This is a genomic window from Pseudomonas sp. PLB05, from assembly GCF_021106615.1.
GTDB classification, from domain to species: Bacteria; Pseudomonadota; Gammaproteobacteria; order Pseudomonadales; family Pseudomonadaceae; genus Chryseomonas; species Chryseomonas benzopyrenica.
The window spans coordinates 1204076-1310412 of sequence record NZ_JAJOHO010000002.1 but is presented as its reverse complement, the minus strand read 5'-3'; the positions used below and the strand labels follow the sequence as shown (position 1 = coordinate 1310412).

The window sequence follows — 106337 nt, the reverse complement described above, 5'->3', positions numbered from 1 at the left end:
CGCATTCTACGCTGTCCTCACATCCTGTCAAGCGTTGATTTGAACTTTTTCGTTTCAACTCAACCACTTGCGCTTGCCTGACCGGTCTAACCAATCTCGGCAGCGGGAGGCGAATCCTACAGCATCCTAAGACGCTGTCAACCCCCTCTGCTTCATTTCGTCATCACCCGGAGGTGAGAGCCAAATGGCGAAGAATCCGTGGACCCCTCGCCCGGCCCAGACCTAAGTGCTTGATTTTCAAGCCGCTTCAGCGTCTGCGCCGGAAGTGGGGCGCATTATAGGGGAGTTTCGAGGCAGGTCAACAGGTTATTTCAAGAAACTTCAATAAAGCGGGATGGGCGCCAGGCGATAACCCGCTTCGGTCGCGATGATCCGGTACTGCTTGATCTCGCCGGGCGTCAGGAGAATGGACTGGGAGATGCTGCTCGCCATGGGTGCTGCACAACTGCCCGGACCGGAAGAGGTAAGACTCACGGCGATTTCGCCAGGCGGCAGATTGAAGGAAGCACTCTGACCCGCCATGAGGGTGCCGGCCAGTCGCCCCTGGATCATCAGACCTATATCGCATCCGGACCCTGAGTAGGCGTCGCCGCGGGTGATCATGAGGATGCCCGGCTGCCCTGTTCCGCCCTGGGGGACCTGAGCCGAGGCGAAAGAGCTGCAGAGTAAGGCCGTCAGCACACCGATAAGCAACTTCATGACTATCTCCTGCGGGGTCGCCAAGCACCTTAGCACTGCGCAGCCTGCCGTGCGCTGTTTCGCAGCAGGACCGCTTCAGGCGCCGCTTCAGGGCACGAAAACTGAGCAAGTGGTCAGGTTTGGTGCCACGCCAGGCATCTGAAATTTTCCAGAATCCTTATACAAGGCGTTGAAAAATAACTATTTTCGCCCGCCCACCGGAGCTTGGCGTCGATCTTGCTGAGCACGGCGAACGCTGTACATAACGAAAAAGCACTTCCAGGAGCCTACATGCGCAAGACCCTAACCACCGCGCTGCTGACCACGAGCCTGATTACAGCCGGTGTAGCCAACGCCGCAGACAGTCCACTGCTGTGGCACGGTGAAAGCCTCACCTATCTATATGGCAAGGATTTCCGGGTCGATCCCCGTATCCAGCAGACCGTCACCTTCGAGCATGCCAGCAGTTGGATCTGGGGCGACCTCTTCCTCTTCGTCGACAGCATCTGGTTCAACGGCGCGACCAATGCCAGCGACGGCCATCAAGGCTTCTATGGCGAACTCAGTCCACGACTGTCCTTTGGCAAGCTGTCCGGCCGGGATCTTTCCTTTGGCCCGGTCACCGATGTGCTGCTCGCCACGACCCTGGAATACGACCAGAACGATGGCGAGGGCGCCGGCCGTGATCAGCGCAACTACCTGGTCGGTCCGGGTTTCGACCTCAAGGTGCCGGGCTTCGACTACTTCCAGCTGAACTTCTATTACCGCAAGCCGGATGGCGGCAGTGCGCCCTCGGGTGCCTGGCAGCTCACGCCGGTATGGGCCTACACCCTGCCCCTGGGCAATTCGGATCTGCTCATCGATGGCTACATGGACTGGGTGATGAACAACAAGGGTAGCTACCACGCCAACCTGCACTTCAATCCACAGGTCAAGTACGACCTGGGCAAGGCCATGGGTTACGAGGCCAAGCACCTTTATGTGGGTACCGAGTATGACTACTGGTCGGACAAGTACGGCATCAAGGACAGCGAGGGATTCCGTACCGACCAGAGCGTTTTCAGCTTCCTGGTGAAGTATCAGTTCTAGTCCGGCCAGACCCACTTGCGGCGCTGCGGTCGCTTTCCAGGCCAGCAGCGCCGCCGCGAGGTAATCACCATGACCAGTCCCGTCCGCGATGATCTGCTCTATGGCCTGGACGAACGTCCGGCCCCGTTCGCTGCCTTTTGCGCTGCCCTGCAGCACGTCCTGGCGAGTTTCGTGGGGATCGTTACTCCACCGCTGATCATTGCCGGGGCTCTGGGTCTGCACGAGCACCTGCCCTACCTGATCAGCATGGGGCTGATGGTGTCGGGCGTCGGCACCTTTCTGCAGGCCCGCGGTGCCGGTGGGCTGGGGGCGGGCATGATCTGCCTGCAGGGCACCAGTTTCTCCTTTCTGTCCGCGGTGCTGGCAGCCGGGATGCTGGTCAAGCAGCGCGGCGGGACACCGGAGGACATCCTGGCGATGATCTTTGGCGTCTGCTTCTTTGGCGCCTTCGTGCAGATCGGCCTGAGTCGCTGCCTGGGCCTGTTGCGCCGGGTGATCACGCCACTGGTGACGGGCATCGTCATCACCCTCATCGGCATCAGCCTGATCAGGGTGGGCGTCACCGATCTCGGCGGGGGCGCCAAGGCCACCAACTTCGGCGCGCCGATCAACCTGGCCCTCGGCGGCCTGGTCCTGGTGGTCATCATCGGCCTGAACCTGTCACGGCGACCCTGGTTGCGGCTGTCGGCGGTGATGATCGGCCTGCTGGTGGGCTCCCTCGCCGCCTGGACCTGCGGCCTGTTGAAACCTCAGCCGCTGCCGGACCTGCCTCTGGTCAGCGTCCCCCTCCCCTTCCATTTCGGCTTCGCCTTCGACTGGTCGGCTTTCCTACCGGTCGCGCTGATCTATCTGATCAGCACCCTGGAGACCACCGGCGACCTGACCGCCAACTGCCTGATCTCGCGGCAGCCCATCGAAGGCCCGGGCTATCTGCGACGGTTGCGGGGCGGGGTCCTGGGTGATGGCGTCGCCTGCCTGCTCGCCGCCACCTTCAATACCTTTCCCAGCACTACCTTCGCGCAGAACAACGGGGTGATCCAGCTGACCGGCGTGGCCAGCCGCCATGTCGGCTACTGGATAGGCGCCATCCTGCTGGTGCTGGGCCTGTTCCCCGTGCTGGGCGCCGTCCTGCAGCAGATTCCCAAGCCGGTGCTGGGCGGTGCGACCCTGGTGCTGTTCGGCAGTGTCGCCGCGGCTGGGATACGGCTGCTGGCGCACTGCACCCTGGATCGCCGCAGCCTGCTGATCATCGCCACCTCCCTTGGCGTGGGTCTCGGTATCGCCAGCCAGCCGACGCTGCTGGATCAACTGCCGCCACTGGTGAAGAATCTCTTCGACACCGCGATCACCAGCGGCGGCATCACCGCCATCCTGCTCAACCTGTTGCTGCCCGAGGAGCGCCGCGCCGCGGTGATGGAATGCAGCTCGCCAGCGCCACACCGGTAAAAGAGCCCTTGTGCCCAGGGCGGCGGGTACGCTATTGATGCCTGCCGCGCCTTTGGATCCTGCAGTTGTCATGACCCCTCTCGTACCCGCCCATCACGCCGGCCAGGACAAGCCGGCCGGACGCATCCGGCAGAAGAATGAGGAGTCGATCCTGAGCGCGGCGGAGGAGGAGTTCGCCCGCCATGGCTTCAAGGGCACCAGCATGAACACCATCGCGCAACGCGTCGGGCTGCCCAAGGCCAATCTCCATTACTACTTCAACAACAAGCTCGGCCTCTATATGGCGGTGCTGGGCAACATCCTCGAACTCTGGGACAGCACCTTCAACCACCTGACCGTGGAAGACGACCCCGCCGAGGCCCTGAGCCGCTATATCCGCGCCAAGTTGGAGTTCTCGCGGCGCCAGCCGTTGGCCTCGCGGATCTTCGCCATGGAGATCATCGGCGGCGGTCACTGCCTGTACGAGTATTTCGATCAGGACTACCAGACCTGGTTTCGCAGCCGGGCGGCGGTATTCGAGGCCTGGATCGCGGCCGGCAAGCTGGATCCGGTGGATCCAGTCCATCTGATCTTCCTGCTGTGGAGCAGCACCCAGCACTATGCCGATTTCGCCAGCCAGATCTGCCAGGTGACCGGTCGCACCCGTCTGACCCGGCAGGATTTCGACGAGGCGGCGCGGACCCTGACCCATGTCATCCTCAAGGGACTGGGTCTCCAGGCACCATGACCTTTACCCTGATCCAGGATGCCGCCTTCGAAGAAGAGGTGCGCAAGAGTCGTTTCCTCGCCCTCGCCGCACCCGTCACCACGGTGGAGGCGGCCATGGCTTTCATCGAGCGCGTGAGCGTGCCGACAGCGACCCACAACTGCTGGGCCTGGAAGCTCGGTAATCAATACCGCTTCAATGATGACGGCGAGCCCGGCGGCACGGCGGGCCGGCCCATCCTGGCCGCCATTGAGGGGCAGGATTGCGACCAGGTGGTGGTGGTAGTCATCCGCTGGTACGGCGGCATCAAGCTAGGTACCGGTGGCCTGGTACGCGCTTATGGCGGTTGCGCCGCCCGTTGCCTGCAGCAGGCGGCCAAGCAGCCGCTGGTGGTGCGGCAGGATTATGGCTTCGCCTGTACCTATGCGGAATGGCCGCTGATCAAGGCCCGCTTGGCGGGCCTGGCGGTGCTGGTGCTCGAAGAGGATTACCAGGCGCTGGAAATCGCCCTGCGGATTGCCGTGGAGCCGCAACGGCGCGACGAGGTGGCGACCCTGCTGAGCAACCTGAGCAGCGGCCGTATCGTCCTGCGCGCGCTTTAGCGGCACGACCTTTGCTGTCTGGTGGTGCACGCCCTTCTGATTCGCACCGCCCTGGCGCATCCCTGCGCCAATCCGCCGTTGCGCTCTGTCTGGCGGCAAGACTGAACCTGCCGAGAGCTGCCAGGCGCCCCAAAAACGCGCATCAGACAGCCGCCAGGCATGTTTTTGGTGCAACCCTTTGCGACGACTGCCCTGATGAACGAATTGCCTTCTGCCGTGGCGACCCTGGTCCACAGTGCCAATACCCTGTTCCTGCTGCTGGGCGCCGTGATGGTGCTGGCCATGCACGCCGGTTTCGCCTTTCTCGAAGCCGGCACCGTGCGGCACAAGAACCAGGTGAACGCCCTGTCCAAGATCCTCGCCGACTTCGCCATTTCCACCCTGGTGTACTTCTTCGTTGGCTACTGGATAGCCTATGGCGTGACTTTTTTCGCCCCCGCCCAGGTGCTGACTGCCGACAGCGGCTACGGACTAGTGAAGTTCTTTTTCCTGGCGACCTTCGCCGCGGCCATTCCGGCGATCATTTCGGGCGGCATCGCCGAACGGGCGCGCTTCGTGCCACAGCTCTGCGCCACCGCGCTGATCGTGGCCTTCGTCTATCCGTTTTTCGAAGGACTGATGTGGAACAACAATCTCGGCCTGCAGGATAGGTTCGAAGCGCTGTTCGGTGCGCGCTTCCATGATTTCGCCGGCTCCGTGGTGGTGCACGCCATGGGCGGCTGGCTGGCGCTGGCAGCGGTGATGCTGCTGGGCCCCCGTCAGGGTCGCTATCGCGAAGGTCGGCTGGTGGCCTTTCCGCCGTCGAACATTCCCTTCCTGGCGCTGGGCTCCTGGATCCTGATCGTCGGCTGGTTCGGCTTCAACGTGATGAGCGCCCAGAGCCTAGCCGGCGTCAGTGGCCTGGTGGCCCTGAATTCGCTGATGGCCATGGTCGGCGGGACGGCTGCCGCCCTGCTCCTGGGACGCAACGATCCCGGCTTCCTGCACAACGGCCCCCTGGCGGGCCTGGTCGCCATCTGCGCGGGCTCCGATCTGATGCATCCCATCGCGGCGCTGGGGACCGGCCTGGTGGCGGGAGCCCTGTTCGTCTGGGCCTTCACCGCGGTGCAGACACGCTGGAAGCTGGACGATGTCCTGGGGGTCTGGCCGCTGCACGGCCTCTGCGGCGCCTGGGGCGGCATCGCCTGCGGCCTGTTCGGCCAGACCGCGCTCGGCGGTCTGGGTGGAGTGAGTCTGCTGGCGCAGCTGGCCGGCACCGGGTTGGGAATTGTCGTCGCCCTGCTCGGTGGCCTGGCGGTGTACGGGCTGCTCAAGGCGGTGCTGGGTCTGCGTCTGAGTCAGGAAGAGGAATACCAGGGCGCCGACCTGTCGATCCATCGCATCGCCGCCAACAGTCACGACGGCTAGCCGCCCAGGTTACCCACAGGGACCGTGCACAGTGATGTGGATAACCCGTGCATGAAGTCACGAGAACGCCACAGGGACCGGTCTGGCGGCGACTGGTGAAGAAATGAACACACAGCCAGTGTCGTGGGAGAGACCGGAGACGGCGGGACTCAGGTAGCCCACTGGCGAGCGGAGTCGGTAGAGTAGGCGACCCTTTCCCCAGGAGCGCTCCATGCCCGCCCTTTCGACCCTGCTGCCCTGGCTGCGCGAGGTGGACCGCACCACCCTGAAGGCGGATCTGGGTGCGGGTCTCTTGGGCGCGGTGCTGGCGTTGCCCCAGGGCGTGGCCTTCGCCACCCTGGCCGGACTGCCACCGCAGTATGGCGTCTATGGCGCGGTGGTGCCCTGCATCGTTGCTGCCCTGGCGGGCTCCAGTCGCCATGTGGTGACCGGTCCGACCAACGCCAACTCCCTGGCCCTGCTGGCAGCGCTGTCACCGCTGGCGCTCGCCGGCTCTGGTCCCTATATCGATCTGGCCCTGGCGGTGACCCTGCTGGTCGGCCTGCTGCAATTGACGGTCGGTGCCCTGCGCCTCGGCGCGGTGGCCAACTTCATCTCGCCCTCGGTGCTGCTCGGCTTCATGAGTGGCGCCGCCGTGCTGATCGGGCTCTATTCGCTCAAGGACCTGCTCGGGCTGTCGCCGCCGCTGGGCACCTCGGCCTTTGGCGTGCTTGGCTATGTGCTCGCCCATCCCCTGGCGATTCACTGGCCCTCGCTGGTGATCGGTGTGGTGACCCTGGTCGCCACCCTGCTGCTGCGCCGACTGCGCCCGCGCTGGCCGACCATGCTGCTGGGCCTGCTGGCTGGTTGCCTGAGCGCCTGGATCCTGGAGCGTAGCGTGGCGGGCGCGGTCCAGGGGATCGCTACGGTCGGACGGATTCCCTCGGCGCTGCCGCCCTTCCATCTGCCCGACGTCACCCTGCAGGATCTGGGCAATCTCTCCGGGATCGCTGTGGCCCTGACCCTGGTGGCCCTCGGGCAGTCGCTGTCGATCGCCAAGGCGGTGGCCCAGCGCTCCGGGCAGCGGCTGGACGTCAATCGCGAATTCCGTGGCCAGGGCCTGGCCAACCTGGTGGGCGGCTGCTTTTCGGCCTATGTGTCCTGCGGCTCGCTGAATCGCTCCATGCCCAATTTCGAAGCTGGGGCCCGTACGCCGATGGCGGCGGTGTTCGCCGCCCTGCTGGTGGTAGCCCTGGTGGCCTTCGGCGGTGCCCTGATCGCTGCCATTCCGCTGGCGGCCATCGCCGCCACCCTGCTGCTGGTGGCACGCGGCCTGCTGGACCTGGGTCGCTGGCGCGAGGTGCTGAAGGTCAGCCGTACCGAGGCGCTGGTGGCCGGGGTGACCTTTCTGGCGACCCTGACCATCCCGCTGGACCGCGCCGTCCTGCTGGGCACCCTGGTGTCCCTGGTGGCCTATCTCTATCGCACCTCGCACCCGGCGATCCGCCCGCTGGTGCCGGACCCCCGCACCCCCGGGCGTCGTTTCACCCCGCTGGACGAACTGGGCCAGCCGGCGCAGGAGTGTCCGCAACTCAAGCTGGTGCGGGTGGAAGGCTCGGTGTTCTTTGGCGCGGTGCCCCATGTGGGCGATCAGCTGGACGGCTTTCGCAGCGCCCAACCCGGCCAGAAGCATGCGCTGTTCATGACCAAGAGCATGAATTTCATCGATTTGGCCGGTAACGACCTGTGGCGGCGCGAATGGCGCGAGCGCCGGGCCCAGGGCGGCGATCTCTATTTCCATCGTCCGCGCACGCCGGTGCTGCAGCTGTTCGCCAAGACCGGGTTTCTCAAGGAGCTGGGCGAAGGCCATATCTTCTCGTCCAAGGATCAGGCCTTGCGCAGCATCTATCCGCGGCTGGATCCGGAGGTCTGCCGCAGCTGCACCGCGCGGACCTTCGTCGAGTGCGCGGCGCGCGCGGCGGAGCAGGCGCCAGGCGCGGACGCTGCCCGAACAGACTGCTAAGCTGGCGGTTTCCTTCTGCTGCTGGAGATCTCCATGACCGCTGTCCTGCGTCTCGCTCGCCGCCTCACCCTGACCGCTCTGCTGTTGCCGGGGCTGGCCCTGGCCCACGGCCATCTCAAGAGCGCCGAGCCCGCGCCCGACAGCACCAGCCCGGCACCGAAGCAACTGAGTCTGAGCTTTTCCGAGGGGATCGAAGCCGCCCTGAGTCAGGTGCAGCTGCAACGGCTGGATGGTCAGGCCGGCACGGCGATCACCACCGGCAAGGTCATTCCCGGCCGCGACGAACGCACCCTGGACGTCCCTCTGGAGGCGCCGCTGGAACCAGGTCGCTACCAGGTGAAATGGCGGGTGCTGGCCAAGGACGGGCACAAGACCCAGGGCGACTACCGCTTCACCGTCCAGTAAGGATGGACGGCACACTGGCGACGCCCGATGCCTGGAGTCCCCTCGCCCGTACCCTTTTCCTGCTGCCGCTGCTGCTGACCTGGGGCTATCTGGCGTTGGCACTCTGGCTGGGTCGACCCGCATTGCGTCTCTGGCTGCTGGAACGGGCACAGTCCACCGCCCGCCTGCTGGGAGCACTACTGCTGCTCGGGGTGCTGAGCCTGTTGCCGCTGCAGGCAGCGCTGGTGGGGGATGGCTGGGCGGATGCCTTCAACCTGCCCCTGTGGCAACTCTATCTGGGCACAGCGGCCGGCCACGGCTGGCGCTGGCAACTGCCGTTGGGCCTGTTGCTGGCCCTGTGGCTGTTGGTGGGGCCCAGGGTCCGCAGCAACCACTGGCTGTGGGGATTCAGTGGCCTGCTGCTGGCCAGTCTGGCCCTGGGTGGCCATGCCGCCGCGACGGCCGGCTGGCTTGGCGGGGTGCATCAGCTGAATCAGGCACTGCATCTGCTGACCACGGGGCTCTGGCTGGGCAGCCTGCCCGGGGTGCTGCTGTGCCTGGGACGGCCACCGGCCAATCTGAGGGATGACGCCCAGCAGCTGCTGCGCAGCTACTCCCTGCCCGGGCAGATCAGCGTGGCGCTGGCGCTGCTCAGCGGTGCCTTCAACAGCCTGCTGATCCTCGGGCCGGACGGCCTGCTGCGTTTGACGCCCTACTCCGGCCTGCTGCTGGCCAAGGTGCTGGCCGTGGCGATCATGGTCGCCCTGGCCCTGGCCAATCGTTACCTGCTGGTGCCTCGATTGGGACGAGGGCCCCGAACATGGCAGCTGCTGCGCCAGGCCACCGCCGTAGAGATCGCCCTGGGGGTGGTTGCCGTGGCACTGGTGGCAGCCTTCTCCGGCCTGGATCCCTATAGCTGAAACCGGGGCGACCGCTGTCGCCCCGGCCCTGCCTCAGAAGTAGACGTTCATGCCCAGGTAGATTTCCTTGCTGCTGTCGAGCTGGCTCGAACCGAGCTTGCTGCCGTCCTGGTCGATGTCCGGCTTGGCGTTGCTGCGCAGGTAGCGATAGCCGGCTTCCAGGGAGGTGCGCTCGTTGACCTGCTGCAGGATGCCGGCCTGGACCCCGGCCACATAGCCAAGGTCGCTGTCGTGGCCGAAGCTGGAACCGTCCTGGGTGACCCGGGCGACGCCCAGGGTCCCGCCACCGAACAGCTTGGTATTGCGGCCCAGGGGATAGAAGGCATCGTAGCTGCCAGTCAGATCCTGCTGCTTGAGCCTCAGGCCAGCGCTGCTGCCACTGGCCTGGTCGAGGGTGGCGTAGTAGCGACCGGCAGTGTTCTGCTGGCCAAGACGCAGCCCCCAGGTATTGCTGCCGTCGAGGGCACCGTCGGTATCGGGGCTGTTCAAGTTGCGGTCGAGGGCGTGGCTGTTGCTGAAGTTGTCATAGCTCTTGCCATAGGTGAGGCCGGCGAAGTTCTGGGTATCGGCGGCAAACGCCTGATGGCTGGCCAGGGCCAGCAGGCCAAAGAGGACGACACGGGATTTCAGGGCGTTCATGGTGAAAAGCTCCTCACGCGATGCGAATACAGCCCGACCGGCTGCGCGGCCATCTTCGGCGGAGGCGGATTAGCGCAGGATTAAGGAGACTGAATCGAAGCTGAACGCTGAGGCAGGACGCAAGCGTGAACCGGACCGCCCGTTGCAGGCGGCCCGGTTTCTGGAATCAACGCTGACGGTGGTACTCGGTCACGCGCTGCACTTCTTCCTTGGAGCCCAGGAACACCGCCACCCGCTGGTGCAGGCCGTCGGGCTGGACGTCGAGGATGCGCTGGTGACCATTGGTGGCGGCGCCACCGGCCTGCTCGACCAGCATGGACATGGGGTTGGCCTCGTACATCAGGCGCAGCTTGCCGGGCTTTTCCGGCTCGCGGGCGTCGCGGGGATACATGAAGATGCCACCGCGGGTAAGGATGCGATGGACGTCGGCCACCATGGAGGCGATCCAGCGCATGTTGTAGTTCTTGCCCAGGGGACCTTCCTTGCCGGCCAGCAGCTCGTCCACATAACGCTTGACCGGGGCTTCCCAGTGGCGCTGGTTGGACATGTTGATGGCGAATTCGGCGGTGGTCTCGGGGATGGTGATGTCTTCGTGGGTCAGCACGAAGCTGCCCAGTTCGCGATCCAGGGTGAAGCCCTTGACGCCGTCACCCAGGGTCAGCACCAGCATGGTCTGGGGACCGTAGATGGCGTAGCCGGCGGCGACCTGCTCGGTGCCCTTCTGCATGAAGGCTTCTTCGGTCACGTCACCGGTGGTGCTGCTGACGAAGTCCTTGCGCAGGATCGAGAAGATGGTGCCGACGGAGACGTTGACGTCGATGTTGGACGAGCCGTCCAGCGGGTCGAACATCAGCAGGTAGGCGCCCTTGGGATAGTGACCGGGGATCTGGTGAACCTGGTCCATCTCCTCGGAGGCCATGCCGGCCAGGGTGCCGCCCCACTCGTTGGCTTCCAGCAGGATCTCGTTGGACAGCACGTCCAGCTTCTTCTGCACCTCGCCCTGGACGTTCTCGGTGCCCATGCTGCCGAGCACGCCACCCAGCGCCCCCTTGGACACCTCGTAGCTGATGCGCTTGCACGCCCGGGCCACGACTTCGATGAGGAAGCGCAGGTCGGCCGGGGTCTTGTGGCTGCGGGTCTGCTCGATGAGGTAACGACTGAGGGATATCCGGGACATCGCGGTGCTCCTTGTAATGATGGGCGCGAGTGTAGCGCCAAAGCTCAAGCTCCGTCTCAAGCAGAGCGGACCGTCAGGCCAGGTCTGCCAGCCAGTGCCGATTCCGGTTTCATCAACGGGGTGATGAGACGCTGGACACCGGCGGCCGACAGGGAACGCACACCTAGGGCGCGTCCGGGGTCTCCACGGCCAGCAGTACGCCTCGACCAGCACGGAGATTTTCGGCGCTGGGGTAGACTGCCGAGTCGGGTTCCAGTTCAGGCTGACGGCTGTCCAGCTGTACCACCCAGTGATGTCCGTCACGTGACGGGGGCAGGCGCAGGTCGATTTCCTCCCGACGTGGCTGGAAGGCCAGCCAGATCCGCGCGGCCTGGGCCTGGTCTTCGCCATCGAGGGCTTCGAGGGTGAGGCTCAGCGGCAGGCTGCCGCCGGCCTGCCAGCGCCCGTCGTCCATCGCTGCGCCGTCGGCATCGAGCCATTCGATCCTCACCCAGCCACGGGAATCGGGGCGGCCCAGCAGTCGCTGGGCTTGCAAGGCCGGCAACTGCTGGCGCAGCGCCATGAGGCGACCGACGAAGGCGCTCTGCCGCTGTCCGGCGGGGCTGGCGGCCTGCTGCCAGTCCAGCCAGGACAGTTCGTTGTCCTGTACATAGGCATTGTTGTTGCCCTGCTGGGTGCGGCCGAATTCGTCGCCGGCGGTCAGCATGGGTTCGCCACCGGCGAGGATCAGGGTCGCCAGCAGGGCACGCTGGTCGGCGGCGCGGGCCTCCTGGATGGCCGGATCGTCGCTCGGGCCTTCGACGCCGTTGTTCCAGCTCTTGTTGTCGGTAGTGCCGTCGCGATTGCCTTCGCCGTTGGCTTCGTTGTGCTTCTCGGCGTAGCTGACCAGGTCGGCCAGGGTGAAGCCGTCGTGGGCGGTGATGAAGTTGACGCTGGTGCGCAGCAGGCGATCGCCGGCGCCGAAGAGATCGGCGCTACCGGCCAGGCGGGTGGCCAGGGCACCACGCAGCCCCTCGTCACCGCGCCAGAAGCGGCGGACGTCGTCGCGGAAGGCGTCGTTCCATTCCTGCCAGGGCGCGCGGAAGGCGCCGACCTGATGCCCACCGGGACCGATGTCCCAGGGTTCGGCCACCAGCCGCACCTGGCGCAACACCGGATCCTGGGCCAGGGCCTGGAGCAGTGGTGCATCGCGATCGAAGCCGCTTTCCAGACGACCGAGCGCGGGCGCCAGGTCGAAGCGGAAGCCATCGACGCCGGCAGCCGTGACCCAATGGCGCAGGCTGTCCAGGGTCAGGCGCAGCGCTGGCGGGCTGTAGAGCGCCAGGCAGTTGCCGCAGCCCATGTCGTTGATATAGCGCGCCGGATCGTCCGGCTGCAGGCGGTAGTAGCCGGCGTTATCCAGGCCGCGCAGATTGAAGGTGGGGCCCAGTTCGTCACCTTCGCCGGTATGGTTGAAGACCACGTCGAGCAGCACCTCGAAGCCGGCCGCCTGCAGGATGGCCACCGTCTCGCGTAATTCGCCCAGGGCATCGCGGCCGGCCAGGCGCGGATCGACGGCGGCCATGACTACCGGGTTGTAGCCCCAGTAGTTGGCCAGCCCCAGGGCGGGCAGATGCCGATCGTCGGCCCAGGCAGCGATGGGCAGCAGCTCCAGGGTGGTGACGCCGAGGCGCTGCCAGTGTTCGATCAGCGCGGGATGCCGCAGCGCCGCCAGGGTGCCGCGCTGGCGGGCCGGGACCTTCGGATGCAATTTGGTCTGGCCGCGGACGTGCAATTCGTAGATCAGCCCGGCATCGCGTCGCTTGGGCGCAGGCGCCAGGGCGTCGACGGGAGGCAGGACGATGGCCTTGGGAACATGGGCACCGCTGTCGCGCTCGTCCGGGCGGTTGGGGTCTTCGGGGTGAAAGCCATAGGTGCTGGGGTGCAGCTGGAAGGGCCGGTCCACCGCCAGGGCCCAGGGGTCCACCAGCAGCTTGTGCGCATTGAATCTGACCCCGTCCTGGGGACGGTAGGCGCCGTGGGCGCGCAGGCCGTACCTCAGCCCGGGCTGGGCGCCAGGTAGGAAACCATGCCAGACGCCGCCCTCGTGTTCGCGAAAGGCCAGGCGCTGGGTCTCGGCCTCTCCCTTGGCATCGTAGAGGCAGAGGTCGACGGCCTCGGCGGCCGGGGACCAGACGGCGAAGTTGATCCCGCCGTCGACGATGGTAGCGCCGTAATGGGCGGGATTGCCGGCTTCGAGGCGGGTGGAGGTACGGGGCATGGGGACTCCGGTGACAGGCGTGTGGGGCGGATGCTGCAAGGATGTAGACGTCGTGTAAGGCGGGGGTTCTCCATGGGGGGGGTAGGTGATCGCAGCCATGGCGGTCTGCCGAGACGGCCGCTCCGCTCTATGATCGCGGCCATGGGCGGCTCCTACGGATGCCATGTAGGAGCGGCCCATGGCCGCGATAGACCCTATAACGACTACAGCGCCCTCCAGATCTCCGTGGCGTATTCGCGGATGGTGCGGTCCGAGGAGAACCAGCCCATGCTGGAGGTGTTGATCACCGCCGATTGCCACCATTTGTCCGGCTGCTGCCAGCGGGTCTCGACCTGGCGCTGGGCGTCCCAGTAGGCGTCGAAGTCGGCGCACACCAGGAAGCGATCGTGCCAGGTCAGGACGTCGAGCAGGCTGTTGTAGCGCGCCGGCTCGTCGGGCGAGAACTGGCCGGCGCGCAAACCAGACAGCACCTGCGCCAGGCGCGGCGAATTCTCGATGATGTCAGAGGAGATGCCACCGCTGCGCTGGCGCTCCTCCACCTCGGCCGCCTTGAGACCGAAGATGAACATGTGTTCTTCCCCGATCAGCTCGCACATCTCCACGTTGGCGCCGTCCAGGGTGCCGATGGTGAGAGCGCCATTGAGGCCGAACTTCATGTTGCTAGTGCCCGAGGCTTCCATCCCGGCGGTGGAGATCTGCTCGGACAGGTCCGCCGCCGGGATGATGACCTCGGCGAGGCTGACATTGTAGTTGGGCAGGAAGACCACCTTAAGCAGGTCGCGGGTCAGGGGATCGTTGTTGACCACCTTGGCCACGTCGTTGGCCAGCTTGATGATCAGCTTGGCCTGGTGATAGCTGGCCGCGGCCTTGCCGGCGAAGATCTTGACCCGGGGCGTCCAGTCGCCGTTCGGGTTGTCGCGGATGGCTTGGTAGAGGGCGATGGTCTGCAGCAGATTCATCAGCTGCCGCTTGTACTCGTGGATGCGCTTGATCTGGACATCGAACAGCGCGCCGGGATCGAGATCGATCTCCAGCCGCTGCTTCACCAGACTGGTGAAGGTGTCCTTGTTGCGCTGGCGCTGCAGGGCGAAGCGCTCGCGGAAGTTGGCGTCATTGGCATAGGGCTTGAGCTGCGGCAGGGTCTTTTCCGGGTCGTGCAGCACACCCTGGCCGAGGGTATCCACCAGCAGGTCGGTGAGCGCCGGATTGGCCTGGTGCAACCAGCGGCGGAAGGTGATGCCATTGGTCTTGTTGTTGATGCGATCCGGATAGAGGCGGTGCAGCGAGCGGAAGACCGTCTTGCGCATCAGGTCGGTGTGCAGCCCGGAGACGCCATTGATGCTGTGGGAACCGAGGAAGGCGAGGTTGCCCATGCGCACCCGGCGACCCTGGCTTTCGTCGATCAGGGAGACATAGGAGATCATGGCGCCATCGGTCTCGCCGCGGGCGCGCAGGGAGTCGAGGAACTGGGCGTTGATCAGGTAGATGATCTGCATGTGCCGCGGCAGCAGGCGCTCCATCAGCTGCACCGGCCAGGTCTCCAGCGCCTCGGGCAGAAGGGTGTGGTTGGTGTAGCTCAAGGTGCCGACGGTGGTGCTCCAGGCGGCGTCCCAGGGAATGCCGTGGATGTCCACCAGGAGTCGCATCAGCTCGGCCACGGCGATGGCCGGGTGGGTGTCGTTGAGCTGGATGGACACGTGCTCGGGCAGGCTGAGCAGGTCGTTGTGCTGCTTGAGGTGGCGGCGGGTCAGGTCGGCCAGGGAGGCGGCGACGAAGAAATACTCCTGGCGCAGGCGCAACTCCTGGCCGGCTTCGCTGCTGTCGGCCGGATAGAGCACCCGCGAGATGCTCTCGGCGCGGGCCTCGTTGGCCACGGCGCCGACATGGTCGCCGGCGTTGAAGGTTTCCAGGTGGAGGATCTCCAGTGGCCGAGCGCGCCAGAGTCTCAGGGTATTGGCGCCCTCCCCGCCCCAACCGATCACCGGGGTGTCGTAGGCCACCGCGCGGATGCGCTCGCCGGGCGTCCACACCTGGCGCCGCGGATCGCCTTCGCCATAGGGAGCGACATGGCCGCCGAAGCCGATCTCGTACACCACTTCGGCGCGTTCGAATTCCCAGGGGTTGCCGAAATCCAGCCAGTTTTCCGGCTGCTCCAGCTGGAAGCCATCGGCGATCACCTGGCGGAACAGCCCGTGTTCATAGCGGATGCCGTAGCCATGGCTGGCGATGCCCAGGGTAGCCATGCTCTCCATGAAGCAGGCGGCCAGGCGACCCAGGCCGCCGTTGCCCAGGGCGGCGTCCGGCTCCAGCCCGCGAATGCGTTCCAGATCGACGCCCAGGTCGGCCAGGGCGCGGCGAGTCTCTTCGAGGATGCCGAGGTTGGACAGGCTGTCGATCAGCAGCCGACCGATGAGGAATTCCAGGGACAGGTAGTAAACCCGCTTCTGGCCGGTGCGATAGGCATCGCGGGTGCGACTCATCCAGCGGTCGACGATGTAGTCCCGGGCGGCCAGGGCAGTGGCCTGGAACCAGTCGTGATCGAGGGCGTTGTCGGGATCCTTGCCGACGGCGTAGGTGAGCTTGGAGAGGATGTTGGTACGGAGCGCGGAAACTTCGTTGGGCGAGATGAAGCGGGGTCTCGTCATCAGGATTGACCTCTGCAAGCGCTTAGGAATCAGATCGCGAAGTGGCCGCGGATAATGCGGCGCGTGCCGTTCGCCTTACTTTTAGGCGAAACGAAGGGGACGTCCAAGCATTTTTTCGACCCATCAGACGGTTAGACGTTACCCCTCCCTTCTCTCTGGACCGAGGTTTCCATCATGCGCAAGACCCTGCTCATCACCGGCGCGAGTCGCGGTATCGGCCGTGCACGGCCCTCAGCGCCGCCGCCCGCGGCTGGAATGTCGCCTTCAACTATCGCCAGGACGAGGCCGCGGCCCAGGCCACCCTGGCCGAGATCGAAGCCCTGGGCGCGGAAGGGTTGGCCGTGCGCGCCGACGTCGCCGATGAAGCCGAGGTGGTGGCGCTCTTCGAGCGCACGGTGGAGCGCTTCGGCGGGCTGGACGGCTTCGTCAACAACGCCGGCATCGTCGACCGCTCGCAGCCGCTGGTGGAGATGAGCGCCGAGCGCTTGCGACGGATGTTCGAGGTCAACGTCTACGGCGCCTTTCTCTGCGCCCGCGAGGCGGCCCGTCACCTGTCGCGGGAACGCGGCGGCCACGGGGGGGCCATCGTCAATGTCTCCTCCATCGCCGCCCGCCTGGGCTCGCCCAATGAATACGTCGACTACGCCGCCAGCAAGGCGGCGCTGGACACCCTGACCCTCGGTCTGGCCAAGGAACTCGGTCCGCACGGGGTAAGGGTCAACGCGGTGCGACCGGGCGTGACCCTTACCGACATCCACGCCAGCGGCGGCCAACCGGGGCGCGCCGAGCGCCTGGGCGTGACCACCCCGCTGGGACGTGCGGGCGAGGCCGAGGAGATCGCTGCCGGCATTCTCTGGCTGCTGTCGAACGAGGCCTCCTACACCACCGGCGCCCTGCTGGACATCGGTGGTGGGCGCTAGGGCCTAGTTCCGCCGGGGCGTGAGGGCATTGAGCACCTGCTGCGACAGCGCATGGTAGAGCGGCACCGGCATCAGCCAGCCGGAGACGGCAGCGGCCAGCAGGCAGGCCGCCAGCACCGGCAACGCCATGTCCGGGCTATGGGCCAGCTCCAGGGTGATGACCGTGGCGGTCAGCGGGGTGCGGGTGACCCCGGCCAGGTAGGCGGCCAGCCCCAGCAGGGCGCACTGGGGCAGACTCATGCCCGGCAGCCAATCGACCAGCCAGGGCCCCAGGGCCGCACCGACCGCTAGCGAGGGCGAGAACAGACCGCCCGGCACCCCGGCGAGGTAGGAAACGACGTTGGCGAGGAATTTCCACAGCAGGAAGTCGCCCCCGGTCACGGGTTCGCCGGCCAGGATGGCGTGGGTTTCGGCGTAGCCGGTGCCGAACACATGCTGACCGGAGATCAACCCCAGGGCCGCCAGCACCAGTCCACAAGCGGCGGCGAAAGCCACCGGACGCCGCCCGCGCAGGGCGTTCAGGCGCCCCAGCCAGCCCTGGTCGGTGGGCAGCACCAGGCGACCGTAACAGCCCCCCAGCAAGCCGCCGACGACGCCGATCACCGCCACGCCGATCCAGCCCAGCCCCCAGGTCAGGTGCAGATCGAGGGCGCCAAGATAGCTGTAGGGTCCGACGATGCCCAGGGTGACGATGCCGCCCAGCAGCACGGCGGTCAGCACCAGGCCGCTGAAGCGCTGCTCGAAGGTGTGGGTGAGTTCCTCGATGGCGAAGACCACCCCGCCCAGGGGGGTGTTGAAGGCCGCGGCGATCCCGGCGGCGCCGCCGGCGAGGATGAGTCCGGACAGGGTTCGGCGCCCGTGCAACCCGAGGCGCTTGCCGAAGCCATAGAGCAGGGCCGCGCCGACATGCACGGTGGGCCCTTCACGCCCCACCGAGCCGCCCACCAGCAGGGCACCGGCAGTGAGCAGCAGCTTCGCGAGGGCGATGGGCGGCGCGAGCAGGCGCGCGCGCAGGTCCGCTTCGGGTCGTTCGAGGGTGGCGATGACCTGGGGAATGCCGCTGCCGCGGGCATCGCGCAGCGCGCCTTGCGTCAGCCAGACCAGCAACGCAAAACCCAGGGGCGTCACCAGCCAAGGCCAGATCGCACTGTGCTGCAGCATCTTCTGAAAGAGGCCGAAGGAGGCATCGGCCAGCCAGGCGAAGGCCAGACCGGCCAGACCCACCAGCACCGCGCCGACCCAGAAGGCGATGCGCTGGCGCCACTCGCGCAGCCGACGGCGCTGGCGATGGCGCAGCAGATGCAGCCGACGGCGGGCGGCGACTTCGGGATCGGTATCGGGAAAGACGGGATCGGACATGGACAAGGGGCCACCGGGAGGCAGGAACCTCCCAGTGTAACCTCTTGTTACAGCTGTGTTGCCAGGCTCTGGATCAGGCCGCGGGCACCAGCTCGGTGGCGGCTTCGTTGCGCTTGAGAACCGCGTAGATCACGCCGGTCACCAGACTGCCGGCCGCGATGGCCGCCAGGTACAGCCAGGCATGGCTGATGGCGTTGGGGATCAATAGCACGAAGAGGCCACCGTGGGGCGCCATCAGCTTGCAGTTGAACAGCATCACCAGGGCGCCGGTGAGGGCGCCGCCAATGACGCTGGCCGGGATCACCCGCAGCGGGTCCTTGGCGGCGAAGGGAATCGCGCCCTCGGAGATGAAGCACAGCCCCAGCACCGACGCCGCCTTGCCCGCCTCGCGCTCGCTCTGGGCGAACTTGTGCTGCGCCAGCAGGGTGGCGATGCCCATGCCGATGGGCGGCACCATGCCGGCCGCCATGGTGGCGGCCATGGGCCCGTAGGTCTTGGACGCCAGCAGGCCGACGGTGAAGGCATAGGCGGCCTTGTTGATCGGGCCGCCAAAGTCGATGCACATCATGGCGCCGAGGATCAGGCCGAGCAGCACGGCGTTGCTGGTACCCAGGTTGTTGAGGAAGTCGGTGAGCCGACTCAAGGCGCCGGCCACCGGGGTGCCGACCAGGTAGATCATCACCAGGCCGACGATGAGGCTGGCGAACAGCGGGATGATCAGGATCGGCTTGAGCGCCTCGACGCTGGCCGGCAGCTTGACGTGCTGGGCGATGGCCTTGGCCACGTAGCCCGCCAGGAAGCCGGCGATGATGCCGCCGATGAAGCCACTGCCCAGACTGGCCGCCAGCCAGCCGCCGATCATGCCGGGAGCGAGGCCCGGCCGGTCGGCAATGGAATAGGCGATATAGCCGGCCAGTACCGGGACCATCAGCTTGAAGGCCGATTCGCCACCGATCTGCATCAGCGCCGCGGCCAGGGTGCCCTGTTCCTTGAAGGCCTCGATGCCGAAGACGAAGGACAGGGCAATCAGCAGACCGCCCGCCACCACCATCGGCAACATGTAGGACACCCCGGTGAGCAGGTGCTTGTAGACGCCCGCGCCTTCCTTCTTGGCCGGCTTGGCGCCCTCGCCCGCCGCTGGAGCAGCACTGCCGGCCAAGGTCTCGCCCTCGGCCAGGGCCTTCTTGATGGTCGCCTCGGGTTGCTTGAGGGCGACCCCGGTACCGCAGCGATAGACGCGCTTGCCGGCGAAACGCTCGACATTGACCTCGATGTCGGTGGCCAGCAGCACCACGTCGGCCTCGCGAATGGCCTCGGCCGGCAGCGGATTGCGCGCCCCTACCGAGCCCTGGGTTTCCAGGTGCAGGCGATAGCCGAGCTTCTTGGCCGCGTTCTGCAGCGCCTCGGCGGCCATGAAGGTGTGGGCGACACCGGTCGGGCAGGCGGTGATGGCCACCAGCCGCGGCGTCTCGCTGGCACTGGCCGGGGCGCTCGGTGCAGCGCCGCTGGTCGCCGGAGCCTGTTCCAGCACCTTGGCCTCGCTGGCCGCGCGCTGCAGGAAGGCATCGACGTCGCGCAGGGCTTCGGCCGGCGCGGCACGATAGACGCGCTTGCCGACGAAGCGGGACAGGTCGACCGCCCCCGTATGAACCACCACGACCAGTTCGGCACGCGCCACCTGGTCGTCGGTCAGCAGGGTGGCCTCGGGGCCGTCGTGGATCTCGACGCTGGTGGTCCAGCCGCGGCGCTGGGCGGCGGCGTCCAGCAGGCGCGCACTGAGCACGCTGGTGACCATGCCGGTCGGGCAGGTCGTGACGATGGCGATGTTCATGGGGTTACCCCTGATTCTTGTTCTAGCGGAAAGTCGGGAAGGACGCGTACCCGCACCTGGTCTTCGAGGGTGGCGAGTTGCGCGGAATCGTTGATGCCGAAGCCGATCTGGGTGACCGCCAGGGCAGCGATGGCGGTGGCCGTGGTCAGGGTGCGTTCCGGCGACTGGCCGGTGAGCAGGCCGTGCAGCATGCCGGCCAGCAGGGAATCCCCCGCCCCGACGGTGCTCGCCACCGTGACCTTCGGCGGCTGCGCCTCCAGGGTCTGGGCGCCATACCAGCGCACGCCATCGGCGCCCTGGGAGATCACCAGGTGCTCGATGCCGAGGGCACGCAGCTGTTCGACCAGCAGTGCCTGCTCGGTGGCGGTCTCGGCGGGTGCACCACAGGCCTCGGCCAATTCTTCGGTATTGGGCTTGATCAGCCAGGGACCGGCGGCCAGGGCGGCGCGCAGGGCGGCGCCACTGGTGTCCAGGGCCACCGGCAAGCCCAGCGATTTGAGGCGCCCGACCAGGGCGGCCAGCCACTCGGGGGTCACCCCGCGCGGCAGGCTGCCGGCCACCACCACGGCATCGTGGCCGGGGGCGAGACGATCCAGGGTCTCGAGCAATTCCTGCTGGGCGGCGGCGGACACCTCCGGGCCAGGCCCGTTGATATCGGTGATGCGGCCAGCGGCTTCGGCCAGCTTGAGGTTGCTGCGGGTCTCCCCGGGCACCCGCACGAAGGCGTCGGTGAAACCGCGACGGGCGAACAGGGCCTCGAAGGCGCCGGCGTTGTCGGCACCGAGAAAGCCGCTCACCGTCAGGTCGTGGCCGAGATCGGCCAGCACCTGGGCGACGTTGATGCCCTTGCCGGCGGCATGGACGATCACCGCCTCGCTGCGATTCACCGCGCCGGGTTTGAGCTCCGGCAACTGGACGGTGAGGTCCAGCGCCGGGTTGAGGGTCAGGGTGAGGATACGGCTCATCGCAGGGCCTCCACGCTCTGCCGCACTTCGGCAGCGGTACCCAGCTCCAGGGCGCGCGCGGCGCAGGACTGCACCCGACGCAGCTCCAGTTCACGGACCCGGGCCTTGACCAGCGGCACGCTGCGGGCCGAGACCGACAGCTCGTCCACGCCCAGGCCGACCAGCACCGGCACCGCCAGGGGATCGGCGGCCAGCTCGCCGCAGACGCCGACCCACTTGCCATGGGCATGGGCGGCGCGCACCGTCATGTCGATCAGGCGCAGCACGCTGGGGTGCAGACCGTCGGCCTCGCCGGACAACAGCGGATGGCCGCGGTCGATGGCCAGGGTGTATTGCGTCAGGTCGTTGGTGCCGACGCTGAAGAAGTCCACTTCCGGAGCCAGCACCGGCGCCAGCAGCGCGGCCGAGGGCACCTCGATCATGATGCCGACCTGCAGGTCGGTGGTGGGGATCTCCTGGCGCAGGCGGTCGAGGATGTCACGCGCCTGGCGCCATTCCTCGACCCGGCCGATCATGGGGAACATGATCCGTAGCGGGCGGCCATCGGCGGCCTTGAGCAGAGCGCGCAGCTGGGTTTCCAGCAGTTCCGGGCGGCGCAGGGTCAGGCGAATCCCGCGGATGCCGAGGAAGGGATTCTCTTCCGGCGGCAGCGGCAGATAGGGCAGCGGCTTGTCGCCACCGACGTCCAGGGTACGCACCACCAGCGGCTTGCCGGCCAGACCATCGAGGGCGCGGCGGTATTCCGCTTCCTGGGCGGCTTCGTCGGGTGCACTGTCATGGCTCATGAACACCAGTTCGGTCCGCAGCAGGCCGACGGCTTCGGCGCCCTGCTCCACCGCGGCGGCGGCCTGGGCGGTGTCGCCCAGGTTCACGGCGATCTCGACGTGGTGGCCGTCACGGGTGGTGGCGCTTTCGAAACGGCGCGCTTCGGCGGCGCGGCGGCGTTCGGCCTGGACCTCCCGCTCACGCTGCACGGCGTCGATACGGCTGGCATCCGGAGCGATTTCCAGGGTGCCCTTGTCGCCATCCAGCAGCAATACGCTGCGCGGCGCCAGATCCAGCACGCGGCGACCGGCGCCGACGATGGCCGGAATGCCCAAGGCGCGGGCGACGATGGCGCTGTGGGAGCTGGCACCGCCACGGGCGGTGAGGATGCCACAGACGCGCTCGCGATCCAGTCGGGCCACATCGCCCGGGCCGACCTCGTCCATCACCAGCACATAGGGTTCTTCGGGTTCACGGGCGGATTCGACGCCGCACAGCTGGGCCAGTACCCGGCGACCGACGTCGCGCAAATCGGCGGCGCGTTCGGCGAGCAGCTTGTCGTGCAGGGCTTCCTGCTGGCTGGCCGCCTCCTCGATCTGAGCGTCCCAGGCCGCGGCGGCGCTGGCGTTGGCCTTGAGCCGGGCGGCGATGCCCTGCTGCAGATCCGGATCTTCCAGCATCTCCAGGTGGGTCAGGAAGATATCGCGCAGGGCGCTGGCTTCGCTGCGCGCGATGAGCGCCTCGATGTCGGCGCGTACCGCAGCCAGGGCCGCATCCAGCCGCTGGCGTTCGGCGGCGGCGCCTGCGCCGGTGGCCGGATAGTCGAAGTGCTGGGGCGCCACCACATGGGCCGGGCCCACGGCCAGGCCGGGGGCGGCGGCCACGGCCTGAGCGCGATCGCCCGGGGCCAGCGGCAGTTGTTCGGAAGGGTCCACCAGGCTGATGGCCGTGACCCGGGCGGCACCGGCGGGGACCGGGGCACTGGCGGTGACCGGTTCCACCTCTTCACCGAGACCGGCCTGCACGGCGCCGATCAGATCGTTCAGCGCGGCCGCGGCCGGGGTACCGGGTTCGACGAGGAATTCCAGGGTCTGGCCACGCCGGGCACCCAGCGCCAGCAGCCGCGACAGGCTCTTGGCGGAGACCGGGGCGCCGTTGTCGACGCGCACGCGGATCTCGCCGTCATAGGCCTTGGCCAGCCGCGCCAGCTCCTTGGCCGGACGGGCGTGCAGGCCATGGGCATTGGCCAGCACCACCTGGGCGCTGGGCCAGTCGGGGGCGACTTCGCCGCCCAGGGCTTCGAGCACGGCGCGGCGGGAGGTGGCCTGGGCCAGTTCCTGACCACGGCCGGCGACGAGCAGATCGCAGAGACGTTCGAGCAGCGCGCGATGGCCCTCGCCCAGGCTGGCCAGGCAGAACAGGCCACGCACCGGCTGCTCCTGCAGCTGCAAGGTCTGCAGTGGGGTGACGAAGGCCAGGCCGGGGCGCTTCACCGCGGTCTCGCTGTTCAACCACCAGAGGCCGTCGCCCAGGGGCAGCGGCTGGCTGGCCTGCAGGGCACCGGCGAAGCCGGCACCCACGCACTCCATGTGCTTGAGCATCCGCGCGCCCTGCCAGGCCAGGTCTTCCAGATCCTCGGCATCGATGGCCAGTTGCACCAGTTCTTCGTCCAGCGCCAGCGCCTGGGGCGCCCCCTGCAGCAGGTCGAGGATCTGCTGGGGCTCGCGGGCCTCGCGCAGGGCCTGTTGCAGGTCGCTCTCGCCCAGGGCACGGGTCAGCAGCTGCAGGATGCGCAGGTGTTCGTCGGATTTGGCGGCGATGGCGATGGCCAGGTAGGTCAGTTGACCATCACCCCAGTCCACCCCGTGCGGGAATTGCATCATCCGCACGCCGGTGACATGCACCTGGTCGCGGGTCTGCGGCGTACCATGGGGAATGGCGATACCCTGGCCGAGGTAGGTGGAGCCCTGGGCCTCGCGGGCCATGAGCCCTTCGAGATAACCCGGGGCGACCAGGCCATCGGTCACCAGGGACTCGGCGAGCATGGCCAGGGCGGTCGCCTTGTCCGGCGCCTGCTGGGCCATGCGGATATGCTGGGCATTGAGTTCGAACATGGAAGGATACCTCCGGCGCCGCGCGCCTGATCCTGGCGCCGTGCCTTTCTTGTAATAGATGCTTGCCGGCTCGCTCAGCCCTGCAATCGCGCCCGGAGAGGCGTGGCAGGGCCCTTGGCAGATTCGTGCCAGCCCTCGGACAACAGAAAGCTGAAACGTTTCACCCAATGGGACTGGAACGTTACTCGATAATCGCCGATCCTTGAAGCACAACACACAATAAAGACCGTCTCGCTCATGGCGTACAGCACAGGCGATTCAGGTCCGATGAGGAACAGGCGTGAAACTCAGCGACATCGCCCAATTGGCCGGCGTATCCCTTACCACCGCCAGCTATGTCATCAATGGCAAGGCGGCGCAAAGGCGCATCAGCGCCGCGACCGTGGCGCGGGTCATGGCCGTGGTGGAGGCCCACGGCTATCAGCCTGATCAGCGCGCCGCCGGCCTGCGCCGCGGGGCGACCCACACCCTGGGCTTTCTGCTGCCCGACCTGGAAAACCCCAGCTACGCTCGTCTGGCCAAACAGCTGGAGCGACGGGCGCGGGCCCGCGGCTACCAATTGCTGATCGCCTGCACCGACGACAATCCCGACAGCGAGCGCCAGCTCATCGCGCTGTTTCGTGCCCGCCGCTGCGACGGCCTGTTCACCGCCAGCAGCCTGGCCGAGGACGACGCGCCCTACAGGCAACTGCAGGAACACAACATCCCGATCATCGCCATCGACCGCCAACTCGATCCCGCGCAGTTCTGCTCGGTGGTCAGCGACGACCACACCGCCGGGCGGCAGTTGGCCGCCACCCTGCTGACCCCGGACACCCATAGCATCGCCCTGATCGGGGCACGTCCGGACCTGGTCATCAGCCGCGAGCGCGCCGCCGGCTTCGCTGCCGCCCTCGCCGATCACCCAGCGCGCCATTGGGAGCGTCATGCCCCCCACTACAGCCGCGACGGCGGTCGCGCCCAGGCGCTGGCCATGATCGAAGAACTCGGCCACTGGCCCGAGGCCCTGCTGACCACCTCCTACGTCCTGCTGCAGGGTGTGCTGGACGTGCTGCGCGATCATCCGCTGGCCGCGGGCGACACCCTGCGCCTGGCTACCTTTGGCGACACCCAGTTGCTCGACTACCTGCCGTTCAAGGTCAACGCCATTTCCCAGCAGCACGAAGTCATCACCGAGCGCGCCCTGGAACTGATGCTGGACGCCCTGGAAAACGACCACTACCTGCCCGGTGTCCAAGCCATCCCGAGGGTCCTCAAACGCCGCCTGTCATGAGCCTGCTGATCGACACCCACAATCACCTGGACTATCCGGGCTTCGACGCCGAACGGGCGGCGCTGCTGGCCGACTGCGCGCGACTCGGCGTGGTGCGCCAGGTACTGATCGGTGTCGAGCGCAGCCAGTGGCCGCAACTCTGGAGGGTTGCAACAGCCCATGACGGCCTCTATGCGGCTCCGGGCCTGCATCCGCTATACCTGCAGCGCCACCAGGAGGCCGATATCGAGGCGCTCAGGGCCTTCTGCCTGGACCATCGGCCAGATCCCCGCCTCTGCGCAATCGGCGAGATCGGTCTGGACTATTTCATCGAGACACCGGACAAGGCGCGCCAGGCCTGGTTCTTCGAACAGCAGGTGCGCTTGGCCATGGAGCTGGAGTTGCCGGTACTGCTGCACGTGCGCCGCGCCCATGCCGATGTGGTCAGGATCCTGAAACGCCTCAAGCCACCCCGGGCCGGCATCGCCCACGCCTTTTCCGGCAGCTTCGAGGAAGCCCGCGAGTATCTGCGTCTGGGCTTCAAGATAGGTCTGGGCGGCGCGCCCACCTGGCCCCAGGCCAGGCGCCTGCAGCGGGTGCTGCCGCAACTGCCCCTGGATGACATCGTGCTGGAGACCGACGCCCCGGACATGCCACCGGCGATGTATCCGGAGGTGCGTAACAGCCCCACCCACCTGCCGGCCATCTGCACGGCCCTGGCACCGCTGTGGCAGGTCTCGCCCGAGACGCTGGCAGCGACCACCACCCGCAATGCCTGCGCGGTGTTCGGCTGGGAGGCGGATCGCCTGCGCTAGGCCTCCTGGCCCTGCAACTCGGCGTGCAGACGCGGCCAGTCGAACGCCGGGCCCGGATCGGTCTTGCGTCCGGGGGCGATGTCACTGTGACCCTGGATACGTTCCGCGGTGATCGCCGGATAGGCGCGTTGCAACGCCCGCGTCAGCCGTCCCAGGGCGCGGTACTGGGCGTCGGTGTAGGCCAGGTCATCCGTACCTTCCAGCTCGATGCCCAGGGAGAAGTCGTTGCAGTTCTCGCGCCCCTCGAAGGAAGAGACGCCGGCATGCCAGGCGCGTTGCTCACAGGACACGAACTGGGTGACCACCCCGTCACGTTCGATGAGAAAGTGCGCCGCCACCTTCAGTTCGGCGATTTCCGCGAAGAAGGGATGGGCCGAGTGATCCAGACAGTTCTGGAAGAAGGCCTGGACGCAGCCGGTGCCGAACTGCCCGGGCGGCAAGCTGATGTTGTGGATCACCAGCAGGGACACCTCCGTCCCGGGCGGTCGTTCGTTATGGTTGGGCGAAGGGCAGAGTCGCGCCTCGCGATACCAGCCCTCGACGAACACCCCGCCCATCAACGGGCCTTGGCCTTGAGCGCGTCGCGCAGGGCATTGGCGTCGCTGAATTCGCGCTGGCTGACGAAGCGGCCATGGTCGAGGGTCACCCAGAGCACCTTGTTGGCATCCCCCGGGAAGCGTGGCACGACGCGCGATTCGCGATCGAGCAGCACCCGGTAGCCGTACTTGCGCATGGCCGGCACGGCGAACATCCGGGTAATGGCCGCCGGCATGCTGCTGATGTCGGCGACATAGGCCACCCGGGTGCCGTCGATATAGTTCGCGGGCTGGTCGCGCATGGCTTCCTTCACCAGCCCCGAGCCACTCATGCTGCGGGCGACCAGCAACACCTGCAGCTGATCGTCGAAGGTATAGGGCCGATCACGCTGATCGAGCAGGGTGAAGGGCGCCACCCGCTCACCCGGTTCGAGCGACAGGGCGGTCAGGGGCAACAGCAGGCACGACAGCAACAACGCCAGAACTCCAGCGCGCATGGCATCCTCTCTTGAACGGTCCATCGAGGCCGCTATCCTGCCCTACCGCTCGGATTGGCACCACCATCGCGTCGAGGAGCCCCATGATCCCGCTCAAAGAACTGCTGGCCCAGGTTCCCCAGTCCGGGGAGGTGCGTTGGATCGGCGTGCGGCCCATCTCGCGCGCACCCATGGTCGAGATCGACGCGGTGGAAGCCCGGCGGGACGCCGGCCTTACCGGCGATCACGCCCGCCCTACCCCACGCAACCAGCGCCAGGTCACCCTCATTCAATGGGAGCATCTGCCGGTGGTGGCCGCATTGATCGGCAAGGCCGTGGCACCCGCCGACCTCCGCCGCAACCTGGCCATCGCCGGAATCAATCTGTTCAGCCTGAAGAACCGGCGCTTTCGCATCGGCCAGGCGGTGCTGGAGACTACCGGCTGGTGCCAACCCTGCGCACGCCTGGAAGAACGTCTGGGCGTGGGCACCTTCCAGGCCATGCGTGGCCATGGCGGTCTCACGGCCCGGGTCCTGGAAAGCGGCATCATCCGCCTGGGCGATCGGGTGGAGGTCCTGGATTGACCCCAGTTTCCCTAGGGTCGAATGGCCGGGCCAGCCCGGTTAAACTAGCGCGACCTCTCGTCGCCGCGCACGTCCTTGCCAGAGCAGATGCAGGCCGCCTCCCTTGAAAGTGACGACTTTTCGCCCATCTTCTCTGCTAGATGACTCGATTCTCGCGCGCTCCGACGACCCCAGATTCCACCGGCCCGGGACTGCGCCCGCTTGCGGCGACGCGCCCGGTCCGGCCAAGGCTTTCCTTCTATAAGAGTGCTCTCCATGACCCATCGCATCGTTATCGTCGGCGGCGGCGCCGGCGGCCTGGAACTGGCTACCCGCCTGGGCCGTAGCCTGGGCAAGCGCGGCCAGGCGCAGATCGTGCTGATCGACGCCAATGCCACCCACCTGTGGAAACCCCTGCTGCACGAGGTGGCCGCCGGCTCCCTCAACTCCACCGAGGACGAGCTGAGCTATGTCGCCCAGGCCAAGTGGAACCATTTCGACTTCCAGCTCGGACGCATGACCGGCCTGGATCGCGAGCGCCGCAAGGTGCAGCTGGCCGCGATCGAGGACGATGGCGCCATCCTGGTTCCGGAGCGGGAGATCGGCTATGACTCCCTGGTGCTGGCCATCGGCAGCACCACCAACGATTTCGGCACCCCGGGCGCCGCGGAAAATTGCATCTTCCTCGATACCCGTGCCCAGGCCGAACGCTTCCACCGCAAGCTGCTGACCCACTATCTGCGTGCCCACGTCAGCGAGCAGCCGGGTGAGTACATCGAGGTGGCCATCGTCGGTGCCGGCGCTACCGGCGTGGAACTGGCGGCCGAGCTGCGCAACGCCGCCGAAGAGCTGCAGGCCTATGGCATGGATCGCATCCGCCCCGAAGACCTGCGTATCACCGTGGTCGAGGCTGGTCCGCGCATCCTGCCGGCGCTGCCCGAACGCATCGCCGGCCAGGCGCACCGCACCTTGGAAAAACTCGGCGTGCGGGTGCTGACCGGCTCGGCGGTGAAGGAAGTCCGCGCCGACGGCCTGCAGACCGCTGGCGAATTCGTCCCGGCCAGTCTCAAGGTCTGGGCTGCCGGTATCCGCGCTCCGGCCTTTCTCAAGGACTTGGCGGGGCTGGAAACCAACCGCATCAACCAGCTGGTGGTCAACTCGACGCTGCAGACTACCCGCGACCCGAATGTTTTCGCGCTCGGCGACTGCGCGGCCTGCCCGCTGGCCCCCGGCGACACCCGTACCGTACCGCCCCGGGCGCAGTCCGCTCACCAGCAGGCCTCGTTGCTGGTCAAGACCTTCAAGGCGCGCCTGGAGGGCAAGCCGCTGCCCGACTACGTCTACAAGGACTATGGCTCGTTGATCTCGCTGTCGCGCTTCAGCGCGGTCGGCAATCTCATGGGCGGCGCCCTGGGTAGCCTGACCCTGGAAGGCTGGCTGGCGCGGACCTTCTACGTCTCGCTCTACCGCATGCACCAGGTCGCCCTCTATGGCCCGCTGCGTGCCCTGGCGCTGTTTGCCGGCGACCACCTGAGACGCAAGACCGAGCCACGCCTGAAGCTGCACTAGGCCCTTGGCTCACGCACAAAAAAGCCGTCCCTTGGGACGGCTTTCTACTGTCGCAGCGACCTCAGGAAGGCGACTGACCCCGCAGGCTGCCGATCACCGAGGTCATGGCCCGGTCGAACAGCAGGGCATCGTCCAGCAGCCGTACCCGGCCTTCCTGGTAATCCAGTGCCAGTTCCTCACGGGTGCGGTCCAGCACCTTCATGCCGGTGCGATTGACGAACACCAGGCGGCCCATGGGGCGAATGACCGCGGCCAGCTTGCAGCGCAGCTTCTGCTCGACGTCGAGGATCTCGAACCAGGCACCCACCGAGAGGGCATCCACCCACTCCAGGGAGTCGTTGGTCAGCCCGGTGATCCGCTCAGCCGCGCGCGGCAGCTCGAAGGGCTCATCGGCAGGCACCGGGGCGGGTACCACGACCGCGGCCTCCACTGCCGCCGCTTCTGCCAACTCGGGACGGGTCTGCTGGAAGGTCTGGACGTGCAGGGATTCGAGTTCGGTGAAGAATTCGGAGGTGGAGAACGGATCGAAGGCCGCGCTGGCCAGGCCTTCCCGCAGTGCCTTGAGCAGCCCGGGCACCATTTCCAGCAAGCGTTGACGTGACGCCACGTCGTGGTGGGGCTGGATGCTCCAGATCAGATCGTCCATGGTCTTGAGCGCCGCCCGCCATTCGCTGGAGTCGTAGCCCTGCTTCAGGCAGGTCAGCAGCAACACTTGGCTCCAGGCTTCGCGCAGGACGCGTTGCACGGCGGCCGGCAGCTGATGTTCCTGCAGGCGCTGGCTCAGGACGTGCTCGACCTGCAGGCGCGCGATCTCGGCCCGTGCCCGGCCCTCCTCGGCATCGCGGGTACGCTGTTCGAGCAATTCGCTGCGACGCTGCTCGTCACTGACATAGGCCATGAAGTCGGCCAGCAGCTCGGCGAAGATCTCCGGATCGTCGACGAAGTCGGACAGCAGGCGCTGCACGATCTGCTCGATCTTCTGATAGAGACCGTCGCGTTGCAGATCGCTCTGCTCGCCCCAGCCCAGGGAAGCGGCGGCGATCTCGTTGAGCAATCGCCGCGCCGGATGGCTGCCGCGACTGAAAAAGGTCTTGTCGAGGACCGCCACCTTGAGCATGGGAATCTGCAACCGGGCGATCAGAGCCTTGAGCGAATCCGGCAGGGTGAGGTCGTCGAGAATGAATTCGAACAGCATCGCCACCAGATTGATGACGTCTTCGTCGACCTGCCCCACCACGCGCTTTCGACCCGAGCGCTCGCTGATGCGGCCCAGGGCCACGCCCAGTTGCGCCTTGAGGTCATAGCCATCCAGGGACTGGCTGGAAATCTGCTGCTGCAGGTGAGAGAGCAGGCGCATGAGGTCGTAGCTGGTGATGACCTGGCCATCGCCGGTGGCGGCACCGTCATCGGCCGCCATGCCGCCACCCAGGGTGGCGCTGCCCGGGGTGCGCAGCTGGGCCAGCAGGCCCTGCAGGGTGCCAAAGAGCTCCTGGCCATCGTCTTCGCCGTTGACGTGGGCCGGGGTGCGCCCGCTATAGCCCTTGGCCGAGCGATTCGGTACCTGCTGGGGAATGGCCTTGAGCTGGGGCAATACCCCGGCATCGACCAATTGCCGATTGGATTCCGCGTACAGCTGACCGAGGCCGTTGAGCACGAAGCGCTCGAACAGCTTGTAGATGATCAGCTTGACCTTGATGTCGGTGTCAAGATCGCGGCAGGCCTCGACGAAGGCCTCGCACAGCCGGCGTGGCCCCAGGGGGTGGGTCGAATCATCCAGCTTGCTGGCCAGCTGGGTGTTGAATCTGATGGTCAGGTGGCTGATGGCCATGGCGTTGTTGCTGAGCGCCTTGGCCACCATGGTGTCCACGGCGACGCTCTCTTCCAGGGCATCGTTCTGCACCAGACTCAGGTCTTCGTAGGAGACGCTGTCCAGACGCATTTCCGGCTTGCTGCCGACCAGATTGTTCAGGGCGGCGAAGCGCTCGAAATACTGCTGGAGAAAGCTGCGCTCGATGCTCTTGCGTCTGAGGCGCAGGTCGCGCATCGCTTCGAAGTAGAGACTTTGTTCCTGGTTGCTGCCGGCCCGATCGGCCATTTCAAACAGCGCATCGTCGGCGTTGTCGAACAGCTGCTGCAAGGAGGCATTGAGTCGCTGAGCGGCGCGATCCCTGACCGGCAAAAGCACAGCAGGCAATCGGGAAGAAGATTCCCCGAGCGCCTTGAAATGAACCACATTTACGTCGTTCTGCACCACCGCCTCCCACAACCGTCCTTGCGTTCGGCTGAATCGCGTTCCACTACAGGAGCATTGAACAACGTTGGCCGCCCTGGCCGCGAGGTGAAACGTTGTCGATGTGCCATTATTTGCTCTGCTAAGGCATCGACCAATCGGCATCTGCACAGTACATGACAGGGTTCACAAGGCACCTGTCGGTCAGCGCCTGCCCATCAAATAATTCAACGTTGTCTATCTCAGATCGTCAACCTCACCTAAAGTTGCCCGCTCGCCTCCTGCAGCCCCTTTTCGGAGTCTTTTCATGTCCAGCGCTACCCTTGCCGATCTCGCCCAGGTCATCACCGATAACGTCGCCGCCGCGCTGCGCGAAGACGTCGGCAGTGGCGACCTTACGGCGGGCTTGATTCCCGCTCACCAACAGGCACGCGCGCGGATCATCACCCGTGAAGCCGCAGTGGTGGCGGGTACGGCCTGGGTCGACGAGGTGTTCCGGGTGCTGGATCCCGCGGTCGAGGTCCGCTGGCAGGTGGCGGACGGCGAACGGGTCGCGCCCGACCAGGTGCTGTTCGAACTCCAGGGCCCAGCCCGTGCCTTGCTCACCGGCGAGCGCAGCGCGCTCAATTTCCTGCAGCTGCTGTCCGGCACCGCCACCCGCTGCCGCCACTATGCCGACCTGGTGCAGGACACCGCCGTACGGCTGCTGGACACCCGCAAGACCCTGCCCGGCCTGCGCCGCGCCCAGAAATACGCGGTCACCTGCGGCGGTTGCTACAACCACCGCATCGGCCTGTTCGACGCCTTCCTGATCAAGGAAAACCACATCGCCGCCTGTGGCGGCATCGCCCAGGCCGTGGCCACCGCCCGGCACCTGGCGCCAGGACGCCCGGTGGAGGTCGAGGTGGAAAGTCTGCAGGAGCTGGAACAAGCCCTGACCGCGGGCGCGGACATCGTCATGCTGGACGAGCTGAGCCTGGCCGACATGCGCACGGCGGTCGCCCTGACCGCTGGCCAAGCCAAGCTGGAAGCCTCGGGCGGCGTCAACCAGGACACCCTGCTCGGCATCGCCCAGACCGGCGTCGACTACATCTCCATCGGCACCCTGACCAAGGACGTCAAGGCCATCGATCTGTCCATGCGCATCCTGGATCGAGTGGGATAGGCAAAGGGCGTCGCGGCGGCTAGACTCCGCAGCCGCGCTTCCTGCGCACCGGCTTCGAGCGGTCCTGACGACCGCTCGCCTCTCGCGACACTCGAACAAGATCGAACCCGTGACCAAAGATCAACTTCGCGCTGAACTGGAACGCCAGGCCCAGCGCTATCAGGATGTCTACGGTGGCGAAATCGTCACCTACGCCGCGCAACCCAAGCCCGATCGCAAACCCTGGAAGAAACGGCCGACCGTGCAGGACGAGGTGTTCGCCTCGGAAGTGCGCAAGATCGCCGATCTCAAGGCCAAGACCAGCGCCGAAGCCGCCGCTCAGGACAGCTGAGTCGCGCCCGTATCCCCACTGTCCGGGGCGTTTATCGCGCTGTCCTCGGTGTCTTGTGGTGCCTGCAGTTGCCGCCACAGCGCCGCGGCGGCACTGAAATCGGCGCCGCCCTCCTCCGCCATGGCCTGCAGGTCATAGCGGGCGAGGCAGCCCTCGCCCAGTCGTGGCGGCGCCGCTGCGGTACCCGGCTCCGCAGGACGCTCGCTGTCAGTCGAAGATGACGGTCTTGTTGCCATGGACCATGACCCGCTCTTGCAGGTGGTATCTCAGGCCGCGGGACAGCACCATCTTCTCGACGTCCTTGCCCAGGCGCACCATGTCCTCGACGTTGTCCCGGTGGCTGACGCGTTCCACGTCCTGCTCGATGATCGGCCCGGCATCCAACTCTTCGGTCACGTAGTGACAGGTGGCGCCGATCAGCTTGACGCCGCGCTGCGCCGCCTGGTGATAGGGCTTGGCACCGACGAAGGACGGCAGGAAGCTGTGATGGATGTTGATCACCTGGTGGGCATAGCGTGCGCAGAGATCCGGCGGCAGGATCTGCATGTAGCGCGCCAGAACCACGGTGTCGGCCTGGTGCAGCTCGATCAGCCGCGACACCTCGTCGAAGGCCGGCTGCTTGTCGGCGGGATCGACCGGCACATGGAAGAAGGGAATGCCGTGCCATTCGACCATGCTGCGCAGGGTGTCGTGGTTGGAGATGACGCAGGGAATCTCGCAATCCAGCTCACCGCTGTGCCAGCGGTGCAGCAGGTCGGCCAGGCAGTGGGATTCGCGACTGGCCATGAGCACCACGCGCTTGCGCTGGGCCGAATCGGTGATTCGCCATTGCATGGAGAATTCCCGCGCAATGGGCGCGAAGGCCTGACTGAAGCCAGCCAGATCGAAGGGCAGTGAATCGGCGCGGATCTCATGGCGCATGAAGAACCAGCCACTCTCCGTATCCGAATGGTGACTCGCTTCGGTAATCCAGCCGTTATAGGTCGCCAGGAAGTTGCTGACCTTGGCCACGATACCTACCCCGTCCGGACAGGCGATCACCAGACGAAACGTTTGCATAGCACAACCTCGAACGAAAAGGGGGCTGCATTCTAGGCGCACTCGCGGGCAGCGTCGAGCGGCGCAAGGGACTGCCGCACATGGCTGTACGGCGACGGTAAAGACTTTGCAAAGGACAAGTAATGGCGGACAAGTTCCACTGTCATCTGGTCGAAAGTTGCACGTCTCCTGGTAACTCCCTTGTTGTGACGACCGCCGCCTTAACTATCGACTTGCCACTCGGACCGTTTACTTATTCCGATAGTCAATCTATGATCGATCCAGACTTTCATCTCTGCATCACTCAGAACAAAGGCCGTTTATGTCGCTCATCAACGAATATCGTCAGACCGAAGAAGCTATCAAGGAACTGCAGGAGCGCCTGAAGTCGCTGCAAGAGGACGACAAACTGCAGCGCGAACTGGAATTCGAAAAGAAACTGCGCGCGCTGATGGGTGAATATCAGAAATCCCTGCGTGACATCATCGGCATTCTTGATACCGAAGCCAAGCCCGCACGCCAGGCGCGCGCTGCTAAGTCCAGCAGCGGCAATACTCCCAAGCGTGCTCGTAAAGTGAAGCAATACAAGAATCCGCATAATGGCGAAGTGATCGAAACCAAGGGTGGCAATCACAAGACTCTGAAAGAGTGGAAAGCCAAGTGGGGTTCGGACGACGTCGAATCCTGGGCAACCCTGCTGGATTGATCAGAAGAAACGCCGGCTAGCCGGCGTTTTTTTCGCCTGTGTGATGCGCGGTTAGCTTGGGCTCCGCCGCTTTAAACCCTGGCGCCGTCTCTGCAGTCTTCACCGTCCCTTCGCGTTGGCAGCCCCTCGAATCACCTTGATCCTGAGCACGGCCCTCTCCTGGCCTGCGCTGCCGCAATAGAGAGCCGGCTGGATTCTGTCCTCGACGTGGTGGTCCAGACTCTTTTTCTGTTAACAAAGGTCTCTGATCGACGCCTGTTATCGCGACTTATGTCACATCGATAACGGGGTTATCCAACTGTTGCATCACGCCCCTGACATGGGCTGACCAGGCCTCGAGAATCGGCACCAGATCAGCAGCGACCTCAAACCGCAGTTGTTCGGTCAAGGTGAGGAACTGCTTGCAGGTCATATGGCCTTGGCCGTCTTCACCCAGCAGTCGCTGCCGACAGAATTGCCGCCAACGGACACCCTCTTCCGCCGTCAGCAACTCGGAAAAGTTGCGCGCTCGATAACGAAAGAACAGCTCGGGATGCCGCTCATCCTGGAACGCCCACGTTCGACTGCCAAGTTGCTCCGCCGGACACTGCTGAACTTGCTCGCAGAGTTGCCGTTCCTGGGCAGAGATGAAGCCGTCGTACAGTCTCAATTCGGCATCCTGTTCTTGCGCTGTAAAGCCGGACGCCTCGGCATAGAGTGCCTGCACCTTGGGTTGCCAGTGCGCACGCTGGTCGAGCAATTGCCGGACGCGCCGCCAGACGGCTGCCAGATCGAACTGCAGGCGCTCCGTATCCACCGGGCGCAGCACGCTGAAGGGCGCCAGAATCGGACACTTGTTGATCTGTACCAGCTTGAGCGGTACCGGTAGTTCACCCTCGGCCAGCGCCTCCCGCCGGGTATAGAGGCGTTCGCGCAGGGCCTCGACGTCCAGTTCCAGCAACGGCTCCGGCGCCAGACCAAGATCACAGACGATCAGCGCATTGCGATTGACCGGATGCCAGGCCAACGGCAGGACGGGGGCCAGAAAGTGCCGCTCGGCGCTGAAGCGCCCAGAGACATGCAACAGGGGTTCGAGCAGACGAATACGCGTCAGCGCTGCCTTTTTCTGACGCTGCGTCCAGACATAGTCGTAGAGCTTGGGCTGCCGCTGCTTGACCAGGCGCGCCAGGGCCAGGGTCGCGCGGACGTCCGCCAGGGCGTCATGGGCCTGGGCATGGTCGATGCCATTGGCGACGGTCAGGCGGTCCAGGCGCAGGGAAACGCGCTGCTCCTCCTGCGGCCAGCTCAGGCTCTCCGGGCGAAAGGCATAGAGCGCCCGGATCAGACCGAGTACATCCCAGCGACTGTTGCCCTGCTGCCATTCGCGGGCATAGGGATCATGAAAGTTGCGGTACAGGCTGTGCCGCACCATTTCGTCGTCGAATCTCAGGTTGTTGTAGCCGACCGTGCAGGTGTTGGGACGCCGCAGCTCCTCGTGCAGGCGCTGGACGAAGTCGCGCTCGCGCAGCCCCAGCCGCTGCAGGGTGGCCGGCAGGATCCCAGTGACCAGGCAGGCCGCCGGATGGGGCAGGACATCTTCGCTCAACCGGCAATGCAGATTGAGCGGCGCCTCGATTTCGTTGAGGTCCAGATCGGTACGCACCCCGGCCACCTGCAGCGGTCGATCCCGCCTTGGATCGATCCCCGTGGTCTCGAAGTCGTACCAGAAGATACTTTGCGTCACACCGCCCTCCCCTAGAATCGGCGCAGTCTAGCATCGTCGTGCGCCTTGCTCCCGAGCGCCCCCACCCGCTAGGCTCTGGCGTCTGTCTACCCGCGTATCTTCTCTTCCCATGCGTTCAGTCGATCGGCTCTCCGCTCGCTCCAGGTGCCGAGGCATCGCCGCACGCCTGGGTGCCGCCATCTGGGCGCTGACCCTGTCGCTGGCCTGCCTGGCCCAACAGGAGCCGCTGTCCTGCCCCCTGCCGCCGCAGGCCGACAGCGGCCCGGCCAGCCTGCGCCTGACTCATCAGGGACTCGACAGCCACACCGCCCGCCAGCTCGCCACCCAGCTCGCCAGCAGCAGCAACGCCGATCCCCAGGCCCTGGCGGTCGCCTACCTGCAGCACTTCGGCAGCCGGGTGCAACGCGGCCAATCCGAGCAACTCGACGAACTACCCGCCGCAGGCGTCAGACTCTGGCTGGCCGGCAACCCACCGCTGGCGGATTCCCAGGCCCAGGCGTTGCTGGACTGGGTCGAAGCGGGCGGCCATCTGGTGGCCGTCGCCGATGACAGCACCCTGGCGCTCAGCGCGACCCTGGGCGTGCGTCCCATGCCGACCCGCGAGCTGGGCGGCGCCGCCCCGCCGATCATGGCGCTGCCACTCTGGCCCAATCTGACCCAGCTCTATCTCGCCGAGGACGATGCCCCCGCCTATCTCGGCTTCGACGACAGTCGCCACCTGTTCGATGTCGGCGACCAGGCGCTGGCCTGGGCCAGCAGCACCAGCGCCACCCATATGCTGATGCTGCCCTGGGGCGATGGCAGCGTGACCCTGCTGTCGGACACCGACCTCTGGAGCAATGCCCACCTCGGCCAGTACGACAATGCCTGGCTGCTGTGGTATCTGACCCAAGGCGCGCCGGTGACCCTGATCGCTCCCGCGCCGCCGATCCCGCTGTGGCTAGCGGCCTTGCAACGCTATGGCCTGGCGCTTCTGCTGGTGACGCTGGCGACGGGACTCTGGCTGAGACGCCGGCAGCGGGATCCGGCACCTCGTCGCGACCCCGAGCGCTGGCCCGAATTGATCGCCATTCTGCAGCGCGACATCCAGCGCGAGCTGCAGCGCCGCCGTCCCGAACTCGCCGACCAGGGCGTGGCCGAGCGCTGGCAGCATCTTGCGCGGCTGAGCGGCCTGAGTACCCGCGCAGTGGGCGAGGCGATGCGCCCCAGCCCGACGCGCCTTTCCGCTCGTGACTTCACCCGTCGCATCGCCCAGCTGCGCCTATTGCGCCTGGCCCTGCGCCCCCCGTTCCCGAGGACTTCCGATGACCGACAGCTCCCCTCCTGACGCCGCTCAAGCGGACCCTGGCGAAACCGGCGTCAAGGCCCGCGCCCTGACCCGGCTGCAGGCCCTGCGGCAGGCGCTGCTCAAGGTGCTGCCGCAGCAGGACGCCGCCGTGGAAGGCCTGCTCGCCACCCTGCTGGCCGGCGGTCATCTGCTGCTGGAAGGGCCGACCGGCGCGGGCAAGACGCTGCTGGCCCGCGCTCTGGCCGCCAGCCTGGACGCCGGCTTCGCCCGACTGCGCTGCCATCCGGCGCTGATGCCTGGCGAGGTGGCGGGCGAAATCGTCATGGACGCCGGCAGCGACAGCGCCCGCCTGCGCCGAGGTCCGCTATTCAATTCCCTGGTGCTGCTCGAAGACCTGCACCGGGCTCCGCCACCGGTCCTCAATCTGCTGGACGACGCCCTGCAAGGTCGCCAGCTAAGCCTGGAAGGCCGCCAGGTGCCGCTGCCCACGCCCTTCATGGTGATCGCCACCCGCAGCCCCGGCAGCGACCTGCCCCTGGCGCTGCGGGATCGCTTCCTGGTGCAGCTGCGGCTCGAGTGGCCGGCGGAAGGCCAGGAACTCGCCGCCCTGCGCCAGGCCGTGCAACAGGGTCACATTGATCCCCTGGAAGCGGCAGCCCTGCGCCCGCTGCTGCAGGCGCGCGATCTGCCAGTCCTGCAGCGGCTGGTGGCAGGGATCCCGGCGGCGGAGCCGATCCTCGACCATGCCGTGCGCTTGATCCGTCTCACCCGGGAGTGGCCGGCCTTCGAGCAGGGCGCCGGGCCGCGCGCCGCCCAGGCCTTGCTACGGCTTGCCCAGGCTCAGGCCTTCCTCCGCGGGGGCGACAGTGTGACGCCCGAGGATGTGCGCTCCCTGCTGCCCGCCGTGTTACGTCCGCGCCTGCGGCTGACGCCGGAGCGCGAATTCGAAGGCGACAGCCTGGACGGCCAGATCCTCAAGCTGCTGGGACAGTGTCCGGCACCGCGCCCATGATCCGGCGCCGCCTGCCGCTGGCGCTGGTCGCCCTGGCGCTGCTGAGCCTGATCCTGGGGGGATTGGCGCCCCTGCGCTGGCAAGGGCTGCCCGCGACCGGCGCCCTGCTGCTCCTGGGGCTGGCCGTCCTCGAATGGCTGAACGCCCGCCGGCTGGGGACCAGGAGGCATCCGTCGCCTTTCGCGCCGGCATCCTGGGCACGCCTGCGGGCGGACACCACCCTGCACCTGCTGATCGCCGACATGGCTACGCCAGGACAAGGAAAAGCCGGCCGGCCCGAAGACCACCACCAGGCGCTGAGCTTCTGGCGGGCCCTGGCAGCCAGTGGCAATGAGGTGCGGCTCTATGGCCTCGATCCCGAACTGCGCCTGCTGGCGGCCGCCACGCCTGATCGCTCCTTCACGCCAGCTGCCCTGCCGGAGCTGACTGCAGATGCGACGGCCGACCTCAAGGCGGCGCTGACACGGCTCTGCCGCCAGGCGCAGCCCGGCAGTGTCCTGGTAGTCATGGCACCGCTCGATGACAGCCTGGTGGCTTGGCTCGCGCGGCTGGAGCTGGCCCGGCGCGGCCTGCAGCTCTGGCTGGTCGACACCGCGCTGCGGCAGATGGCAGAGCCTGGCGACATCCGCACCTGGCGCGATGCCCGCCGTTATGCCGCAGCCTGGCAGACCAGCATTGAAAGCGAGCGAATGGCCGCGCGTCTGGAGCGACGAGGAATTCGCCGGCTGCCCCTCAGCGAAACAGCGGATCTACCCGTTCGCCTGCTGCAGCTGTGGAACGCCGGCGAGCGGAATCAGATCGCCGACTGAGAAAGGCGGCCGAAGGTGAAATAGTGCTGCAGTACGCCGATCAATTCGGCGAATTCGGCTGGCGGTTCGGCAACGCTGAAACCCGAGTCATAGTTGCCCGGCGTCACGTCTTCATGACTCCATTGGCAACGGGCGTCGAAGTCGACGAAGTGCAGCTGGCCGTCCTGGCCTGGAATCTTCAGGCGGAGCTCGAAGTGCGCATTCACCAGCATGGGCAACTGGCTGATCATCAGCAGTCCCTCGCGGGAAATGTTGCCAATGTAGCCCATGGGCTTGTCGGTGAAGCGGTTGAACACCTTCAGATAGTAGGGCAGCTGGTGGCGCTCGATACGACGATTCTGAGTCATGGTGCGATTCATCCTGCACACGGTAAAGCCACGTTACCGACAACGTCCTGGAAAGCTCAGCGCTGCGGTAGTTTTCGCACCGACTGGGGCGTCGCAACGGCCGTTCCGCCATCTAGCCCCAATTGGCGCAGGGTGTCCAGTCGGGCCTGGGCCCGATAGGCGTATTCGCTGGCCGGAAAACGGACCTGGATGAAACGATAGGTCTGGGCCGCGTCGGCGTACAGTTGCTGCTGCTCCAGGCACTGGCCGCGCAGCATGGAAAATTCCGGTTGCAGCCAGGGCCGTGCCCGGCCTTTGCGCTCAGCCTGGGAGATCTGCAGCAGAGCATTGGTGCAATCGCCTTCGCTGTAGGATTTATAGGCGGCATCCAGATAGGAATTCATCGAAACGCTGGTGCAGCCGCTGAGGCCGAACAGCAGGAACAGGCAGAGATAAGGGCGCATGAAAAGTCCTCCTGTTCGCTAGATCGGCGCCGGGGCCCGCTTCTTGAGGGCAAACGACCATTGGTGTGACAGAGCTGCGAAAAGCCGTCATGTGCTGGCCACGCGACAGCGCTACAATGAGGTGCGCTCCGTGTTCTACGTCGACTCGGCGCCGAGCACCTGTTCACGCTCTCGCGAGCTAGAGACAAACAAGGCATTTCCAACGCCGTTTGGCCGACGCGCAGCAGATCCTGAACAGGTTCCGAGGCGTCGACTCATGATTGCAATCCGCTAAAGGAAAGACTGCATGATTTATCGCCGTACCAAGATCGTCGCCACCCTGGGCCCGGCCAGCAATTCTCCGGAAGTCCTCGAGCAGCTCATCATCGCCGGCATCGACGTCGCCCGCCTGAACTTCTCGCATGGCACGCCCGACGAGCACCGGGCTCGTGGTCAGCTGGTACGGGATCTCGCCGCCAAGCACGGTCGCCATGTCGCCCTGCTCGGCGACCTCCAGGGTCCGAAGATCCGCATCGCCAAGTTCGTCAACAAGCGCATCGAACTCAAGGTCGGCGATCCCTTCCGCCTGTCCATCGCCCATCCCCGCACCGAAGGCACCGAAGAAGTGGTCGGCATCGACTACCCGGGCCTGGTCACCGATTGTCGCGTGGGTGACGAACTGCTGCTGGACGATGGCCGCGTGGTCCTGCGCGTGGAAGGCATGACCGCCACCGAACTGCACTGCACCACCCTGATCGGCGGCCCGCTGTCCGATCACAAGGGCATCAACCGTCGTGGCGGCGGCCTCACCGCCCCGGCGCTGACCGACAAGGACCGCGAAGACATCAAGCTGGCCGCTTCCATGGAGGTCGACTACCTGGCCGTGTCCTTCCCGCGTGACGCCAAAGACATGCACGAAGCCCGACGCCTGATGGAAGCCGCCGGCGGCAAGTCCTGGCTGGTGGCCAAGATCGAACGCGCCGAAGCCGTGGCCGACGACGAAGCCCTGGACGGCCTGATCCACGCCAGCGATGCCGTGATGGTGGCCCGGGGCGACCTGGGCGTGGAAATCGGTGATGCCGAGCTGGTGGGCATCCAGAAGCGCATCATTTCCCACGCCCGTCGCCTCAACAAGGCGGTGATCACCGCGACCCAGATGATGGAGTCGATGATCAGCAGCCCCATGCCGACCCGCGCGGAAGTCTCCGACGTGGCCAACGCCGTGCTGGACAACACCGATGCCGTGATGCTCTCCGCCGAGAGCGCCGCCGGCCAGTACCCGGTGGAAGCGGTCAAAGCCATGGCGCGCGTCTGCGTCGGTGCCGAGAAGCAGCCCACCAGCAAGCTGTCCAGCCACCGCCTGGGCCATACCTTCACCCGGTGGGACGAGAGTATCGCTCTGGCCTCCATCTATGTGGCCAACCACTTCCCGGGCGTGAAGGCCATCATCAGCCTGACCGACACCGGCTACACCCCGCTGATCATGTCGCGCCTGCGCTCCTCGGTGCCGATCTTCTCCTTCGCCTCGAGCCGCGCCACCCAGGCCCGCACCGCGCTGTTCCGCAACGTGCACACCATCCCCTTCGACCCGACCACCATGCCGGCGAACAAGGTGAGCCAGGCGGCGGTGGACGAGCTGCTCAAGCGCGGCATCGTCGAGCACGGTGACTGGGTCATCCTGACCAAGGGCGACAGCTACACCAAGCGTGACGGCACCAACACCATGAAGATGTACCGCGTGGGCGACCTGCTGGTCTGATCCCTGCCGCCGGTCCTTGACCGGCGCTGACGAAAAAGCCCCGAACAGGCGACTGCTCGGGGCTTTTTCTTGGACCAGACAAGACCTGGCTGGCCTAGAAACCGCCCAGGGCGAGGTACGCCAGGTGCAAGGCGGCCGCGCCGAGCACGCCCAGGCTGCAAGCGATCAGGATGCCACGCTGCAACGAGCGCAGGCGCCCTTCCCGTCGGGCCTCCAGGCGGCTGGCCTTGATCAGGGCTACGCTGGCTAACGGTTGTTCACGCATCGTCTCGCTCCTCACCCCGTTAAATGCACTATATTCTCATTCTCACATAGATCAAGGGAGTCCGACGAGCGTCCGGCTGACTGTGGCAGAATAGCCGGTTTGGTGCGAACAGCCTGGGTGAACGATGGCGTTACGTTTCGAACGGCTCAAGTGGCAGGACTGGAAAGGCGCCTTCACGGAGCGCAACTACGAGCGTGGTCGGCGACTGGCGCTCGACGGCCTGGTGCAACTGCGCTCGGCCGCCAAGGGCCAGCTCTATGCCGAGTGCCACAGCCCGGCCGGGCCGGCCTATCGGCAGGCGATCAGCCTGCGCGCGGGCGAGACCGCCTGGCGGGTCGACGCCCGCTGCACCTGTCCGGTCGGCCGCAACTGCAAGCATGCCGCCGCCGCCCTCATCGAGCTCGAACGGCTGCAACGCAGTGAGGCCGAATTGCCGGCCACGCCGGTCGCCAATCCGGAGCTGCCGCAACCGGTGCTGACCCTCGGCAGCCATACCCAGATCGATTACGACCGCCATATCGGCAAGATGAGGCCCACGGTGCGCCATCGCGCCGCCCTGGCCTTCGCCTATGGCCCACGGCGGCTGTTCGGTGCCCTGCCCCGCACCCCCGATGCCAGCTATCCCACTCGCCAGCTGCAGGCCGAACAACGCTGGCGGCAGACGCTGCTCGATCACGGGCTGCGCCTGGCGACCCGCCGCAGCGTTGCGCTGCCCGACGATAGTGGCGAGATGTTCGAACTGCCGGACGACCCCGCTTGGCTCAGATTCGTGCAGCAGGTCATCCCCGGCCTGCGCGAAGCTGGCTGGCAAATCGAAGCCCAGCCCGAATTCACCTTCGATCTGACGCCGGTGGCAGGCTGGTACGGCCACCTCGAAGAGGTGCAGGGCCACACCGCCGCCGATGCTCAGTTCGATGTCGAGCTGGGCATCCGCCTGGGCCAGCGTCGCGTCAGTCTAATTCCGCTGCTGATCGACGCCATCCGCCGCGAACCCTCGCAGTACGAGCCGGCGATGCTGGCCAAGCGCGCCGACGACGAACCTGTGCTGCTGCGCATCGATCCTCCGCGGGTTACCGGCCAGCAGGGCCGGGTGCAACGGGTCGCCGTGCCCCTGGGGCGACTCAAGCCGATCCTGCAGATCCTCGGTGAACTCTATGCCACCGACCGTCTCAGCCAGGACCGTGCCCTGCGCCTGCCGCGCCTGGACGCCGCGCGCCTGGCCGAACTGGACGAGCGCCTGCCGCTGGAATGGGAAGGCGGCGAACGCCTGAGAAGCTTCGCCGAGCGCCTGCGCAGCTATGCCGCCGAGCCGGTGGTCCTGCCGGACACCCTGCATGCCGAATTGCGCCCCTATCAGCGCGAAGGCGTGGCCTGGCTGCAGGCCCTACGCGAACTGGACGTCGGCGGCATCCTCGCCGACGACATGGGCCTGGGCAAGACGCTGCAGACCCTGGCGCACATTCTCGTCGAACAGGCCGCCGGCCGCCTGACCGCGCCGGCGCTGATCGTCATGCCGACCAGTCTGATCCCCAACTGGCAGGACGAGATCGCCCGTTTCGCCCCTGGTCTGCGCGTGCTGACCCTGCAGGGCAGCGCTCGCAGCAGTCGCTTCGAGCGCATTCCCGAGCACGACGTGGTGCTCACCACCTATGCGCTGCTGCCCCGTGATGCCGAGCGCCTGGCCAGCTACGATTTCCACCTGCAGGTACTGGACGAAGCCCAGTCGATCAAGAACGCCGCCACCAAGGCCGCCCAGGCCGCACGCCACCTGCGCGCCCGCCATCGCCTCTGCCTGACCGGCACACCGCTGGAAAACCACCTGGGCGAACTCTGGTCGCAATTCCACTTCCTGATGCCTGGCTGGCTGGGGGACGAGAAGGGCTTCAAGCAGGCCTATCGCATTCCGGTGGAGCGCGAGGGCGATGTGCAACGCCTGGCGGCGCTCAAGGCACGGGTGCGGCCCTTCATGCTGCGCCGTACCAAACAGCGGGTCGCCAGCGAGTTGCCGCCCAAGACCGAGATCATCCAGTTGGTGGAACTCAGCACGGCGCAACGCGAGCGCTACGAGGACCTGCGGCTGCTGCTGGACGAACGCGTCCGCGCCGAGATCGCCCGCCAGGGTATCGGCCGCAGCCAACTGCTGATCCTCGATGCCCTGCTACGGCTGCGCCAGGTCTGCTGCGATCTGCGCCTGGTGCCAAACGAAGACGACAGCGTGGCCAAGCCCTCGGCGAAACTGGCGGCGCTGAACGAACGACTCGACGCCCTGCTGCCCGGCGGCAGCCGGGTCCTGGTGTTCTCCCAGTTCACCAGCATGCTCGATCTCATCGCCGCCGACCTCGATCAGCGCGGCATCGAGTACGTCACCCTGACCGGTGAGACGCGGGATCGGCGCACCCCGGTGCAACGCTTCCAAAATGGCGAGGTACCGGTGTTCCTGCTCAGCCTCAAGGCCGGCGGCAGCGGTCTCAACCTGACCGCGGCGGATACCGTGATCCACTTCGATCCCTGGTGGAATCCGGCCGCCGAACAGCAGGCCAGCGACCGCGCCTACCGTATCGGCCAGGACCGGCCGGTGTTCGTCTACAAGCTGATCGCCCGCGGCACCCTGGAAGAACGCATCCAGCAGCTGCAACAGGAAAAGGCGCGCCTGAGCGCGGGCATCCTCAGCGAGAACAGCGGCGACTGGCGTCTGACCGAAAGTGACCTGGCCCAGCTGCTGGCGCCACTGGATCGCTAGGCCCCGATCGGCTGGTCATCCTGACGGCGCGGCACCTGGCTCGGCCAGCCGCGTCGCCAGGAGCGAAGCGGATAGGGACTGCGCAAGCTACTTGTCGCCCTCGCCCACCACATCCCCCGTCGCATCGAGCACCTTGCTGGAAGGAAACTTGTTCGAGGCGACGCGGACCGCCAGTACCGAGAGCGACAGCAGAAAGATCCCGCCGCAGAGATACAGCAGCCCGGCATCCGGTGGCCGATGGTGCGAGACATCGCCGATCAGATAGCGGGTCAGGGCAGTGATGGCGATGTAGAGCAGAAAGCGGATGGGCAGGTGGTTGGTCTTGAAGTAGATGCCGACCATGGCACCCAATTCCAGGTAGATGAAGAGCAGGAGAATGTCATCGATGCTCGCCTGGCCCTTGTCGACCATGCCCATGAAGGCCATCACCGAGGCCCAGGCCGTAGCCGCGCCGATGGCGAAGAGGCCGAAGTAGTGGAAACCTTCCACCATCAGGTTGCCAAGGGAGTTCGCCCCGTCGTGCATGCGTTTGCGACCGCTGTCTGCCCACTTCATGGCCGGCTGCTCCCTGCACAAGGGTGAAGACGTCCATTCGAAGATTCGTCCATGTGGAGCTCCCACTCTCAAGATTGCTCTGGCACCAGCCGTTCTTATAGCGGGAAGCCGGACCGCCGACCAGTGCACAACTGTCGCAGACTGGACGGCCCGGCGCTGGCAGGCTAAAACCTGAGGAAAAGGCCCCAAGGGCCCTGGAGTCTGCTGTGGACGCGCGTCTATTCTGCCTCGCCTGCCTGGACCGGCCCGATCCTCGGCTGCTGGAAGCCGCCCTGTGGATCGCGGCCGAGCACCATGAACAGATCGATCCCTCCGCCCTGCTGCACTCGCTGGATGAGCTGGCCCTGCGTCTGGTCGCCACCCTGGATGGCGATGCCAGTCACGCCGAGCGTGCCCAAGCCTTGTTACGGCACCTGTGCGATGCCGGCTTTCGCGCCGCCGAGTGGCCCCTGAATCCCACCGCCGCCCTGCTCGATGAGGTTCTGGCGCGACGGCGCGGCCAACCCCTGTCGATCGCCCTGGTGGCCCTGGAACTAGCCCGACGACTGGAGATCGACCTGCAGGGCATCGGTTTTCCCGGCCATTTCCTACTGCGCGTGCCGGGCGCGGATCACCTGCTCGAACCTTTCGGCGGGCGACGCCTGTACATGAACGACTGCCGCCAACTCCTGGTGGATCAATTCGGCCCCACCGCGCAATTGCAGGCCAGCTACCTGGCGCCCCTGGGGCCGCGGCAGATGATGCAGCGTCTCTCGCGCAATCTGCGTGAATTGCATCGCCAGAGCGACCAGCCGCTGGCCGCGCTCAAGGATGCCCAGCGCGTCATCGAACTGGGAACGGTCGGGGTCATCGATCATCTGGCGCGCGCCGATCTGTACCGCCAACTCGACTGCCCCCAGGCCGAGCGCTACGACCTGCAGCACGCCCTGCTGATCAGCGAAGATGATGCCGAACGCGAGCAGGTACGGCGGCGACTGGAGCAATTGAGCGCCCCTTCCGCCACCCTGCACTAGCCGCGCAGCAGCCAGAGCACCAGCTGCGCACCGAGCAGATTGCTCAGGCCGGCCAGCACCATGACCAGGCCGGCCACGGTGCCCTCTTCCAGGCCGACCTCGTAGGCCTTGCTGGTGCCCACGCCATGGGCGCCCATGCCGAACAGGGCGCCACGGGCCAGCGCCGACTTGAGCGGCAGCAGCTTGATCAGCAGGCTGCCGAGGATGGCCCCACCCAGTCCGGTGATCATCACGAAGGCCGCGGTCAATTCGGGGACGCCGCCGACGGTCGCGGACATCGGCATGGCGAAGGGGGTGCTGATGGAGCGCGGCAACATGGACAGCAGCACCCGGTCGTCGAGCAGCAGCAGCCGTGCCAGCAGCCAGGAACTGCCGATGGCCACACCGCTGCCGACGCAGAGTCCGGCCAGCAGCGCCTGCCAGTAGCGCGCCAGCAAGCGGCGTTGCTGCCAGATCGGCACGGCAAAGGCCACCGTCGCCGGTCCCAGCAGGGTGATCAGCCAGTGGCTGTAGTGGGCGTATTCGGCATAGCTCACCTGCTGCCAGAGGGTGGCGGCATAGAGCAGCACCGTGACGAAGATGATCGGACTGACCACATACCAGCGCAACCGGGCATAGAGCAGTCGACTCACCACATAGCCCGCCACCGTCAGCAGCAGCCAGAAGAGTCCGGGCAGATCAAGCATCGCGACGCCCCCGGCGGCGGAACATCCAGTCCACGGTATAGGCGGTGGCGACCATCGTCAGCACGGTGCTGAGCAGGATCGCCAGCAGGATGCGCACGCCCTCCTGCTGCAGCAGCGGGCCATAGTCGAGCAGACTCAACAGCGCGGGAATGAAGAACAGCAACATCTCACCCAGCAGCAGACGCACGCCACCCTGCAACCATTCCGGTTCGACGAGGCGCGCGGCCAGCAGCAACAGCAGCATGGCCAGCCCTACCACACCGCCCGGTACCGGCAAGGCGAAGGAGGTCGCCAGCCAGGTACCCACGCCCCAAAGCGCGCCCAATCCGCATAGCTCCAGAGCCAGGCGCAGATATCTATTCACCCAGGGCTCCATCTCAAACAGTCATCAGGCGCTCAAGGATACCGAGGCTGAGGGGACGAGGACAGCAAACCGGGCCAAGCGGCGGGATCAGGACGGGTAAAGCAGCTTTGCCGCCCGGGCAAGCTCAGCCCAGGGCGGCGATGACCTCGGCGACCCAGCGCTCGGCATCTTCGTCCGGCGTCACCGTTTCGCTGGCGTCGATGCGCAGGATGGGCAGCAGTTCGCGCAGCCCCAGCTCGGCGAACAACTCCTGCATCAGCTCGCCGCCACCGCAATAGGTGTCGCCATAGCTGGAATCACCCAGGGCCAGCACGGCGCCGGGCCGTCCGGACCAGGGCGGCAGCCGATCGCGCAGCTGGAAATACAGCGACTCGAGATTGGCGGGTAGTTCGCCCATGCCGGTGGTGGAGGTAATGGCCAGCAAGGCTTCGGGTGCGAAGGCCTCCAGGCTGGCGAGATCGGCATTGGGCTGGTGCCAGACCTCATGGCCTGCCGCGCTCAACCGCGCCTTCACCTGACGGGCGATATCTTCCGCGGTGCCATAGACCGAGCCATTCAACAGTGCGACTTTCATACGGACCTCTTGCGTGGAATCCCGCCCAGTATGCCTGGCCCGGCAGGGCTTGGCGCTCCGTCAGCAAGACACCTCCGCTGGCAACCCCCGCTGCAGCCAAGGTTCTCAAGGCTTGTTATGCTAGCGCCGCCTGCTACCCCAGGCGTTTTCGCCACCTGCCCGCCTACCCGGCGGCGTGACGGCATCCGGCCTATCCGGCCCGATCGCCCGGAGTTGAAGCATGAATCAGCCTGTTACCCTCATGGTCGCGCGGCGCGTCGCGGCCGGCCAATACGACGCCTTTCTGGTCTGGCTGCGCGAAGGCGAAGCCCTGGCCACCGGGTATCCCGGCTATCTCGGCTCGGGTGTCCTGACCCCGCCACCGGGCGACAACCTGGTGCAGATCATCTTTCGCTTCGCCTGCCCCCAGACCCTCGACGAGTGGGAACACTCGGACACGCGGCGCCTCTGGCTGGAGCGGGGCCAGGGACTGTTCGAAGCTCCCCAGGCACGCCGCGCCCAGGGCATGGACGACTGGTTCGGTGCCGGTATCCAGCCGCCGCCGCGCTGGAAGCAGAGCATCGCCGTCTGGCTGGCGTTCTTTCCCATCTCCCTGCTGTTCAATGCCGCCTTTGGCGATTACCTGGCGCATCTGCCGTTGCTGCCACGCATCCTGCTGAGCACCCTGATCCTTACCCCGGTGATGGTCTGCGTCTTCATTCCTCTCATCACCCGGGCGTTGAAGGGCTGGCTGCACAACGCCTCTTCGCGGGCCAATGGCTGGCGGGGCAGCGCTCGCTAGGTCGATAGCGGATCAGCCTGCATCCTGACGAGTCGAATGCGTACAATAGCGGCCAGCCTCATGACCGCTTCGCTCATCAGGATCGGGTACCCTTCATGTCCGCAACCCTTCCCCTTCTGGTCACCGGTGCCAATCGCCGCGTCGGTCTCGCCTTGACCCGCCGGCTGCTGGCCGAGGGCCAACCCGTCATTGCCGTCTATCGCGACGATCCCGGCCCCTTGCGTGACCTCGAGCTCGAAGCCTATCAGGTCGATCTGACCGAAGAGGCGCAGCGTGACACCCTGCTGCAGCAGCTCCATAAACGTCACCCCGCACTGCGCGGTATCGTGCACAACGCCTCGGTCTGGGCTGAGGATGGCCTGGACAATCTGCGGCTGCTCTATCGCCTGCATCTGGAAGCGCCCTATCACCTCAACCTGGGCCTGCAAGATCTGCTCTTGGCCGCACCCCGGGCCGACATCATCCATATCGGCGACGACAGCGCGACCCGTGGCAGCCGCAATCACATCGGCTACGCCGCCACCAAGGCCGCCCTGCACAACCTGACCCTGTCCTTTGCCGAGGCCCTTGCCCCCACGGTGCGGGTCAACACCATCGCGCCAGGGCTGCTGATCTTCAAGGAAGGCGCCGACGAGGCCTATCGCCAGGCGACCCTGGCCAAGGCGCTGCTGGATTTCGAACCCGGCGCCGATCCCATCGTGGATACCGTGCTCTATCTGCTGTCGACCCAATACGCGACCGGCAGCACCTTCACCGTCAACGGCGGGCGCCACCTGCGCCATGGCCGTCGCTAGCAAGAGGAATCAGTCATGACCGAACAAGACCGCCTGGAACTGGAGGCTGCCGCCTTCCGCACCCTGGTCCAGCACCTGCGCAAGCGTACCGATGTGCAGAACATCGACCTGATGAATCTGTCCGGCTTCTGCCGCAACTGCCTGTCCAAGTGGTACAAGGCCGCCGCCGACGACAAGGGTCTGGAGCTGAGTCTCGATGACGCCCGCGAGGTCGTCTACGGCATGCCCTATGCGGACTGGAAAGCTCAGCATCAGACCGAGGCCTCCCCGACCCAGGCCGCGGCCTTCCAGGAGCAGCAGCGCAAATGAGCGACCTCTCCCGCTTTCGCGCCAGCCTGGCCCAGGGCGATCACGCCTTCGCCGACACCCTGGCCTTCGTCGCCGAGCACTACCACTACCAGCCCACCGCCTTTCGCAACGGCGGGGTGGACAATGCCGCGGGCCAGAACGAAGGCTCTTGCAAGACCCTGGGTCTGGCCAGGCTCGAAGGCCTGAGCGATGAGGAAGCCCTGCTGGCCTTTGGTGAGCACTACCGCAGCGTGCTGCAGACGCCGGAGGGCAGCGATCACGCCAACATCCGCGCCCTCGTCGCCCAGGGCCTGGCCGGCGTGAGCTTTCAGGGCGAGCCCCTGACGCGTCGCTAGACCTTTCGGCGATCATAAAAAAAGCCCTGCAGATGCAGGGCTTTTGCTTGGGACCGGGCTCAGACGGCAGCCGCGGGTCTCATATAGGAAATGGGTGCCAGACCGGAGTCTTCGAAGGTCACCACTTCCCAGGCATCACGATCAGCCAGCAGCGCACGCAGCAGGCGATTGTTCATGGCATGGCCAGACTTGTAGCCGCGGAATTCGCCAATGAGGCTCTTGCCGAGCAGGTAGAGGTCGCCAATGGCGTCGAGGATCTTGTGCTTGACGAATTCGTCTTCGTAACGAAGGCCGTCTTCGTTGATCACACCCTTCTCGTCCACCACGATGGCGTTGTCGACGCTGCCACCCAGGGCCAGGTTGTGCGAACGCAGGAATTCCAGGTCACGCATGAAACCGAAGGTACGGGCACGGCTGACTTCCTTGAGGAAGGAGGTGCTCGAGAAATCCACCGAGGCCTTCTGGGTACGGTTGTTGACCACCGGGTGATCGAAGTCGATCTCGAAGGTCACCTTGAAGCCGTCGAAGGGCACGAAGGTGGCGCGCTTGTCACCGTCGACGACGCTCACTTCACGCTTGATGCGGATGAACTGCTTGGCCGCTTCTTGTTCCTGCAGACCCGCGGACTGGATCAGGAACACGAAGGGACCAGCGCTGCCGTCCATGATCGGCACTTCGACCGCGGACAGCTCGACGTAGGCGTTGTCGATCCCCAGACCGGCCATGGCCGACAGCAGGTGTTCAACGGTACCGACCTTGACGCCACTGTCACTGAACAGGTTGGTCGACATGGTGGTTTCACCCACGTTCTCGGCCCAGGCCGGGATTTCCACGACCGGATCAAGATCGGTACGACGGAACACAATCCCCGTATCGACGGGAGCCGGCTTCAGGGTCAGGTACACCTTCTCCCCGGAATGCAGGCCGACGCCGGTGGCGCGAATGGTGTTCTTGAGGGTGCGTTGTCTAATCATGCCAGGGCCGCTCGGTCGCAGGGTGCGAATGGTGTTCAACGAAGTCGCGATGATAGCAGAAGCGAAAATCGATGCCCACTAATCACACCCTGGCTTGTGATATACCCGATCAATCAGCCTGACGACGCAGGAAGGCCGGGATGTCCAGGTAATCCAGGTCGTCGTTGGGATTGACCTTGGTCGCCGCTGCCGAGCCGCCATGCTGCTGGCTGCCACGACCGGAGCGCATCGAGGTTGGGTACTTGAGGTCGTCGTAGTTGACGGGAGCGGTTTCCTGACGGGCAGCGGCCAGGGTCTGAGCGGTGTTGTCCACCACCTTGACCGGCTTCTCGATGCGCGCGCCCAGGCCGGTGGCGACCACGGTGACGTGCAGCTCGTCGCGCATTTCCGGATCGATCACCGCGCCAACCTTGACGGTGGCGTGTTCGGAGGCGAAGTCCTCGATGATCTCGCCGACGGCGGCGTATTCACCCAGGGAGAGATCCAGGCCAGCGGTGATGTTGACCAGGATGCCACGGGCGCCGTGCAGGTTGACGTCTTCCAGCAGCGGATTGCGGATGGCGGCTTCGGTCGCTTCGCGCGCACGGTTCGGACCGCTGGCATGACCGGTACCCATCATGGCCATGCCCATCTCGCCCATCACGGTCTTGACGTCGGCGAAGTCGACGTTCATCAGGCCGGGACGCTGCATGATGTCGGAGATACCGCGAACGGCGCCGGCGAGGACGTCGTCAGCCTTGGCGAAGGCGGCCAGCAGGCTGGCGTCCTTGCCCAGAATGGTCAGCAGCTTCTCGTTGGGGATGGTGATTAGCGAGTCGACACATTCGGACAGGGAGCGAATGCCTTCGTCGGCGACCTGCATGCGCTTGCGGCCTTCGAAGGGGAACGGACGGGTGACCACGGCAACGGTCAGGATACCCATTTCCTTGGCCACTTCAGCGATGATCGGCGCGGCACCGGTACCGGTGCCACCGCCCATGCCGGTGGTGATGAAGACCATGTCGGCACCTTCGAGGACTTCGGCGATGCGCTCACGATCTTCCATGGCCGCCTGGCGGCCGATTTCCGGGTTGGTGCCGGCACCCAGACCCTTGGTGACGCCTGGGCCGAGTTGCAGCACGGTACGGGATGTGACGTTCTTCAGGGCCTGGGCGTCGGTATTTGCACAGATGAATTCGACGCCTTCAACACCGCTTTTGACCATGTGGTTGACGGCGTTGCCACCGCCACCGCCCACGCCGATGACTTTGATCACGGCGCTTTGTGGAATGTTGTCTACGAGTTCGAACATGGTCCCCTCTCTTCCTTTCGGATCTTCGCCTACTGCCGCGGTTTAATTGTGAATTACAAGTTGCCCTGGACCCAACGCTTCATGCGTTCCAGGACTGTGGATTTGGTTTCGCTGCTATATCCGCCAGAAACAACCGGCAAAGGATCGGTCTGCTTTTGCAGACCATAGAGCAACAGGCCGACGCCTGTGGAATAGATCGGGTTGCTGATTACGTCAGTCAGACCCTTGACCGTCTGGGGCACCCCCAGGCGTACCGGCATATGGAAAATCTCTTCCGCCAGTTCGACCGCGCCTTCCATCTTCGCAGTACCACCGGTGAGTACGATCCCAGCGGGGATCAGATCCTCGTAACCACTGCGGCGCAGTTCCGCTTGCACCAGTGTGAATAGCTCATCGTAACGGGGCTCGACCACTTCCGCGAGGGCCTGACGCGACAATTCTCGCGGCGGACGATCACCTACACTGGGCACCTTGATGGTTTCGCCCGGTCCAGCCAGTTTCGCCAAGGCACAAGCATACCGAATCTTGATTTCTTCGGCATATTGCGTCGGGGTTCTCAAGGCCATGGCAATGTCATTTGTGACTTGGTCGCCAGCAATGGGTATTACCGCCGTATGGCGGATGGCGCCTTCGGTAAAGATGGCTATGTCGGTAGTGCCGCCACCGACATCCACCAGGCAGACGCCCAGTTCCTTTTCGTCGTCGGTCAGTACCGAATAGGCCGAGGCCAACTGTTCCAGAATGATGTCGTCGACTTCCAGGCCGCAACGGCGAACACATTTCTCGATGTTCTGCGCGGCGTTGACGGCGCAGGTCACCACATGAACCTTGGCTTCCAGGCGCACGCCGGACATGCCCAGGGGCTCGCGTACCCCTTCCTGGTTGTCGATCACATAGTCTTGGGCCAGGGTGTGCAGTACGCGCTGGTCGGCGGGAATGGCCACCGCCTGGGCGGCATCGAGCACCCGCTCGATGTCCGCAGGGCTCACTTCACGATCGCGGATCGCCACGATACCGTGGGAATTCAGGCTGCGTATGTGATTGCCGGCAATACCGACGAAGGCCGAATGGATCCGGCAACCGGCCATCAGCTGGGCTTCTTCGATGGCCCGCTGGATGGAGGCGACGGTGGACTCGATGTTGACCACCACGCCCTTCTTGAGCCCGCGCGACGGATGGGTGCCGATCCCGACGATCTCGATCTGACCATCGGAAGACACCTCGCCGACCAGAGCCACGACCTTGGAAGTGCCGATGTCGAGGCCGACGATCATCTTGCCGCTTTGCACGCTTGCCATAGTAAAAAACTTCTCCTCAATGCTTGGCCGGTTCGGTCACGGGGGTGGCGGCGACAGCGGGATCACGCCAGGCCACGGCCAGACCGTTCGGATAACGCAGATCGATCCGCGCGATATTGTCCATCTGTGCCTTGAGCACCTGATCGTACAGGCGCATGAAGCGCCGCATCTTTTCCACCAGCTGGTCGCGGCCGAACACCAGTTCCAGGCCCTGACCGGTGGTGAGGTACCAGCTGCCACGCTCGTGCATTTCCAGGCGCGCCACGGTGTAACCGAGCGGCCTGAGCATCTGGCTGAACATCTGGTACTGCTGCATCACTTGCTGCTGGGCCCGCTTGGGGCCGTACAGCCGCGGTAGATTGTCATAGTTGGCCAGATCCTGCGGGGCAAAAGCCTCACCCTGGTTGTTCAGCAGCGCCTCGTCGCCCCAGCGGGCGATGGGCATCTGCTCTTCCAGGCGGATGCTGATCTCGTCCGGCCAGACGCGGCGCACCTCGGCATGGGCGATCCACGGCATGGTTTCCAGTTCATGGCGCATGTCGGCCAGGTCGACCTGGAAGAAGGTGGTGCCGACGAAGGGCGCGATCCGCTGCTGCACCGCCGCCTGGCTGATGTAGGAGAGATCGCCCTTGACGCTGACCTTGGCGATCGGCCGGTCGGCATAGGGCAGCAGCCGCTGGGCGCCTTCATAGGTGCCGAAGCCCAGCCCCAGCAGCAGGAACGGCCAGAGGATGCGCTTGAGCAGACCCAGGCTGGGACGCGGCAGGCGCGTCGACAGCGGCTCTTCGGCGACCAGGCGACTGGCTCCGCGTTGCTCGACGTTGCGCGACCGACCAAAGCCGGGCTGGTTGTGACGTAGGGTGGCGACCAAGGTTCAGCCCTCCACGTGCGTGCCGGCAACAGCGGCTGCCGGCAAGGGGTTGTACGGATGACGGCTCATGCCGAACTCCCGGCGGTCGCAGCGGTGGCGAACAGCGGGTGGTTGAGCAGTTGCGGTGCCAGCGCGCCGATGTCGCCCGCGCCCTGGCAGAGCAGGATGTCGCCCGGGCGCAGCAGCGGCTTGACCAGCGGGGCGATGTTGCTGCCGCGCTCCACATAGATGGGATCGAGCTGGCCGCGCTGGCGGATGCTGTGGCAGAGCTGACGGCTGTCGGCCCCGGGAATCGGCTCTTCGCCGGCCGGATAGACTTCCATCAGCAGGAGGACGTTGGCATCGGCCAGCACCTGGACGAAGTCTTCGTAGAGATCGCGGGTGCGGCTGAAACGGTGCGGCTGATAGACCATCACCAACCGGCGCTCGGGCCAGCCGCCGCGCACGGCCTTGATCACCGCGGCGACTTCGCGCGGGTGGTGACCGTAGTCGTCCACCAGCATGACGCTGCCACCGGCGACCGGCAGTTCGCCGTAGACCTGGAAGCGCCGCCCTACCCCTTGGAAGCCGGACAGGCCATTGAGGATGGCCTCGTCGCTGACGCCTTCGTCGGTGGCGATAGCGATGGTGGCCAGGGCGTTGAGCACGTTGTGCACGCCCGGCATGTTGACCGAGACCGCCAGGGGCGCGCGACCCTCGCGCAGCACGGTGAAATAGGTGCGCATGCCGTCCTGGCGGATGTCCACGGCGCGCACGTCGGCGTCTTCCGCGGTGCCGTAGGTGACGGTGGGCCGGGCGACCTGGGGAATGATCTCGCGCACCACCGGATCGTCGACGCAAAGCACGGCCAGGCCATAGAACGGCAGGTTGTGCAGGAAGTCGACGAAGGTGCGCTTGAGCCGGTTGAAGTCACCTTCGTAGGTGCTCATGTGGTCGGCGTCGATGTTGGTGACCACGGCAACCATGGGCTGCAGGTGCAGGAAACTGGCGTCGCTCTCGTCGGCCTCGGCGATCAGGTAGCGGCTGGTGCCGAGCTGGGCATTGGTACCGGCGGCATTGAGGCGGCCGCCGATGACGAAGGTCGGGTCCAGGCCTTCGGCCGCGAACACCGAGGCGATCAGACTGGTGGTGGTGGTCTTGCCATGGGTACCGGCGACGGCGATGCCGTGGCGATAGCGCATCAGCTCGGAGAGCATCTCGGCGCGGGGCACAACGGGAATGCGCTGCTCGAGGGCGGCGGAGACCTCGGGATTGGATCTGTTGATGGCGCTGGACACCACCAGCACGTCGACCTGATCCAGGTTCTCGGCGCGGTGGCCAATGTAGATGCGCGCGCCGAATTGCTGCAGGCGCGCGGTCACCGCGGATTCCTTGAGGTCCGAACCCGAGACTTCATAGCCCAGGTTCAGCAGCACCTCGGCGATGCCGCACATGCCGACGCCGCCGATACCGACGAAGTGGATGCGGCGGATGCTGCGCATGCGCCGAACTTCGGCCTGAATGGCACTTTGCGACTTAACCACGGGCAACCTCCAGACAGGCGTCGACGACTGCACGGGTGGCATCGGGTTTGGCCAGGGCACGGCTGCGAGCGGCCATGCCGGCAAGACGTTCGGGATGCATCAGGACCTCGGTAAGCTGCGCGGCGAGATCCGCCGGGCGGGTGGAATGTTGCGGCAGCACCACACCGGCACCGGCGCGCTCCAGGAAGCGCGCATTGCTGGTCTGGTGGTCGTCGATGGCGTGCGGCAGGGGGATCAGCAGCGCCGGCAGACCGGTGGCGGTCAGCTCGGCAACGGTCAGGGCGCCGGCCCGGCAGATCACCAGATCGGCCCAGGCATAGGCGGCGGCCATGTCGGCGATGAAGGGCTGGACATCGGCCTCCACGGCGACGTTGGCGTAGCGCTCGGCGGTCACCTCAGCATGCTGGCGGCCGGCCTGGTGGCGCACATTGGGTCGCAGGCCAGCGGGCATTTGCGTCAGGGCGTCGGGCAACAGCTTGTTGAGCGGCTCGGCGCCCAGGCTGCCGCCCAATACCAGCAGGTTGGCGGCGCGCTCTTCCAGCGGCGCACGGGTCACCGGAGCGAAGAGTTCAGCGCGCACCGGATTACCGGTGGACAGGCGTTTGGCGGACGCCGGGAAGGTGTCGGCAAAGCCTTCGCAGACGCGGGCGGCCATGGGCACCAGCAGGCGGTTGGCGGTGCCGGCATGGGCGTTCTGTTCGTGAATCACCAGTGGGATGTTGCACAGCTTGGCGGCCAGGCCACCGGGACCGGTGACGAAGCCACCCAGGCCCAGCACGCAGACCGGCTTGAGCCGGCGCATGAGACCCATGGCCTGCATGAGGGCGCCACTGAGTTGCAGCGGTGCCTTCACCAGAGAACGCAAGCCCTTGCCGCGCAGTCCGGTGACCGGAATGTGGTGCAGGCTGATGCCGGCCTTGGGCACCACGTCGTTCTCGATGCCGCGCGGCGTACCCAGCCAATGCACGGTATAGCCGCGGGCTTCGAATTCACGGGCGCAGGCCAGGGCCGGGAAGACGTGCCCGCCGGTGCCGCCGGCCATGATGAGGACGTTAGCGGACATCGGCGAAATCCTCTTCGGTGAATTCCACATCCTCGGTATCGACCAGCGTTCGTCTCTCCCACTCGATGCGCAGCAGCAGACCCATGCTCACGCAGCAGATCACCAGGGAGCTGCCGCCGTAGCTGAGGAAGGGCAGCGTCAGCCCCTTGGTCGGCAGTAGGCCGACGTTCACGCCGATGTTGATCAGGAACTGGCCGATCCACAGCATCGACAGGCCATAGGCCACATAGGCCGAAAAGAACTGCTTGGACTGCTCGGCCCAGTGACCGATGAACAGACCGCGCACGCAGACGAAGAGGAACAGGCCGACCGTGGCCATGGCACCGATCAGCCCCAATTCCTCGGCCAGCACGGCGAAGAGGAAGTCGGTATGGGCCTCGGGCAGGTAGAACTGCTTCTGGATGCTGTTGCCCAGACCGAGACCGGTCCAGCCGCCACGGCCGAAGGCGATCAGCGCCTGGGTCAGCTGGTAGCCGGAACCGAACTGGTCGGCCCAGGGATCGGTGAAGGTGATCAGTCGCTGCATCCGGTAGGACTGGGTCTGGACCAGGACGAACACCGCGAACACGGCCAGGGCGACCATCAGCATGAAGCGGAACAGGCCGACACCGCCGAGGAACAGCATGGCACCGGCGGCGCCCATCATCACCACGGTGGCGCCGAAGTCGGGCTCGCGCAGCAGCAGCATGGCCATCGGCAGCAGAACGATGAAGGGCTTGAAGAAGCCGGCCCAGGTGTGGCGCACCTCATGCTGACGACGGACCAGGTAACCAGCCAAATAGAGCACCACGAAGACCTTGGCGATCTCCGAGGGCTGCACGTTGAAGATGCCGAAGCCGATCCAGCGCAGGGAACCGTTCACCTCGCGACCGATGCCAGGCACCAGCACCGCTATCAGCAAGAGGAAAGCGATGATCAGCAGCGGAAAGCCGAAGCGCTGCCAGGTGGCCATGGGAATCAGCATCACCACGCCGCAGGCGACGAAGCCGATGGCCAGGTAGACCAGGTGGCGATACATGAAGTACAGCGGATTGCCGGACTGGGCCGCGGCCACTTCCGAGGAGGCCGAGGTCACCATCACCAGGCCGAGGCCGAGCAGCAACAGGCAGCCGGCCAGCAGCGGGAAATCCAGGTCGATGCCATGGCGGCTGGCCAGCGGCGAGGGATAGGGACGCAGCAGGCTGAGGATCATGACAATGCTCCTACGGCCTGGGCGAACAACCGTCCGCGCTCTTCGAAGTTGCGGAACATGTCGAGGCTGGCGCAGGCCGGCGACAGCAGCACGGCATCGCCCAGCTGGGCCAACTGGCGGCTTTTGTTCACCGCCTCGTCCAGGGTAGCGACGCGCACCTGTTGCACGGTGGCCGGCAGGATCTCGGCGATCCGCGCCGCATCGCGGCCCAGCAGCACCACGGCGCGGCAGTGGCGCGCGATGGGCTCGCGCAGGGCGCTGAAATCGGCCCCCTTGCCGTCGCCACCGGCGATCAGCACCAGTTGCCCGGCGATGTCGTCACCCAGGCCTTCGACCGCCGCCAGGGCAGCGCCAACGTTGGTGGCCTTGGAATCGTTGTAGTAGTTGACCCCCGCGACCTCGCCCACCCACTGGCAGCGGTGCTCCAGGCCCGGGAAGGCGCGCAGCGCCTCCAGCATGGGCGCCAGCGGCAAACCGGCAGCCTGACCCAGCGCCAATGCGGCCAGGGCATTGCTGTGGTTGTGGGTACCCCGGATCTTGAGTTCCTCGACATCCAACAGGTTGTCGAAGGCCAGCGCCAGATAGCGATGGCCCTCCTCCTCGCGAATGCCGAAGGCACGGAAATCGGGCCGTCCCAGGCCGAAGGTCAGGCGCGGCACGTCATCGCCGATCAGCGGCCGCGACAGGGCATCGTCGCGATTGACCACCACCTGGCGGGCGCCGCGGAAGATGCGGTGCTTGGCCTGGTGATAGGCCGGCATGCCGGTGTAGCGATCCATGTGGTCTTCGCTGAGGTTGAGCACCGTGGCCACCTCGGCATTGAGTCGCTCACAGGTCTCCAGTTGGAAGCTCGACAGCTCCAGCACATAGAGTTCGACGTCATCGGCCAGCAGGTCCAGCGCCGGGGTACCGAGGTTGCCCCCCACGGCCACCCGCTTGCCGGCGCGCAGCGCCATGTCACCCACCAGGGTGGTGACGGTGCTCTTGGCGTTGGAACCGGTGATGGCGACGATGGGTGCCCGGGCCTGGCGCGCGAACAGCTCGATATCGCCGGACAGCCGCACGCCGCGGGCGGCGGCTTCCTGCAGCGCCGGCGTCTCCAGGGCCAGGCCGGGACTCACATAGAGCTCGGCCGCGCGGGCGAGGAAGTCGACATCCAGCTCGCCGCAGCGCACCTCGACCTGGGGATACTGGGTTCTCAGGGCCTCCAGTTCCGGCGGCTGTTCCCGCGTGTCGGCCACGGCAAAGGGCACGCCCCGGCGCGCGAGAAAGCGCACCAGCGACATGCCACTCTTGCCGAGGCCGACGACGATACGGAACTGGTCGGAAGCGATGAGCACTGCGATTACCTCAGTTTCAGGGTGGCGAGACCGAACAGCACCAGGATCACGGTGATGATCCAGAAGCGCACGATGACCCGCGGTTCGGGCCAGCCCTTCAATTCGAAATGGTGGTGGATCGGCGCCATGCGGAAGACGCGCTTGCCGGTCAGCTTGAAGGAGGCGACCTGGATGACCACCGAGAGGGTCTCCATGACGAAGACGCCACCCATGATGAACAGCACCACTTCCTGGCGGACGATCACGGCGATGGTGCCGAGAGCGGCGCCCAGCGCCAGGGCGCCGACGTCACCCATGAAGACCATGGCCGGATAGGTGTTGAACCAGAGGAAGCCCAGACCCGCCCCGATCAGGGCGCCGCAGAAGACGATCAGCTCGCCGGAGCCTTCCACATAGGGAATCAGCAGGTAGTCGGCGAATTTCACGTTGCCCGACAGGTAGCAGAAGATGCCCAAGGCGCCGCCAACCATCACGGTGGGCATGATCGCCAGGCCGTCGAGGCCATCGGTGAGGTTGACCGCGTTGCTGGAGCCGACGATGACGAAGTAGGTCAGCACAACGAAGAAAATCCCCAGCGGGATTTCGATGTTCTTCAGCAGCGGCAGGATCAAGGTGGTTTCGATTGGGGCCTTGGCCGTCATGTAGAGGAAGATCGCCGCCCCCAGGCCGAATACCGATTGCCAGAAGTACTTCCAGCGACTGGGCAGGCCCCGGGAGTTCTTCTCGATCACCTTGCGATAGTCGTCGACCCAGCCGATGGCGCCGAACAGGAAGGTCACCCCCAGCACGGTCCAGACATAGCGGTTGTGCAGATCGGCCCACAGCAGGGTGCTGATGCCGATGGTGGTCAGGATCAGGGCGCCGCCCATGGTGGGGGTGCCGGATTTGGACAGGTGCGACTGGGGGCCATCGTTGCGCACGGCCTGGCCGATCTGGCGGATCTGCAGGGTGCGGATCATCCAGGGGCCGAGCCACAACGACAGCATCAGGGCGGTCAGGACGCCCAGAATGCCGCGCAGGCTGAGGTATTGGAAGACGGCGAAGCCCTTGTAGAACTGTTGCAGGAACTCCGCCAACAGCAGCAGCATCAGTGTTTCTCCTCGGTGTTGAGAGCGCAGAGCGCGGCGACGACCTTGTCCATCGCGGCGCTGCGGGATCCCTTGATCAGCAGGGTGGTTCCGGCCCGGTCCTCGTCCGCCAGGGCCTCGATCAGTTGTTCGCGATCGGCGAAATGTCGAGCCTCGGCGCCATAGGCGCGGGCCGCATGGGCCATCGAAGGACCGACGCTGTAGAAGGCATCCACCTTGCCGCGGGCATGCTCGCCCACGTCACGATGGCCCTGTTCGGTCCATTCGCCCAACTCGGCGATGTCGCCCAGGACCACCACCCGACGGCCCGGCAGGGCAGCCAGCAGATCGATCCCGGCCTTCACCGAGGCGGGGTTGGCGTTGTAGCTGTCGTCGATGACCTGGGCGCCGCGCTGGCTGGTGCGGGTCAGGGTGCGGCCCTGGACAGGTGCCGCTGTGGCCAAGCCACGGGCGACGGTGGTCAGGTCCAGGCCCAGGCTGAGGGCGGCCGCCGCCGCGGCCAGGGCATTGCCGACGTTGTGGGCACCCAACAGTTGCAGGGTGATGCGTACGTCGTCTTGGGCAGTGTGCAGGGTGAAGCTCGGACGACCTTGGCTATCCAGGCTCACCTCGGTGGCGCGGACATCGGCGCGGGCATCCAGGCCGAAGGCGATGACTCGGCGCCCGGCCGCACGGCGTTGCCAGGTCTCGAAGGCCGCGTCGTCGCGGTTGAGCACCACGGTGCCCGCCTCGCCCACGCCTTCGATGATCTCGCCCTTGGCCTCGACGATACGATCGACGCCGCCGAACTCGCCCACATGGGCCTGGCCGGCGTTGGTAATGATAACGACATCCGGGCGTGTCAGGCTCACGGTATAGGCGATGTCCCCGACGTGGGAAGCGCCCAGCTCGATGACGCCGAAGGCATGCTCGGCAGCCAGTTGCAGCAGGGTCAGGGGCGCGCCGAGGTCGTTGTTCAGATTGCCCTGGGTGGCCAGGGTGGCGCCCTGCTGACGCAGGATGGCGGCGAGCAGTTCCTTGACCGTGGTCTTGCCGCTGGAGCCGGTCACGGCGGCGAGCTTGCCTTGGAACAGATCACGATTGAAGGCGCCGAGGCGACCCAACGCCAGGCGGGTGTCGGCTACCACCAGTTGGGGCAGATGAACCTCGGGCACGGCCCGCTCCACCAGGGCTGCCGCGGCGCCCTGGGCAGCCACGTCGGCCAGATAGGCATGACCATCGAAGCGCGGCCCGCTCAGGGCAACGAAGAGTTGTCCGGCCACGGCCTTGCGACTGTCGGTGCCGACGCCATCGAACAGGGCATCGGCGCCCAGCAGGTTGCCGGTCAGGGCCTCGGCCACTTCGGTGAGGGTGAAGGATCTAAGCATGCTGTCGCTCCCAGGCGGTCAGGGCCCGCTCGGCCTGGTCGAGATCGGAAAAGGGATGGCGGACACCGGCGATTTCCTGGTAGGGCTCATGGCCCTTGCCGGCCAGCACCACGATGTCCTGGGCGGTCGCCGCGGCCACGGCCTGGGCGATCGCCACCTCGCGCCGGCCGGCGAAGCTCACCTGCTCGGGCTGCGCGAAGCCCGCGCGGATGTCGGCGACGATGGCGGCCGGATCCTCGGTACGGGGGTTGTCGTCGGTCACCACCACCTGGTCGGCCAGGCGCTCAGCCACCGCGGCCATCTCCGGCCGCTTGCCGCGATCGCGATCGCCGCCACAGCCGAATACGCAGACCAATCGACCCTGGGCACCGACATGGGGCCGCAGGGCAGTGAGCACCTTGTCCAAGGCGTCGGGGGTATGTGCATAGTCCACTACCACCAGCGGCCGCCCGGCGCCACCCAGGCGCTGCATGCGCCCGGCCGGGCCCTGCAGCTGCGGGAGGATGGCAAGGATGGCGTCGAGGCCATGCCCCAAGCCCAGCAGCGCACCGATGGCGGCCAGCAGATTGCTCAGGTTGAAGCGTCCGATCAGCTGGCTGCGCAGCTCGCCGGTGCCCTGGGCGGTGACCAGCTGGGCGCGCACGCCGTGGTCGTCGAACTGGACAGCCTGGCAATGGATGCTGGCAGCCGGATCGCTCAGGCTGTAGGTCAGGGTCGCTGCCGGGCTGGGGCGAGCTGCCAGCTCGCGGCCAAAGGCATCATCCATATTAAGGACGCGGGTGCCGAGCCCGGGCCAGGCGAACAGCTGGGCCTTGGCTTCGCCATAGGCGGCCATGGTGCCGTGGTAATCGAGGTGGTCGCGGGACAGATTGGTGAAGACCGCGACCTTGAAGGCCAGCGCTGCCACCCGGCCCTGGGCCAGGCCATGGGAAGAGACCTCCATGGCCACGCTGGCAGCGCCACCGGCGGCCAGTTCGGCCAGGGTCGCCTGCAGTTTGAGAGCATCCGGGGTGGTGTGGCGGCTTTCGGCGAGAGCGCCATGGAAGCCGTTGCCCAGGGTACCGACGATGCCGCAGCGCTGACCGAGCAGGTCGCAGGCCTGGGCGATCAGCTGGCTGACACTGGTCTTGCCGTTGGTGCCGGTGATGCCGACCAGCGCCAGGCGCTGGCTGGGTTCGCCATGGAAACGGCCAGCGATGGCGGAAAGCTTTCCGGCCAGACCTTCGACGGCGATCAGAGGGATGTCCAGGTTCGGCAGCGCAGGAGCGTCCTTCACCTCGTAGGCGATGGCTGCGGCACCCCGTTCGGCGGCACTGGCGATATGGGTACGGCCATCGCTGTGCAAGCCGGGAATGGCGAGGAACAGCGAGCCCGGCCGAACGTCGCGACTGTCCAGCGCCAGGCCGTCGATGTCGACGGCAGCGCTGGCTTCAGACAGGAGTTCGGTCAGCAGACGGCTCATCGATCACGCTCCCCGACCAGCAGCGGCTTGGCGGCAGCCTGGGCCTGGGCCTGCTGCACCGGCAGCGGCTGCAGATTGTCCGGCTGGATGTTCATCAGGCGCAGAGCGCCGGACATCACGCGGCTGAACACCGGCGCCGACACCACACCACCGTAGTAGCCGCCCTTGCTGGGACGGTCGATCACCACCACCGCGGCCAGGCGCGGATTGCTGGTGGGGCCGAAGCCGGCGAACAGCGAGCGATAGGAATTTTCGGCATAGCCCCGGGTACCGGTGCTGGTCTTGCGCGCGGTACCGCTCTTGCCAGCGACGTGGTAGCCCGGCACCTGGGCGCGGAAGGCACCACCGGGGGCTTCCACGACCTGTTGCAGCATGCCTTGCAGGGTCTTGGCGACGCGCTCGTCCACCGCCTGGTCGCTGGCCGGAGCCTTATCCAGGCGCACCATGGACAGCGGTACCGAGCGCCCGTCGTTGGCCAGCACCGAATAGGCATGGGCCAGCTGCACGGCGGTCACCGCCAGGCCGTAGCCATAGGACAGGGTCGCGGTCTCGGCCGGACGCCAGGTGCGGTGGTTGGGCAGATTGCCGACCCGCTCGCCGGGGAAGCCCAGACCGGTGTCCTGGCCGAGGCCGACGGCGCGCATGGCGTTGTAGATGTTCTCGCCACCGACGTCGAAGGCGATCTTGCTCATGCCGACGTTGCTGGACTTGATGAGGATGCCGGTCAGGTCCAGGGCGCCATCGCTGTGGGAGACGTCCTTGATGGTGTAGCGACCGATCTGCAGCGAACCGGGATAGACGTTGACCTTGTCGGTGGGCTTCCAGCGACCGCTGGCGAGCGCCGCGGTCATGGAGATCGGCTTCATCACCGAGCCGGGTTCCATGACGTCGATCATCGCCCGGTTGCGCATGGCGGCCGGTTCGAGGCTGCGTCTGTTGTTGGGGTTATAGGTGGGCATGTTGACCATCGCCAGGACCTCACCGGTCTTGACGTCGACGATGGTGAGGCTGCCGGCCTCGGCTTCGAACTGGGTCAGGGCATTGCGCAGCTCGCGGGCAGCGAGATACTGCAGACGCAGGTCGATGGACAGCGCCAGGGTGTTGCCCGGCTTGGCGTTCTTGGCGACCTGCACATCGCGGATCAGCCGACCGCGACGATCCTTGACCACCTGGCGACGACCCGGCACGCCGGACAGCCACTCGTTGAAGGCCAGCTCGATGCCTTCGCGACCGTGGTCGTCGATGTCGGTGAAGCCGACCACATGGGCCGCCACCTCACCCGCCGGATAGAAACGCCGAAATTCCTCGATGTCGTAGACACCGGGAATCTTGTGCGCCTTGACCTGGCTCATAACCGCTTCGCCCTGCTCGGGCGTCAGGCCGCGGGCCAGGTAGAGAAATTCCTTGCTGGCGTTCTGCTCGATGCGTTTGGCCAATTCCGCCCGCGGCTGGCCGACGGCATCGGCCAGGGTCGGCCAGCGATCCTCGGCGCCCAGCAGTTCCTTCGGATTGATCCACAGGGTGGTGACCGGCGTACTCACGGCCAGGGGTTCGCCATTGCGATCGGTGATCAGGCCACGGTGCGCCGGGATGGGAATGGTGCGCACGCTACGCGCATCACCCTGCCCCTTGAGAAAGGCCCGGTCGATCACGTGCAGATCGACGATGCGCCAGATGATGGTGCCGACCATGACCAGCAACAGCCCGATAATCAGGCTGAAGCGCCAGGGCAGGCGCGCGATCAGGCCTTTCACGGATTGACCATCCGGATTTCGGTCGGATCGGGAATGCGCATCTGCAGCTGACCGCTGGCCAGAGCCTCGACGCGGCTGTGGGCGGTCCAGGTGCTCTGCTCCAGCAGCAACCGGCCGTACTCGGCCTGGGCCTTGTCGCGGATGGCCATCTCGCCATAGAGGGTATTGAGCAGCTGGCGATTCCAGTGGGCGCTATAGGCCACGGCTACCGCCGACAGCAACACGCCAGCGAATAGCACCAGCATGACGCTGCTGCCCAGGGGCAGTTTCTTGACGAAGAGCCGGCTCATTTCAGCTTCTCGGCAACGCGCATCACGGCGCTGCGGGCGCGGGGATTGGCGGCCAGTTCGGCTTCGCTGGCATAGACCGGCTTGCCCAGCAGGCGCAGGGAAGGCTCGAAGACCGTGGCGCGGATCGGCAGGTCGCGCGGCAGCTGGTCGGCCTCGCCCTTGGCCAGTCGGCGCATGAATTGCTTGACGATGCGATCTTCCAGGGAGTGGAAGCTGATCACCACCAGCCGGCCACCCACCGCCAACTGCTCGTAGGCGGCCTGCAGGCCCTGCTCCAGATCGCTCAGTTCGCGGTTGATGTAGATGCGCAGCCCCTGGAAGGCGCGGGTGGCGGGATGCTTGCCCTTTTCCCAGGCCGGATTGGCCTCGGTGAGCACCTTGGCCAGATCACCGGTGCGTTCGAAGGGCTGGACCTCACGGCGCTGCACCACGGCGCGCGCCATGCGCTTGGCGAAGCGCTCTTCGCCGAATTCCTTGAACACCTGGGCGATATCGGCCTCGGCAGCCGTGGCGATCCAGGCGGCGGCGCTCTGGCCCCGGCTCGGATCCATGCGCATGTCCAGGGGGCCGTCCTGCATGAAGCTGAAACCGCGCTCGGGATCGTCGAGCTGGGGCGATGACACACCTAGATCCAGCAGCACGCCATCGACCTGGCCGGACCAGCCACGGCTGACGAGTTCATCGCCCAGCTCGGCGAAGCTGCGCTGGACGATCTCGAAACGCGGATCTTCCGCGGCCAGGGCCTGGCCAGCGGCGATCGCCTGGGGGTCCTTGTCGAAACCCAGCAACCGCCCTTCCCCACCCAGCAGGCGCAACGCGGCTCGGCTGTGTCCGCCGCGGCCGAAGGTGCCGTCCAGATAACGGCCGGCAGGCTGGATCGCCAATGCCTGTACGGCCTCGTCCAGGAGAACGGAGACGTGGTGGAAGACTGGGTTCATGGTCACAGGATCAAATCGCGCATTTCATCCGGCATACCGCCGGGTTCCTTAATCGCCAGGAGATCCGCGTCGCACACGGCACTCCAGGCATCCTCATCCCATAACTGGAACTTGTTGAGCTGCCCGACCAGCATCACGCGCCGGTCCAGCTTGGCGTATTCACGCAGGCGCGGCGGAACCAGGAAACGGCCACTGCCGTCGAGTTCCAGATCCACCGCATTGCCGATCAGCAAGCGCTGCAAGCGGCGAGTCTCCTCGCGTAGCGAGGGCAACTGCCGCAGCTTGCTTTCGATGATTTCCCATTCCGGGAGTGGATAGACGCAAAGGCAGGGGTCGACGGCATCGATCGTCACGATGAGCTGGCCGGCACAACGCTCCAGCAGCTCGTCACGATACCGGCTCGGCATCGCGGCGCGCCCCTTGGCGTCGAGACTAATGGCGTTCGCTCCCCGGAACAATTTCGCGTCCTCTAATAGGCTGTCCTTGCCATTAAATCCCACTTCGCCCCACTTCGTACCACCGGCCGCCACTATATTGAGGAGGGCCGCTTTCAGTCAAGGTAAGCGAGGGGGTTCCCAGGCCGCGTGGGACGCGGATTTCGAGCAAATTGCACGAGTTCACGACCAAGACGAACGACATCGATTTCCGACAAACGGAAATGAAGTCAATTGATTGGCTCAATTGATTAAAGTGATGTCTTAAGAAGAGGTCTCAAACCCCAGGCGTAGAGGCCCGGGAGGGAGGGAGGGAGTGCGAGAGCCGACCTGTAAGCCGGGTTCTGTCGAGGACAGTCATTCCTCTGGGACAACCATCGCTGATTGCCTCTAGCGACCTACCCGAATCCAGCGCGGGCCACGCCTATGGATTCCTATTTGGTCTTGCTCCAGGTGGGGTTTACCTAGCCACGAACTGTTGCCAGCCGTGCGGTGCGCTCTTACCGCACCTTTTCACCCTTACCGGCGCTTGCGCGCTTAGGCGGTTATTTTCTGTGGCACTTTCCGTAGGCTCACGCCTCCCAGGCGTTACCTGGCACCTCGCCCTATGGAGCCCGGACTTTCCTCCCTCGCGACCCTTGCGGATCACGACAGCGACTGCCCGGTCGGCTCTCGCGGCGCAAGGGTATAGAGACTGGAGGCGGATAACAAGGAAAGATGCCCACTAATTCGCCCTACTCGCCCTTGCGCTCCAGCGCCAGTTGATAGAGTAGGTTCTTGCGCGCCCCGGTGATCTGGGCGGCCAGGGCGGCGGCGCGCTTGACCGGCAGCTCGGCCAGCAGCAGATCGAGGATGCGCAGGGTTTCGGCATCGACCTCGGCGTCTTCCGGCGCGGTCCAGCCGGCCACCAGCAGCACGCACTCGCCGCGCTGCTGATCCAGATCCTCGCGAATCCAGGCCTGCAGCTCGCCCGCGGGCAGGCCGCGCAGGGTCTCGAAGGTCTTGGTCAGCTCGCGCCCCAGCACGATGTGCCGCTCGGGCCCGAAGGTGCTCACCATATCGGCCACGCAGTCGTCGAGGCGATGGGGCGCCTCGTAGAAGATCAGGGTGCGCGGGTCTTCGCGCAGCGCCGCCAGCCGCCCCTGCCGGCCCACCGCCTTGGCTGGCAGGAAGCCCTCGAAGCTGAAGCGGTCCGAAGGCAGCCCGGCCGCCGACAGCGCCGCGATCAGCGCGCAGGCACCGGGAATCGGCGAGACCCGGATGCCCTGGGCGCGCGCGGCGCGCACCAGGTGAAAGCCCGGATCGGAAATCAGCGGCGTACCGGCATCGGAGATCAGGGCGACGTCCTCTCCCGCCAGCAAGCGGGTGATGAAGCGACCTCCGGCATCGCGCTCGTTGTGGTCGTGACAGGCGGCAAGCGGCGTTTCGATACCGAAATGGCGCAACAGGCGCGCCGAATGACGGGTGTCTTCGGCGGCGATCAGGGCCACGTCGCGCAGGACCTTGAGGGCACGGGTGGTGATGTCGTCCAGGTTGCCGATGGGGGTGGCAACCACATAAAGAGTACCCGGCGAAATCATGATGAAACCTGACGGACTGGAAATAGCCCAACAGTGTACGCCGCTCTCGCCCTCGGCGTTCGCAGCGCCTGGGTGCTGTGAGACAATCGCCCCTTTCCCGAACTCTGCTCAGGAACCACCGCATGAAGTTCCGCCTGCGTCCGCTGCTCTGCGCCACCGCCTTCGCCCTGCTCGCCGCCTGCAGCAGCTCGCCCACCACGAGCAGCCTCGGGGCGCTGCCTCAGCCCAGCCAGGCCAGCATCGAGCAACTGCTGAACCAGGCCGGCGCCAGTCAGTCCGAACAGGCCAATCTGCTGCGTCTGACCGCCGCGGACAAGGCCTATGCCCAGCAGAACGCCCGCGAAGCGCGGCAGATCCTGGGCTCCATCAATCTGGAAGGCTTGAAGCCGGCGCAGCAGATGTTCGCCCAGACCTTGCTGGCTCAGCTCGATCTGCTCGACAAGCAGCCGGCCCAGGCCCTCAAGCGTTTCGACCATCCCAGCTTCGCCCAACTGGGCGAATTGCCGGCTCAGCAGCAGATCCGCAGCGGCCTGACCAAGGCCGAGGCCCAGGCCGCCAATGGCCAGCCGCTCGCCGCCGCCCAGGAGCGCATCTTCCTGGGGCCGCTGCTCGAAGGCGATGCCGGCCACGACAACCGCGAGCATATCTGGCAGCTGGTGACCAGCCTGCCGGATGCGCAACTGCGCCAGAGCGTGAAGGATGCCGATCTCAATGGCTGGCTGGCCCTGGCCGCCATCACCCGCGGCAACCTGGCGCTGGATCAGCAATTGTCGGCCATCGAGGAATGGCAGCAGCAGCACCCCGGCCATCCCGCCGCGCGCAATCTGCCCGATGACCTGGAACGCCTGAAGACCCTGGCGCGCGAGCCACTCAATCGCGTCGCCCTGCTGCTGCCCCTGCAGGGCCAGCTCGCCGGCGTCTCCCGCGCGCTGCAGGACGGCTTCATGGCCGCCCGCTACGAAGCCCTGGCCACGGGCCAGACCGCCCCGGCCGTGACCGTCTACGACAGTACCCAGATGGGCTCGCTGGACGCCTTCTACCGTCAGGCCCAGGCCGCCGGTATCCAGCTGGTGGTCGGCCCGCTGGAAAAGAATCTGGTCAAGCAGCTGAGCGATCGCCCGCAATTGCCGCTTAACACCCTGGCGCTGAACTATGGCGACAGCCAGGGCGCCCAGCCGCCCCAGCTCTTCCAGTTCGGCCTGGCCGCCGAGGACGAGGCCCGTGAAGCCGCCCGCCGTGCCTGGGCCGACGGCAAGCGCAGCGCCGGTGCCATGGTGCCCCAGGGCGACTGGGGCGCCCGCGTGCTGGCCGCCTTCCAGAACGAGTGGCAGCAGTTGGGTGGTCGCCTGGTCGCCGCCGAGCGCATCGGCCAGCCGGTCGAGATCGCCAACCGCATCACCAGCCTCCTGCAGATGCGCCAGGGCATGGACTTCATCTTCCTCGCCTCGACGCCGGCGCAGGCCCGCCAGATCAAGCCGATCCTGGTCTACCAGAACGCCCGCGATCTGCCGGTGTACGCCACCTCCAACCTCAACAGCGGGGTCAACGAACCCGGCGTCAACCAGGATCTTAACGGCATCCTGTTCTGCGAAACCCCCTGGCTGCTCGACCCGAGCAATCCGCTGCGCGCCAAGATCACCGCCCAGTGGCCCCAGGCTGGCACCAGCATCGGTCGCCTCTATGCCATGGGCGCCGATGCCTACCTGCTGGCGCTGCACCTGCAGCAGCTCAAGGCCCTGCCCAACTCCGAGCTGCCCGGCCTGTCCGGCAATCTGAGCGTGGCGCCCGATCAGCGTGTGGTGCGTCACCTGCCCTGGGCGGAATTCCGCAACGGCGTGGCCCAGCCGCTGCCAGCCAACAATGCACCGCGGCCCACCACCAGCGTGCCGGCCTCGCTCAGCACGCCGTGAAGCAGGCCCCGCACCTCCAGCGCGGCAAGCAAGGCGAGGACCGTGCGCTGCAGTTCCTGCAGACGCACGGTCTGCGCCTGATCGCCCGTAACTGGCGCTGGCGTGGCGGTGAGCTCGATCTGGTCATGCTCGACGGCGATACAGTAGTATTCGTCGAGGTACGCGCCCGCAGGCACACCGCCTGGGGCGGCGCCGCGGAAAGCATAGATGCCCGCAAGCGGCAGCGACTGGTCAACAGCGCCGCCCTCTTTCTGCAATCCGAAGCGCGCTGGGCCAAGCGGCCCTGTCGTTTCGACGTGATCGCGATCGGCCCCGGGGCCGACGCGTCCCCTCAGGCACTCGAATGGATCAAACAGGCCTTCGACGCCTGAGGCCCTCCACAGCACAGGTCAAAGATATCGCGATGGACACCCACGCCCGCATCCAGAAACTCTTCCGGGACAGCATCGAAACCAAGCGTCAGGCCATGGAAGTCCTGATTCCGCATATCGATCTGGCCAGCCAGGTCATGGTCGCGGCCCTGCTCAACGAAGGCAAGATTCTCACCTGTGGCAATGGCGGTTCCGCCGGCGACGCCCAGCATTTCTCCTCGGAACTGCTGAATCGCTTCGAGCGCGAGCGGCCCAGCCTGCCGGCCCTGGCCTTGACCACCGACACCTCGACGCTGACTTCCATCGCCAACGACTACAGCTACAACGAGGTGTTCTCCAAGCAGATCCGCGCCCTCGGTCAGCCCGGCGACATCCTCCTGGCCATCTCCACCAGCGGCAACTCGGCCAACGTGATCCAGGCGATCCAGGCCGCTCACGACCGCGAGATGACCGTGGTCGCGCTCACCGGCCGCGATGGCGGCGGCATGGCCTCGCTGCTGCTGCCCGAGGACGTCGAGATCCGCGTACCCGCCAAGGTCACCGCCCGCATCCAGGAAGTGCACCTGCTGGTGATCCACTGCCTGTGCGACCAGATCGATCAGCAACTGTTTGGAAGCGAAGAATGAAGAAGGCTCCTCTGCTCGCCATCCTGGCGCTGTCCTTTGCGGTCGCCGGCTGCAGCAACGTGGTCACCGCCAGCCGCGACAAGCCCATCGACGACAACCGCGGCACCCGTACCCTGGGCAGCACCGTCGACGACGCCCTGATCGAAACCAAGGCCGCGGTCAACATCTCCAAGGCCAATGCCGACCTGGCCAGCTCGCACATCGTGGTGGTGAGCTACAACGGCGTGGTACTGATCGCCGGCCAGACACCGCGCGCCGATCTCAAGGCCCAGGCCGAACAGGCGGTGCGCAGCGTGCAGCGGGTCAAGACCGTGCACAACGAACTGCAGGTGACCGGTAACTCCTCGCTGCTGGCGCGGAGCAACGATTCCTGGCTGACCACCCGCATCAAGACCCAGATGTTCGCCGACCAGGACATCCCAGGCTCGCGCATCAAGGTGGTCACGGAAAACGGCATCGTCTATCTCCTGGGCCTGGTGACCCAGCAGGAAGCCGCCCATGCCGTGCAGCTGATCCAGAGCGTCTCGGGTGTGCAGCGCATCGTCAAGCTGTTCGAATACATCAACTGATCCCTATTCGCCGCCCAATAAAAAGCCCCGCAATGCGGGGCTTTTTATTGGGCGGCGTGCCTTAGGCGGCCTGCCACTCGCTTTCGGCTTCGTCGCGGGTCTTGGACAGGCGTACCTGGCTGCCTTCCACGGACAGGACCCAGCTCAGCGGAATGTAGTGATGCTTGCCATCGGCGTCCTGATCGCGCTTGGTCAGCTTGATGCGATCGGCGCCCTCCATGTGGTCGACGGTGCCCACGTGCTGGCCGTCCGAACCGACAACTTCCGCATGCTCTTTGATCTGGGTTGCATCTACCATGGTGGTTCTCCGGCAGGTTAAGAAAAAGGAGGCGCCTCTCTGAGTGCCTGCAGGATAGGAGGCGTGAGCAGCCGTCTGGGTTCGGCCTGTGCCGACGAAAGGCCATCATTGAGGTCAGAAGCCCGAGAACTACGAAGAGGATCCACCGATGAGTGATGAGCCAAGCAAGCTGACCCGTTCCAAGGAACGCTGGGCCCAGGAGGGCCGCTTCCTTACCGGCCAGGGCGCACGCCCGGACAGCGAACGCCTGCCGCCCGGCCAGCATCGGGTCAGCAACTGGCCGGTCCTGGATCTAGGGGTACGCCCGGAAGTCAGCCAGGAACGCTGGCAACTGGCGGTGACCGGCGCGGTCGGCAAGACGCTACGCTGGAACTGGGAGACCTTCGCGGCGCGGGCGACCACCCAGGCCATCAGCGACATGCACTGCGTCACCACCTGGTCACGCTATGACAATCACTGGATCGGCCTGCCGGTAAGCGAACTGCTGGACGAGGTACAGCCGCGGGACGAAGCGACCCATGTGCTCCTGCACAGCTACGACGGCTACATCACCAACCTGCCGCTGGCCGATTTCGCCGCACCTGGCGCCATGCTGGTGCACAGCTGGGAAGGCCAGCCGCTGACCGCCGAGCACGGGGGCCCGGTGCGGGTACTGATCCCGCACCTCTATCTGTGGAAGAGCGCCAAGTGGCTCAGGCGCATCGACTTCCGGGTCGGCGACACGCCTGGCTTCTGGGAGATGCGCGGCTATCACGACCGGGGCGACCCCTGGCAGGAGCAGCGCTACTCCGACGACGACGCCTGAGGCTCGCTCAGCGTGCGGCGGGGGCCAACTGCAGCTCCACCGGATCGCCGGGGTTGAGACTGCGGATACGGAATTCGTCGCGGGTGAGACCGAGGATTTCCGTGGGATAGGTGATGCCTTCCTCGATCAGATTCAGGCCCTTCTCGGTGCGCGTCCAGCGGCCCAGGGAGGGCTGGCTGCTCGGCGAGGCCATCACCAGGGTGCCATCGCTGAGAAAGACATAGAGCATTCCCGGCTCGATGCTGTTGCTGGTCTTGATCTGCCAGACCTTGTTGACGAAGCCTTCCTGGGCACTGCTCTGCTTGTCGCCACCGCCCTGCCCGTAGCCGATCAGCCCGGCCACGACACAGAGCGCGCCTATCACCAGCACCACCACGCGCCAGTAACGACGCGCCTTGTCTTGCAAACTCATGTCACTCCTTGGGTGTTCTTGAGGCTGGCCAGGTAGGTGCCCAGCGGCGGGCGCTCCTGGAAATAGCCATGCAGCCCGGCAAAGATCGAATCGGCCAGCTGCTTCTGGTGGCGACTGTCGAGCAAGCGTCGGCAGTCGCGATCATTGGAAATGAAGCCCGTCTCGACCAGGATCGAGGGGATGTCCGGTGATTTGAGCACAGCGAACCCCGCCTGCTCCACCCGTTTCTGGTGCAGGTTGGTGATGTTCGCCAATTGCCCCAGCACCTTGTGGCCCAGGTCCAGGCTCGACGAGATGGTGGCGTTCATCGACATGTCCAGCAGCACGCCGGCCAGCATGGGATCGCGGCCCTTGAGAATCTCGTTGGCACCGATCAGGTCGACGTTGTTCTCGCTGTCGGCCAGAAAGCGCGCCGTGGTGGAGGTCGCGCCTCGCTCCGACAGGGCATAGACCGAGGCACCATAGGCCGTACGCCGCGGTGCGGCATCGGCGTGCACCGAGACGAACATGTCGGCGTTGTAGCTGCGGGCGACCTCGACCCGCTTGCGCAGCGGCACGAAGAAGTCGTCGTTGCGCACCAGCTTGGCCTTGAAGCCCTTCTGCAGGTTGATGCGCCGCGCCAGATTCTGCGCCACGATCAGGGCGATGTCCTTTTCCCGATCACCCCGGGCGCTCAGCGCCCCGGGATCCTTGCCACCATGCCCGGCATCGACCACCACCATGATGTCGCGCCCCGTGGCCAGGCCCTTGCCGCGCTTGACCTCCAACGGCGGCTCAGCGTCGACCGGCTTGCGTGCGGCCACTGCCGGCGTCCCGGCGCGCTTGAGATCGAGCACCAGGCGGTTGGACGCGCCCTCGCCCGGGCCGAGAATGAAGCTCTCCATCTCCACCGGATGGGCCAGCTCCAGCACCACCCGGGTGTCCTGGGCGCCATAGCGGGCGCTGCGCACGGCGCGCACCGGCGACCCCTGCAGGGCGAGGTGGTTGAGCACCGCGGGCGCCTGGGTATCGGCGAGATCGAGAATGATGCGATCCGGCGCCACCAGGGTAAAGGTCTTGTAGCGCACCGGCCCGGTGAGATCGAAGACCAGGCGGAGCTTGTCAGCGTCCTGCCAGGCCCGGGCACCCTTGAGTTGCTGCCGGGCGGCAAACGCCGGCAACCCGACGGGCAAAGTCATGCCAGCCAGGATCAGATTGAGCAGACGACGGCGATTCATGGGGTCCTCGCGAGAAACGAGAAACGAGAAACGGCTGGGAAGTTACAACATAACGCTAAAGATCGCCTGCCACCTGGCCCCTGTCAACTGCCATTCGGACAAAATATTCCTTAGAAAACCAGGGCATAGCGTTCGTTTGCAGAATCAGCTTTAGATACAGTCACTTGCCGCTCTCGCGAGCCGACCCGTCAAAGGCGCGAACGGCGAGAAGTGCGACGGAGAGCGAATTTATCGGCGCCGTCATCGTCGAAGTGTCAGGCACTTCCGCCTTTGAAGGGATCACACCATGAACAAGAAGATTGCAGTCGCGACCGCCCTGCTGGCCGGCACCGTGCTGGCGGGCTGTTCCTCGGTCAAGAACACAGCCGACTACACCGTGGGTCGCGTGGAATTTCGCGAGCAGCCGCTGGTGAAGCAGGTGGAAAAGGGTATGGCCAAGGCTGACGTCCTGCGTATCGGCGGCACCCCGTCGAGCACCTACACCCGCAAGTATCGTCCGGGTACCTGCAACAACTATGTGCTCAACAAGGACGGCAAGGAGCAGGTCTATTCGATCGGCTTCGACAGCATGAACCGCGTCGACAGCAAGGACTTCGAGACCTGCGAAAGCGCCGACCGCGCCTGATCGGGGATCTGACCGGCCAGCCAGGCCGGGTGTCCTGACGGACGCTGGCGGCGTCTGATGGACAGGATCGGCGAGCGGCAGCACCCTAGGCCCTCGCCATCCATGAACGTTGCGCCGACGTCCTGCACTGCGGATCGACGCAGGCACGGCCAGCGCCGCCAGGCTCTACCCATCGTTCCAAGGAATTCAGGCATGTCCAGACGTCACCTCATACTCACAGCTGCGGTGCTTTCCCTGACTGGCTGCGGTGGCTATGACTACAGTTGCGATGCGGCCAAGACCGCCGAACTGGTTCGTCAGCAATACGCCCAGACCATCAACGAGATCTATGCGGACGACATCGCCGCCGGCCAGCCCGCGCTGGAGGCCAACCAGATCTCGCTGGTCGACATCAAGACCCAGGAAGAACCCTCAGACAGTGGCGAAGCAGGCTTCTATACCTGCAATGCGACCGTCGAGGCCACCTGGCCCAAGGCCGCTCTCGAACGCCTGGCTCCGGCCGCCGCTCAATTGGCCAGCGTGGGTGCCATCCTCGAAAACGGCCACCTGCGCCATGCGCTCAGCTACGAGTCCTCGCTGGAAGGCAGCGACAAACAGCGCGTCGACATCACCCTGCCCGAAGCCGTGGACCTGAGTCTCAAGACCCTGGCCGGCCAGGAACCGATGGACGAATACCTGGAAGACGCTCCCGACGGCGAACAGGAAGCGCCCTGATCCACCGGCGCCCGCGCTGCTGTGCAGTGCTGGCGCCCGGGTGTATGATCCGAATTCCCCTCCGCCAGCATCCTCCGGCGGGTTCGTGAGCCCCGGCACCCCTGTGGAGATCCCGCATGGCGTCGTTGCCCTCCGGCCCGGCAATCGTCACTTCGCGTTTGCACCGTGCCTCGTCCGCGCTCACGATGACCAGAACCGTGACCTAGAAAGCCGCCTCGGAGAGACGCTTCATGCCTGACTATCGCTCGAAAACCTCCACCCAGGGCCGCAACATGGCGGGCGCCCGAGCGCTCTGGCGCGCCACCGGGATGAAGGACGAAGACTTCAAGAAACCCATCATCGCCATCGCCAACTCCTTTACCCAGTTCGTGCCGGGCCATGTCCATCTCAAGGACTTGGGCCAGCTGGTCGCCCGGGAGATCGAGAAGGCTGGCGGCGTGGCCAAGGAATTCAACACCATCGCCGTGGACGACGGCATCGCCATGGGCCACGACGGCATGCTCTATTCGCTGCCGAGTCGCGAGATCATCGCCGACGCCGTGGAGTACATGGTCAATGCCCACTGCGCCGACGCCCTGGTGTGCATCTCCAACTGCGATAAGATCACCCCCGGCATGCTGATGGCCGCCCTGCGCCTGAACATCCCGGTGGTGTTCGTCTCCGGCGGCCCCATGGAAGCCGGCAAGACCAAGCTGGCCAGCCACGGCCTGGACCTGGTCGACGCCATGGTCATCGCCGCCGACAGCTCGGCCAGCGACGAGAAGGTCGCCGAATACGAACGCAGCGCCTGCCCCACCTGTGGCAGCTGCTCGGGCATGTTCACCGCCAACTCCATGAACTGCCTGGTCGAGGCCCTCGGCCTGGCCCTGCCCGGCAATGGCTCGACCCTGGCTACCCACGCCGACCGCAAGGAACTGTTCCTGCAGGCCGGCCGCACCATCGTCGACCTCTGCCGTCGCTACTATCAGGAAAACGACGAGTCGGCGCTGCCGCGCAACATCGCCTGCCATGCGGCCTTCGAGAACGCCATGACCCTGGACATCGCCATGGGCGGCTCGACCAACACCATCCTGCACCTGCTGGCCGCCGCCCAGGAAGCCGAGGTGGACTTCGATCTGCGCGACATCGATGCCCTGTCGCGCAAGGTGCCGCAGCTGTGCAAGGTGGCGCCGAACATCCAGAAGTACCACATGGAAGACGTGCATCGCGCCGGGGGCATCTTCAGCATCCTGGGCGAACTGGCCCGTGGCGGTCTGCTGCACACCGACCTGCCCACCGTGCACAGCCGGACCCTGGGCGAAGCCATCGAGCAGTGGGACATCACCCTGACCCAGGACGAGGCGGTGAAGACCTTCTTCCGCGCCGGTCCCGCCGGCATCCCGACCCAGGAAGCCTTCAGCCAGGCGACTCGCTACGATACCCTGGACGACGACCGCGCCGAGGGCTGCATCCGCAGTGTCGCGCACGCCTATTCCCAAGAAGGTGGTCTGGCCGTGCTCTACGGCAACATCGCCCTGGACGGCTGCGTGGTGAAGACCGCCGGCGTGGATGAATCCATCCATGTGTTCGAGGGCAATGCCAAGGTCTTCGAGAGCCAGGACGCCGCGGTGCGCGGCATCCTCGCCGACGAGGTCAAGGCCGGCGACATCGTCATCATTCGCTACGAAGGGCCCAAGGGCGGTCCGGGCATGCAGGAGATGCTCTACCCCACCAGCTACCTGAAGTCCAAGGGACTGGGCAAGCAGTGCGCCCTGCTCACCGACGGTCGCTTCTCCGGCGGCACCTCGGGCCTGTCCATCGGCCATGCCTCGCCGGAAGCCGCGGCGGGCGGTGCCATCGGCCTGGTGCAGGATGGCGACAAGGTGCTCATCGACATTCCCCAGCGCAGCATCAACCTGCTGGTGAGCGACGAAGAGCTGTCCCACCGCCGCATCGAGCAGGACAAGCTGGGCTGGAAGCCGGCACAACCCCGTGCCCGCCGCGTGACCACCGCGCTCAAGGCCTATGCCCTGCTGGCCACCAGCGCCGACAAGGGCGGCGTGCGCGACAAGGCGCTGCTGGGCTGACCGTTACTGCGAGGCGATGGCAGCTGCCGTCGCCTCGCAGCACTGCTCCATCATTCCCCTCTACTCTCCACGCTCTATTTCACCCCTCTGGCTACGCTCTCTCCTCGCCACTCCGCCTGCCCCTGCTTTCCTTACAGCCTCCGTGCGGGTAACCCCCATTCCAGAGGGGTTCCACAGTTGCTTGGCTTGCTAATTTTGTAGAAGCGCAACCTGTGATTCAGCTCACACCTCGCGATTAGCGCGCCGCTAGGCCGTTGAGTGATCAAAGGCTACCCTCCGTCTGCCGCTGAATTGATTCAGCGATAAGTTTGTAGTCAGGTTGAGCCCCAATGGTCACACCTATGCTGATCTTCCGCTGGAGCACGGCGGGTCAGGTGTAGGCCAGGCACGCGTCACACAACAACAATAAACAGGGAACATAAATGAATAAGAAAAAGGCTATGCCCTTGGCCAGGGTTTCGGTCGCCTCCTTGATGAGCACCCTCCTGCTGATTCCTTCGGCACACGCCCTGGAAACGATCGGGTACTTCCGTACCGGGCTCGGCGATTCCTCCGGTTCCGATTCCATGCGCTGCTTCAAGCTGCAGGGCGCGCAGTCCAAGTATCGCCTGGGCAACGAATGCGAACAGTACGGCGAACTGGCACTCAAGCAGGACGTTCTGACCCTCAACGACGGCTCGGCAGTCGGCGTATACGGCATGGGCAGCTTCTTCAACCGCTACGACCGCACCCCGACCTTCAACGGGGACAATGGCGAGATCCGTGCCGTCCAGGCCTATGCCTACTGGAACAACATCGCCGCGCTGAACGGCGGTAATCTCTGGGCCGGCCGCCGTTACTACAAGCGGAACGACATCCACATCTCCGACTTCTTCTACTGGAACCAGAGCGCCACCGGCGGCGGTATCGAGGACGTCAACATCGGCGGTCTCAAGTACAGCCTGGCCTTCTCGCGCAAGGACAACCAGAACCAGAAGGACTTCCAGAACCGCCTCGACTTCAACGTCGCCGGTTTCAACACCAATCCCAATGGCTCGCTGGAGATCGGCGTCAGCTATCTGGACAAGCCCACCAATCAGCCCAATGCCAACAGTGGTGTAGCCGTGACGCTGCAGCACAAGCAGGCCAACTTCATGGGTTGGGGTGGCGTGAACACCTTTGCCGTACAGCGCGGCCAGGGCCCGGGCACGGCGCTGGGCAGCACCGGCGATCCGACCCTGAGCAGCGCCGACGTCTCCTATCGCGTCGTCGACTTCTTCGATTGGCAGATCAGCCGCTACTGGGGTGGTCAGATCGCCGCGGTCTACCAGAAGGACGAACGTCCCAACGGCAATGACCTGCGCTGGACCTCGCTGGGTGGCCGCCTGGTGTACGGCATCACCGACCAGTTCAAGTTCTCCACCGAACTGGGCCATGATCAGGTGCAGGCTCCCGGCGGCACCCGCAAGCTGACCAAGCTGACCCTGGCGCCTACCTGGTCGCCCAAGGGCCCGGAATTCAAGACCCGTCCCGAATTCCGCCTGTTCTACACCTATGCCGCCTGGAACCGGGCAGCTCAACAAGCGGCCGACGACTTCGACGCCGGCTCCGCGCTGTCGAGCACCGGCACCTTCGGCAACGATCTGCACGGCTCCAACATCGGCTTTCAGATCGAGCAGTGGTGGTAACAGCTTCACCGCGACCGGCGTGCTGCCGGTCGCGTTCCTGTCTCCGAACCTGAGCGCACAACAATGAAAAGAACCGTCTCCCTCGCGTCCTTCGCCGGTTGCCTGTTGGCTGCCGCCCTCGCCAGCGGCACCGCCCAGGCAGCACCCGTTTCCGCCTGCCTCATCACCAAGACCGATACCAATCCCTTCTTCGTGAAGATGAAGGAAGGCGCCAGCGCCAAGGCCAAGGAACTGGGGATGACGCTCAAGGCCTATGCCGGCAAGATCGACGGCGACAGCGAAAGCCAGGTCGCCGCCATCGAGACCTGCATCGCCGACGGTGCCAAGGGCATCCTCATCACCGCGTCGGACACCAAGGGCATCGTGCCCAATCTGCAGAAGGCGCGTGAGGCCGGCCTGCTGGTGATCGCCCTGGACACCCCGCTGGATCCGGTGAGCGCGGCCGACATGACCTTCGCCACCGACAACCTCCTGGCCGGCAAGCTGATCGGTCAGTGGGCGCGGGAAACCCTGGGTGACAAGGCCAAGGACGCCCGAGTGGCCTTTCTCGACCTGAACGCCTCCCAGCCCTCGGTGGACGTCCTGCGCGACCAGGGCTTCATGCTCGGCTTCGGCATCGATCCCAAGGATCAGAACCGCATCGGCGACGAGACCGACTCGCGCATCGTCGGCCACGACGTGACCAACGGCAACGAGGAAGGCGGCCGCGCAGCGATGGAAAATCTGCTGCAGAAGGACCCGACCATCAACGTGGTGCACACCATCAACGAACCGGCCGCCGCCGGCGCCTACGAGGCGCTCAAGGCCGTGGGTCGCGAGAAGGACGTGCTGATCGTCTCCATCGACGGCGGCTGCCCGGGCGTGCACAACGTCGCCGACGGCGTCATCGGCGCCACCTCCCAGCAATACCCGCTGCAGATGGCCGCGCTGGGCATCGAGGCGATCAAGACCTTTGCCGACACGGGCAAGAAGCCTACCGCCACCGAAGGCAAGAGCTTCGTCGACACCGGCGTGAAACTGGTGACGGACAAGCCGGTACCCGGCATCCAGTCCATCGACAGCAAGACCGCCCTGCAGAAATGCTGGGGCTGATGGCCCCTCGTCTACGCTAGAGCAGACCGATCGCCCCGCCAGCCGTGCCGGCGCGGGCGATCGCCTCTCGGCCGATCCGCTTTCAGGAGATTGCCATGAGCGATCCGACCTCGCCTTCCCCGTCCGGGCAACCCTTCGAACAGGTGCTCAAGCACAGCGCCACGGAGGTCGCCTCCTTCGCCCGTGACGAGCGCAGCCCACTCGTCAAATTCCGCCACTTCCTGCATTCGCGCCCCTCGGCGGTCTCCCTGCTGGTGCTGCTGTTGTCGCTGGGCATCTTCGGCGCCCTGCTGGGCGGCAAGTTCTTTTCCGCCTTCGCCCTCACCCTGATCCTGCAACAGGTCGCCATCACCGGGATCGTGGGCGCGGCCCAGACCCTGGTGGTGATCACCGCCGGCATCGACCTTTCGGTAGGCGCCATCATGGTGCTGTCCTCGGTGGTCATGGGCCAGTTCACCTTTCGCTACGGCCTGCCGGTGGAGTTGGCGATCCTCTGCGGCCTGGTGGTGGGCACCCTGTGCGGCATGGCCAACGGCTGGCTGATCGCCCGCATCAAGCTGCCGCCCTTCATCGTCACCCTGGGCATGTGGCAGATCGTACTCGCGGCCAACTTCCTCTATTCGCGCAACGAGACCATCCGCGCCCAGGAAATCGGCGCGACCGCGCCGCTGCTGCAGGTGTTCGGCGACAATTTCCGCCTGGGGGGCGCGGTCTTCACCTACGGCGTGATCGCCCTGGTGGTGCTGGTCGCCCTGCTCTGGTACGTGCTCAATCACACCGCCTGGGGGCGTCATCTCTATGCCGTAGGCGACGATCCCGAGGCCGCGGCGCTGGCCGGGGTCAACGTCAGGCGCATGCTGATCACCGTGTACGGGCTGTCCGGACTCATCTGCGCCTTCGCCGGTTGGGTGCTGATCGGCCGCATCGGCTCGGTCTCGCCCACCGCCGGCCAGTTCGCCAACATCGAGTCCATCACCGCCGTGGTGATCGGCGGCATCTCGCTGTTCGGCGGTCGCGGCTCGATCCTCGGCATGCTGTTCGGCGCCCTGATCGTCGGCGTCTTCGCCCTGGGCCTGCGGCTGCTGGGCACCGATGTGCAATGGACCTATCTGCTGATCGGCACGCTCATCATCGCGGCCGTGGCTATCGACCAATGGATCAGAAAGGCGGCCAGCTGATGACTACCGAACCCCTGCTGATGGCGCGCGGCCTGGTGAAGCGCTATGGCCGCGTTACCGCCCTCGACCACGCTGACTTCGACCTGCTGCCCGGCGAGATCCTCGCCGTGATCGGCGATAACGGCGCCGGCAAGTCCTCGCTGATCAAAGCCATCTCCGGTGCCCTGCGGCCCGATGAAGGCGAGATCCGCTTCGAGGGGCAGCCGGTGCAGTTCGCCTCGCCCATCGCCGCGCGACGCGCCGGCATCGAGACGGTCTACCAGAACCTGGCGCTGTCGCCAGCGCTGTCCATCGCCGACAACCTCTTTCTCGGTCGCGAACTGCGCAAGCCGGGGCTGCTGGGCACCCTCTGCCGCACCCTGGACCGCAAGGAAATGGAGCGCATCGCTCGGGAAAAGCTCTCCGAACTGGGGCTGATGACCATCCAGAACATCAACCAGGCGGTGGAAACCCTGTCCGGTGGCCAGCGCCAGGGCGTCGCCGTGGCCCGGGCGGCGGCCTTCGGTTCCAAGGTGATCATCCTCGACGAACCCACGGCGGCGCTGGGGGTGAAGGAGTCGCGCAAGGTGCTGGAACTGATCCTCGACGTGCGGGCCCGCGGTATCGCCATCGTGCTGATCTCCCACAACATGCCCCATGTGTTCGAGATCGCCGATCGCATCCACATCCACCGGCTGGGTCGCCGGTTGACGGTGATCGATCCGCGCGAGCATTCCATGGCCGATGCCGTGGCCCTGATGACCGGTGCCCAGACGGTGGCCGCCTAGTCGTTCTCGCCATCTTGGGTCTTCCAGCCGGCAGTCGCCTGGAAGACCCTGGGCCAGCCTACCTAAAGGCGGATCGCCGCTGCTTCGACAAAGACCTGGCCAAACGCTCAAGTTATCGCGCACTTGCACCGATAAAACCTGAATAATTATTTCGGAGCTACACAACGTGCCTGCCTTGTCGTTGAAACAGAAACTCTCGTTGTCTGCCACCGCGGCCGTGCTAGTGGTGGGTGTAGGTCTGACGACAATCAACTTCTTCAACACCCGTGCGGCCCTCGAAGCCTCCACGATCGAACAGCTGAAGACCGTCAGCTTCGTCTTCAACGGCGGTGTCCGCCAGTGGTTCGACGGCAAGGCCGCAGCGTTGCACGCCCTGGCGGCGGACACCCAGGAGACGAACCTTCCGGCTGGTCTCAATCAGGTCAAGCGTTCCGGCGGCTTCGACAACGTCTTCTACGCCCGCGGCGATGGCAGCCAGGTCAATGCCAACGGCGCTCAGTTACCGCCGGACAACAACGACCCGCGCAAATGGCTGTGGTACCAGCAGGCGCAGCAGAATCCTGGCAAGGTGTTCTTCTCCATTCCCACGGTGGCGGCGGCGACCAAGCAGAACGTGCTGTCCCTGGGCTGGGCGTTGCAGTCCGGTGGCAAGACCAGCGCCATCCTCGGCGCCGACGTCAGCATCAGCGACATCCTCGATCAGCTCAAGCGGGTGCAGCTGCCGGGTGCCGGTAGCGCCGTACTGGTCAACGGCCAGAACATCGTGCTGGGGCATGAAAACACCGCCCTGTTGGCCAAACCGCTCACCGAGCTCTATCCCCAGCTCACCGCGGACACCCTCCAGCGGCTGGCCCAGGCGCCAGGCGAGCGCTATATCGAGACCAACGCCGGCCAGCGGCTCTATGCCGCGCCCATGAATCGCGACGGCGAGACCCTGGTGATGATCGTCGATAGCGGCGTCCTGCTGGCACCGCTACAGCGGCAACTCTGGATCAGCATCGTCATCCTGGCCGTGGTGCTGGGGGGCTCGCTGCTGCTCATCAACCTGCTGTGCAGCTATCTGCTGCGGCCGCTGGGTGTGGTCTCGAACGGTCTGCAGGTGATCGCCGACGGCCAAGGCGACTTGACCCGGCGCATTGCCGTACAGAGCAACGATGAAGTCGGCGGCCTGGCCGGCCACTTCAACCAGTTCGTGGCCAGCCTGCACGGCCTGATCGGTGGCGTGCGCCAGCATGCCCAGAGCGTGGACGCCGAATCGCAAAAGGTCCTGCAGCGCAGCGCCGCGGCTACCCAGGAGCTGGGCCGCCTGCAGCAGGAGATCACCCTGGTGGCCACCGCCGTGACGGAGATGTCCTCGGCCACCCAGGAGATCGCCCGCAATGCCGAGCAGACCGCCGCGGCCATTCGCCAGTCCTCCGACAGCACCGCCCAGGGTCTGACGCTGGTGCAGACCAGCAAGGAATCCATCAACAGCCTGGCCCGGGAAGTCGACGACGCCACCCGGGTGATCGGCGAGCTGGATCACCACTCCCAGGCCATCGCCAAGGTGCTGGACAGCATCCAGAGCATCGCCGAGCAGACCAACCTGCTGGCGCTCAACGCGGCCATCGAGGCGGCCCGCGCCGGCGAACATGGTCGCGGCTTCGCGGTGGTCGCCGACGAGGTGCGGACGCTGTCACAGCGGACCCAGGCCTCGACCCGGGAGATCAACGAGACCATCGGCACCCTGCAGCAGATGACCCGCCAGGCGGTGCAGCGCATGGACAGCAGCATGGCCATCGCCGAGCGCAGCGTCGCCGACGTGGAACGCGCCTCCAGCGCCCTGGAAGAGATCGCCCAGAGCGCCGGCATCATCGCCGAGATGTCCCTGCAGATCGCCACGGCGGCCGAGGAGCAGACCTCGGTCACCGAGGAGATCACCCGCAACGTCATCACCATCAAGGGCCTCGGCGACACCCTGGCCAGCGGCGCCGAGGATTCGGAACGTCAGTCGCGCTCCCTGCAGCATCACGCCGCCGATCTCAATCGCGACGTGGCCCGCTTCATCCTGTAAGACGCAAGGCATAGCCGCCGCCCCCAGGTCGGCGGCTTTCTCCAGGCCGAAGACCCTGCGCCACGGGGCGGGCATCCGGTAAGATCGGCGCTTTTTCCGCGACGACTCCGCCATGTCCCAGCCTTCCCGCTCCGAACTGCTCTACGGTCCCCAGGACCGACCGCGCCCGCTGATCGCCCTGCTCGCCGCCATCCAGCACCTGCTGGCGATCATCGTGCCCATCGTCACCCCCGGTCTGCTGATCTGCCAGGCCCTCGGCGTCTCGCCGCGCGACACCAACCTGATCGTGTCCATGTCGCTGGTGATCTCGGGGATCGCCACCTTCGTCCAGTGTCGCCGCTTCGGGCCCTTCGGTGCCGGGTTGCTGATCGTCCAGGGCACCAGCTTCAACTTCGTCGGCCCGCTGATCGCCGGTGGCGCGCTGATGGTCAAGAACGGCACCCCGGTGGAAGCCGTGATGGCGGCCATCTTCGGCGTGGTGATGGCCGGCTCCTTCGTCGAGATGGGGGTGTCGCGGGTGCTGCCCTTCGTCAAGCGCCTCATCACCCCGCTGGTGACCGGCATCGTGGTGCTGATGATCGGCCTGACGCTGATCAAGGTCGGCCTGATCAGCATGGGCGGCGGCTTCGCGGCGCTGGGCAACGGTACCTTCGCCAATGGCGAGAACCTGCTGCTGTCGGGCACCGTGCTGGCCACCATCGTGGTGCTCAATCGCCTGCCGCTCCGTGGCCTGCGCAGCAGCGCCATCGTCGTCGCCCTGCTGCTGGGCTATGCCCTGGCGGCCTGGCTGGGCCGGCTGAATTTCACTGGCATGCACGAGGCCGCCTGGGTGCAGATCCCCCTGCCGCTGCACTTCGGCCTGGGCTTTTCCTGGTCGCTGTTCGTGCCCCTGCTGGTGATCTATCTGGTGACCTCGCTGGAGGCCATCGGCGACATCACCGCCACCAGCAAGGTCTCCCGCGAACCGGTGGAAGGCCCGCTGTGGATGCAGCGGATCAAGGGTGGCGTCTTGGTCAACGGCGCCAACTCGCTGCTGGCCGGGCTGTTCAACACCTTTCCCAGTTCGGTGTTCGCCCAGAACAACGGAGTGATCCAGTTGACCGGCATCGCCAGTCGCCATGTCGGCCTGTGGATCGCCGCCATCCTGGTCCTGCTGGGGCTGTTCCCGGCGGTGGCCGGGGTGATCCAGGCGGTGCCCGAGCCGGTGCTCGGTGGCGCGGCCATGGTGATGTTCGGCGCGGTCGCCGCCTCGGGGATCAATATCCTCGCCAGCGTCGAACTGGACCGTCGCGCGCTGCTGATCATCGCCGTGTCCCTGGCCCTGGGCCTGGGCATTTCCCAGGTGCCGGAATTTCTCGCCCATATGCCTGCGGGCCTGAGAGCGGTGCTGGAATCCGGCGTCGCCACCGGCGGCCTGTGCGCCCTGCTGATGAACTGGTTCCTGCCGGAGACGCCCAAAGCCGCTGGCTAGACCGATTTTTCATCCGTGGGCTGAAGTTCCACGCGGGGGTGCCGATAGCCTGGGCAAGTCACCTGTGGACTCGCCACGATCGTCGTTTCGATCGTGGGCGACCCACCCAGCAGAGCGCCCATGATCAGCCCGGATGTTCCTGTCGTTAAGGTCCCGCTGCGCGAATATGCCGCCTTGGCGCGCGCCATGGGCGCCACCGTCTTTGCCCAGAACCTCGAGAAGCAGCCGGGCGAACTGGTCGGCTGGCGCTTTCCCAAGGGCTGCTTCGTGCAGAAGGCGCACTTCCAGATGCTGCTGGGCCGCCAGCCGGAAACGCTCTAGGGGTTACCGTCCAGCGCCGCGAGAAAGCGCTGCGCCTCGCCCAGTTCGGTCTCGTTGAAGACGGCGACCCCGGCGCGCTTCAGCGCCGCCGCAGTGACGCCCTCACCGGCTACCCGGGTGCCGCTGAAGCGGCCATCGTAGTTTTCCACATTGCCGCACGAGGGACTGCGGGCCTTGAGCACCGCCACGCGGATGCCATGGCGCGCGATCAGTTCGAGGGCGACCATGGCACCGGCGACAAAGGCGGCGCTGACGTCCTCTCCTGTCTCGGTCATGACCGGTAGCCGACCGTCCAGCACCGCCCCGCCCTGGCCGCCGGGGATCTCCGCGGGCGGACGCGGCGTGGGCAGGCCACCGGCCACCTCCGGGCAGAGGGGCACGATGCGCCCTTCCGCCTGCCAGGCGCCCAGCAGATCGAAGGGGCCATGGGCACCGCCGTCATAGCGCACCCGATGCCCCAGCAGGCAGCGACTCACCAGTATCTTTTCCATGCAGCCTCCCGGTCCGCCGCCAGTCTACGCCCTGGGCTTTGTCTGAAAAGTGCCTGCGCTCGGCCAGGCTGCGTTAAAAATCCGCTGGGTCGCCAGCCCGGCCTAGGCGGCCCCGTCGCAATGCTCATTTACCACTCGTAAACTGGAGCGCGAGTCCGATCCGTATCCTCACGGCTTTTTGTCTTGCCTAGCCTTCGCTCGGCGACTTTTCAGACAAGCCCTAAGCCTGCAGCGGATTCTCGCCACGGCGGCGGAACCAGCCGGTCAGCGACAGCCGCTCGCGGGTGGCCGGCAGCACCTCGTGGGGCAACTGCCCGGAGAGAAAGCACACCAGGCTGCCCCCCAGGGGCAGGACATCCTGCTGGCGCTGCTCATCCAGATAAAGGCGCAGCTCGCCGCCCTGCTCCGGCAACCAAGCGTCGTTGAGATAGAGCACCAGGGAGACCATGCGCCGGTCGTCGTCGCGGAAACGATCCAGATGGCGGGCATAGAAGGCGCCGGGCGGATAGAGGGCGAAGTGGCTCTCGTAGTCTTCCAGGCCCAGGAACAGGGTGCGGTTGAAGGCCTCGCGCAGGGTATCCATCAGGTGCAGGTAGCGCTGCACGCCCGGATGGGCATCGTCCGGTTCCAGCCAGGCGATGTGATCGCCACGCACGCCCTCACGGATCAGCGGGCTGTCGCCACGGCCGATGCCGGCGCGCTCCAGTTCGCCGCGGGCATGGCGCAGCCGGCATTCGGCGGCCAGCTCGGCGGTGAGGTCCGGCGGCAGGAAGATGCTCTGCCGCGACCAGCCATGGCTGGCGAGATCGTCGACGATACGTTGCAGCAGGGGATGCTCGGGGTGCAGAGCCATCGCGGGAACCGTAGGAACCGGACCAGGCCGGCGGGATGCCGAGTGTAAGAGAAGTCGGCCACGGCTGCGCGTCTGCCTTGACCAGGCGACGAATGCCCGGGATGAGCGCCTCGACAGCCAGCCTGGGGTTGCCGACAATGGCGGACTTTCCGGCTCCGTGCCGCTGCCCGAGGTGTCCATGCGCGTTCTGTTCGCTTCCCTGCTTTTCGCCATCAGCCTGCCCGCCCTGGCCGACGATACGGTCAGCCTCTATCAGGCCGCAGGTTGGCCCGAGCAGCGCGGCCACTTCCGCGACGCCCTGCAGGCCGCCCAGCAGCGCTATCAGAACAGCTTGCCGCCGGCGCTCTACCAGAGCCTGGTGGACAACAGCAACAAGCGTTATACCGCCGCGGCCATCGACCAGCGGGCCCTGGCCGCGCTACGCCAGAGTCTGCCCGCCGAAGGCCCCGCGCTGCAGTTCTTCCAGTCGCCCGTCGGGCGCAAGGTGGTCGCCGCGGAAATCGCCGCCACCCGCAGCGATCAGCTGGCCAAGCATGCCAACGGCGTCCCCCAGGTGCAGGCCAGCCCGGCCCGGCGCGCCCAGGCCAAGCGTCTGGCCAGTGCCCTGCCCGTGCGTGAAGCCGGCGCCGAGGTCAGCGTGGCCCTGGCGGGCCTCGCCGCCGACAGCCTGAGCTCCATGCTGCCGCGCCTGATGGGGCAGCAGCAGTCCGGCGGCATGATCGAGCAGCAGCGCCAACGTTTCATCCAGCAGATGAATGCCGGTGACCTGGAGAACACCCTGCTCTATGTCTACCGCACCCTGAACGACAACGAACTCGGTCAGTTCGCCGACTTCGCCAGTTCGCCCAATGGCAGTGCCTACTACCGGGCCGCCGTGGCCGCCCTACGCGCCGGTCTGGGCAGCGGCGGGCAGTAAGACGGCTCAGGCGAGACGCTCGTCCAGCCAGCGGAAGTAGCGCTGGCGCAGGGCCTCGGTCTCGTTGACCAGATGGTGCCGCGCTTCCGGCAGGCGCAAGACCTCGGGCTGGACGAACTTGGCCTCCAGCACCCCCAGGTTGTGCCGCCAGTCGACGGTGAAATCCTGCTCGCCCTGGATCACCAGCGGGCTACGGGTACTGGCCGGTGCCCCTTCCAGTTGCGGAATCCAACGTGCCAGGGCGCCGACCCATAGGGCTGGCAGTTCCCTGGGCTGCAGGCCGTCCTGCTGCAGAAAATCGAGAAAGGCCGGATCGCCGGAATTTACCGAAAAGCGCCGCGGCAGGGCCCGCACGAAGGGCTTCACCAGCCGATAGGTCCATAGGCTCTGGCGCCAGGCGTGGGGCCTGACCAGAGGTGCCAGCAAGATCGTCTCGCCCAGCTCGGGGGCAGGCTCGCCGCGCAGCAGATAGTCCAGCAGGATGGCGCCGCCGGTGCTCTGGCCCAGCAGGTGCCAGGGCCGGGGCGAGTCCAGGCGCCGGGCCTCGGCGATCAGCGCCGTCAGGGCGGTCTGGTATTCGGCGAAGTCGTTGATGCTGGCGCGGGCGCCGCTGGACAACCCATGCCCAGGCAGGTCGCAGGCCAGCACCGCCAGCTGCCGCGACAGGGCCCAGTCCACCACATGGCCATAGAGGCCCATGTGATCGTAGTAGCCGTGCAGCATCAGCAGGCTGCCCCGCGGCTCGCGCGGCCACCAGCCCTGGACGGCGAGCTGATAGCCGCCGGCCGCGAGCGCGCCCAAGGCCACCGTCACCTCGGGTCGCGCCCGACTGTCCGCCAGGCGGTAATGGGCGCGATAACCCAGGTGGTCGTCAGCCGCGGGCAGGTCGCGGTGCAGGGGCACCAGGGTCCCGCGCAGTCGGTCTAGATCGAAGGAAGAGATCATCGGTCGGTTCAAGGTGAAGTTGCCACCATGATCAGCGTCCAGACCGCCACGGGACAAGAGGCCGCCAACAGACTTTTCCAATTGTTTCAAAATGCGCAACTCTCCCCTGCGCAAAGGTGTCTGAATATTTCACTGCCTAGGCAGTATTCTGGATGCGCTTGATTGCCAGGGCAGATACTGCAATGTCACATTTCGACCGTAGCAACTTTCCATTGCGCAACTCCGTAGGTCATCTGATCCACCTGGCGAACCAATACAAGGATCGCGTGCTGGACAGCCACCTGGCGCCTTACGACATTACCGCTGCCCAGTTCAAGGTGCTGCTGCTGCTCGCTCGCGACCAGACCGACACCCCGGCCGAACTCAGCCGCTGCCTGTCCCTCGACAGCGGCGCCATGACCCGCATGCTCGATCGCCTGGAGGCCAAGGGCCTGCTGCGCCGCGTGCGCAGCCTGAGCGACCGCCGCCAGGTGCGGCTGGAGCTGACCGCACAGGGTCAGGCCCTGAGCAGTGAACTCATGCAGATCGGCGTGGATGCCCTCAATGACCTCACCCACTGCCTGGATCGCCAGGAGCTGGATGACCTCGAACGCCTGCTGCGCCGCCTGCTCAGCCCCTCCGGCCTGCTGCCGGAGACCTCTGGAGACCTTTGACCCATGACCTTTCGCCTGCCGTTGACCGCCCTCTGCGCCGCCCTGCTGCTGGCCGGCTGCGTGTCGTCCGAGGGGTTGCACACCCAGGGACGCGCCGTGGATCCGGCGACGCTCAAGGGCGACGCCACCTTTGCCAGCGATCGCCTCTCTCCCGCCCAGTGGCCGAGCGCCGACTGGTGGACCCGGCTAGGCGATCCGCAACTCGACAACCTGATCCGCGAGGCCCTGCGCGACAGCCCCTCGCTGCAGGAAGCCGATGCGCGCAGCCGCCAGGCCGATGCCGCCGTGCTCGCCGCCGATGCCGATCGCTATCCACAGATCGACGCCAACGGCGGCGTGACCCGCTCGCGCCTGGCACGACCGGATGACCCCGTCGGCCAGGGCGAGCGCTACAGCACCCTGCGCCAGTTCGATGTGAGCGGCAGCTACAGCTTCGATCTCTGGGGTGGCCAGCGCGCCGCCTGGGAAGCTGCGCTCGGTCGCGCCCGCGCCGGCGAGGTGGATCGCCAGGCCGCCCGCCTGACGCTGGCCGCCGACGTCAGCCGCGCCTACAACCAGCTTAGCCTGGCCTATGCCAATATGGACGTGGCCCAGCAGGACCTGGAGCGTACCCGCGGCATGCTCGACCTGGCCCAGCGCCGGGTGGACGCCGGCCTCGACAGCGACTACCAGTTGCAGCAGACCCAGAGCCTGGAGGCCAGCTCCGCCGCGGCCCACACCGCCGCCGAACAGCAGGTGCGTACGGCGCAGATCCGCCTCGCCGTACTGCTGGGCAAGGGGCCCGACCGCGGCGCCGAGATTCCCCGACCCAAGCTGATCGCCCCTGCCGCGGTGAATCTGCCCGGCCAGCTGCCCGCCGAACTGGCCGGTCGCCGCCCGGACCTGATCGCCGCCCGCTGGCGGGTGGAGGCCGCGAGCAAGGACATCGCCGCCAGCAAGACCAACTTCTATCCCAACCTCAACCTGACCGTGGCCGCCGGCAGCAAGGCCATCCTCGGCGATGCCCTGTTCGGCGGTCCGGCGCGCTTCTTCAACGTGGGTCCGGCGCTGTCCCTACCGATCTTCGATGGCGGTCGCCGTCGCTCCGATCTCGCCAGCCGCGATGCCGACTATGACCTCGCGGTGGCCCAGTACAACCAGACCCTGGTGCAGGCGCTGGGCGACATCGCCGACGCCATCACCCGCCAGCGCTCGCTGGACCAGCAGATCGTCGAGCAGCAACGGGCCCGCGACATCGCCAAGAGCTCCTTCGACATCGCCATGCAGCGCTATGGCGCCGGCATCGGCAACTACCTCGACGCCCTGACCGTCGAGCAGCAGTTGCTGCAGGCCGAGCGCCAGCTGGCCAGCCTCCAGGCCGATCGCATCGACAGCGGCGTGCTGCTGATGCAGGCCCTGGGTGGCGGCTTCCAACCGTCCACACTGCCGCCGGCGCCCGCCGCCGCGGCCACACACTGATACCGAGAGCCCGACCATGGCCGATTCCGCCGCAACCCCCAACGACAATGCCCAGGAGCAGAAGCCGCAGCGCTCCGGCAAACGCAAACTCTTCCTGCTGCTCCTGCTGCTGGTGGTGATCCTGGCCGGCGTGGGCGTCTACTGCTACCACCTATTCTATGGCCGCTTCCATGCCAGCACCGACGACGCCTACGTCAACGGCAACCTGGTGCAGATCACGCCCCAGGTCGTCGGCACCGTGACCCGCATCGCTGTGGACGATGGCGACTACGTTCGTCAGGGCCAGCCGCTGGTGGAATTCGATCCTAGCGACACCGCCGTGTCCCAGCAGAGCGCCGAGGCCAACCTGGCCAAGACCGTGCGCCAGGTGCGCGGTCTGTACAGCAACGTCGACAGCTACAAGGCCCAGGTGGCCGCCCGGCGCGTCGAGGTCGAACGGGCCCGCGCCGACTACGCCCGCCGCCAGCAACTGGCCAAGGGCGGTGCCATCTCCAAGGAAGAACTGGCCCATGCCCGGGACACCCTGGTCGCGGCGCAGAGCTCCCTGACCTCCGCCCAGCAGCAACTGGACACCAACCAGGCGCTGGTGGACGACACCGAGATCGCCTCGCACCCGGACGTCAAGGCCGCCGCCGCCCAGCTGCGCCAGGCCTATCTGAACCATGCCCGCAGCACCCTGGTGGCGCCGGTCAGCGGCTATGTCGCCAAGCGCTCGGTGCAGGTCGGCAGTCGCGTGCAGCCCGGTGCGGCGCTGATGGCCGTGGTGCCCCTGGACCAGATCTGGATCGACGCCAACTTCAAGGAAACCCAGCTCGCCGAGATGCGTATCGGCCAGCCGGTGGAAATCCATTCCGATCTCTATGGCGACGACGTGCGCTATCGCGGCGTGGTGGAAAGCCTGGGCGTGGGTACCGGCAGCGCCTTCTCGCTGCTGCCGGCGCAGAACGCCACCGGCAACTGGATCAAGATCGTCCAGCGCCTGCCCGTACGGATCCGCCTGGAAGGCGACAACCTGGACAAGCACCCGCTGCGCATCGGCCTGTCGACCGTGGTCGATGTCGACCTGCACGACCAGGACGGCGCCCGCCTGCCCACCACCACGCCGCAGCAGCCGCGCTACAGCACCGATGTCTACGATCACCAGCTGGCCGAGGCCGATCAGCTGATCCAGCAGATCGTCCACAACAACGGTCCTGCCGCCCGCGCCGCCGGTGTCGCCAAGCGCTGACAGCCAAGGAGGCTCCCTGCGAGTCTCCCCGTCCACCCCTTCTGGTAATCCGTCATGAGCGATAACGCCTTTCGCCCGGCGAGCCTGCTCCTCGCCACGGTGGGCCTGTCCCTGGCCACCTTCATGCAGGTGCTCGACACCACCATCGCCAACGTCGCCCTGACCACCATTTCCGGCAACCTCGGGGTGAGTTCGGAGCAGGGCACCTGGGTCATCACCGCCTTTGCCGTGAGCAACGCCATCGCCCTGCCGCTGACCGGCTGGATGGCGCGCCGCTTCGGCGAGGTCAAGCTGTTCATGGCCGCCGTGGTGCTCTTCGTCATCACCTCGTTCCTGTGCGGCATCGCCACCTCCATGCCGGAGCTGGTGATCTTCCGCGCCATGCAGGGTTTCGTCGCCGGCCCCCTCTACCCCATGGCCCAGACCCTGCTGCTGGCGATCTTTCCGGCGGCCAAGCGCGGCATGGCCCTGGCGCTGCTAGCCATGGTGACGGTGGTGGCGCCCATCATCGGGCCCATCGCGGGCGGCTGGATCACCGACAACTACAGCTGGCCGTGGATCTTCTTCATCAACATCCCCATCGGCATCTTCGCCACCCTGGTGGTCTGGAGCCAGCTGGGCAAGAAACCGGAAAAACTGGTGCACCAGCCCATCGACTACGTCGGGCTGATCCTGCTGGTGCTGGGCGTGGGTGTGTTGCAGGTGGTGCTGGACAAGGGCAACGACCTGGACTGGTTCGAATCCAACCTGATCTGCCTGGGCGCGGCCTTTTCCGCCGTGGCCCTCACCGCCCTGGTGATCTGGGAGCTGACCGACAAGCATCCCATCGTCAACCTGCGGTTGTTCCGCTATCGCAACTTCAGCTTTGGCACCCTGGCGCTGGTGCTGGGCTATTCGGGCTTCTTCGGCATCAACCTGCTGCTGCCCCAGTGGCTGCAGACCCAGCTCGGCTACACCCCGGTTTGGGCGGGCCTGGCCGCGGCGCCCATCGGCATCCTGCCGGTCATCCTCTCGCCCCTGGTGGGCAAGTTCGCGCACAAGACCGACCTGCGCCTGCTGGCCGGGGGGTCCTTCCTGGTGATCGGGGCGTCGTGCTTCATGCGCGCCACCTTCAACAACGAGGTGGACTACCGCCACATCGCCGAGGTACAGACCTTCATGGGCCTGGGCGTGGCGCTGTTCTTCATGCCCACCACCAGCATCCTGCTGTCCAGCCTCAAGCCGTCGGAGCTGGCGGATGGCGGCGGCCTGGCGACCTTCCTGCGGGTGCTGGGCGGCAGCTTCGCCTCCTCCCTGACCACCTGGTTGTGGCAGCGTCGCGCCATCCATCACCATGCCCAGCTGACCGAGGACGTCACCGTCTACAGCCCGGCCACCCAACACTACCTGGACGCCCTCGGCGGGCCATCGCAGCAGGCCTATGCCCAGCTGGACAAGGTGGTGGAAGGCCAGGCCTATATGCTCTCCACGGTGGACTACTTCACCCTGCTCGGCTGGATCTTCATGGGGCTGTTCCTGATCATCTGGCTGGCCAAGCCACCCTTCGCGGCCAAGCCGGGGGCCGGCGGTGGCGACCACTAGGACAGGGTCTAGGGCGCGTGATGCTGGGTCTGCAGGTAGTCGGCGATGTCGCCTAGATCCTCGGCGTCACCGATGCCCCAGAATCTCATCTTGGTGCCTGGCACCTTCTGCTCGGGATCACGCAGAAAGGCCGCCAGGGCCTCGCGATCCCAGGCGAAACCGGCCTGGCGCATGGCTTCGGAGTAGTTGTAGCCAGCCAGACTGCCGGCCTGGCGGCCGAAGAGGTCGTTGAGCTGGGGGCCGAAGCCGGACTGGGCGCCGGGCCCCACCGAATGGCAGTTGTGGCAGCGCCGCAGGAAGAGATTGCGGCCGTTGTCGGCATCGGCCCAGGCCAATTCACCACTGAGCAATGCCAGCACGGCCAGCCCAGCCAGGCCCTTCATCGCTGGCACTTCCGGCAATAGACGCTGGCGCGCTGGCCCAGGCGGATCTCCTGCAGGCCCGTCCCGCAGACCTTGCAGAATTCGCCCTTGCGGCCGTAGACGAACAGCTCCTGCTTGAAATAGCCCGGCGCGCCGTCGCCGCCGATGAAGTCGCGCAGGGTGGTGCCTCCACTCTCGATGGAGCGCGCCAACACCTTCTTGATCTCTTCGGCCAGGCGCTCGTAGCGCGCCCGGGACACGCTGCCGGCCGCCCGGCGGGGATCGATGCCGGCGGCGAACAGCGCCTCGGCGGCGTAGATGTTGCCCACCCCCACCACTACCGCGTTGTCCATGATGAAGGGCTTGACCGCCATGCTGCGTCCACGCGACAGCTCGAACAGCCGACCGCCGTCGAAGGCCTCGGTCAGGGGCTCAGGGCCCAGCTTGCTGAGCAGCACATGGGCGTGGGGATCCTGGGTCCAGAGCAACGCACCGAAGCGCCGGGGATCGGTGTAGCGCAGCGACAGCCCGGATTCCAGCTCGATGTCGACGTGCTCGTGCTTGGCCGGCGGCTGGTCGGCCGGCACCAGGCGCAGGCTGCCGGACATGCCCAGGTGACCGATCAGGGTGCCGCTCTCGGCGCGGATCAGCAGGTACTTGGCCCGTCGCTCGACGGCCTCGATGCGCTGCCCGGACAGGCGTACGTCCAGGTCCTCGGGTACCGGCCAGCGCAGCCGGCCATCGCGGACGATGACCCGGCGTACGCGCTGACCGACGACATGGGGCTCGATGCCCCGGCGAGTGGTTTCGACTTCAGGTAGTTCGGGCATGAGGATCCAGGAGGCTTTTTCCAGAGATTTGGCTTAAAAGGCGCCGAGCGAAGGTCAGGCAAGGCGCAACGACCAACGGGAGTAACAGCCGAAGGCTGGCCCGAAGGGTGAGCGCCAGCGAATCAGAACAGCGAGGAAGCGGAGTTTACAAAGGGTAAATGAGCATTCCGAGCTGGTTTTCAACGCCGCCTGGCCGAGCGCAGGCCCTTTTAACCAAATCTAGTAATTGATCCGACCGCTGCCCATCTCAAGGATGGTCTCCTTGAGCGACTCGAAGTCGTACTCGGACAGGCCGACGTGATCCAGCACCCGCGGGGCGATGGCCTGCCACTCGTGATCCTCGTCCTGGCCGCCCAGGGCGCGATAGCAGCCACAGATGTGCTCGGCCATCTTCAGCAGGGCCAGCAGATTCTTGATCTGGATATCGGTGGTCGAGTCCTCGTCGAAGACCGACTGGGCGTTGTGGTGATTGGCGATGGCCTGGCCGACGTGCTCCGGCAAGCGCCAGGAGCGGGAGATGAAATAGCCCACCACGGCGTGGTTGGTGTTGAATATCCGGTTCTCCACGTCCACCACCCGCACCTGCTCGTTGACGCTGGCATAGGCCTCTTCCAGCACCGCCATGTAGCTGGGGAAGCGCTTGAGCATCAGCGGGATGCCACAGTTGTGGAACAGGCCCAGGGCATAGGCCTCGTCCGGGGTCGGGTAGCCGGTCTTCTTGGCCAGACTCAGGCAGGTCTCGGCCACGTCTTGGGCGGTGTCCCAGAAGCGGTTGAGGATGACGATGGTCTCGTCGGTGAGCTCGCCCTTGATCGACTGGGCGTTGATCAGGTTGATGACCGACTGGCTGCCCAGCAGATTGACCGCGCGCTGGATCGAGGTGATGCGATTGCTGAGGCCGAAATACGGCGAGTTCACCAGCTTGAGCAGGGCGCCCGACAGCCCCGGGTCCTGGCCGATCAGGCGGGAGATGACCTTGAGATCGGGGCTGGGCATGAGTTGTTCGAGTTGCAGATCCACCATGATCTGCGGCTGCGGAGGAATGCTGATGCCTTGCAGAGCCTGACGGATCTGCTCCTCGGTCAGCTGAGGGGACGCTTGGGACATGGAGACTACTCTGCGATGGATGTCGCAAATTTACTCCGCGCCGTGCGCCGATGCCATCGGGCGCGACGAAGGAACTTCAGAGGGGTAAAGCGAGACGGATTTAGGAGCGCTGGCAAAAGGCTAGCCCGACCGAATTCCAATCGAGGTATCCGCAATCATGGCTACATCCCTGAACGGCAAGAAAATCGCCATCCTGGTCACCGACGGCTTCGAACAGGCCGAGCTCACCGGCCCCAAGCAGGCCCTGGAACAGGCCGGCGCCCAGACCCACATCATCTCCGCCGAGAGCGGTGAGGTGCGCGGCTGGGACGGCACCGAGCCGGCCGACAGCTTTCCGGTTGACCTCACCTTCGCCGCAGCCAACGCCGGTGACTACGACGCCGTGCTGCTGCCCGGTGGCGTGGTCAATGCCGACACCATCCGCATCGACGCGCAGGCCCAGCAGCTGACCAAACAGATCGCCGACGCCGGCAAGCCGGTGGCCGTCATCTGCCATGGCGCCTGGCTGCTGATCTCCGCCGGCCTAGTGCAGGGCAAGACCCTAACCAGTTGGCCCTCGTTGACCGACGACCTCAAGAACGCTGGCGCCACCTGGCAGGACCAGGAAGTCATCGTCGACGGTCAACTGGTGAGCAGCCGCAAGCCGGACGACATTCCGGCCTTCAATCGCGAGTTCATCAAGCTGCTGGCAGGCTGACCCTCGGAGAATGGCACTTTGATCTCATAAGACTGAACTTATGGCAAAGTGCCAGGGTCTTATCGAGTGCCCCTAAAGCACTTTTAGCCCGCCCTGCCCGGCGGGCTTTCTTTTGCCTGGCGTTTGGCCTCAAGCCTGGAAGTCACCTTGCAGATCCACCAGATGGCGGTCGATAGCGGCCAGGCGCTGACCCTGATCGCCCATGCCCAGCCATTCCAGCTTGAGGTGGGCCTCGAACGGCAGCAGGTAGGCCAACTGGTAGCCCAGGGCCTGGCGGTCGGCGACTTCACCGCCCATGTCCAGGCTGGCGACCATGGGATGCTGGGCCAGGGCCACCAGCAGCGCCATGAGATCGGCGTCGCCATCGCGCAATGGCTGGGGCTCGCTTTCGGGGAGCCACTCCACCTCTCCCACCACCAGGTGATCGGGCTGTTCTTCCTGGCTCAGCAGGCGAAAGCGCCGGCCACCTTCGATGCGGATGCCCAAGAGGCCGTTGCTCTGCTGCTGCCAATCGCGGATCAGCGCCTCGCAGCCGTAGGCGCCCAGACGATTGGGCGCCGCACCGGTCTCGCGGCCTTCGAGGATGGTCACCACGCCAAAGCTGCTGCCCTGCTTGAGGCAACGACCGAGCATGTCCAGATAACGGGCTTCGAACAGCTGCAGATCGAGGCGGCAACCGGGAAACAGGGTGGTGTTCAGGGGAAACAGGGGCAGCGTCATGCAACCTCCAGGGCTTGAGGGTCCTGCTGGATAGAACATCGAGCGCCGCCGAAGGCTCCCGCGCGGCGACGCGCGGGGCCCGGCCGGATCAGAAGCGATAGACCTCGGCGCCGGTGCGAATGGGCACCACGGCTGGCAGCGTCGGCCGGGCCTGGGCCTCTTCGACGAGTTTCTTCGGCTCCTTGCGCGCCACCTCGGCCCCACGCCGGCCGCGCTGGGCGACCTTGGTGAGATCGGTGGCCAGGCGTGCGGCCAGTTGCTGCAGCAGCTCGCTCTGGGCCCGTACCTGGGCTGCGCGGTCGCCGGCATGACGCGCCTGCAGATGGACCACTTCGCTATCGAGCAGGCGGCCCTGGCCATCGCGCAGCTGCCAGCTGGCATCCAGCGCCGCAGGTGCCTGATCGCCCGCATCGAGGCGGGTCACCACCAGCTCCACGCGATACTGGGGATCGAAGCCGGCGGGTTGCTCACCCACCACCACCCGGCCGCTGTTCAGGCGGCTGGCGAGTTGGCGCTGCAGCAATTGCCGCACATTGGCATTCAGCGGTCCGGCCCAGTGATCGCCCGTGGTCTTGAGACTGCCATCGGGCTGGCGCTCCAGCAGCACGTCGCGCTGCAGGTAGTCGGCCAGTTGCAGGCTTTCGATCCACACCGCAAGGCCACGCTCGCTGCTCGCCGGCGCGCGCGCATTGCCGCCGTCGAGCTGGTAGTAGTGGCTGGGACCGAGGCTGGCACAGCCACCCAGGCCGGCCAGCAGGCCAACGAGCGCCAACCTGGCGAGACATATCCGTTTCATCGAGGCTCTCTCTCAACGGGCACCATGGCCCGGCGAGTCCTGGTCGAAAAAATCCGGGCTATGCTAGCGGCTGACTGCAGACGGCTCAAGTTTCCACCTGCAGCGAGTCCACCCGCTGGAAGCCCCGCGGCAGCTTGTTGCCCCGCCGGCCGCGCTCGGCGCGGTAGTGCTCCAGGTCGCTGCCCTTGAGGGTATAGGGTCGCTTGCCGGCCTGCAGGGTCAGGGAAGCACCGGCCGGCACCACGGCCAGATCGACCACGTATTCCTCGCGCTTGGCGACCCGCTCGCCAGGGATGGAGATCAGCTTGTTGCCCTTGCCCTTGGCCAGTTGCGGCAGCTCGGTGATGGCGAACACCAGCAGCCGTCCCTCGTTGGTGACCACCGCGATGGAGGTGTCCTCCAGGGAAGCCACCGGCTTCGGGGCCAGCACCTTGGCGCCATTGGGCAGGCTGATCAGCGCCTTGCCGGCCTTGTTCTTGGCCTGCAGGTCCTCGCCCTTGACCACGAAGCCGTAGCCGGCATCCGACGCCAGGACATAGAGACCGCTGTCGTCCGGCAGCAACAGGCATTCGAAGCTGGCCCCCGGCGGCGGCGTCAGGCGCCCGGTCAGGGGTTCGCCCTGGCCACGCGCCGACGGTAGCGAATGGGCGGCCACCGAATAGCTGCGGCCGGTGGAATCGATGAAGACGGCGAACTGGTTGGAGCGACCCAGGGCCGCCGCCTTGAAGCCATCACCGGCCTTGTAGGACAGCCCGGTCGGATCGACGTCGTGGCCCTTGGCCTGGCGCACCCAGCCCTTCTCGGAAAGCACCACGGTCACCGGCTCGGTGGGCATGAGCTCGGTTTCGGACAGGGCCTTGGCCTCGGCACGGGCGACGATGGGCGAGCGGCGGGCGTCGCCATAGGTCTCGGCATCCTTGATCAGTTCGTCGCGGACCAGGTTGCGCAGCTTCTTGTCGCTGCCCAGCAGGGTCTGCAGGCGCTTCTGCTCCTTGAGCAGTTCGGCCTGTTCGCCACGGATCTTCATCTCTTCCAGCCGCGCCAACTGACGCAGGCGGGTTTCGAGGATGTAGTCGGCCTGGTCCTCGGAGAGCTCGAAGCGGGCCATCAGCGCCTGCTTGGGATGCTCTTCGGTGCGGATGATGTGGATCACCTCGTCCAGGTTGAGGAAGGCGATCAGCAGGCCGTCCAGCAGGTGCAGGCGGCGCTCGACCTTGTCCAGGCGGAACTGCAGGCGACGGCGTACCGTACCGATGCGATAGATCAGCCACTCCTGGAGGATCTGCCTGAGGTCCTTGACCTGGGGTTTGCCGTCCAGGCCGATGACGTTGAGGTTGACCCGGTAGCTGGATTCGAGATCGGTAGTGGCGAACAGGTGCTGCATCAGCTCGTCGGCATCGATGCGGTTGGAGCGCGGCACGATGACGATGCGGGTCGGGTTCTCGTGGTCCGACTCGTCGCGCAGGTCGGCCACCATGGGCAGCTTCTTGGCCTGCATCTGGGCGGCGATCTGCTCCAGCACCTTGGAACCCGAGACCTGGTGCGGCAGCGCGGTGATGACCACGTCGCCGTCTTCGCGGCGGTAGACGGCGCGCATGCGCACCGAGCCGCGCCCGGTCTCGTAGATTTTGCGCAGGTCGGCGTGCGGGGTGATGATCTCGGCTTCGGTGGGGAAGTCCGGACCCGGCACATGCTCCAGGAGTTCGGGAATCCCGGCGATGGGATCGTCCAGCAGGCGCACGCAGGCAGCCGCCACCTCGCGCAGGTTGTGCGGCGGGATGTCGGTGGCCATGCCCACGGCGATGCCGGTGGTGCCGTTGAGCAGCAGGTTGGGCAGACGTGCCGGCAACACCGCCGGTTCGTTCAGGGTGCCATCGAAGTTGGGCACCCAGTCCACGGTGCCCTGCCCCAGTTCATTGAGCAGCACCTCGGAATAGCGCGACAGCCGCGCCTCGGTGTAGCGCATGGCGGCAAAGGACTTGGGATCGTCGGGCGCCCCCCAGTTGCCTTGGCCATCCACCAGCGGATAGCGATAGGAGAACGGCTGGGCCATGAGCACCATGGCCTCGTAGCAGGCCGAGTCGCCGTGGGGGTGGTACTTACCGAGGACGTCACCCACGGTACGGGCGGATTTCTTGTGCTTGGCGTCGGCGTCCAGGCCCAGTTCGCTCATGGCATAGATGATGCGGCGCTGGACCGGCTTGAGACCGTCGCCGATGTGCGGCAGGGCACGGTCCATGATGACGTACATGGAGTAGTTCAGGTACGCCTGCTCGGTGAAGTCGGCCAGCGAACGGCGTTCGACGCCATCCAGGCTCAGGTCGAGGGGTGCACTCATGGGAGTCCTTTGGTGTTACGTCTTTGATCGGGGGGCCCGGTCCATCGCGGTCATGGACCACTCCTACAGGCGCTCGATACACCTGTAGGAGCGGCCCATGGCCGCGATAAGCGCAGCCAACATATTTAGAGCAGCACTTCGGCGCGATCGCCCTTGGATTCCAGCCAGCTCTTGCGGTCGCCGGACCTCTTCTTGGCCAGCAGCATGTCCATCATCTCGAGGGTGCCGGGCACGTCTTCGAGGGTCAGCTGCACCAGGCGCCGGGTGTTGGGATCCATGGTGGTCTCGCGCAGCTGCAGCGGATTCATCTCGCCCAGGCCCTTGAAGCGGGTGACCTGGGGCTTGCCGCGCTTCTTCTCCGCCGCCAGGCGATCGAGGACGCCGTCACGCTCGGCCTCGTCGAGGGCGTAATGGACCTCCTTGCCCAGGTCGATGCGGTACAGCGGCGGCATGGCCACATAGACGTGGCCGGCGTCCACCAGCGGACGGAAGTGCTGCACGAACAGGGCGCACAGCAGGGTGGCGATGTGCAGGCCGTCGGAGTCGGCGTCGGCGAGGATGCAGATCTTGCCGTATCTCAGGCCGCTCAGGTCGGCGCTGCCCGGGTCGATGCCGATGGCCACGGCGATGTCGTGCACCTCCTGGCTGCCCAGCACCTCGCTGCCGTCCACCTCCCAGGTGTTCAGGATCTTGCCGCGCAGCGGCATGATGGCCTGGAATTCCTTGCTGCGCGCCTGCTTGGCGCTGCCACCGGCGGAGTCACCCTCCACCAGGAACAGCTCGGATCTCATGGGATCCTGGCCGGCGCAATCGGCCAGCTTGCCGGGCAGCGCCGGACCCTGGGTGATCTTCTTGCGCTCGACCTTCTTACCCGCCTTGAGGCGGCGGCCGGCATTGTTGATGGCCAGTTCGGCGATCTGCTGACCCAGCTCCGGATGGGCGTTGAGCCAGAGGCTGAAGGCGTCCTTGACCACCCCGGCGACAAAGGCGGCCGCCTCGCGGGAGGACAGCCGCTCCTTGGTCTGACCGGAGAACTGCGGCTCTTGCATCTTCATCGAGAGGACGAAGGCGATGCGCTCCCAGACGTCTTCCGGGGCCAGCTTGAGGCCACGCGGCAAGAGGTTACGGAACTCGCAGAATTCGCGGATGGCATCCAGCAAACCTTGGCGCAGGCCGTTCACATGGGTGCCGCCCTGGGCGGTGGGAATCAGGTTGACGTAGCTTTCCTGCACCGACTCGCCGCCCTCGGGCAGCCAGAACAGCGCCCAGTCCACCGCTTCCCGGGCCGAGGCCAGGCTGCCGTGGAAGGGGGCCTCGGGCAGCCGCAGGGCATCGCCCACGGTGTCGATCAAATAGGATCTCAGGCCGTCTTCGTAATGCCATTCGCTACGCTCGCCGCTGGCTTCGTCGAGGAAGCTCACCGCCAGGCCTGGGCAGAGCACCGCCTTGGCCTTGAGCACGTGCTTCAGACGGCTGACGGAAAACTTGGGCGAATCGAAGTACTTGGGATCCGGCCAGAAGTGCACGCTGGTGCCGGTATTGCGCTTGCCGACGCTGCCGACCACGGCCAGTTCGCTGGCCTTGAAGCCGTCGGCGAAGGCCATGCCGTATTCGTTGCCGTCGCGCTTGACGCGCACCTCGACGCGGGTCGACAGGGCGTTCACCACCGAGATGCCCACGCCGTGCAGACCGCCGGAGAACTGGTAGTTCTTGTTGGAGAACTTGCCGCCGGCGTGCAGCTTGGTCAGGATCAATTCGACGCCGGAGACGCCCTCTTCCGGATGGATGTCCACCGGCATGCCACGCCCGTCGTCGAGCACCTCGAGGGAGTTGTCGGCGTGCAGGATCACCTGCACCTGGCGCGCATGACCGGCCAGGGCCTCGTCCACGCTGTTGTCGATGACTTCCTGGGCCAGGTGGTTGGGCCGGGAGGTGTCGGTGTACATGCCAGGGCGCTTGCGCACCGGATCGAGTCCGGAGAGGACTTCGATGGCGTCGGCGTTATAGGCGTTCTGCGTGGCCATGGGGTCTCTATTCGAAGGTGTTGAAATCCAGCTCGCGCCAGAGCGCCGGATCGAAGCCGGCCAGCTCCAGCAGCAGCGGCAGCTGGCGATGGAAGCCCTGGAAGCCGTGGTCGCCGCCCTGCTCGATACGCAGGGTGCAGGCGCCGTAGTAGCGTTCGGCGTCCCGGTAGTCGAGGGTCTCGTCGCCGGTCTGCAGCCAGACGTGGAAGCGCTCGGGATCCGCCGGCGCCGCGACTTCCAGCGCACGCATGGCCTCGACGTGGGCCTCGGTGAGGATCCAGGTCTCGCCGGTATGGTGATTGCGCTGGAGCCCCAGGTAATGCTCCATGAAGCGCCAGGGCCGGACCGCGGGGTTGATCAGCACGGCCTTGAGCCCGTGGCGCTCGGCCAGGACGGTGGCATAGTAGCCGCCCAGGGAGCTGCCGACCAGCAAGGGGGCGTCCAGCTCGGCCAGTTCGCGCTCCAGGAGCGCGAAGGCGGCATCGGCATCGTTGGGCAGCGCCGGGGCGCGCAGGCGGTCCGCCAGGCCGAGTCGGGTCATGCAGGCGGTCAGCTGCCGCGCCTTCAAGGACGCGGGTGAGCTATTGAAACCATGGATATAGAGGATCGACGGCATCGGGCCGCTCCTACTGGATAAAAAAACAGGTAAAGAGTAACCCGTTTCGACCCGCGCGACCAAGGCAGCCGACCGGCGTCGGCGTCAGTAGCCCGCCGCGCTGTGATCCACAGTGAAGGCATGCTGTTGCAGACGCGAGACACCGGTTTCCAGGGTGCCATCGGGCAACAGGCGCAACCAGCGATAGCCCGGGGCCTGGTCGCCCGCCTTGAAATCCTCGCTGCCCGGCTCGAACTGCAGACCGGTGGACGGCGAGGCCAGCAGGCGCACGCCGTTGCGCAGCTGATCGAATTCCTGGTGGATGTGACCCCAGAGCACGACCTTGACCTGAGGATGGCGATCCAGCACGGCGAACAGCTCGTCCGGCCGGTGCAGCCCCAGGGGTTCCATCCAGCCACAGCCCACCGGGACCGGGTGATGGTGCAGGCAGATCAGCGCGGGGCGTTCGGGCGCGGCGCTCAGGGCCTCGTCCAGGGCCAGCAGTTGCGCCTGCTCCAGCTCACCGAACACGCAGCCGCGCACGGTGCTGTCGAGCAGGATGAGACGCCAGGCGCCCAGGTCGGTGACGGATTCCAGAAAATCGCGATCGCCACAGGCCTTGGCCATGGGCGCGTTCTCGTCATGGTTGCCGGCCAGCCAGCGCATGGGCGCGTCCAGCGGCTCGGTCAGCGCGCAAAAGCGCTGATAGGACGCCACGGAACCATCCTGGGAGAGGTCACCGCTGGCCAGCAGCAGATCGATGCGTGGCTGCTCCCGTACCACCTGGGCGACCACCTGTTGCAGGCTAGCTGCCGTATCGATGCCCAACAGCCGGCCATTGGCACGAGCAAACAGATGGCTGTCGGTCAGTTGGACGACGAGGGGAGCGTTGACACTATCCGGCAAACTCACCAAAGCCTCCTAGGCATAAGGGGACAACGAGCGCAGGCAGGGTGCAGAAAAGTTCCCGGGCACTTGCGTGCATGCATCACATTTTCGCAGCTTGGCGAGCGAGAGGGAAGCCGCGGCTGTCAGCGTTGCGCCCTGGTACTCATCGCTGCAGGATGGGTTCAGCCTCGTGGCCACAGGCCAGGCAGTGACTCAGCCACTCGCCGAGAAACAGATTGAGCTGGTTCTTTTCGTCAGGCTGATGCATCGCCTGGTTGGGATAGGGATAGCGTCCGAGCAGGTGCCGGGAGGCCCCGGCCGACACCACTTCCGCCATCCGCGCGTCGTGATAGACCCGCACTTCCAGCTCGGGAACCGGCAGCCAGGGCAGCCCCAGTTCCTGGCGGACCCGCAGCACCGTCGTATAGGGACAGGCCTCGGTGACCTCCAGCGCCAGCACCCCCAAGGGGCGCTCGCCTTGCGACAACATGACGCGGCGCGATACCACGGCTTCGCGCATCTTGGGCAGAAGCCGCATCAGCCGCACGTAGTTGGCCTCGCACGTGGCCTGCAGGCCCGGCAGGTCAACTCGATAGCGATCTCGCAGTTTCAGCCCCATAACCCCCGTACCTCGGCGCGATTGAGCGCCAACCATTGCAGGGCGATGATTGCCGCTGCGTTATTGATTCGACCGTCGCGCACCCCTGCCAGTGCCTCGTCCAGCGACCAGACATGGACGCGAATGTCCTCGCCCTCCTCCTCCAGACCATGGACGCCACCGGCGTCCGCGGTGCTGCAGCGGCCTAGGTAGAGATAGACCTGTTCGTCACTGCCGCCGGGCGAGGGGAAGTAGGTGGAGATG

General features: G+C 66.0%; 101 protein-coding genes, 1 other RNA gene and 2 pseudogenes (1 of these 104 cut by a window edge). 48 read left to right on the top strand and 56 right to left on the bottom strand.

All coding sequences use genetic code 11. The features are described from left to right. Nucleotides 1-321: 321 nt before the first annotated feature. The gene (locus LRS53_RS12695) at nt 322-699 is read right to left on the bottom strand and encodes a hypothetical protein (protein ID WP_231356098.1); all 378 of its coding nucleotides are present in this window, start codon (nt 697-699) and stop codon (nt 322-324) included. 270 nt (nt 700-969) lie between these two features. Between LRS53_RS12695 and LRS53_RS12690 the strand changes: the two genes are divergently transcribed. The 8 genes from LRS53_RS12690 to copD all read left to right on the top strand — a co-directional run bounded on the left by LRS53_RS12690 (nt 970) and on the right by copD (nt 9234). Beyond that, nucleotides 970-1767: an outer membrane protein OmpK gene (locus LRS53_RS12690; RefSeq protein ID WP_231356097.1), complete on the top strand. Its 798-nt coding sequence runs from the start codon at nt 970-972 to the stop codon at nt 1765-1767. A 69-nt stretch (nt 1768-1836) separates the two neighbouring features. Beyond that, nucleotides 1837-3213, top strand: a complete 1377-nt coding sequence (locus LRS53_RS12685) for a nucleobase:cation symporter-2 family protein (protein ID WP_231356096.1) — start codon at nt 1837-1839, stop codon at nt 3211-3213. Nucleotides 3214-3283: 70 nt separating this feature from the next. After that, nucleotides 3284-3940 (top strand): TetR/AcrR family transcriptional regulator, encoded by a 657-nt coding sequence (locus LRS53_RS12680; protein ID WP_017640659.1) that lies wholly within the window; start codon nt 3284-3286, stop codon nt 3938-3940. Continuing rightward, on the top strand, nt 3937-4521 hold the full coding sequence (locus LRS53_RS12675) for an IMPACT family protein (RefSeq protein ID WP_068383338.1): 585 nt from the start codon (nt 3937-3939) through the stop codon (nt 4519-4521). The genes LRS53_RS12680 and LRS53_RS12675 overlap by 4 nt, the downstream gene beginning before the upstream one ends. A 195-nt stretch (nt 4522-4716) precedes the next feature. Beyond that, complete coding sequence (locus tag LRS53_RS12670) at nt 4717-5928, top strand: ammonium transporter (protein ID WP_017640661.1); 1212 nt, start codon at nt 4717-4719, stop codon at nt 5926-5928. 211 nt (nt 5929-6139) lie between these two features. After that, nucleotides 6140-7930, top strand: a complete 1791-nt coding sequence (locus LRS53_RS12665) for a SulP family inorganic anion transporter (RefSeq protein ID WP_231356095.1) — start codon at nt 6140-6142, stop codon at nt 7928-7930. A 33-nt stretch (nt 7931-7963) separates the two neighbouring features. After that, nucleotides 7964-8335: a copper homeostasis periplasmic binding protein CopC gene (gene copC, locus LRS53_RS12660; protein WP_231356094.1), complete on the top strand. Its 372-nt coding sequence runs from the start codon at nt 7964-7966 to the stop codon at nt 8333-8335. Nucleotides 8336-8337: 2 nt separating this feature from the next. Next, nucleotides 8338-9234 carry a copper homeostasis membrane protein CopD gene (copD, locus tag LRS53_RS12655; protein WP_231356093.1) on the top strand — a complete coding sequence of 299 codons (897 nt, stop codon included), beginning with the start codon at nt 8338-8340 and terminating at the stop codon, nt 9232-9234. Nucleotides 9235-9267: 33 nt separating this feature from the next. On the opposite strand, the gene LRS53_RS12650 is transcribed toward copD, so the two are convergent. The 4 genes from LRS53_RS12650 to LRS53_RS12635 form a co-directional block, all read right to left on the bottom strand. Continuing rightward, entirely contained in the window at nt 9268-9873 is a 606-nt protein-coding gene (locus LRS53_RS12650; RefSeq protein ID WP_231356092.1) for an outer membrane protein, read from the bottom strand. Between the two features lie 166 nt (nt 9874-10039). Next, on the bottom strand, nt 10040-11050 hold the full coding sequence (locus LRS53_RS12645; protein ID WP_007162011.1) for a class 1 fructose-bisphosphatase: 1011 nt from the start codon (nt 11048-11050) through the stop codon (nt 10040-10042). Nucleotides 11051-11213: 163 nt separating this feature from the next. Continuing rightward, nucleotides 11214-13310 carry a glycogen debranching protein GlgX gene (gene glgX, locus LRS53_RS12640; protein WP_231356091.1) on the bottom strand — a complete coding sequence of 699 codons (2097 nt, stop codon included), beginning with the start codon at nt 13308-13310 and terminating at the stop codon, nt 11214-11216. Between the two features lie 203 nt (nt 13311-13513). Further along, nucleotides 13514-15955, bottom strand: coding sequence for a glycogen/starch/alpha-glucan phosphorylase (locus tag LRS53_RS12635; RefSeq protein WP_017640667.1), 2442 nt, complete (start codon nt 15953-15955; stop codon nt 13514-13516). A 174-nt stretch (nt 15956-16129) separates the two neighbouring features. Between LRS53_RS12635 and LRS53_RS12630 the strand changes: the two are divergent. Continuing rightward, nucleotides 16130-16875: pseudogene (locus LRS53_RS12630) on the top strand (SDR family oxidoreductase). Nucleotides 16876-16878: 3 nt separating this feature from the next. Here LRS53_RS12630 and LRS53_RS12625 read toward each other — a convergent pair. The 4 genes from LRS53_RS12625 to ptsP all read right to left on the bottom strand — a co-directional run bounded on the left by LRS53_RS12625 (nt 16879) and on the right by ptsP (nt 23909). Beyond that, nucleotides 16879-18234: a chloride channel protein gene (locus LRS53_RS12625; RefSeq protein WP_231356090.1), complete on the bottom strand. Its 1356-nt coding sequence runs from the start codon at nt 18232-18234 to the stop codon at nt 16879-16881. Between the two features lie 73 nt (nt 18235-18307). Beyond that, nucleotides 18308-20065 carry a PTS fructose-like transporter subunit IIB gene (locus tag LRS53_RS12620; RefSeq protein WP_231356089.1) on the bottom strand — a complete coding sequence of 586 codons (1758 nt, stop codon included), beginning with the start codon at nt 20063-20065 and terminating at the stop codon, nt 18308-18310. After that, the gene (gene pfkB / locus LRS53_RS12615) at nt 20062-21030 is read right to left on the bottom strand and encodes a 1-phosphofructokinase (RefSeq protein WP_231356088.1); all 969 of its coding nucleotides are present in this window, start codon (nt 21028-21030) and stop codon (nt 20062-20064) included. Before pfkB ends, LRS53_RS12620 begins: the two co-directional genes overlap by 4 nt. Continuing rightward, a complete protein-coding gene (ptsP, locus tag LRS53_RS12610; RefSeq protein ID WP_231356087.1) occupies nt 21027-23909 on the bottom strand; it encodes a phosphoenolpyruvate--protein phosphotransferase in 2883 nt (960 codons plus the stop codon). Before ptsP ends, pfkB begins: the two co-directional genes overlap by 4 nt. Before the next feature lie 280 nt (nt 23910-24189). On the opposite strand from ptsP, the gene cra reads away from it, so the two are divergent. After that, nucleotides 24190-25182: a catabolite repressor/activator gene (gene cra / locus LRS53_RS12605; RefSeq protein WP_231356086.1), complete on the top strand. Its 993-nt coding sequence runs from the start codon at nt 24190-24192 to the stop codon at nt 25180-25182. Next, entirely contained in the window at nt 25179-25976 is a 798-nt protein-coding gene (locus LRS53_RS12600; protein WP_231356085.1) for a TatD family hydrolase, read from the top strand. Before cra ends, LRS53_RS12600 begins: the two co-directional genes overlap by 4 nt. Here the strand turns inward: LRS53_RS12600 and ampD are convergent. Beyond that, complete coding sequence (gene ampD, locus LRS53_RS12595; RefSeq protein ID WP_231356084.1) at nt 25973-26533, bottom strand: 1,6-anhydro-N-acetylmuramyl-L-alanine amidase AmpD; 561 nt, start codon at nt 26531-26533, stop codon at nt 25973-25975. The two genes, LRS53_RS12600 and ampD, sit on opposite strands and share 4 nt — an antisense overlap. Beyond that, the gene (locus LRS53_RS12590) at nt 26533-27009 is read right to left on the bottom strand and encodes an FAD/FMN-containing dehydrogenase (protein ID WP_231356083.1); all 477 of its coding nucleotides are present in this window, start codon (nt 27007-27009) and stop codon (nt 26533-26535) included. Before LRS53_RS12590 ends, ampD begins: the two co-directional genes overlap by 1 nt. Before the next feature lie 83 nt (nt 27010-27092). On the opposite strand from LRS53_RS12590, the gene LRS53_RS12585 reads away from it, so the two are divergent. Together LRS53_RS12585 and LRS53_RS12580 are read left to right on the top strand one after the other, a co-directional pair. Continuing rightward, the gene (locus LRS53_RS12585) at nt 27093-27572 is read left to right on the top strand and encodes an MOSC domain-containing protein (protein WP_231356082.1); all 480 of its coding nucleotides are present in this window, start codon (nt 27093-27095) and stop codon (nt 27570-27572) included. Nucleotides 27573-27827: 255 nt separating this feature from the next. Further along, nucleotides 27828-29120 carry an NAD(P)/FAD-dependent oxidoreductase gene (locus LRS53_RS12580; protein WP_231356081.1) on the top strand — a complete coding sequence of 431 codons (1293 nt, stop codon included), beginning with the start codon at nt 27828-27830 and terminating at the stop codon, nt 29118-29120. A 61-nt stretch (nt 29121-29181) separates the two neighbouring features. Here LRS53_RS12580 and LRS53_RS12575 read toward each other — a convergent pair whose 3' ends face one another. Next, nucleotides 29182-31371: a DUF1631 domain-containing protein gene (locus LRS53_RS12575; RefSeq protein WP_231356080.1), complete on the bottom strand. Its 2190-nt coding sequence runs from the start codon at nt 31369-31371 to the stop codon at nt 29182-29184. A 286-nt stretch (nt 31372-31657) separates the two neighbouring features. On the opposite strand from LRS53_RS12575, the gene nadC reads away from it, so the two are divergent. Further along, the gene (gene nadC / locus LRS53_RS12570; RefSeq protein WP_093256284.1) at nt 31658-32515 is read left to right on the top strand and encodes a carboxylating nicotinate-nucleotide diphosphorylase; all 858 of its coding nucleotides are present in this window, start codon (nt 31658-31660) and stop codon (nt 32513-32515) included. A 109-nt stretch (nt 32516-32624) separates the two neighbouring features. Then, entirely contained in the window at nt 32625-32846 is a 222-nt protein-coding gene (locus LRS53_RS12565) for a hypothetical protein (RefSeq protein WP_017640681.1), read from the top strand. Here LRS53_RS12565 and LRS53_RS12560 read toward each other — a convergent pair. Together LRS53_RS12560 and purU are read right to left on the bottom strand one after the other, a co-directional pair. Beyond that, nucleotides 32834-33082 (bottom strand): hypothetical protein, encoded by a 249-nt coding sequence (locus LRS53_RS12560; RefSeq protein ID WP_093256281.1) that lies wholly within the window; start codon nt 33080-33082, stop codon nt 32834-32836. The two genes, LRS53_RS12565 and LRS53_RS12560, sit on opposite strands and share 13 nt — an antisense overlap. Then, nucleotides 33054-33905: a formyltetrahydrofolate deformylase gene (gene purU, locus LRS53_RS12555; RefSeq protein WP_017640683.1), complete on the bottom strand. Its 852-nt coding sequence runs from the start codon at nt 33903-33905 to the stop codon at nt 33054-33056. The genes LRS53_RS12560 and purU overlap by 29 nt, the downstream gene beginning before the upstream one ends. Nucleotides 33906-34206: 301 nt before the next feature. Here purU and mvaT point away from each other — a divergent pair, with 301 nt between their 5' ends. Continuing rightward, nucleotides 34207-34590, top strand: coding sequence for a histone-like nucleoid-structuring protein MvaT (mvaT, locus tag LRS53_RS12550; RefSeq protein WP_064307916.1), 384 nt, complete (start codon nt 34207-34209; stop codon nt 34588-34590). A gap of 268 nt (nt 34591-34858) precedes the next feature. Here the strand turns inward: mvaT and sbcB are convergent, their stop codons facing one another. Further along, nucleotides 34859-36313: an exodeoxyribonuclease I gene (sbcB, locus tag LRS53_RS12545; protein ID WP_231356079.1), complete on the bottom strand. Its 1455-nt coding sequence runs from the start codon at nt 36311-36313 to the stop codon at nt 34859-34861. Between the two features lie 109 nt (nt 36314-36422). On the opposite strand from sbcB, the gene LRS53_RS12540 reads away from it, so the two are divergent. Genes LRS53_RS12540 through LRS53_RS12530 form a run of 3 tightly spaced genes read left to right on the top strand, consistent with a single transcriptional unit; the run spans nt 36423 to nt 39422 of the window. Continuing rightward, a complete protein-coding gene (locus LRS53_RS12540; protein ID WP_231356078.1) occupies nt 36423-37640 on the top strand; it encodes a DUF4350 domain-containing protein in 1218 nt (405 codons plus the stop codon). Beyond that, on the top strand, nt 37618-38613 hold the full coding sequence (locus LRS53_RS12535) for an AAA family ATPase (protein WP_231356077.1): 996 nt from the start codon (nt 37618-37620) through the stop codon (nt 38611-38613). The genes LRS53_RS12540 and LRS53_RS12535 overlap by 23 nt, the downstream gene beginning before the upstream one ends. Beyond that, complete coding sequence (locus LRS53_RS12530) at nt 38610-39422, top strand: hypothetical protein (RefSeq protein WP_231356076.1); 813 nt, start codon at nt 38610-38612, stop codon at nt 39420-39422. The genes LRS53_RS12535 and LRS53_RS12530 overlap by 4 nt, the downstream gene beginning before the upstream one ends. On the opposite strand, the gene LRS53_RS12525 is transcribed toward LRS53_RS12530, so the two are convergent. Next, a complete protein-coding gene (locus LRS53_RS12525) occupies nt 39407-39769 on the bottom strand; it encodes a PilZ domain-containing protein (protein ID WP_093256327.1) in 363 nt (120 codons plus the stop codon). The two genes, LRS53_RS12530 and LRS53_RS12525, sit on opposite strands and share 16 nt — an antisense overlap. A gap of 56 nt (nt 39770-39825) precedes the next feature. After that, the gene (locus LRS53_RS12520) at nt 39826-40212 is read right to left on the bottom strand and encodes a tetratricopeptide repeat protein (RefSeq protein WP_231356075.1); all 387 of its coding nucleotides are present in this window, start codon (nt 40210-40212) and stop codon (nt 39826-39828) included. A 286-nt stretch (nt 40213-40498) separates the two neighbouring features. On the opposite strand from LRS53_RS12520, the gene pyk reads away from it, so the two are divergent. Beyond that, nucleotides 40499-41950, top strand: coding sequence for a pyruvate kinase (gene pyk, locus LRS53_RS12515; protein WP_231356074.1), 1452 nt, complete (start codon nt 40499-40501; stop codon nt 41948-41950). A 94-nt stretch (nt 41951-42044) separates the two neighbouring features. Here pyk and LRS53_RS12510 read toward each other — a convergent pair whose 3' ends face one another. Beyond that, entirely contained in the window at nt 42045-42215 is a 171-nt protein-coding gene (locus tag LRS53_RS12510) for a hypothetical protein (protein WP_017640691.1), read from the bottom strand. 124 nt (nt 42216-42339) lie between these two features. Here LRS53_RS12510 and LRS53_RS12505 point away from each other — a divergent pair, with 124 nt between their 5' ends. After that, entirely contained in the window at nt 42340-44955 is a 2616-nt protein-coding gene (locus tag LRS53_RS12505) for a DEAD/DEAH box helicase (protein ID WP_231356073.1), read from the top strand. Nucleotides 44956-45042: 87 nt separating this feature from the next. Here LRS53_RS12505 and LRS53_RS12500 read toward each other — a convergent pair whose 3' ends face one another. After that, entirely contained in the window at nt 45043-45510 is a 468-nt protein-coding gene (locus tag LRS53_RS12500; RefSeq protein WP_017640693.1) for a phosphate-starvation-inducible protein PsiE, read from the bottom strand. A gap of 206 nt (nt 45511-45716) precedes the next feature. Between LRS53_RS12500 and LRS53_RS12495 the strand changes: the two genes are divergently transcribed. Then, a complete protein-coding gene (locus tag LRS53_RS12495) occupies nt 45717-46523 on the top strand; it encodes a SirB1 family protein (RefSeq protein ID WP_231356072.1) in 807 nt (268 codons plus the stop codon). Here the strand turns inward: LRS53_RS12495 and LRS53_RS12490 are convergent. The 3 genes from LRS53_RS12490 to LRS53_RS12480 all read right to left on the bottom strand — a co-directional run bounded on the left by LRS53_RS12490 (nt 46520) and on the right by LRS53_RS12480 (nt 48147). Beyond that, entirely contained in the window at nt 46520-47209 is a 690-nt protein-coding gene (locus tag LRS53_RS12490) for an LrgB family protein (protein WP_017640695.1), read from the bottom strand. The two genes, LRS53_RS12495 and LRS53_RS12490, sit on opposite strands and share 4 nt — an antisense overlap. After that, entirely contained in the window at nt 47202-47585 is a 384-nt protein-coding gene (locus LRS53_RS12485; protein WP_231356071.1) for a CidA/LrgA family protein, read from the bottom strand. Before LRS53_RS12485 ends, LRS53_RS12490 begins: the two co-directional genes overlap by 8 nt. A 112-nt stretch (nt 47586-47697) precedes the next feature. Further along, the gene (locus tag LRS53_RS12480; RefSeq protein WP_231356070.1) at nt 47698-48147 is read right to left on the bottom strand and encodes a flavodoxin; all 450 of its coding nucleotides are present in this window, start codon (nt 48145-48147) and stop codon (nt 47698-47700) included. A gap of 220 nt (nt 48148-48367) precedes the next feature. Between LRS53_RS12480 and LRS53_RS12475 the strand changes: the two genes are divergently transcribed. From LRS53_RS12475 to LRS53_RS12460, 4 genes are all read left to right on the top strand, one after another. Beyond that, complete coding sequence (locus LRS53_RS12475) at nt 48368-48928, top strand: antibiotic biosynthesis monooxygenase (protein ID WP_231356069.1); 561 nt, start codon at nt 48368-48370, stop codon at nt 48926-48928. 95 nt (nt 48929-49023) lie between these two features. Beyond that, the gene (gene folM / locus LRS53_RS12470) at nt 49024-49722 is read left to right on the top strand and encodes a dihydromonapterin reductase (RefSeq protein ID WP_231356068.1); all 699 of its coding nucleotides are present in this window, start codon (nt 49024-49026) and stop codon (nt 49720-49722) included. A 15-nt stretch (nt 49723-49737) separates the two neighbouring features. Further along, nucleotides 49738-50031: a DUF1244 domain-containing protein gene (locus LRS53_RS12465; protein WP_231356067.1), complete on the top strand. Its 294-nt coding sequence runs from the start codon at nt 49738-49740 to the stop codon at nt 50029-50031. Further along, nucleotides 50028-50366 carry a HopJ type III effector protein gene (locus LRS53_RS12460; RefSeq protein WP_093256255.1) on the top strand — a complete coding sequence of 113 codons (339 nt, stop codon included), beginning with the start codon at nt 50028-50030 and terminating at the stop codon, nt 50364-50366. Before LRS53_RS12465 ends, LRS53_RS12460 begins: the two co-directional genes overlap by 4 nt. Before the next feature lie 59 nt (nt 50367-50425). Here the strand turns inward: LRS53_RS12460 and lpxC are convergent, their stop codons facing one another. From lpxC to rsmI, 17 genes are all read right to left on the bottom strand, one after another. Further along, a complete protein-coding gene (gene lpxC / locus LRS53_RS12455) occupies nt 50426-51340 on the bottom strand; it encodes a UDP-3-O-acyl-N-acetylglucosamine deacetylase (protein ID WP_017640702.1) in 915 nt (304 codons plus the stop codon). Nucleotides 51341-51449: 109 nt separating this feature from the next. Continuing rightward, nucleotides 51450-52631 carry a cell division protein FtsZ gene (ftsZ, locus tag LRS53_RS12450; protein WP_017640703.1) on the bottom strand — a complete coding sequence of 394 codons (1182 nt, stop codon included), beginning with the start codon at nt 52629-52631 and terminating at the stop codon, nt 51450-51452. 53 nt (nt 52632-52684) lie between these two features. Then, nucleotides 52685-53929: a cell division protein FtsA gene (ftsA, locus tag LRS53_RS12445; RefSeq protein WP_017640704.1), complete on the bottom strand. Its 1245-nt coding sequence runs from the start codon at nt 53927-53929 to the stop codon at nt 52685-52687. A gap of 16 nt (nt 53930-53945) precedes the next feature. After that, nucleotides 53946-54800, bottom strand: a complete 855-nt coding sequence (locus LRS53_RS12440; protein WP_017640705.1) for a cell division protein FtsQ/DivIB — start codon at nt 54798-54800, stop codon at nt 53946-53948. Nucleotides 54801-54865: 65 nt separating this feature from the next. Further along, nucleotides 54866-56281 carry a UDP-N-acetylmuramate--L-alanine ligase gene (murC, locus tag LRS53_RS12435; protein WP_017640706.1) on the bottom strand — a complete coding sequence of 472 codons (1416 nt, stop codon included), beginning with the start codon at nt 56279-56281 and terminating at the stop codon, nt 54866-54868. A gap of 34 nt (nt 56282-56315) precedes the next feature. Continuing rightward, nucleotides 56316-57386, bottom strand: a complete 1071-nt coding sequence (gene murG, locus LRS53_RS12430; protein ID WP_231356066.1) for an undecaprenyldiphospho-muramoylpentapeptide beta-N-acetylglucosaminyltransferase — start codon at nt 57384-57386, stop codon at nt 56316-56318. Beyond that, complete coding sequence (gene ftsW, locus LRS53_RS12425) at nt 57376-58575, bottom strand: putative lipid II flippase FtsW (protein WP_026083805.1); 1200 nt, start codon at nt 58573-58575, stop codon at nt 57376-57378. Before ftsW ends, murG begins: the two co-directional genes overlap by 11 nt. After that, a complete protein-coding gene (gene murD / locus LRS53_RS12420) occupies nt 58575-59918 on the bottom strand; it encodes a UDP-N-acetylmuramoyl-L-alanine--D-glutamate ligase (protein WP_331275301.1) in 1344 nt (447 codons plus the stop codon). The genes ftsW and murD overlap by 1 nt, the downstream gene beginning before the upstream one ends. Before the next feature lie 5 nt (nt 59919-59923). Then, the gene (mraY, locus tag LRS53_RS12415) at nt 59924-61006 is read right to left on the bottom strand and encodes a phospho-N-acetylmuramoyl-pentapeptide-transferase (RefSeq protein WP_017640710.1); all 1083 of its coding nucleotides are present in this window, start codon (nt 61004-61006) and stop codon (nt 59924-59926) included. After that, nucleotides 61006-62373 carry a UDP-N-acetylmuramoyl-tripeptide--D-alanyl-D-alanine ligase gene (locus LRS53_RS12410; protein ID WP_231356065.1) on the bottom strand — a complete coding sequence of 456 codons (1368 nt, stop codon included), beginning with the start codon at nt 62371-62373 and terminating at the stop codon, nt 61006-61008. Before LRS53_RS12410 ends, mraY begins: the two co-directional genes overlap by 1 nt. Further along, the gene (locus LRS53_RS12405; RefSeq protein ID WP_231356064.1) at nt 62366-63835 is read right to left on the bottom strand and encodes a UDP-N-acetylmuramoyl-L-alanyl-D-glutamate--2,6-diaminopimelate ligase; all 1470 of its coding nucleotides are present in this window, start codon (nt 63833-63835) and stop codon (nt 62366-62368) included. The genes LRS53_RS12410 and LRS53_RS12405 overlap by 8 nt, the downstream gene beginning before the upstream one ends. Then, nucleotides 63832-65526: a peptidoglycan D,D-transpeptidase FtsI family protein gene (locus LRS53_RS12400; RefSeq protein ID WP_371099783.1), complete on the bottom strand. Its 1695-nt coding sequence runs from the start codon at nt 65524-65526 to the stop codon at nt 63832-63834. Before LRS53_RS12400 ends, LRS53_RS12405 begins: the two co-directional genes overlap by 4 nt. 59 nt (nt 65527-65585) lie before the next feature. After that, on the bottom strand, nt 65586-65879 hold the full coding sequence (gene ftsL / locus LRS53_RS12395; RefSeq protein ID WP_017640714.1) for a cell division protein FtsL: 294 nt from the start codon (nt 65877-65879) through the stop codon (nt 65586-65588). Then, the gene (gene rsmH, locus LRS53_RS12390) at nt 65876-66817 is read right to left on the bottom strand and encodes a 16S rRNA (cytosine(1402)-N(4))-methyltransferase RsmH (RefSeq protein WP_231356063.1); all 942 of its coding nucleotides are present in this window, start codon (nt 66815-66817) and stop codon (nt 65876-65878) included. Before rsmH ends, ftsL begins: the two co-directional genes overlap by 4 nt. Before the next feature lie 2 nt (nt 66818-66819). After that, nucleotides 66820-67275: a division/cell wall cluster transcriptional repressor MraZ gene (gene mraZ, locus LRS53_RS12385; protein ID WP_007162063.1), complete on the bottom strand. Its 456-nt coding sequence runs from the start codon at nt 67273-67275 to the stop codon at nt 66820-66822. A gap of 293 nt (nt 67276-67568) precedes the next feature. Further along, nucleotides 67569-67924: RNase P RNA component class A (gene rnpB, locus LRS53_RS12380), an RNA gene on the bottom strand. Nucleotides 67925-67985: 61 nt separating this feature from the next. After that, nucleotides 67986-68828 (bottom strand): 16S rRNA (cytidine(1402)-2'-O)-methyltransferase, encoded by an 843-nt coding sequence (gene rsmI / locus LRS53_RS12375; protein ID WP_371913897.1) that lies wholly within the window; start codon nt 68826-68828, stop codon nt 67986-67988. Between the two features lie 125 nt (nt 68829-68953). Here rsmI and LRS53_RS12370 point away from each other — a divergent pair, with 125 nt between their 5' ends. From LRS53_RS12370 to LRS53_RS12355, 4 genes are read left to right on the top strand one after another with little or no spacing between them, the layout of a single operon-like run. Further along, nucleotides 68954-70741, top strand: a complete 1788-nt coding sequence (locus tag LRS53_RS12370; RefSeq protein ID WP_231356062.1) for a penicillin-binding protein activator — start codon at nt 68954-68956, stop codon at nt 70739-70741. After that, nucleotides 70738-71112, top strand: a complete 375-nt coding sequence (locus LRS53_RS12365) for a YraN family protein (protein ID WP_184290521.1) — start codon at nt 70738-70740, stop codon at nt 71110-71112. Before LRS53_RS12370 ends, LRS53_RS12365 begins: the two co-directional genes overlap by 4 nt. Nucleotides 71113-71144: 32 nt before the next feature. Further along, nucleotides 71145-71738, top strand: coding sequence for a phosphoheptose isomerase (locus tag LRS53_RS12360; protein ID WP_007162067.1), 594 nt, complete (start codon nt 71145-71147; stop codon nt 71736-71738). Beyond that, nucleotides 71735-72307, top strand: coding sequence for a BON domain-containing protein (locus LRS53_RS12355; protein ID WP_017640720.1), 573 nt, complete (start codon nt 71735-71737; stop codon nt 72305-72307). The genes LRS53_RS12360 and LRS53_RS12355 overlap by 4 nt, the downstream gene beginning before the upstream one ends. A 61-nt stretch (nt 72308-72368) precedes the next feature. Here the strand turns inward: LRS53_RS12355 and LRS53_RS12350 are convergent, their stop codons facing one another. Continuing rightward, a complete protein-coding gene (locus LRS53_RS12350) occupies nt 72369-72605 on the bottom strand; it encodes a DUF2171 domain-containing protein (RefSeq protein WP_231356061.1) in 237 nt (78 codons plus the stop codon). Between the two features lie 148 nt (nt 72606-72753). On the opposite strand from LRS53_RS12350, the gene LRS53_RS12345 reads away from it, so the two are divergent. Beyond that, a complete protein-coding gene (locus tag LRS53_RS12345; RefSeq protein WP_093256243.1) occupies nt 72754-73410 on the top strand; it encodes a sulfite oxidase-like oxidoreductase in 657 nt (218 codons plus the stop codon). Between the two features lie 7 nt (nt 73411-73417). Here the strand turns inward: LRS53_RS12345 and LRS53_RS12340 are convergent, their stop codons facing one another. Continuing rightward, nucleotides 73418-73822 (bottom strand): hypothetical protein, encoded by a 405-nt coding sequence (locus LRS53_RS12340; protein ID WP_231356060.1) that lies wholly within the window; start codon nt 73820-73822, stop codon nt 73418-73420. Then, nucleotides 73819-75039: an N-acetylmuramoyl-L-alanine amidase gene (locus tag LRS53_RS12335; RefSeq protein ID WP_231356059.1), complete on the bottom strand. Its 1221-nt coding sequence runs from the start codon at nt 75037-75039 to the stop codon at nt 73819-73821. Before LRS53_RS12335 ends, LRS53_RS12340 begins: the two co-directional genes overlap by 4 nt. A 286-nt stretch (nt 75040-75325) precedes the next feature. On the opposite strand from LRS53_RS12335, the gene osmE reads away from it, so the two are divergent. The 11 genes and pseudogenes from osmE (at nt 75326) to LRS53_RS12285 (ending at nt 86993) form a co-directional block, all read left to right on the top strand. After that, nucleotides 75326-75664: an osmotically-inducible lipoprotein OsmE gene (osmE, locus tag LRS53_RS12330; RefSeq protein ID WP_017640725.1), complete on the top strand. Its 339-nt coding sequence runs from the start codon at nt 75326-75328 to the stop codon at nt 75662-75664. 192 nt (nt 75665-75856) lie between these two features. Then, the gene (locus LRS53_RS12325) at nt 75857-76378 is read left to right on the top strand and encodes a hypothetical protein (protein WP_017640726.1); all 522 of its coding nucleotides are present in this window, start codon (nt 75857-75859) and stop codon (nt 76376-76378) included. Nucleotides 76379-76608: 230 nt separating this feature from the next. Next, nucleotides 76609-78444 carry a dihydroxy-acid dehydratase gene (ilvD, locus tag LRS53_RS12320; protein ID WP_231356058.1) on the top strand — a complete coding sequence of 612 codons (1836 nt, stop codon included), beginning with the start codon at nt 76609-76611 and terminating at the stop codon, nt 78442-78444. Between the two features lie 473 nt (nt 78445-78917). Further along, nucleotides 78918-80111 (top strand): maltoporin, encoded by a 1194-nt coding sequence (locus LRS53_RS12315; RefSeq protein ID WP_231356057.1) that lies wholly within the window; start codon nt 78918-78920, stop codon nt 80109-80111. Nucleotides 80112-80174: 63 nt separating this feature from the next. Next, on the top strand, nt 80175-81203 hold the full coding sequence (locus LRS53_RS12310; RefSeq protein ID WP_231356056.1) for a sugar ABC transporter substrate-binding protein: 1029 nt from the start codon (nt 80175-80177) through the stop codon (nt 81201-81203). 95 nt (nt 81204-81298) lie between these two features. Next, entirely contained in the window at nt 81299-82381 is a 1083-nt protein-coding gene (locus tag LRS53_RS12305) for an ABC transporter permease (protein WP_017640732.1), read from the top strand. Then, nucleotides 82381-83148 (top strand): ATP-binding cassette domain-containing protein, encoded by a 768-nt coding sequence (locus LRS53_RS12300; protein WP_085984308.1) that lies wholly within the window; start codon nt 82381-82383, stop codon nt 83146-83148. The genes LRS53_RS12305 and LRS53_RS12300 overlap by 1 nt, the downstream gene beginning before the upstream one ends. Nucleotides 83149-83314: 166 nt before the next feature. Then, a pseudogene (locus LRS53_RS23930) lies at nt 83315-84343 on the top strand (cache domain-containing protein); the annotation flags it as partial. A gap of 153 nt (nt 84344-84496) precedes the next feature. Then, on the top strand, nt 84497-85201 hold the full coding sequence (locus LRS53_RS23925; protein WP_442968507.1) for a methyl-accepting chemotaxis protein: 705 nt from the start codon (nt 84497-84499) through the stop codon (nt 85199-85201). A gap of 112 nt (nt 85202-85313) precedes the next feature. After that, complete coding sequence (locus LRS53_RS12290) at nt 85314-86672, top strand: nucleobase:cation symporter-2 family protein (protein ID WP_017640735.1); 1359 nt, start codon at nt 85314-85316, stop codon at nt 86670-86672. A 120-nt stretch (nt 86673-86792) separates the two neighbouring features. Next, nucleotides 86793-86993 (top strand): hypothetical protein, encoded by a 201-nt coding sequence (locus tag LRS53_RS12285; RefSeq protein WP_064307894.1) that lies wholly within the window; start codon nt 86793-86795, stop codon nt 86991-86993. Here the strand turns inward: LRS53_RS12285 and LRS53_RS12280 are convergent. Continuing rightward, nucleotides 86990-87484, bottom strand: coding sequence for a DUF523 domain-containing protein (locus tag LRS53_RS12280; RefSeq protein ID WP_231356054.1), 495 nt, complete (start codon nt 87482-87484; stop codon nt 86990-86992). The genes LRS53_RS12285 and LRS53_RS12280 overlap by 4 nt on opposite strands. 220 nt (nt 87485-87704) lie before the next feature. Further along, the gene (locus LRS53_RS12275; RefSeq protein ID WP_064307892.1) at nt 87705-88337 is read right to left on the bottom strand and encodes a 2OG-Fe(II) oxygenase; all 633 of its coding nucleotides are present in this window, start codon (nt 88335-88337) and stop codon (nt 87705-87707) included. A 178-nt stretch (nt 88338-88515) separates the two neighbouring features. On the opposite strand from LRS53_RS12275, the gene LRS53_RS12270 reads away from it, so the two are divergent. Then, on the top strand, nt 88516-89253 hold the full coding sequence (locus LRS53_RS12270) for a DUF2059 domain-containing protein (protein WP_231356053.1): 738 nt from the start codon (nt 88516-88518) through the stop codon (nt 89251-89253). A 6-nt stretch (nt 89254-89259) separates the two neighbouring features. Here the strand turns inward: LRS53_RS12270 and LRS53_RS12265 are convergent, their stop codons facing one another. Continuing rightward, nucleotides 89260-90198, bottom strand: a complete 939-nt coding sequence (locus tag LRS53_RS12265; protein ID WP_231356052.1) for an alpha/beta hydrolase — start codon at nt 90196-90198, stop codon at nt 89260-89262. Between the two features lie 182 nt (nt 90199-90380). Here LRS53_RS12265 and LRS53_RS12260 point away from each other — a divergent pair, with 182 nt between their 5' ends. From LRS53_RS12260 to LRS53_RS12245, 4 genes are read left to right on the top strand one after another with little or no spacing between them, the layout of a single operon-like run. Continuing rightward, entirely contained in the window at nt 90381-90851 is a 471-nt protein-coding gene (locus LRS53_RS12260; protein ID WP_017640741.1) for a MarR family transcriptional regulator, read from the top strand. A 3-nt stretch (nt 90852-90854) separates the two neighbouring features. After that, nucleotides 90855-92309: an efflux transporter outer membrane subunit gene (locus LRS53_RS12255; RefSeq protein WP_231356051.1), complete on the top strand. Its 1455-nt coding sequence runs from the start codon at nt 90855-90857 to the stop codon at nt 92307-92309. Between the two features lie 16 nt (nt 92310-92325). Beyond that, nucleotides 92326-93537 carry an efflux RND transporter periplasmic adaptor subunit gene (locus LRS53_RS12250; RefSeq protein ID WP_160923833.1) on the top strand — a complete coding sequence of 404 codons (1212 nt, stop codon included), beginning with the start codon at nt 92326-92328 and terminating at the stop codon, nt 93535-93537. A 54-nt stretch (nt 93538-93591) separates the two neighbouring features. Beyond that, nucleotides 93592-95118, top strand: a complete 1527-nt coding sequence (locus LRS53_RS12245) for a DHA2 family efflux MFS transporter permease subunit (protein WP_017640744.1) — start codon at nt 93592-93594, stop codon at nt 95116-95118. A gap of 8 nt (nt 95119-95126) precedes the next feature. Here the strand turns inward: LRS53_RS12245 and LRS53_RS12240 are convergent, their stop codons facing one another. The 3 genes from LRS53_RS12240 to LRS53_RS12230 form a co-directional block, all read right to left on the bottom strand. Continuing rightward, complete coding sequence (locus LRS53_RS12240; RefSeq protein ID WP_017640745.1) at nt 95127-95501, bottom strand: c-type cytochrome; 375 nt, start codon at nt 95499-95501, stop codon at nt 95127-95129. Beyond that, the gene (gene mutM / locus LRS53_RS12235) at nt 95498-96310 is read right to left on the bottom strand and encodes a bifunctional DNA-formamidopyrimidine glycosylase/DNA-(apurinic or apyrimidinic site) lyase (RefSeq protein ID WP_064307888.1); all 813 of its coding nucleotides are present in this window, start codon (nt 96308-96310) and stop codon (nt 95498-95500) included. Before mutM ends, LRS53_RS12240 begins: the two co-directional genes overlap by 4 nt. Before the next feature lie 219 nt (nt 96311-96529). Continuing rightward, nucleotides 96530-97354, bottom strand: coding sequence for an HDOD domain-containing protein (locus tag LRS53_RS12230; RefSeq protein WP_231356124.1), 825 nt, complete (start codon nt 97352-97354; stop codon nt 96530-96532). Nucleotides 97355-97574: 220 nt separating this feature from the next. Between LRS53_RS12230 and LRS53_RS12225 the strand changes: the two genes are divergently transcribed. Continuing rightward, nucleotides 97575-98114, top strand: coding sequence for a type 1 glutamine amidotransferase domain-containing protein (locus LRS53_RS12225; RefSeq protein ID WP_017640748.1), 540 nt, complete (start codon nt 97575-97577; stop codon nt 98112-98114). A 129-nt stretch (nt 98115-98243) separates the two neighbouring features. Here LRS53_RS12225 and LRS53_RS12220 read toward each other — a convergent pair whose 3' ends face one another. From LRS53_RS12220 to LRS53_RS12185, 8 genes are all read right to left on the bottom strand, one after another. After that, the gene (locus LRS53_RS12220; RefSeq protein ID WP_160923837.1) at nt 98244-98834 is read right to left on the bottom strand and encodes an LON peptidase substrate-binding domain-containing protein; all 591 of its coding nucleotides are present in this window, start codon (nt 98832-98834) and stop codon (nt 98244-98246) included. Nucleotides 98835-98922: 88 nt separating this feature from the next. Next, on the bottom strand, nt 98923-99630 hold the full coding sequence (locus LRS53_RS12215) for a PqiC family protein (protein ID WP_017640750.1): 708 nt from the start codon (nt 99628-99630) through the stop codon (nt 98923-98925). Nucleotides 99631-99715: 85 nt separating this feature from the next. After that, a complete protein-coding gene (parC, locus tag LRS53_RS12210; protein ID WP_231356050.1) occupies nt 99716-101968 on the bottom strand; it encodes a DNA topoisomerase IV subunit A in 2253 nt (750 codons plus the stop codon). A gap of 125 nt (nt 101969-102093) precedes the next feature. Continuing rightward, nucleotides 102094-103992, bottom strand: coding sequence for a DNA topoisomerase IV subunit B (gene parE / locus LRS53_RS12205; RefSeq protein WP_017640752.1), 1899 nt, complete (start codon nt 103990-103992; stop codon nt 102094-102096). 7 nt (nt 103993-103999) lie between these two features. Beyond that, nucleotides 104000-104608, bottom strand: a complete 609-nt coding sequence (locus LRS53_RS12200; RefSeq protein WP_064308568.1) for a YqiA/YcfP family alpha/beta fold hydrolase — start codon at nt 104606-104608, stop codon at nt 104000-104002. 84 nt (nt 104609-104692) lie between these two features. Continuing rightward, nucleotides 104693-105499, bottom strand: coding sequence for a 3',5'-cyclic-AMP phosphodiesterase (cpdA, locus tag LRS53_RS12195; RefSeq protein ID WP_064308569.1), 807 nt, complete (start codon nt 105497-105499; stop codon nt 104693-104695). 139 nt (nt 105500-105638) lie between these two features. Next, nucleotides 105639-106094: a DUF1249 domain-containing protein gene (locus tag LRS53_RS12190; protein WP_017640755.1), complete on the bottom strand. Its 456-nt coding sequence runs from the start codon at nt 106092-106094 to the stop codon at nt 105639-105641. Next, nucleotides 106085-106337 carry the 3' end of an NUDIX domain-containing protein gene (locus LRS53_RS12185; RefSeq protein ID WP_064308570.1) on the bottom strand. Its footprint extends 368 nt past the window's final position, so only the last 253 of its 621 coding nucleotides appear in the window; its start codon lies beyond the right edge, outside the window; its stop codon occupies nt 106085-106087. Before LRS53_RS12185 ends, LRS53_RS12190 begins: the two co-directional genes overlap by 10 nt.

Bases quoted from the DNA above. Each gene is read 5' to 3' on its own strand.
- LRS53_RS12695 (WP_231356098.1), bottom strand. From the start codon at position 699: ATGAAGTTGCTTATCGGTGTGCTGACGGCCTTACTCTGCAGCTCTTTC.
- LRS53_RS12690 (WP_231356097.1), top strand. From the start codon at position 970: ATGCGCAAGACCCTAACCACCGCGCTGCTGACCACGAGCCTGATTACA.
- LRS53_RS12685 (WP_231356096.1), top strand. From the start codon at position 1,837: ATGACCAGTCCCGTCCGCGATGATCTGCTCTATGGCCTGGACGAACGT.
- LRS53_RS12680 (WP_017640659.1), top strand. From the start codon at position 3,284: ATGACCCCTCTCGTACCCGCCCATCACGCCGGCCAGGACAAGCCGGCC.
- LRS53_RS12675 (WP_068383338.1), top strand. From the start codon at position 3,937: ATGACCTTTACCCTGATCCAGGATGCCGCCTTCGAAGAAGAGGTGCGC.
- LRS53_RS12670 (WP_017640661.1), top strand. From the start codon at position 4,717: ATGAACGAATTGCCTTCTGCCGTGGCGACCCTGGTCCACAGTGCCAAT.
- LRS53_RS12665 (WP_231356095.1), top strand. From the start codon at position 6,140: ATGCCCGCCCTTTCGACCCTGCTGCCCTGGCTGCGCGAGGTGGACCGC.
- copC (WP_231356094.1), top strand. From the start codon at position 7,964: ATGACCGCTGTCCTGCGTCTCGCTCGCCGCCTCACCCTGACCGCTCTG.
- copD (WP_231356093.1), top strand. From the start codon at position 8,338: ATGGACGGCACACTGGCGACGCCCGATGCCTGGAGTCCCCTCGCCCGT.
- LRS53_RS12650 (WP_231356092.1), bottom strand. From the start codon at position 9,873: ATGAACGCCCTGAAATCCCGTGTCGTCCTCTTTGGCCTGCTGGCCCTG.
- LRS53_RS12645 (WP_007162011.1), bottom strand. From the start codon at position 11,050: ATGTCCCGGATATCCCTCAGTCGTTACCTCATCGAGCAGACCCGCAGC.
- glgX (WP_231356091.1), bottom strand. From the start codon at position 13,310: ATGCCCCGTACCTCCACCCGCCTCGAAGCCGGCAATCCCGCCCATTAC.
- LRS53_RS12635 (WP_017640667.1), bottom strand. From the start codon at position 15,955: ATGACGAGACCCCGCTTCATCTCGCCCAACGAAGTTTCCGCGCTCCGT.
- LRS53_RS12625 (WP_231356090.1), bottom strand. From the start codon at position 18,234: ATGTCCGATCCCGTCTTTCCCGATACCGATCCCGAAGTCGCCGCCCGC.
- LRS53_RS12620 (WP_231356089.1), bottom strand. From the start codon at position 20,065: ATGAACATCGCCATCGTCACGACCTGCCCGACCGGCATGGTCACCAGC.
- pfkB (WP_231356088.1), bottom strand. From the start codon at position 21,030: ATGAGCCGTATCCTCACCCTGACCCTCAACCCGGCGCTGGACCTCACC.
- ptsP (WP_231356087.1), bottom strand. From the start codon at position 23,909: ATGTTCGAACTCAATGCCCAGCATATCCGCATGGCCCAGCAGGCGCCG.
- LRS53_RS12600 (WP_231356085.1), top strand. From the start codon at position 25,179: ATGAGCCTGCTGATCGACACCCACAATCACCTGGACTATCCGGGCTTC.
- ampD (WP_231356084.1), bottom strand. From the start codon at position 26,533: ATGGGCGGGGTGTTCGTCGAGGGCTGGTATCGCGAGGCGCGACTCTGC.
- LRS53_RS12590 (WP_231356083.1), bottom strand. From the start codon at position 27,009: ATGCGCGCTGGAGTTCTGGCGTTGTTGCTGTCGTGCCTGCTGTTGCCC.
- LRS53_RS12585 (WP_231356082.1), top strand. From the start codon at position 27,093: ATGATCCCGCTCAAAGAACTGCTGGCCCAGGTTCCCCAGTCCGGGGAG.
- LRS53_RS12580 (WP_231356081.1), top strand. From the start codon at position 27,828: ATGACCCATCGCATCGTTATCGTCGGCGGCGGCGCCGGCGGCCTGGAA.
- nadC (WP_093256284.1), top strand. From the start codon at position 31,658: ATGTCCAGCGCTACCCTTGCCGATCTCGCCCAGGTCATCACCGATAAC.
- LRS53_RS12560 (WP_093256281.1), bottom strand. From the start codon at position 33,082: ATGGCAACAAGACCGTCATCTTCGACTGACAGCGAGCGTCCTGCGGAG.
- purU (WP_017640683.1), bottom strand. From the start codon at position 33,905: ATGCAAACGTTTCGTCTGGTGATCGCCTGTCCGGACGGGGTAGGTATC.
- mvaT (WP_064307916.1), top strand. From the start codon at position 34,207: ATGTCGCTCATCAACGAATATCGTCAGACCGAAGAAGCTATCAAGGAA.
- LRS53_RS12540 (WP_231356078.1), top strand. From the start codon at position 36,423: ATGCGTTCAGTCGATCGGCTCTCCGCTCGCTCCAGGTGCCGAGGCATC.
- LRS53_RS12535 (WP_231356077.1), top strand. From the start codon at position 37,618: ATGACCGACAGCTCCCCTCCTGACGCCGCTCAAGCGGACCCTGGCGAA.
- LRS53_RS12530 (WP_231356076.1), top strand. From the start codon at position 38,610: ATGATCCGGCGCCGCCTGCCGCTGGCGCTGGTCGCCCTGGCGCTGCTG.
- LRS53_RS12525 (WP_093256327.1), bottom strand. From the start codon at position 39,769: ATGACTCAGAATCGTCGTATCGAGCGCCACCAGCTGCCCTACTATCTG.
- LRS53_RS12520 (WP_231356075.1), bottom strand. From the start codon at position 40,212: ATGCGCCCTTATCTCTGCCTGTTCCTGCTGTTCGGCCTCAGCGGCTGC.
- pyk (WP_231356074.1), top strand. From the start codon at position 40,499: ATGATTTATCGCCGTACCAAGATCGTCGCCACCCTGGGCCCGGCCAGC.
- LRS53_RS12510 (WP_017640691.1), bottom strand. From the start codon at position 42,215: ATGCGTGAACAACCGTTAGCCAGCGTAGCCCTGATCAAGGCCAGCCGC.
- LRS53_RS12505 (WP_231356073.1), top strand. From the start codon at position 42,340: ATGGCGTTACGTTTCGAACGGCTCAAGTGGCAGGACTGGAAAGGCGCC.
- LRS53_RS12500 (WP_017640693.1), bottom strand. From the start codon at position 45,510: ATGAAGTGGGCAGACAGCGGTCGCAAACGCATGCACGACGGGGCGAAC.
- LRS53_RS12490 (WP_017640695.1), bottom strand. From the start codon at position 47,209: ATGCTTGATCTGCCCGGACTCTTCTGGCTGCTGCTGACGGTGGCGGGC.
- LRS53_RS12485 (WP_231356071.1), bottom strand. From the start codon at position 47,585: ATGGAGCCCTGGGTGAATAGATATCTGCGCCTGGCTCTGGAGCTATGC.
- LRS53_RS12480 (WP_231356070.1), bottom strand. From the start codon at position 48,147: ATGAAAGTCGCACTGTTGAATGGCTCGGTCTATGGCACCGCGGAAGAT.
- LRS53_RS12475 (WP_231356069.1), top strand. From the start codon at position 48,368: ATGAATCAGCCTGTTACCCTCATGGTCGCGCGGCGCGTCGCGGCCGGC.
- folM (WP_231356068.1), top strand. From the start codon at position 49,024: ATGTCCGCAACCCTTCCCCTTCTGGTCACCGGTGCCAATCGCCGCGTC.
- LRS53_RS12465 (WP_231356067.1), top strand. From the start codon at position 49,738: ATGACCGAACAAGACCGCCTGGAACTGGAGGCTGCCGCCTTCCGCACC.
- LRS53_RS12460 (WP_093256255.1), top strand. From the start codon at position 50,028: ATGAGCGACCTCTCCCGCTTTCGCGCCAGCCTGGCCCAGGGCGATCAC.
- lpxC (WP_017640702.1), bottom strand. From the start codon at position 51,340: ATGATTAGACAACGCACCCTCAAGAACACCATTCGCGCCACCGGCGTC.
- ftsZ (WP_017640703.1), bottom strand. From the start codon at position 52,631: ATGTTCGAACTCGTAGACAACATTCCACAAAGCGCCGTGATCAAAGTC.
- ftsA (WP_017640704.1), bottom strand. From the start codon at position 53,929: ATGGCAAGCGTGCAAAGCGGCAAGATGATCGTCGGCCTCGACATCGGC.
- murC (WP_017640706.1), bottom strand. From the start codon at position 56,281: ATGCGCAGCATCCGCCGCATCCACTTCGTCGGTATCGGCGGCGTCGGC.
- murG (WP_231356066.1), bottom strand. From the start codon at position 57,386: ATGTCCGCTAACGTCCTCATCATGGCCGGCGGCACCGGCGGGCACGTC.
- mraY (WP_017640710.1), bottom strand. From the start codon at position 61,006: ATGCTGCTGCTGTTGGCGGAGTTCCTGCAACAGTTCTACAAGGGCTTC.
- LRS53_RS12410 (WP_231356065.1), bottom strand. From the start codon at position 62,373: ATGCTTAGATCCTTCACCCTCACCGAAGTGGCCGAGGCCCTGACCGGC.
- LRS53_RS12405 (WP_231356064.1), bottom strand. From the start codon at position 63,835: ATGAGCCGTCTGCTGACCGAACTCCTGTCTGAAGCCAGCGCTGCCGTC.
- LRS53_RS12400 (WP_371099783.1), bottom strand. From the start codon at position 65,526: ATGGTCGGCACCATCATCTGGCGCATCGTCGATCTGCACGTGATCGAC.
- ftsL (WP_017640714.1), bottom strand. From the start codon at position 65,879: ATGAGCCGGCTCTTCGTCAAGAAACTGCCCCTGGGCAGCAGCGTCATG.
- rsmH (WP_231356063.1), bottom strand. From the start codon at position 66,817: ATGAACCCAGTCTTCCACCACGTCTCCGTTCTCCTGGACGAGGCCGTA.
- LRS53_RS12370 (WP_231356062.1), top strand. From the start codon at position 68,954: ATGAAGTTCCGCCTGCGTCCGCTGCTCTGCGCCACCGCCTTCGCCCTG.
- LRS53_RS12360 (WP_007162067.1), top strand. From the start codon at position 71,145: ATGGACACCCACGCCCGCATCCAGAAACTCTTCCGGGACAGCATCGAA.
- LRS53_RS12355 (WP_017640720.1), top strand. From the start codon at position 71,735: ATGAAGAAGGCTCCTCTGCTCGCCATCCTGGCGCTGTCCTTTGCGGTC.
- LRS53_RS12350 (WP_231356061.1), bottom strand. From the start codon at position 72,605: ATGGTAGATGCAACCCAGATCAAAGAGCATGCGGAAGTTGTCGGTTCG.
- LRS53_RS12345 (WP_093256243.1), top strand. From the start codon at position 72,754: ATGAGTGATGAGCCAAGCAAGCTGACCCGTTCCAAGGAACGCTGGGCC.
- LRS53_RS12340 (WP_231356060.1), bottom strand. From the start codon at position 73,822: ATGAGTTTGCAAGACAAGGCGCGTCGTTACTGGCGCGTGGTGGTGCTG.
- LRS53_RS12335 (WP_231356059.1), bottom strand. From the start codon at position 75,039: ATGAATCGCCGTCGTCTGCTCAATCTGATCCTGGCTGGCATGACTTTG.
- osmE (WP_017640725.1), top strand. From the start codon at position 75,326: ATGAACAAGAAGATTGCAGTCGCGACCGCCCTGCTGGCCGGCACCGTG.
- LRS53_RS12325 (WP_017640726.1), top strand. From the start codon at position 75,857: ATGTCCAGACGTCACCTCATACTCACAGCTGCGGTGCTTTCCCTGACT.
- ilvD (WP_231356058.1), top strand. From the start codon at position 76,609: ATGCCTGACTATCGCTCGAAAACCTCCACCCAGGGCCGCAACATGGCG.
- LRS53_RS12315 (WP_231356057.1), top strand. From the start codon at position 78,918: ATGAGCACCCTCCTGCTGATTCCTTCGGCACACGCCCTGGAAACGATC.
- LRS53_RS12310 (WP_231356056.1), top strand. From the start codon at position 80,175: ATGAAAAGAACCGTCTCCCTCGCGTCCTTCGCCGGTTGCCTGTTGGCT.
- LRS53_RS12305 (WP_017640732.1), top strand. From the start codon at position 81,299: ATGAGCGATCCGACCTCGCCTTCCCCGTCCGGGCAACCCTTCGAACAG.
- LRS53_RS12300 (WP_085984308.1), top strand. From the start codon at position 82,381: ATGACTACCGAACCCCTGCTGATGGCGCGCGGCCTGGTGAAGCGCTAT.
- LRS53_RS23925 (WP_442968507.1), top strand. From the start codon at position 84,497: ATGTCCTCGGCCACCCAGGAGATCGCCCGCAATGCCGAGCAGACCGCC.
- LRS53_RS12290 (WP_017640735.1), top strand. From the start codon at position 85,314: ATGTCCCAGCCTTCCCGCTCCGAACTGCTCTACGGTCCCCAGGACCGA.
- LRS53_RS12285 (WP_064307894.1), top strand. From the start codon at position 86,793: ATGATCAGCCCGGATGTTCCTGTCGTTAAGGTCCCGCTGCGCGAATAT.
- LRS53_RS12280 (WP_231356054.1), bottom strand. From the start codon at position 87,484: ATGGAAAAGATACTGGTGAGTCGCTGCCTGCTGGGGCATCGGGTGCGC.
- LRS53_RS12275 (WP_064307892.1), bottom strand. From the start codon at position 88,337: ATGGCTCTGCACCCCGAGCATCCCCTGCTGCAACGTATCGTCGACGAT.
- LRS53_RS12270 (WP_231356053.1), top strand. From the start codon at position 88,516: ATGCGCGTTCTGTTCGCTTCCCTGCTTTTCGCCATCAGCCTGCCCGCC.
- LRS53_RS12265 (WP_231356052.1), bottom strand. From the start codon at position 90,198: ATGATCTCTTCCTTCGATCTAGACCGACTGCGCGGGACCCTGGTGCCC.
- LRS53_RS12260 (WP_017640741.1), top strand. From the start codon at position 90,381: ATGTCACATTTCGACCGTAGCAACTTTCCATTGCGCAACTCCGTAGGT.
- LRS53_RS12255 (WP_231356051.1), top strand. From the start codon at position 90,855: ATGACCTTTCGCCTGCCGTTGACCGCCCTCTGCGCCGCCCTGCTGCTG.
- LRS53_RS12250 (WP_160923833.1), top strand. From the start codon at position 92,326: ATGGCCGATTCCGCCGCAACCCCCAACGACAATGCCCAGGAGCAGAAG.
- LRS53_RS12245 (WP_017640744.1), top strand. From the start codon at position 93,592: ATGAGCGATAACGCCTTTCGCCCGGCGAGCCTGCTCCTCGCCACGGTG.
- LRS53_RS12240 (WP_017640745.1), bottom strand. From the start codon at position 95,501: ATGAAGGGCCTGGCTGGGCTGGCCGTGCTGGCATTGCTCAGTGGTGAA.
- mutM (WP_064307888.1), bottom strand. From the start codon at position 96,310: ATGCCCGAACTACCTGAAGTCGAAACCACTCGCCGGGGCATCGAGCCC.
- LRS53_RS12225 (WP_017640748.1), top strand. From the start codon at position 97,575: ATGGCTACATCCCTGAACGGCAAGAAAATCGCCATCCTGGTCACCGAC.
- LRS53_RS12220 (WP_160923837.1), bottom strand. From the start codon at position 98,834: ATGACGCTGCCCCTGTTTCCCCTGAACACCACCCTGTTTCCCGGTTGC.
- LRS53_RS12215 (WP_017640750.1), bottom strand. From the start codon at position 99,630: ATGAAACGGATATGTCTCGCCAGGTTGGCGCTCGTTGGCCTGCTGGCC.
- parC (WP_231356050.1), bottom strand. From the start codon at position 101,968: ATGAGTGCACCCCTCGACCTGAGCCTGGATGGCGTCGAACGCCGTTCG.
- parE (WP_017640752.1), bottom strand. From the start codon at position 103,992: ATGGCCACGCAGAACGCCTATAACGCCGACGCCATCGAAGTCCTCTCC.
- LRS53_RS12200 (WP_064308568.1), bottom strand. From the start codon at position 104,608: ATGCCGTCGATCCTCTATATCCATGGTTTCAATAGCTCACCCGCGTCC.
- LRS53_RS12190 (WP_017640755.1), bottom strand. From the start codon at position 106,094: ATGGGGCTGAAACTGCGAGATCGCTATCGAGTTGACCTGCCGGGCCTG.